Here is a 115,343-nt window from a genome sequence, read left to right as displayed (position 1 = left end):
TCCCGCGGCGCCCTCGCCGAGGAGCGGTGCGGCGCAGACGAGGAGCCGGGCGTCGCTGTCCTGCAGCACGAACTCGATCTCGCGGCGCTTGAGCAGTGCGTGCACGGGGACGACGACGGCGCCGAGCGCGAGCACCGCGTAGTAGACCCGGGCGAAGTCGGCGACGTTCGGCACGAGCATCGCCACGCGGTCACCCTCGCCGACGCCCCGGGCGCGCAGGGCCCCCGCGTACGCCAGGGTCTCCCGCCACAGCTCGGCGTAGGTGGTGCGTTGCTCCCCCACGACCACCGCGACGTCGTCGCGGAACCGTGCGGCCGACTCGGCGAGGATCGCGGCGACCGAGGCGGTGGCCTGGGTGGTCCGGACGCCCTCGGCGGCGTCGGGTGCGGGGTGGCTGCTGGTGCTGGTGCTGGTCATGCCGGCCTTCCGTCTCCCGTGACGAGTTCTCCTCACGGAGCCTACGGCTCGTGCTGGTCGACGGTCCGGAAGGCCACCGGTCGGGCGTGGCCCCGGGGTGCTCGGGCGTACCGGCACCCCCGCGTGAGTGCGGTCTCCGGCTCGTGAGGCTCGCTCACAGCGACCTCGTGTTGCATCGAGGCGTCGTGGCGCGGGTCAGGTGCCGCGGCTCGGGCGGTCGGTCTGTGTTCGGGTCACGGATCGACCGCCACCCTCGCCCGTCACGCCGGACGCGCGCCCGCCCGTCCGTGCGTCCGTGCGTCCGGCACCACGGTCCGGACGGGAGGCGCGTGGCGGGCCCGCACCGCGCCTCCCGTCCGACCTGCGCCCACTCCGGTGACCGCACGGGCTCCCGCAGCGGGGTGTACCCCGACCTGCGAGGGATCGCAGGTACTGTCTGCCGCACAGCGCGAGGAGGTGTGCGATGACCGACGACGGGACGCACGGGGCATCGGGGTACTGGTACCCGGACCGGCAGGGCAGGACCGGCGTGGAGCTGCTCACCATGATGCGGCGGTACCGCGCGGCCGAGGTCGCCATGCGCGAGCGCAAGCGGCGCGCGATGGGGATGAACGCGACGGACATGGAGGCGGTGCGCTTCCTCCTGCGCGCTGGCGAGGAGGGCCGAGCGGTGCGCCCGGGCGACCTGACCGCCCACCTCGGGATCACCTCGGCGTCGACGACCGCGGTCGTGCGGCGGCTCGTGGCCTCCGGGCACGTCGAGCGCCGCGCCGACCCGTCCGACGGCCGCGGCGCCCTGCTCGTCGCGACCGGGCACAGCGACGACGAGGTCCGCACGGAACTGACGGACGTGCACGCCCGGATGATCGCGGCTGCCGACCGGCTCTCGCCGCAGACGATCGCCGAGATGCGGACGTTCTTCACCGAGGTGACGGCCGCGATGGCCGCCGACTCCCCCGCGGACGAGGTCGACGGAGCCGACCGACCCCGACCGCTGTCCGAGATGCGTACGCATCAGGATCAGTAGTTAGACAAACTAGAGAAACCGGAGCAAGCTGGCACCAGGCGCCGCGAGGCGCGATCCACGACACGGGAAGGGCCGGCCATGAGCACCATCGACGCAACACACTCGCAGTTCTCCGAGGTGCGGGAGGCAGCCCGTGGCCGTCTGCTGGCGACGGTCGCCACGAGCCTCGGGATCGTCGCCGTCACGGTCGCGACCGCCGCCGTCACCGTCGTCACGCTGGGGGCGTGAGCGCCGTGTCGAGCCTCCGAGACCTCCGCGAACTCCAGCGCCACCCGCACGAGTGGCACCGCCGCGGTCTGCGGCACCCCGACGAGATCGACGCCCTCGTGCACCACCGCACGCACGGCGACGTCCCGCCGGAACCGACCTACGGCGACTTCTTCCGCGCCGGCTGACGCGGCTCAGCCCTCGCCGGAGCGGCGTCGGTCGTCGGCCCGTCGACCGACCGACCGGAGCTCCGGGAACTGCTCGTCCCGCCACTCCCCCTCGGCGGGCGAACCCGTCCGGGCAGCCGCCTCCTCGCGCTCCCGCAGCTCGACGCGGCGGATCTTGCCGGAGATGGTCTTCGGCAGCGAGCCGAACTCGACCCTCCGGACCCGCGCGTACGCCGGCAGCGCGGTCCGCGCGTGCTCGAGCACCGCGCGTGCCGTGTCGGCCGTGGGCTCCCACCCGGCCGCGAGCGTCACGTAGGCCTTGACGACGTTGAGTCGGGCCTCGTCCGGGGCGGGGACGACCGCGCTCTCCGCCACGGCGGCGTGCTGCAGCAGCGCGCTCTCGACCTCGAACGGCGAGACCTTGTAGTCCGACGACTTGAACACGTCGTCCGTGCGACCGATGAACGTCAGCTGCCCGTCGGCGTCGCGGCTCGCGATGTCGCCGGTGTGGAAGGAACCGTCCCGCATCGCGTCGGCGGTGCGCTCCGGGTCGCCGAGGTACCCCGCCATCAGGTTGGTGGGGCGTTCAGCCAGGTCGAGGCAGACCTCGCCCTCGTCGCCGGGACGTCCGGTGAGCGGGTCGAGCAGCGTGATCGAGACACCGGGCAGCGGTCGGCCCATCGCGCCGGGCGTCACCGGGGCGCCCGGGACGTTGCCGATGATCGCCGTGGTCTCGGTCTGCCCGTAGCCGTCGCGGATCGTCAGACCCCACGCCGCCTGCACCCGGGCGATCACCTCGGGGTTGAGGGGCTCCCCCGCCGACACCACTTCGCGCAGGGCACGCGGCTTCGGCCCGAGGTCGGACTGCAGGAGCATCCGCCAGGCGGTCGGCGGCGCACAGAACGTGTCGACCCCGGCCTGGTCGAGCTGCGCGAGGAGACCCGCCGGGTCGAACCGCGGGGTGTCGTACACGAACACCGTCGCCTCGGCGATCCACGGCGCGAAGAAGCAGCTCCACGCGTGCTTGCCCCAGCCGGGCGAACTGATCGCCAGGTGCACGTCAGCCGGCCGCAACCCCAGCCAGTGCATGGTGCTGAGGTGCCCGACCGGGTACGAGGCCTGGGTGTGCACGACCATCTTCGGCCGCGACGTCGTGCCGGACGTGAAGTACACCAGGCAGGGATCGGTCGTGCGGGTCACCACCACCGGCCGGACCTCGTCGCTCGGGGCCGGCTCGCCGAGGTCGTCCGGGTACGTCGTCCAGCCGTCGGCCGCACCGCCGACGACGATCCGGGAGGGCGCCCCGGTCACGCCGTCGAACTTCGGGGTCTCCCCGTGGTTCGTCACGACGTGCGCGACCCCGCCCCGGTCGATCCGGTCCTGCAGGTCGGCGGTGTCGAGCATCGTCGAGGTCGGCAGGATGACCGCACCGAGCTTCATCACCGCGAGCATCGTCTCCCACAGCTCGAGCTGGTTCCCGAGCATGAGCAGCACGTGATCGCCCTTCCGGACACCGAGCCGGTCGAGACGCACCGCGAGCCGGTCGGAGCGCGCCGCCATCTCGGCGTAGGTCGTCCGGGAGCCGCCGTCCTCGTCGACGATCCAGAGCGCGACCCGGTCGTTCCCGCGGGCGACGACGTCGAACCAGTCCGTCGCCCAGTTGAACGTGTCGCCGAGCCCGGGCCAGCGGAAGGCGCGGCGGGCCGCCTCGGCTCGGTCGACGTCGTCTTCGTCGAGGACGGCGAGCAGTTCGTCGCGGGCGGCTCGGTAGGCCGTGGTCGGGTTCGAGGAGGGCACCGGTCGATCATGCCGCACGACGGCCGCACGTGCAGCGGATCCACCACCCGGAACGCGTACCGTCGGGTCCCGTGGACAGGGTCGGTGTGCTGGACGAGGCGGGTCGCCTGCGGCTGCTCGGCAGCGCGGGCACGGGCGCCTCGTTCGGCGTCGTGCTGGTGGTGCTCGTCGCGTCGTCGTGGGCGACGACCACGACCGCGCTCGTCGTCGGCGTGGGCATCCCCGCCGGTGTCGTCGGCGCCGCGCTCGGCGTCTGGACACAGCTGCGGTCCTGGCGGGCTGCCGGCGGCTACGAACAGGCGGTCGCCGTGCAGCGCTGGGTCGCCGACGAGCACGTCCCCGCCACCGTGCCCCCCGACGAGTGGGTCCCCGCGCTGCAGGCGCAGGCGGACCGCGAGGGCGCCGGTTGGGGCAAGGTCGTGCTGTGCGTCCTCTGGACCGCGATGACCCTGTCGATGGCGGAGCAGCACGGACCGCTCCTGACCGGGCTCCTCGTCGCGCTCTGGGTCGGCATCGGGACCTGGTCGGTCGCGTGGGTGATCCCCCGCGCCCGGGCGGCCCGGGCGCTCATGCACCGGACGGCGGCGTCCGGACAGACCGCGGGCCGCCCGGACCAGCCGTGACTACGCTCGGCTCCATGCAGAGTCGCACCCTCGGCCGTACCGGCCGCTCCGTGTCCGTCGTCGGCCTCGGCACCTGGCAGTTCGGCGGTGACTGGGGTCCCGTCAGCGAGCAGGACGCCGCCGCCGTGATGGACGCCTCGGTCGAGTCCGGCGTCACGCTGTTCGACACCGCCGACGTCTACGGCGACGGTCGCAGCGAGCAGCTCATCGGCGCGTGGCGCCGGTCGAACCCGGACGTCCCGCTCACCGTCACGACGAAGATGGGCCGCCGCGCCGAGCAGGTCCCCGCCAACTACGTCGCAGAGCACTTCCGCGAGTGGGTCGACCGCTCCCGGCGCAACCTGCAGCAGGACACCCTCGACCTGGTGCAGCTGCACTGCCCGCCGACGCCGGTGTTCGAGGACGACGCCGTGTACGACGCCCTCGACGCGCTCGTCGCCGACGGGTCGGTCGCCGCCTACGGCGTCTCCGTCGAGACCGCTGACCAGGCACTCACCGCGATCGCCCGGCCGCACGTCGCGAGCGTGCAGGTCATCCTCAACGCCTTCCGCCTCAAGCCGCTGGACCGCGTGCTGCCGGCCGCACGGGAGGCAGGGGTCGGCATCCTCGCGCGCGTCCCGCTGGCATCGGGGCTGCTGTCCGGCAAGTACACGACGGAGACGACCTTCAGCGAGGGCGACCACCGGAACTACAACCGCCACGGCGAGGCCTTCGACCAGGGCGAGACCTTCAGCGGGGTCGACTTCGAGGACGGCGTGCAGGCGGCACAGGCCTTCGCGTCCTCGCTGCCCGAGGGCGTCTCGGTCCCCCAGGCGGCACTGGCGTGGATCATCACGCAGGACGGCGTGACCGCAGCGATCCCCGGTGCGCGGAACCCGGAGCAGGCGCGCTCGAACGCCGGTGCCGCCGACCTCGCCGACGGCAGCGCACTCGACCTCGGCGGGCTCGACGACACCGTGCACGAGCTCTACGACCGCTGGTTCCGCGCAGCCGTCCACGACAAGTGGTGACGAGCCGCACCCGCGACGGGCGCGCGACGGCCCCCCGCGGGGTCGTCGTGACGCTCGTCGCCGCGGTGGCGGTCGTCCTCCTCGCCCTCTGCACGGCACCGGCGGCGGGGACCACCCGGACCGCGCCCCCGTGGCCGGCGCCGACCGACCTGCAGACCCGGGCCGAGGCGGCCGGGCTCGGCAACGTGTGGGGCGAGCCGTTGGCGGAGCACGTGCACACGCACCTGACGGTCCTCGACGGCGCCACCCCGGTCACGGTACCGGGCGACGTCGGGCACTCGGCACGCGAGCACTTCGCCGCCCAGCTGCACACGCACGACACCTCGGGCATCCTGCACGTCGAGTCGCCGACCCGGCGGAGCTTCACCCTCGGACAGTTCTTCGACGAGTGGGACGTCTCGCTCGGCGCCGGGCACGTCGGCGGCCTCCGCGGCGAGCTCACCGTGTGGGTCGACGGGCACCGGTACCTCGGCAACCCGCGGTCCATCGCGCTGACGGACCGTCGCGAGGTCGTGCTGGCGGTCACGACGATCGGCGAGGTCCCGCACCGCCCGGCGCCGTTCGACTGGCCGCCGCAGTACCGCTGAGCCGTGCCTGCGCCGGCACCTGTCCCGGCTCGACCACCCGGAGTGGTCCGTCCACCAGCTGCGACGCCCCGTACAGTGCGGACATGACCACCATCCGGACCGGCACCGACCTGGCGGCGGTCGACGACGTCGTCGCGGGCATCGCGGCGCACGGCGAACGGTACCTGGCGCGGGTCTTCACCCCTCGGGAGCGTTCCGACACCGGTGACGACCCCGAGCGGCTGGCGGCGCGGTTCGCCGGCAAGGAGGCAGTGATCAAGCTCCTGCGGCCGACGCGGGACGAGGCGGTGCCGCTGACCGACGTCGCGGTGGTCCTCGACGCCTCGGGAGCACCCGTCGTCGAGCTGTCCGGACGCGCCGCGGAACTCGCCGCCGCGGTCGGGTGCGGCCCCGTCGCGGTGTCCCTGTCACACGAACGGGGGCTGGCGCTCGCGACCGCCGTGGCCCTCTCCGAACGCTGACGAGCGCCGGTCGACATCCTTGCGGCGGGCGTGCGGGATCACGCACCCGCACGGCGGTTTTCCGGGCCTGGCCGCTCCTTAGGGTTGCTCCCATGCACCAGGACCCGACCTCCGCATCCCCCCTCGCCCTCGCCGTCCCGACCGCGGAACAGGCCGTCCGACGAGCACTCGCCGACCACGGACGCCTCACCGTCGACGCATCCGACATCGCGTCGATCGCCGACCTCTACGCGCTCGGACTGACCTCGCACGCGACCGTCAACGTGATGCTCGCCGTCGAGAACGAGCTCGACGTGGAGTTCCCCGACGCAGCACTGCACCGCTCGACCTTCGCGACGATCGAGTCGATCACCGCCGCCGCCGAGGCCGCCGCGTGACCGCCCCGGTCCTGACCGGGGACCCGCACGTCGCCGCGGCACCGACCGCGGGCGACGGCACGGCGAGCGCCGACCGCTTCGCCGCACGGGCCGGTCTGGTGGCCGAGGTCGCCGCGCTGCACGCCGACGAGGTCGACCGCGACGCCCGTCCCCCGCGCGAGGCCATCGCCGCGATGAAGGAGCACGGCCTCCTGGCCGCCGCGGTCCCCGTCGCGCTCGGCGGCGAGGGTGCCACGCTCGCCGAGCTCGCCGCGATCGCCACGACGCTCGGCCGGGCCTGCGCCGCGACGGGCATGGTCTTCGCCATGCACCACGGCCAGGCGATGGCCCTCTGGCGGCACGGTGGCGTCGGGCTCGGCGTCACCGCGATGACCGAGGCCGTGCTCCACGGTGCCCTCGTCGCGTCCTCGACGACCGAGCGGGGCATCGGCGGCGACGCCCGCCGGAGCACCTGCGCCATCGAGGTCTCCGCAGCGGGACGGATCCACCTGCGCAAGGACGCGCCCGTGATCTCCTACGCCACCGAGGCCGACGCGGTGTTCGTCACCGCGCGCCGCGACCCGGACGCCGCGCCCTCCGACCAGCGCCTGGTCGTCTGCCTGCCGGACGAGACCACGCTGACGCAGACGTCGACCTGGGACACCATGGGCCTCCGCGGTACCTGCAGCAACGGCTGGGTCCTCGAGGCGGACACCCATGAGGACCGCATCCTGCGCGACGACTACGCCACGATCTCGGCGCAGACCGTCCTGCCGGTCTCGCACGTGCTGTGGGCATCGGTCTGGACCGGCATCGCCGCCGGCGCCGCCGAGCGTGCCCGGCAGGCCGTCCGGAAGCAGGCGCGCGCCGCAGTGGGGACGACCCCGCCCGGCGCCCTCCGCCTGGCCGAGCTGCTGGTCGACCTGCAGTCCCTCGCCGACGCCGTCCGGCACGCCGCCGAGCGCTTCGACGCGGTCACCGACGACCCGACGGTGCTCGGGTCCGCCTCGTACGCCCTCGCCGCCAACGCGCTGAAGGTCAACGCGTCCGAGAAGGTCGTCGACCTCACCACGAAGGCGATGCGCATCGTCGGCATCGCCGGCTTCGCCGCCACCGGGCCGCTGAGCATCGCCCGACACCTCCGGGACGCCCACGGAGCCGCCGTGATGGTGAGCAACGACCGGCTCCTCCACAACGACGCAGCCCTGGCCATCATGAGCGGAGCGATCCTGTGACCACCACCGACACCACCGCGGCGACCGCCCTCGACGCCGCCCGCGCGGAGCTGCGCGGGCGACTGCTCGCCGACGGCGTGCTCATCGACCTCGGCTCCCCCGGGCTCTACGGCCGGACCGGCGTGTTCGAGCGCGTCTCCGCCGCCGTCGACGCCGCAGCCGTCCGCAGCCAGGCCGACCTGCACGCCGACGTCCTGCGCTTCCCGCCGGTCGAGCCCCTCGCCGCGTTCGAGCGCACCGACTACATCGCGTCCTTCCCGGACCTGGCCGCGTCGATCTCCGGCTTCACCGGGGACGACCGCACCCACCGCGCCCTGCTCGCGGCCCGGGAGCGCGGCGAGCGCTGGGAGACGTTCCTCGAGCCCGCCGACCTCATGCTCACCCCGGCGGTCTGCCACCCGGTCTACGGCCTGGTCGGCGACAGCATCCCCGAGGGCGGCCGGACGTTCGACATCGTCGGCGACTCGTTCCGTCGCGAGCCCTCGCTCGACCCGATGCGCCTGCAGGCCTTCCACATGCACGAGTTCGTGCACATCGGCACGCCGGACTCGGCGAAGGAACACCGCGACGGCCGCATCCCCGGCATGCGCGCGCTGCTCGAGTCGTTCGGGATCGCGGTCGACGTGGTCCCGGCGAACGACCCCTTCTTCGGCCGCGTCGGCCAGATGCTCGCCCGCAACCAGGTCGAGCAGTCGCTGAAGTACGAGTTCGTCACGCCCGTGTACGGCCCGGACCACGAACCGACCGCGATCTCCTCGGCGAACCTGCACGAGGACCACTTCGGCACGTCCTTCGGGCTCCGCACCGCCGACGGCGAGGTCGCGCACAGCGCCTGCATCGCGTTCGGACTGGAGCGGATCACGATCGCGCTGTTCGCCGCGCACGGCACCGACCCGGACCGCTGGACGCCGGACGTCCGCGCGGCCCTGGCGCTGTGAGCACGCACCACGGCTGGTCCGGCGCACCGGCGCTGCGCGTCGCGGTCCAGCTCCCCTCCTCGGCCCGTGCCGGCGTCGTGCTCTGCCCGCCGCTCGGTCAGGAGGGCGTGATCGCGTACCGCACGCTCCGCCTGCTGGCCGACCGCCTGGAGGCCCGTGGCCTGGCCTCGGTGCGCTACGACCCGTCGGGACGTGGTGACGCCGGGACCGACGACGCCCCCGACGCGCAGGTCCGGTCGGCGCGGCACGCCGCCACGGTCCTGCGGCGGTCCGGCGTCGACCGGGTCGCGTTCCTCGGGCTCGCCTCGGCGGCGCTCGTCGCCGCCGCCGCGGCGGACGACGCGGACGCGCTCGTCGTCTGGGACGCACCCGCGTCGGGCCGCGCGTGGCTCCGGAAGCAGCGTGCGTTGGCGTCGATCACCATCGGCGGTGACCGGGTGGTCGGCGGTGCCGAGTCCCTGGTGGGCATCGACGTCACCCCGTCCGAGGCCGACGAGCTCGCCGCCCTCGCCCTGCTGCCGCGGACCGCTCCGACGGTCGCGTTCGTCCGCCCGGGCGCGACGCCCCCGCGCCCGTTCGGTCCGGTCGACACGGTCGAGGCACCGGGGACCGCCGAGCTCCTCGACGGCACGAGCATGCACGCCCGCATCCCCGGTGCCACGGTGGACCGCGTGGTCGAGTGGGTCGACGGCTGGGCCCCGGCGGCCGCGGAGCCGACCGTGCCGCCGGCGCTCGCCGAGGTCCTCGACGTGGACGAGCGGGTGTCCGAGCGCATCGTGCGCATCGGCCCCGAGGCGCTCTTCGCCGTCGAGACCGTGTCGGCCGCCCAGGACGAGGACGCCCCCGTCGTCGTCCTGCACAACGGCGCGGCCGAGCACCGGGTGGGCGCCGCGGACTACCAGGTCGGCCTCGCCCGCGCGCTGGCCCGCGACGGCGCTCGTGTCGTGCGGGTCGACCGCCGCGGCACGGGCGAGAGCACCGCCGTGCGCGAGGACGAGCGGTCCTACCTGTTCGCGCAGGAGTGGATCGACGACCAGCGCGCCGTCGTCGCCGCGATGCGCGCGCCGTCGGAGCAGCTCGTCGTCGTCGGCATGTGCGCGGGCGCGTGGCTGGCGGGCCGATCGGCCGAGGAACACCCGCGGCTCGTGGTGGAGATCAGCCCGAACGACTACCGGCGGACCGCCGCCGCACCGGGGAGCTACGCGGACGGCCTGCGGGCGGTCGACTCGCCCTCGCCGCTGCGGCGCCGGGTGCGCGAGCGCTACAACGCCCTGGTGCCGGAACGCGTGCGGGAGTGGATCGCACGACGCGACCGGGCCGGGGGCGTCGTGGGCCACGTCCGACCGCTGGTCGAGCACGGCACGGACGTCGTGGTCGTCGCCGCACCGGACGACGTCGCCCTGTTCGAGCGGCTCGGTGGCCGCCGCGCGGTCCGGCGCTGGGGCGGACGGCTCTCGGTGGTCGAGGTCGCCGACGGCGACCACTCGCTGTTCTCGCCCGTGATGCGCGAGGCCGTCGTCGCCGAGGTCCGCGCCCGGGTGGCGGCGACCTTCCCGAGCCGTTCGGTCCGCGCCCGGTAGGCGCCGCTCAGCAGCGGTCTCCCTCAGGAGGACGGCTTCGCGGCGGACAGGCCCAGCAGCTCGGCGACGGGGCCGGGGTGCTCGACGTGCGCGAAGTGCCCGCAGTCCTCGAGCACCGCGGTGCGGACGTCCGGCAGGAGCCGTCGCAGGTCGTCGAGGTCGGTCACCCGGGCGAAGACGTCGTCGCGTCCGATGACCGCGGTGACCGGGCAGGTGACCGTCCGCCACCGGTCGACGTCGTACCCCGCCGCGGTCCGGGCGGCGGCGGTGAAGCGCCGCGGCCGGAACTCGTGGACGAAGGCGTCCAGGACGCTCGCGTCGAGCCGGCGGACGTGCGAGAACACGGGTGCGGCGAGGAGCGGCAGCAGTCCGGTGCGGGCCGTCACCCGCAGCAGGCCCGCGGCCGCGCCTCCGGTCACGGTCAGCCCGGCGCGCAGCAGCGTGAACGCCGGCAACGTCCGCAGTGCCCGCCACGGGTGCCGTGCGGCCCGCGCGGTCGCCGTGGTGGTGCCGGACACGAGCCCGAGGGAGCGGACGCGCTCCGGAGCGACGACGGCCAGGTGCAGGCCGACGAACGCACCCATCGAGTGCCCGACGACGTCGACCGCGGGCAGGCCGAGCGCGTCGAGCACCCCGACCAGCACGCGTGCGCCGTCATCGACGTCGAACGGCCGGACCGGTGCCGGTGACGATCCCCAGCCGGGGAGGTCGACGAGCACGAGTCCGCGGGCGCCGAGTCCGCCGGCCGCGCGCAGGAGCGGTGTCCACGTGGTCCACGACCCGGCCACGCCGTGCAGCAGCAGGACGGGGTCCGGACCGGGCCGGTGGTGCACGACGACCGGACCGACGGCCGTCGGCACGGTCGTCCTGGTGAGCGACCACCTGTCGGGCCGGTCCGTGACGGGCCAGGGCGCGTACGGGGCGGTGGTGGCCACACGATCGAGGCTGGCGGTGTCGACGACCTGCACGGAGCCTCCCGTCCGGTGGTGCGGACGCGGGCGCGCCCACCCGTCCTTCGGAGCGGAGCGTGCTGCGGAGTGGAGGGCGGCGAGTGCTCCCCGGTCAGCCGACCGGGACGGGAGCGGTGCAGGCGGCGAGGCGGTCGAGGGCAGCGCGGTACTCGGCGACGTCGCGCTGCAGGCCTGGCTCGGTGATGATCGACGCCTTGATGCGGCCCTGCACGTCGATGACGAAGGTCGCGCGCGTGGCAAAGCCCTTCTTGTCGAGGAACACGCCGTACTCCTTCGAGACCGCGCCGTGCGGCCAGAAGTCCGCGAGCAGCTCGAAGTCGTAGCCGTGCGTCTCGGCGAAGGAGCGCAGCGTCGCCTTCGAGTCGACCGAGATGCCGATCAGCTCCACCCGCTGGTCCTGGAACATCGCGATGTTGTCCTGCAACGTGCAGAGCTCGTTCGTGCACCCGGACGAGAACGCGAGCGGGAAGAAGACGAGGGCGACCGGGCGGACGCCCCGGAAGTCGCTGAGGCGGACGTGCTCACCGAACTGGTTCGGGAGTTCGAAGTCCGGCGCGAGGGAGCCGATCTCCAGGGCCATCGGTGCGCTGCTTCTTCCTCGGGCGTGGGGTGTGCCCGTGTCGCTGGTGCACCGCGGGTCGCGCCTGCACGATCGGCAATCGTACGCCGACGCCACCCGAACGCAAGTACCCGTCCACCTGCAGGCCACCATCAGCCGGGCGGTCGGTCGTGGGGCCTAAGGTGGTGTGGGCCCCATCCGGTCGTGACCCGACCACCGGTGGCCCCCATGTCCACCACCACGAGAACGAACGAGGTCAAGGGTGACGGTGAACGACCAGGACCCGCGCAGCACCGCAGGGACCGACCAGGACCCCGAGGAGACCGCAGAGTGGCGTGAGTCGCTCGACGGCCTCGTCGCGACGCACGGCCACCAGCGGGCCCGCGAGATCATGCAGAGCCTGCTGAAGCGCTCGAACGAGCTGCACCTCGGCGTGCCGATGGTCCCGACGACCGACTACGTCAACACGATCGCGCCCGAGGACGAGCCGGAGTTCCCCGGCGACGAGGAACTCGAGCGCCGGTACCGCCGGTGGATCCGGTGGAACGCCGCGATCACCGTGCACCGCGCGCAGCGCCCCGGCATCTCGGTCGGCGGCCACATCTCGACGTACGCGTCGAGCGCCGCGATGTACGAGGTCGGCTACAACCACTTCTTCCGCGCGCAGGACCACCCGTCCGGCGGCGACCAGGTGTTCTTCCAGGGCCACGCCTCCCCCGGCATGTACGCCCGTGCCTACATGGAAGGGCGCCTGACCGAGGACCAGCTCGACGGCTTCCGCCAGGAGAAGTCGCACGCCGGCGGCGGTCTGTCGTCGTACCCGCACCCGCGTCTCATGCCGCACTTCTGGCAGTTCCCGACCGTGTCGATGGGCATCGGCCCGATCAACGCGATCTACCAGGCGCAGCAGGCCAAGTACCTCTCGAACCGTGGGATCAAGGACGCGTCCGACCAGCAGGTCTGGGCGTTCCTCGGCGACGGCGAGATGGACGAGGTCGAGTCGCGCGGGCAGCTGCAGGTCGCGGCGAACGACGGGCTCGACAACCTGAACTTCGTCATCAACTGCAACCTCCAGCGCCTCGACGGACCCGTCCGCGGCAACGGCAAGATCATCCAGGAGCTCGAGGCGTTCTTCCGCGGCGCGGGCTGGAACGTCATCAAGGTCGTCTGGGGCCGCGAGTGGGACGACCTGCTCGCCCGCGACACCGAGGGCGCGCTCCTCAACCTGATGAACGCGACGCCGGACGGCGACTACCAGACGTACAAGGCCGAGAACGGCGCGTACGTCCGCGAGAACTTCTTCGGGCGCGACCCGAAGGCGCTCGAGCTCGTCGAGGGCTACTCGGACGACCAGATCTGGAACCTCAAGCGCGGTGGCCACGACTACCGCAAGGTCTACGCCGCGTTCAAGGCCGCGACCGAGCACAAGGGCCAGCCGACCGTCATCCTGGCGAAGACGGTCAAGGGCTACGGCCTCGGCCCGAGCTTCGAGGGCCGCAACGCGACCCACCAGATGAAGAAGCTCACGCTCGACAACCTCAAGCAGTTCCGCGACGAGATGCGCATCCCGATCTCCGACGCGCAGCTCGACGAGAACCCCTACACGCCGCCGTACTACCACCCGGGCAACGACGACGAGGCGATCCAGTACATGCACGAGCGTCGCCGCGCGCTCGGCGGGTACGTGCCGGAGCGTCGGACCAAGTACACGCAGTTCACGCTGCCGGACGACGCGAAGTACCAGGTCGTCAAGAAGGGCTCCGGCAAGCAGGAGGTCGCCACGACCATGGCGTTCGCCCGCCTGCTCAAGGACCTGCTGCGCTCCCCGGACTTCGGCGACCGCGTGGTCCCGATCATCCCGGACGAGGCCCGCACCTTCGGCATGGACGCGTACTTCCCGACGGCGAAGATCTACAACCCGAACGGCCAGCACTACACGTCGGTCGACCGCGAGCTGCTCCTGGCCTACAAGGAGAGCCCGCAGGGCCAGATCGTCCACGTCGGCATCAACGAGGCGGGCGCCCTGGCGGCGTTCACCGCGATCGGCACCTCGTACTCGACGCAGGGCGAGCCGCTCATCCCGGTCTACGTCTTCTACTCGCAGTTCGGGTTCCAGCGCACCGGTGACGCGATCTGGGCGGCGGGCGACCAGATGGCGCGCGGCTTCATGATCGGCGCCACCGCGGGTCGCACCACGCTGACCGGCGAGGGCCTGCAGCACGCCGACGGCCACTCCCCGCTCCTCGCCGCGACGAACCCGGCGGTCGTGTCCTACGACCCGGCCTACGGCTACGAGATCGGGCACATCGTCAAGTCCGGCCTCGAGCGCATGTACGGCACGAACGAGGACGGCTCGCCGGCGCACGCCGACCCGAACGTCATGTACTACCTGACGGTCTACAACGAGCCGCTCGTGCAGCCGGCCGAGCCCGAGGGCGTCGACGTCGAGGGCATCGTCAAGGGCATGTACCTGCTCAAGCCGAGCGAGCACGACGGCCCCAAGGCCCAGCTGCTCGCATCCGGTGTCGCGGTGCCGTGGATCCTCGAGGCGCAGCAGCTCCTCGCCGAGGACTGGGGCGTGTCCGCCGACGTCTGGAGCGTCACGAGCTGGGGCGAGCTCTACCGCGACGGGCTCGACGCCGAGCAGCAGGCGTTCCTGCACCCGAACGAGCAGCCGCGCACCCCGTTCGTGACCGAGCGCCTGCTCGGCACCGAGGGCCCGGTCGTGGCGGTGAGCGACTTCATGCACGCCGTGCAGGAGCAGATCCGCCCGTTCGTCCCGACGGACTACGCGACGCTCGGCGCCGACGGCTTCGGCTTCTCGGACACCCGTCCGGCGGCACGCCGCTTCTTCCACATCGACGGCCCCTCGGTCGTCGTGCGGACGCTGCAGCAGCTCGCCAAGCAGGGCAAGGTCGACCACGCCCTCGTCCAGCAGGCGATCGACAAGTACCGCCTGCACGACGTGAACGCCGGTACCACCGGCAGCGCCGGCGGAGAGGCCTGATCCGCCGGTGAGCACCCCCCGCACCGACCCTGCCGTGAGCCAGGAGAGGGACCGCGAACGCGCGCTCTCCTGGCTCCGGCAGGTGTCGGGCGAACTCTCGACCGCGACCATCAAGCGGCTCGAGGACACCCTGCCCTGGTACAGCGAGATGCCGCCCGGACGCCGCTCCGCCGTCGGTCTCGTGGCTCAGGCGGGCATCACCTCGTTCATCTCCTGGCTCGAGGGCAGCGCGTCCACCCCGTGGATCGCCGCCGCCGACGTCTTCGGCTCAGCACCGCGCGAGCTCCTGCGCTCGGTGAGCCTGCAGCAGACCCTGCAGCTGATCCGGGTCGTCGTGACCGTCGTCGAGGAGCGCGCGAAGGACGACGAGATGCTGCAGGAGGCGATCCTGAAGTACTCGCGGGACATCGCCTTCGCCGCCGCCGACGTCTACGCCCGCGCAGCCGAGGCCCGCGGGCTGTGGGACGCCCGGCTCGAGGCCCTGGTCGTCGACTCCATCCTGTCGGGTGAGTACGACGACGAGCTGCCCTCACGCATCGCCGCCCTCGGGTGGCACGGCCACGGCGAGGTCGCGGTGCTCGTCGGCAACGCACCGAAGCAGCTCGAGGTCGACCAGATCCGCCGCACCGCCCGCCACATGGACGCCGACGTGCTCATCGGCGTGCAGGGCTCGCGGCTCGTGGTCGTCATCGGACGGGCCACCCCGCGGGACGACGTCCCCGAGGGTGAAGAGCCCGTCTCGTTCACGGCGATCGCGCAGGCCCTCGAACCGTCGTTCGGCGAGGGGCACCTGGTGCTCGGCAACGAGGTCCCCGGCGTGGTCGACGCGTCCACCAGCGCGAAGGGCGCCCTGGCCGGGTTCGCCGTGGCCCGTGCGTGGCGCGGCGCTCCCCGGCCGGCCCTGGCCGACGACCTGCTCCCGGAGCGTGCCCTGGCTGGCGACCCACTCGCCCGGTCGGCGCTCGTGCAGCGGATCTACGTGCCGCTCAAGGACCAGTCGACCGAACTGCTGCAGACCCTGTGGTGCTACCTCGACACCGGGCGCTCGCTCGAGGCGACCGCGCGGGAGCTCTTCGTGCACCCGAACACCGTGCGGTACCGGTTGCGCCGCGTCGCTGACGTGATCGGGTGGGACGCCACGCACGCCCGCGACGCGCTGATCGTGCAGTCGGCGCTCATCCTCGGGGCGATGTCCGAGTCGAACGCCGGTCGTCGGCGCCTGCCGAACCGCCGCTGACCACAGCGCTGCGGTGGGGATCACACAACGTCACCGCCGGATCACTGTCGGATGTCCACACGGGTACGCGGGGGTGCGACGACGAGGATTGACCGGTGATCGTCGTCGTCGCGCCCGGACAGGGCTCCCAGACCCCCGGCTTCCTCGCCCCCTGGCTCGAGGCCTCCGCCGTCCGTGACCGCGTGGGAGCGTGGTCCGAGGCGATCGGCGTCGACCTCGCGCACCACGGCACCGAGTCCGACGCCGACACCATCAAGGACACCGCCCTCGCGCAGCCGCTCATCGTCGCCGCCGGCCTCGTGACCGCCGACGCCCTGCTCGCCGACGGCCGCCGTGCCCTGGTCGGCGGGGTCGCCGGGCACTCCGTCGGCGAGTTCACCGCCGCGGCCGTCGCCGGTGTCCTCGAGCCGACCGACGCCGTCTCCCTCGTCGCCGCACGCGGCCGGGCGATGGCGGACGCCGCCGCGCTCGAGCCGACCTCGATGGCGGCCGTCCTCGGTGGCGACGCCGATGCGGTCGCCGAAGCGCTCACGCAGCACGGTCTCGTGCCCGCGAACCACAACGGCGGCGGGCAGACCGTCGTCGCCGGGCCCGCCGAGGGCATCGCCGCGCTGGCCGCCGACCCGCCCGCGCGGGCCAGGGTGATCCCGCTCGCGGTGGCCGGTGCGTTCCACACCCGCTTCATGGCACCCGCGGTCGAACGCGTCGCCCCCGCCGCCGCCGCGGTCGCCACGCAGGACCCGACCCTGCCGATCTGGACCAACGCCGACGGCTCCCGCGTGGACGACGGGCGCCGCTTCGTCGACCTCATGGTGCAGCAGATCGCGAACCCCGTGCACTGGGACGCCGTGATGGAGTCGTTCACGGCCGCCGGCGTCACCGGTGTCATCGAGCTCGCGCCGGCCGGGGCCCTCGTCGGTCTCGCCAAGCGCGGCATGCGCGGGACGCCCACCGTCGCCATCAAGACCCCCGACGACCTGCCCGCCGCGATCGAGCTCCTGCAGCGCGACAGCGAGACCGCAGGCCAGGAAGCAGACGCAACCGCATGACCGACAGCACCACCCCGTCCACCGCAGCCGACGGGACGGCGGTGCCCAGCGCCTCCCGTCCGGTGCTGCAGCAGCGTCGCGGCCACGAGTTCACCCGCATCCTGGCGTTCGGTGCCGCGCGCGGCGAGAACGTCGTGCCGAACGACGACCTGGTCGGGCCCATCGACTCGTCCGACGAGTGGATCCGCCAGCGCACCGGCATCATCACCCGCAAGCGGGCCGGCGCCGACGTCGAGGCGGTCGACCTCGCCGAGGCCGCGGCGCGCGAGGCCATCCAGAAGGCCGGCATCGAGCCGTCGCAGATCGGCGTCGTCCTCGTCAGCACGGTCACGCACACCGTCGCCACCCCGTCGATGGCGTCCCTGCTCGCCGAGCGCATCGGCGCGACGCCCGCGGCCGCCTACGACGTGAGCGCCGCGTGCGCCGGCTACGCCTACGGCATCGCCCAGGCGGACTCCTTCATCAAGTCCGGCCTCGCCGACCACGTGCTCGTCGTCGGCGCCGAGAAGCTGAGCGACGTCGTCGACCCGACCGACCGGTCGATCTCGTTCCTGCTCGGCGACGGTGCGGGCGCGGCGGTCGTCGGCCCGAGCGACCAGCCGGGCATCGGCCCGTCGATCTGGGGCTCGGACGGCTCGAAGTGGGACGCGATCGGCATGACCGCGACCTACAACGAGTGGGCCGCGGGCGCACCCCGACCGACCATGCGGCAGGCCGGGCAGACGGTCTTCCGCTGGGCGGTCTGGGAGATGGTCAAGGTCGCGCGCCAGGCCATCGAGGCCGCCGGGGTGCGTCCGGAGGACCTCGCGGCCTTCGTGCCGCACCAGGCGAACATCCGGATCATCGACGAGTTCGCCAAGCAGCTCGGTCTGCCCGACACGGTGACGATCGCCCGCGACATCACCACGACCGGCAACACCTCCGCCGCGAGCATCCCGCTCGCCACGCACCGCCTGCTCGAGGAGCACCCGGACCTGTCGGGCGGCCTCGCCCTGCAGATCGGCTTCGGCGCCGGACTCGTGTTCGGCGCGCAGGTCGTCGTCCTCCCCTGAACCCCACACCGGCTCGGCTCCGGGCACCCGTACCACTCGTGCCCTAGGCTGGTCCACGGTCAAACGACACCCCCCTCAAGGAGAACCACCATGGCCCTGTCCCACGAAGAAGTCCTCGCCGGCCTGGCCGAGCTGATCAACGACGAGACCGGCATCGCGACCGACACCGTCGCAGCCGACAAGTCGTTCACCGACGACCTCGACATCGACTCCATCTCGATGATGACCATCGTCGTGAACGCCGAGGAGAAGTTCGACGTGAAGATCCCGGACGAAGAGGTCAAGAACCTCAAGACCGTGGGCGACGCCGTCGACTACATCACCAAGGCCCAGGCCTGACGCGAGCTTCCTGAGCGCCGCGGCCGCGGACACACCGCGGTCCGCGGCGCTCGTCTCGTCCACCAGCGGGAGCGCGCCCACCGGCGCCGACCGAACGGACGGGCGTCCACCGGCGTCCGACCAGTCCACACGAAAGAACACGTCGTTCCATGACCAAGAAGACCGTCGTCGTCACCGGGATCGGTGCGATCACACCCCTCGCCGCGACCGCCCCGGAGACGTGGGAAGCGTTGCTCGCCGGGAAGTCAGGCATCTCCCGCATCGAGGACGAGCGCTACGCCGACCTCGAGATCCCCGTCGAGTTCGCCGGCCAGGCGCGACGCTTCCTCACCGACCAGCTGACGCGTCCCGAGGCGAAGCGCCTCGACCCGTCGTCGCAGCTCTCCCTCGTCGCCGCACGTGAAGCATGGGCGGACGCCGGCATCGACGCCGAGTCCGTCGTGCCCGAGCGGCTCATCGTCGACTGGGCCACCGGCATCGGCGGCGTCAACACCCTGCTCGACGCGTGGGACACCCTGCGCGAGAAGGGCCCCCGTCGCGTCCTGCCGATGACCGTGCCGATGCTCATGGCGAACGGCCCGGCCGCCGCCATCGAGATGGAGTTCGGTGCCCGTGGCGGTGCCCGCACCTACCTCTCCGCCTGCGCCTCGTCCACCGAGTCGCTCGCCGAGGCCTACCGCCACGTGGCGGACGGCGACGCCGACATCGTCATCGCCGGTGGCGCCGAAGCCGCGCTGCACCCGCTGCCGCTGGCTGCGTTCGCGTCCATGCAGGCGCTGTCGCGTCGCAACGACTCCCCCGAGACCGCCTCGCGTCCCTACGACGTCACGCGCGACGGCTTCGTGCTCGGTGACGGCGCCGCGGCGCTCATCCTCGAGTCGAAGGAGCACGCCGAGGCCCGCGGCGCGAAGATCTACGCCGAGGTCGCCGGCTCCGGCATCACGTCGGACGCCTTCCACATCACCGCGCCGGACCCCGAGGGCAGCGCCGCAGCCCGCGCCGTCATCACCGCGCTCGAGCACGCCGGCGCCGCCCGCGAGGACGTCGTCCACGTCAACGCGCACGCCACCTCCACCCCCGTCGGTGACGTCGCCGAGTACCACGCCATGCGCCGCGTCTTCGGCGACCACCTCGACGCGATCGTCGTCTCCGCCACGAAGGCGTCGACCGGGCACCTCCTCGGTGGCGCCGGCGCGATCGAGGCCGTGTTCACCGTGATGGCCCTGCACGAGCGCCTCGCACCGCCGACGATCAACCTGACGCAGCAGGACCCGGAGATCGTGATGGACGTCGCGACCGCCCCGCGCGAACTGCCCGCCGGCGACCTGGTCGCCGTCAGCAACTCGTTCGGCTTCGGCGGGCACAACGCCGTGGTGGCGTTCCGCACCGCCTGATCCGTCCGTCGTCGCCGACCCCGTGTCGGCCTGGAGGCCCGTCCTGCGTCCGCAGGGCGGGCCTCGGTCGTCCCGTGGCCGGCCCGGTGCCCGCCGGGTCCGGCACTGCCCCCCCCCGCGCGTGTCCGCCCAACCGAGGCTCGTCTCCGCGGACACTGTCGCGGTGTACGGACCGCGAACGTGTCCGATCAACCGAGCCTCGGGCGCGTGGAGCGCGCGCGACGCACGGACGCCGCCGGCTCCGGAGGGAGCGGGCGGCGTCCGAGGTGGTGCGGAGGAACGGGAGCGGGGTCACCCGACGCGGTGCAGCCAGACGACGGGGTTGCCCTCGGCTGCGTGGCGGAACGGCTCGAGCTCGTCGTCCCAGGCCTGGCCGAGGGCGAGTCGGAGCTCACGGTGCAGCTCGAGGGCGTTGCTGCCCGCGACCTCCATCGCGTAGCGCACGCGGTCCTCGGGCACGACCATGTTCCCCGACACGTCGGTCTGCGCGAAGAAGACGCCGAGGTCCGGCGTGTGCATCCAGCGACCACCGTCGGAGTCCGCCGTGGGCTCCTCGGTCACCTCGAAGCGAAGGTGCTCCCACCCGCGCAGGGCAGAGGCGATCCCCGCGCCGGTGCCGACCTGCCCCGTCCAGGTGAACTCCGTCCGACGGGCACCGTCGAGCGCGGGCTGGTCGAGCCACGAGAAGTTCACGGCGCGGCTCATCGCGCGACCTGCCGCCCATTCGACGTGCGGGCAGAGCGCGCGTGGTGAGGAGTGCACGTAGAGCACCCCTGTCGTCGTTCCGTTCACGATTCCTCCGCTTCGTCAGGTGCGACTTCCCCATCGACCTGTGCTGCGGAGTCCCGGCGTCGGAACTTCGGTATCTGATTGTGATGTCCTCGCGGACACGCCCATTATGCAGCGTCCGCGCTGGGAACACCACACCCGTGCCGAGCGACCTAGTGCAGGACCGCGCCACGCACGTCGACCGGGTGCCGCTCCCCCGCGGTGATCGCCACGGACAGCCGGTTCTCCTCCGGCGGGACGGGGCACGCGTACTGGTACGAGAACGCGCACGGCGGCAGCACGAGCAGCTCCCAGTCGAGGGTGACCGCCGCGGAGCCGCCCGAGGCGTCGAGGCCGGTCTGTTCGTCCAGGTACAGGAAGCGCCCCATCGAGTACGAGCTGCCGGGGTCGTCCTCGGGCAGGGCACTCGTGGCGTCCTGCACGATGAGCTGCAGTCGCGGTCGGCCGTGGAACGGCGCGGACCGCACCGCGGTCATGCGCACGGCCGCCCCGTCGACGGTGGTCGCGATCGTGCCCGCCACGGGGAGCGGGTCGCCGGCGGCGTCGGTGAGGTGCCCGGGTGCCTCCAGGCCGGACCAGGGTTCGTACCTGCCGACGGTGACCAGACCGCCGGGGCGTGGCGCGAAGCGGTCGATGCGCGCGAACCGTGCGATCGCGTCGGATGCCGGGTCCCAGACGCGGAGGGTGGTGCCGTGCACGGTGCCGGCCAGGCCGTCGCGGAACGCGACCGTGGACGGCACCACCGAGGCGTCGCCGGCGACGAGGACCGTGCCGTCCACCGGGTCACCGTCCACGACGACGCCGTCCGAGCTCGTGGCGGTCACCGTGAGTCCCCCGACCGCGGGTGCCCACTCCCCGGCCACCGGCCACACCGGCTGCGGGCGGTCGACGACCTGCGCGTTCACGAGGGCGAGGGGGCCGCGTGCGCTGCGGGCCCAGGCCTCGCGTCCGGCGACGTGCGCTGCGAGGTCGTCGGTCACGCCTGCTCCTGTCGGGGGTAGATGACCTTCTGGACGATGATGATCACCGAGGCGGCCGCCGGGACGGCGACCAGGGCGCCGAGCACGCCGCCGATCGTGCCGCCGGCGACCGCAGCGATCACCACGAGGGCGCCGGGGACCTGCACCGCCCGCGACATGATGCGCGGGGAGATGATGTACGCCTCGACCTGCATGTAGACCAGGTAGTAGATCGCGGCGGCGAGGGCCGTGGCCGGCGACGCGAACAGGCAGAGCAACGAGATGACGACGGCTGCCGCGAGGGTGCCGACGAGCGGGATGAGCGACCCGAGGAAGGCGAAGGTCGCGAGCAGCACCGGCAGCGGGGCGCCGATGACGAGCAGGAAGACCAGGCTGAGGATGCCGTTGATGAGCGCCTGGCTGATCTGCCCGACGACGTAGCGGCCGACGGCCTGGGTGATCTGCTCACTGACGTCGACGAAGTTCTCGCGGCGCGAGGCCGGGACGAAGCGGTAGGCCATCGACTTCAGGCCCCGCATCGACGCGAGGAAGTAGAGCATCAGGATGATGACGATGACCGCGCCGGTCAGCCCGGACAGGATCCCGTTGCCCACGGCGAGGATGCCGCCGCCGAGGCTCAGCAGGTTGCCCGGGTCCTCGACGAAGGACTGCAGCGACTCGAGCGAGTGGTTGATGTCGAACGACCCGGCGAACTGCCGCGACAGGTCCTGCACCCACTGCTGGTGCGAGATGTCCTGCACGATCTCGGGGAAGTTCTGGATCAGGTTCGTCGCCTGCTGGATCAGGATCGGGACGACGGCGAACACCACCCCGGCGAACGCGGCGAGGATCGCCACGACGACGATCGTGATCGCGGACCAGCGTGGGATGAAGCGTTCGAGGAAGGAGACGAGCGGGTCGATGCCGAGCGCGAGGAAGAGTGCGACGCCGATGTACACCAGGACCGTGCTGAGCTGGTGCACGATCGATCCGGCGAGCAGCGCGATGAGCACGCCGAGGGCACCCATGAACCCGATCCGGAACGCGTTGACGCGCACACCGGTCCCGGACCGGGTCGTCTCGAACGTCACGTTGGGGGTCGGGCTGTGGTCGTCCGGGACGTCGCGTTTCCTGGGCAGGTGCACGGGCGGGCCAGCCTTTCTGGACTGCTCGAACCCGCTGGGTTCGGGGACCGACGGGCGGGCCGGCGGTGTGGACTGCTTGAACCCGCTGGGTTCGGGGACTGTAGGGCGGGCCGGCGGTCTGGACTGCTTGAACCCGCTGGTTTCGTGGACTGTAGGGCGGGCCGGCGGTGTGGACTGCTTGAACCCGCTGGTTTCGGGGACTGTAGGGCGGGCGGGACTTGAACCCGCGATCATTCGGTTATGAGCCGAGTGCCTTGACCAGCTTGGCTACCGCCCCTCGTCGGGGACCCTCAGGCCACCGACTCCCCACGATACAGCGACTCGAAGGTGGCGAGCGTGCGGTTGATGTCGTGCGCCTCGATCATGGCCAGGCTGCGGTCGCGCATCGCCTGGTAGTCCTCGTCCGACGCCGAGAGCACCTGCGTGAGCTTCGCCGCGAGGTCCTGCACGTCGCCGGGCGTGAAGAGGTACCCGTTGCCGTCGATGAGGTGCGGGAGCGCCATCGAGTCCGCCGCGACCACGGGCAGCCCGGACGCCATCGCCTCGAGCGACGAGATGCTCTGCAGCTCCGCGGTCGACGGCATCGCGAACACGGTGCCGTTCGTCAGGGCGTCGCGCTTCGCCTCGTCGGAGACGAAGCCGGCGAACCGCACCCGGCCGTCGAGGCCGAGTTCGTGCACGAGCGCGGTGAGCTTCGGGATCATCTCGCCGCCGCCCACGATGGTCAGGTGCGCGTCGAGACCCGCCGGCAGCAGCGGCAGTGCACGGACGAGGAGGTCGAGGTTCTTCTCCGGCGCGACGCGTCCGACGAAGACGATGTCGTTGTTCGCGGGGCGGCCGGTGCGTGCCACGTACCGGGAGGCGTCGATGCCGCACGAGATCGCGAGGACCTGCTGTCCGGCGATGGCCTCGCGGAGGTAGTCGGCGGCGAGGACCGTCGGGGTCGTGATCGCGTCGGCCAGCCGGTACGTCTTCGCGGCGTCGTTCCACGCGATCTTCAACGCGATCGGCAGGGTGCGCCGTCCGAACGGCACGTACTCGAGCAGGTTCTCGGGCATGAAGTGGTTCGTGCCGATGATCCGGATGCCGCGCTCGTGGGCCTCGTGCACGATGCCCCGGCCGATCACGATGTGCGACTGGATGTGGAGCACGTCGGGCTGCACCGCGTCGAGGATCGGGCCCGTCCACTTCCGGACGCTCCACGGCCACACGAACCGGAGCCAGGCGTGCCACGGCCACTTGTACGACTTCAGCCGGTGCACGGTGAGCGTGACACCGCGGTGCTCCTCGTCGAAGGTGCCGTGGTGGGCGCTCGACGCGGGGGCGACGACGTGGACCTCGTGTCCGCGCTCGGCGAGGCCGACCGCGAGCTGCTCGGCGAACGTGGCGGCGCCGTTGACGTCGGGCGGGAAGGTGTCCGCGGCGATCATCACGCGCAACGGCCGGGACCCGCCCGTCGCACCCGTCGCGTCGGCGGTGGCGGTGCTGGCGTCCTCTGACACGGCTGGCGTCGTCCTCTCGTGGGCGGTTGCTGGTCGGTCCTCGACGGTACCGCACGGTCCCGCGAGGACGCGTCCGCCCCGCGGAGGACCAACGGAGGACCCGTGGAGGACCCGCGGAACACCCGCCGAGGACCCGCGGAGGCCCGGCATCGCGGCCTCCGGACGGCCGACGGCGGGTCAGCTCCTGGTCTGCGGGTGGTGCTTCGCGAGCAGGAAGACCCCCGTGATCGCGATCACCGCCGCCACGAGGAACCCGACGACGGCGATCCACGGCGCCCCCGCAGCCTCACCGAGCACGATGACACCGATGCCGACGGCGACGATCGGGTCGATGACGGTGAGGCCCGCGATCACGAGGTCGGCTGACCCGCTCGAGTACGCGTTCTGCACGAAGTACCCGCCGAGCGCCGCCGCCACGAGCACGCCGACGACGGCGATCGCGGTCAGCCAGTCGAACGTGCCGTGCAGGAGGCGGTTGAGCACGACCTTGGCCAGGGTCGCGACGAAGCCGTAGAGCACACCCGCTCCGACGATGTAGTACATGGCGCTCGCCCGCTTCGCCGCGAAGCGGAACGACAGGAGCACGGCCACCAGCACGACTGCCAGGACCACGAGGATGGTGACGAGCTGCTCGTGGGTGATCGCGCTCTCGCGACCGACCACGGCGGCGATGCCGACGAAGATCCCGACGCCGACGATGCACGTCCACACCGCCCGGCGCGCCTGCTGTCCGAGCGGGACGCCGGTCGACCGTGACGAGAACCACGTCGTGATGACGAGCGCGACCGCACCGAGCGGCTGCACGACGATGAGCGGGGCGTTCGTGATGCTGATGAGCTGGAGCACGACGGCGAGGCCGAGCATGAGCGTGCCGAGCACCCACCAGCCGCTGCCGAGCAGTGCGACCACGTGGCGGACGGACAAGCCCTTCGACTGCCGCCCCAGCCGCGCCTCGACCCGCTGCACCCCGCGGCTCTGGAACTGCGCGCCGAGCGACAGGAAGACGGCGCCGACGAGCGCGACGGGGATCATCAGGGCCTGGAACGGCGTCAGGTTGACCGCGTCCGGGATGGGCAGGTCCGTCGTCACGCGATGAGGCTACCGGTCCCCGCCGGATAACCTGGGTGAATGCCCGTCCTCCCCATCCGCATCACCGGTGAACCCGTCCTCCACGAGCGCGCAGCCGAGGTCACCGCGTTCGACGACGACCTCCGCACGCTGGTGCAGGACATGTACGAGACGATGGACCTGGCGCCTGGTGTCGGCCTCGCCGGTCCGCAGGTCGGCGTCGGCAAGCGGCTGTTCGTCTACTCGTGGACCGACGACGACGACGTCCTGCACCGCGGCGTCGCGGTGAACCCGGTCCTCTGGACGACCCCGCCGGTGCCCGAGTCGGTCGAGGAGCTCGACGAGGACGACGAGTCCGAGGGCTGCCTGTCGATCCCGGGCGAGCGCTTCCCGCTCCGCCGCGCCGAGGGCGTCCTGCTCCGCGCGGTCGACGAGCACGGCGAGCCCTTCGAGGTCGAGGCGTCCGGCTGGCTCGCCCGGATCTTCCAGCACGAGTACGACCACCTGGACGGCTACCTGTACGCGGACCGCCTCGGCCACCCCTACGCCAAGCAGGTCGCCAAGGCGATCCGGAAGAGCAGCTGGGGCGGCCCGGGACAGTCCTGGCTGCCGGGTCGCGACCACCCCGAGGGCTGACCGGCCAGCTCGATCACCGGGTCACGCCGGCCTGAAGGCGCGGCTCGGCTCCGACGGGCCGCCAGCGTGTCGCGCCGACGGGGATCGCCGCGGCGCGGCTCAGCCCCGGTACGTCGCCAACGCGTCGCGCAGGCGGTCGAGGTCCGGGTGTCCCGGGCAGTACGCGACGAGTCCGGCCGCCAGGTCCGCCTGTGCCGCCGTGGTGACCGCCGTGCGCCACGGTGCTGCTCCGCGCTCCGCGCAGGTCGCGGCGAGCTCCTCGAGCGACGCGCGACCGTCGGCCGCCCGGACCGCGGCACGCTGCTGCGCGGACATCTCCGACCCGGTGATGCGCTCGGCACGGCAGTCGACTCGTTGCGCCTCCCACACGGCCGCGTAGGTCGTGTACGTCTCGGCCGTCCCACCGTCAGCACCGCGGCAGACGAACGCGAAGACGATCGGCGCGCTGCCGGATGCCGAGACCTCGGCCTCGGTCGCGGTGTCGAGCGACTCCTCGGGCTCGGACGGCCCCGGCGTGCATGCGCTCAAGCCCAGGGCGCCGAGGACGACGAGCGCCGTGGCGAGGGCTCGTCGCACGGTGATCACCTGTGAACGCTAACAGCTTCCGCCCGCATCGAACCTGCGAAGGCCGGAACCCGAGCCTCGGCACCGCGGACACCTTCGCGGCTCCCGGACCGCGAAGGTGTCCGCGTGGGCGAGACTCGCGGCCGAGTCGGCTCACGTCGCAAGGGCTCGACGCCGCAGGCTCGCCGCAACGCAGAAGGCCCCCACCGCGGACGGTGGGGGCCTTGCTCGCTCCCCGAGTTGGACTCGAACCAACAACCTGCCGGTTAACAGCCGGCTGCTCTGCCAATTGAGCTATCGAGGATCACTGTCCGCTGGCGAATGTCGTGCGAACAACGGGTAACAGCATAGCAGCACCCGGCACCCGCTCCGTGCATCGTCCGCGCATCCCGGGCGTGCCGCGACGGACAGGGCCGCCCATGTGCCGATCAGTACCCGGCAGCAGGGTCCACCACGCCGACGAAGCCCTCGCCCGAACCGGCGAGGAACGCGGCCGTGTTGGCCCGCACCCGCTCGGCGAGCAGCGGCGCCACCATGTCCGGTGTGTCCGCCTGGTGCGGCGTGATGATCGCGCGGGGTTCGCTCCAGAGCGGGTGCCCGTCCGGCAACGGCTCCGGGTCGGTGACGTCGAGACCGGCGGCGGCGATCGTGCCGTCGCGCAACGCCGCGACGAGCGCGTCGGTGTCGACCAGTCCCCCGCGGGCGATGTTGACCAGACGCGCCGAGGGCTTCATGAGCCCGAACTGCCGCTCCCCGAGGAGCTTCGCCGTGCCGGACGTCATCGCAGCGGCGACCACGACGACGTCGGCGTCCGGCAGGACCTCGTCGAGGGCGTCGGTGGTGACGGTGCGGTCGGCACCGGGCACGGGGTCGGACGACCGGCGGACCACGGTCACCGACACCTCGAACGGAGCCAGGAGTCGGATGTACTCGATCGCGATGCCGCCGGCGCCGATCACCACGACGTTCCGCCCGTAGAGCGAGACGCCCTCGGGCTCGGTCGCCCACGAGGTCGCGCGGGCGCGCTGCTGCAGGACCCGCAGCGTGCCGAGGGTCAGGGCGAGCGCGTGCTCGGCCACGGGCTCGGCGTACGCCCCCTTGGCCGAGGTGAAGAGCACGCGGTCGCCGTGCGCCTCGATCAGGTGCGCGAACGCGTCGACACCCGCGAAGGGCAGCTGCACCCAGCCGACCTCGGGTGCCTGCGCCAGCGCGGCCTCGAGCCCGTCGGGGTCGCTGGCGTCGAGCCACACGATGCCGCGGGTGTCGTCGCCGAGCTGCCCCACCGTGCCGCCGGCGTCGCGGACCGCGTCGACGTGCAGGTCGGCCGCCGAGGGCAGGACCGCGACCGGACCGGCCGCGGGCGGGTCGACGGGCAGGGGCGCGCCGGCGTCGGTGACGACGGCGCGGTGCCCACGGGTAGCGGTCGGTCCGGTGCTCATGCGTTCTCCTGTCGCTCAGTGCGCGGCCCGGTGCCCGCGCCGACCGGGCGACGCGGAGCCGAGGACCGACGGGGCGCGGTCGGCGCGGCGGGGCGGCGCTTCACGGGCCGGGCGGCGGTCGCGGCGAGCGTCCGCACGTACGGGTCGAGTGGGTTGTCGAGGACCTCGTCGAAGGTGCCGAGGCCGACCAGGCGGCTCTCGGCCATCACGGCGACGCGGTCCGCGAGCGCACGGGCCTCCCGGAGGTCGCTCGACACCACGACGGCGGAGAACTGGCGCCCCACCTGCAGGTTCGCGAGCGCCTCGAGCACGGACTGCCGCACGAGCACGTCGACGCCGCGCGCCGGTTCGTCGGCCACGAGCAGCTGCGGCTCGAGCACGAGGGCCCGGGCCAGGGCGACGCGCTGCCGCTGTCCGCTCGACAGCTCCCACGTGTTGAGGCGCATCACCCCGAGCGGGAGGTGCACGGCGTCGACCAGCCGGGCGACGATGAGCCCGGCCTCCTTGCGGTCGAAGCGGCGGTCGCGTGCGTAGATCGGCTCGGCGATCGCCTCGCCGACCGTCAGGTCGGGGCTCAACCGGTCGGCGGCGTCCTGGGGCAGGTACCCGATGCGCCCGCTCAGCCGCTGCGCCTTCCGCGACGCGGGACGGAGGCCGCGCACCTTCTGTCCGAGCACCGTGAGCTCACCGCCGGCGATGTGGCGTCGATGCGCACCCTCGCCCTCGCCGGTGGCGCCGAGCTGCCCCGCGATCGCGGCGGCGAAGGTCGACTTGCCGGACCCGGACTCGCCGAGGAGCGCCAGGATCTCGCCCTGTCGGACGGTCAGGCTCACGCCGTCGACCGCTCGGATCGGGGCCGCGCCGCGCACGCCCCGGTACTCGATCGAGACGTCGTCTGCGACGACCGCCGGGCCGTTCACCGCGATCATGGGTCCCCTTCCGCGTCGCCCCCTGGCGACGGTGTCCGACGGACCGGGATCAGCGGGACCGTCCTGCGTGGTGCGGTGGAGGTGACGGCCAGGAGGCGCGACGCGCGTCGACGACGCACGTCGCGCCTCCTGGCCGGTCGCGTCGGGTCAGGACCCGGCGTTCTCCAGTTCCACCAGGGTACGCCGTCGCTCCGCCTGTTCCGCTGGGTCGGGCACCGGCAGCGACGCCAGCAGCCGCTGCGTGTAGGGGTGCTGCGGCGCCCCGAGCACCTCGGCCGTCGTGCCCGTCTCGACCAGGTCACCGCGGTACAGCACGGCGATGCGGTCGGACAGCGCGCCCACGACGGCGAGGTCGTGGCTGATGAACAACGACGCGAAGCCGAGGTCCTGCTGCAGCTCGAGGAACAGCTCGAGCACCCGGGCCTGCACCGACACGTCGAGCGCACTCGTCGGCTCGTCGGCGATGAGCAGCTTCGGCCGCAGCGCGATCGAGCGGGCGAGCGACGCCCGCTGCCGCTGTCCGCCGGAGAGCTCGTGCGGGTAGCGGTCGCCGTAGGACGCCGGCAGCTGCACCATCTCGAGCAGCTCCCCGACGCGCTTCCGGGCGGCACGCGGGTTCGGGACCTCACCGTGCACGACGAGCGGCTCGGCGACGCACTCGGCGATGGTGAGCAACGGGTTGAACGACGTCGCCGGGTCCTGGAAGACGAACCCGATGTCCTTGCGGTGCCGCTTGAAGTCCCGCTCCCGGTAGCCGAGCATCTCGGTGCCGAGGACGTCCAGCGAACCACCCGTGATCCGGGTCAGACCGGCGATCGCGCGGCCGATGGTGGTCTTGCCCGAGCCGGACTCCCCCACCAGACCGAGGACCTCGCCCGGGCGGATGGCCAGGTCGACGCCCTTGACGGCCCGGAACGCCGGGGCGCCGAGGCGTCCCGGGTACTCGATCTCGAGCCCCGTCGCACGGACCAGCGGCTCGACGTCGGTCGCGATCGCGGCACGGCGGGCGGTGCCGGTCGAGGCCTCGAGCCGCGGCACCGCGGCGAGCAGGCGCTTCGTGTAGTCGGCCTGCGGCGCGGCGAACAGCTGCCCGACCGGCGCTTCCTCCACGACCTCGCCCTGGTACATCACGGCGACGCGGTCCGCCAGGTCGGCGACCACCCCCATGTTGTGGGTGATGACGACGATCGCTGCGCCGAACTCGTCGCGACAGCGGCGGAGCAGGTCGAGGATCTCCGCCTGCACCGTCACGTCGAGGGCCGTGGTCGGCTCGTCGGCGATGATGACGCTCGGTTCGAGGGCGAGCGCGGAGGCGATGACCACGCGCTGCTTCTGCCCGCCGGAGAACTGGTGCGGGTAGTGGTCGACACGCGTCTCCGGGTCGGGGATGCCGACGCGACGCAGGTAGTCGATCGCCTTCGCGCGGGCCTCCTTCTTCGAGACGCCGCCGTGCGCCCGGAGGCCCTCGGCGATCTGCCACCCGACCGTGAAGACCGGGTTGAGCGCCGTCGACGGCTCCTGGAACACCATCGCACCGGCGGTGCCGCGGAGCTCGCGGAGCTTCGCCGCGCCGACGCTCACCACGTCGGTGCCGTCGAGGTACACCGCGCCGCCGAGGGTCGCCGTCTCGGGCATGAGCCGCAGCATGCTGCGTGCCGTGACGGACTTGCCGGAGCCGGACTCGCCGACCAGTGCGAGGACCTCGCCGGGGCGGACGTCGAGGCTGACGCCCTTGACCGCGTCGACGGCGCCGCCGTCGGTGGCGAAGGTGACGGTCAGGTCGTCGACGACCGCGACCGCCTCGGTCGTGGTGTCACCGGCCTGGAGGCGCGTGGTCGCGCCCCGCTGGTCGGTCGCGGCGGGCTGGTTGGTCGCGTCGGTCATGCCGCCGCCCCTTCCGTGGTGCTCGCCTGGCGCTTCGTCGACACCAGCTGCTTCAGCCGGCGACGGGCGCGCAGGCGCGGGTCGGAGATGTCGTTCAGGCTCTCGCCGATGAAGGTCACGCCGAGCACGAGCACGACGATCGCGACACCGGGGAAGACTCCCGTCCACCAGACGCCGGACGCGACGTCGGACAGCGCACGGCTGAGGTCGTAGCCCCACTCCGCGCCGCTGGTCGGCCCGATGCCGAAGCCGAGGAACCCGAGGCCCGCGAGGGTCAGGATCGCGTCGGAGGCGTTCAGCGTCAGGATCAGCGGCAGCGACCGCGTCGAGTTGCGGAGCACGTGCCGGGTCATGATCCGCCACGGGTTCGTCCCGATGACCCGGGCCGACTCGACGAACGCCTCGTTCTTCAGGCGCACCGCCTCGGCCCGGACCACGCGGAAGTACTGCGGGACGTAGACGACGGTGATCGAGATCGCCGCCGCGACGATGCCGCCCGTGTAGCTCGAGTTGCCGCCGGAGATGACGATCGACACGACGATGGCGAGCAGCAGCGAGGGGAACGCGTAGATCGCGTCCGCCACGACGACCAGGACCCGGTCGAGCCAGCCGCCGACGTAGCCGGAGACCATGCCGAGGATCACGCCGACGGTGATCGAGACGACGACGGCGACGATGACGACGAGGACCGCCGTGCGCGCGCCGAAGACGACGCGGCTGAACACGTCGAAACCGCCGACCGTGGTGCCCCAGACGTGCTCCGCGCTCGGCGGGGCGGTGCGCGGGAAGCCCTGGCCGTCGGCGCCCTGCAGCTGGCCGAAGCCGTACGGGGCGATGAGCGGTGCGGCGATCGCGACGATCAGGTAGAGGGCGCAGATGACCACGCCGGTGATGAGCATGGCGCGCTGCCAGCCGGTGCTCTTGCGGAGTTGGACCACCACGGGCAGCCGCTTCCAGAGCGGCTCGTGGCGGTCGACGAGCGAGGTGTCGGCCATCGCTAGAACCTCACTCTCGGGTCGATCAGTGCCGCGACGACGTCGACGACGAAGTTCGTCACCGCGACGATGACGGCGAGCATCGCGACGATGCCCTGGACCGCGACGAAGTCGCGGGCCGACAGGTACTGGTTGAGCTGGAACCCGAGCCCACGCCACCCGAAGGTGGTCTCGGTGAGCACCGACCCACCCAGCAGCATGGCGATCTGCAGACCCATCACGGTGATGATCGGGACCAGTGCCGGGCGGAACGCGTGCGTCCGGACGAGACGGGCCTCCCGGACGCCGCGCGAGCGGGCCGCATCGACGTACTCGGACCCGAGCGAGCCGATCATGTTGGCACGCACCAGGCGCAGGAAGATGCCGGCCGTGAGCAGGCCGAGCGTGAGCGCGGGCAGGACGGCGTGCGACAGCACGTCGCCGATCACCTGGGCGTTGCCGGTCCGGAGCGCGTCGATGATGTAGATGCCGGTCGCGCCCGGGATGTTGTCGAGGATGAGCGACACCCGGGTCGACGCGCGGTCGCCGAGCGGCAGCCAGCCGAGCCACACCGAGAACACGAGCTTGAGGAGCAGACCGCCGAAGAACACCGGGGTCGCGTAGGTCAGGATCGCGAGGGCACGGAACAGCACGTCCGGCCACTTGTCGCGGACGTAGGCGGCGAGCATGCCGAGCGGGATGCCGAGGACGAGGGCGACGATGAGCGCGTAGAAGACGAGCTCCGCGGTCGCGCCGCCGTACGTGACGATGACCTCGGTGATCGGGCGGTTGTCGGTCGACGTGGTGCCGAAGTCCCCGCGCACGATGTTGCCGAGGTACTCGAGGTACTGGACGATCACCGGCCGGTCGTAGCCGGCGGCGTGCAGGCGCTCCTGCAGCTGGGTCGGCGTCAGACGCCCGCCGACCGAGGCGGTGATCGGGTTGCCGATGACGCGCATCAGGAAGAAGACGAGCGTCACCAGGATGAACACCGTCGGGAAGATGAGGAGGAAGCGGACCAGGATGTACCGGCCGAGCCCACCGCCCTGCCCGCGGGCACGTCGCTGTGCCTGGGGCTTGGTGGGGTCGGTGGCCAGCTCCGGTGTCGCCTCGGGGGTGCTGAGGGTCACGGGGACGGGTGCCTTTCGGTGCCGTTCGGGACGCGGCCACGGGGGCGTTCCTCGTGGGAACGCCCCCGTGGACCGACGCCGGTGTTACTTGGAGAGGGTGGCGTAGCGGAACTTGTACGAGGAGTCGAGGGTCAGGCCCTTGACGTCCTTGCCGGCGACCGCGACGGACTTGCCCTGCAGGAGCGGCAGCGTCGAGATCTGCGTCGCCTCGCGCTCCTGCGCCTGCTCGATGAGCTGCGCGCGCTTGTCCTTGTCGGACTCCTGCTGCTCCTCGGAGATCAGCTTCTGGATCTCCGGGTCGTCGTAGTGGTTCTGCACGAAGTTGTCCTTCGTGAAGAACGGCGACAGGTAGTTGTCCGCGTCGGAGAAGTCCGGGAACCACCCGAGCTGGTACACGGGGTAGGAGTCCTTCGTGCGCTCCTGTGCGTAGGTCGTGTAGACCGTCGACTGGATCTTCACGGAGAACAGGCCCGAGTTCTCGAGCTGCGTCTTGAGCTCGGCGTACTCGTCGTCCGAGGTCGAGCCGTAGTGGTCCGGCGCGTACTGGATGTCGAGCTGCACCTTGCCGGTGACACCCGCCTTCGAGAGGGTCTCCTTCGCCTTGTCGACGTCGGGGCCGCCCTTGCCGTTGCCGTACAGCTCCTCGAAGGGCTTCGCGGCACCGGTCAGGCCGTCCGGCACCATCGAGTAGACCGGCGAGTACGTGTTGTTGTAGACGTCCTTCGCGATCTTCTCGCGGTCGACGACGTCAGCCACGGCCTGGCGCACGGCGAGGGCCTTCGCCTCGTCCGCGTCGGACTGGCTCGCGCCGAACGGCTGCGTGTTGAAGTTGAAGACGAGGTAGCGGATCTCACCACCGGGGCCGTCGTACACCTTGACCGAGTCGTCCTTGCGCAGGTCGGCGATGTCGGTCGGCGTCAGCGAGCGGTACGCCACGTCGACGTCGCCCTTCTGCACGGCGAGCTTGAGGTCGGTCTCCTTGGTGTAGTAGCTGGCGGTGACCTCCTTGGTCTTCGCCTTGCCGAGGAGCCCGTCGTACTCGGGATTCGCCGAGTACTGGATGGTGTCGTTCTCCTTGTACGAGGTGATCTCGTACTGCCCGGCGAACGCCTTGCCCTTGACGATGTCGGCCGCCGACGTGAGCTTGTCGGCGGAGAAGACCTCTTCGTCGACGATCGGACCGGCGGGGCTCGAGAGCACCTGCGGCCAGGTCTGGTCGGCGTGGTCGAGCGTGAACACCACGGTGGTGGCGTCCGGGGTCTCGATGCTCTTGAGGTTGGCGAGCAGCGACTGCGGGCCGTTCTCGTTGTTGATCTTCAGCTCGCGCTCGAACGAGAACTTCACGTCGCTCGACGTCAGGTCGTGCCCGTTGGCGAACTTCAGCCCGCTCTTGAGCTTGACCGTGTACGTCGTGTCGTTCGTGAACTCGCCGCTCTCGGCGATGTCCGGCTTGACGTCGGGGCTGCCGACCGGGGTGTTCATCAGGAACGGGAACACCTGGTTCTGCACGGCGAAGGAGCCGTTGTCGTAGGAACCGGCCGGGTCGAGGGACGTGATCTTGTCCGTCGTCCCGATGCTCAGGCCGTTCAGTTCGGTGTCGGAGACGCTGCTGCTCGCGCAGCCCGTCAGCACCAGCGCCGTCGCTGCTGCGCCGGCGCCGAGCGCGATGCCGCGCTTGCCCCACTTGGATACGGATGCCATGTCCGCTCTCTCTCTTGGTGATGGTTCGCAAGGGGTCCCGCGGCGGGCGGTGGATCGACTGTGAGGCCCGCCGGGAACGCTCATTGGTACCACCCTGACACGGAACTCCACGATTCGAGGGACATTTGTTTACACCCTTGTAATGCACGAGCCCGCCGCATGGCGCATGATGCGCGCGTCGCTGCGCGGCGTGTCACGCAGGAAAGTTGCGTGGTGCAACGGCGGCGGCGTGGGCCGGGCCTGCGCTGTCGGGCGGCGCGGGCAGGCGGTGAGCGGGCCGGTTCCGTCACGGTCGCCGCGCTCGCCCGACGACGCCGGCCCGCCCGGCGTCGCGCGCGCGGCACGTCCTGCCCGCTCGGCCGCCGTCGGAGGACCGCCTGCGCGCGGCATGTCCTGCCCACTCGGACGCCGCCGCAGGACCGCCTGCGCCGGCGGTGCGGATCAGCCCTGCGCCGGCGGTGCGGGTCAGCCCTGCGCCAGGTGCGCGGGTCAGCCCTGCGCTGCAGCCTCGGCGTCGGCGCGCAGCCGCATCCGCTGCGCGTCCAGGTCGACGAGCTGCCGCTGGATCTCCGCGCGTCGGTCGGCCTGCTCGTACGGATCGGCACGCTGGAGCTGCGCCAGGAGCGCGGCCTTCTGCGCCAGCAGGTCCTTCTCGACCAGCGCCACGACGATGCTCCGCGCGTAGATCGCCAGGTCCTCGTCGGTCCGGGCGGGGATCGGCGCGAGTGCCAGCTCCTGCACGAGGCCACGGAAGGGCGTGGGCACGTCCTGCAACAACCGGTCGAGCCAGTTCGGGGCGCCGATCGCGTCGAGGTTGGCGACGACGGCGTCCCGCACCACCGACAGCATCGGGGCCGAGAAGGTCGCTCCCGCCGCGAGCCCGAGCAGGGGCGCACCGACGTGTGCGGGCTGCTGCACCATCGCCATCACGGCGTCCCGCTCCATGCGGGTGATGGGGTCGTTCGGGAGCAGCCGGAGCCCGGCCACCGGTTCCTCGGGCGGGGTGACCAGTTCGCCACCCGGACCGGCCTGGCCGACGGGCACGGACCCCGACGCCCGGTCCGACTGCGCCGCACCCGACCGCTGGCGCGCCGCGTCGACCGCGCGACGCACCTCGGGGATGTCGATGCCGAGCCACTTGGCGGTCTCCCGCACGTACGCGCTGGCGAGCGTGCGGTCACGGATGCCGGCCACGACGGGAGCGGCGTCGCGCAGGCCGGCCACGCGCCCCTCAGCGGTCTCGATGTCGTGTGCCGCCAGGCGACGCCGGATGATGAACTCGAACATCGGGCGCTTCGTGTCGATCAGTCGCTCGACGGCCGCGTCACCCCGGGCCAGTCGGAGGTCGCAGGGGTCGAGGCCACCGGGCGCGACCGCGACGTAGGTCTGCGACGCGAAGCGGCTCTCCTCGGCGAAGGCACGGGCCGCCGCACGCTGACCAGCCTCGTCCGGGTCGAAGGTGAAGACGATGTCGCCGAGCTGCGAGAGGTGGGCGTTCGCGGAGTCACCGAGCATCGGACGGAGGACCTTGATGTGGTCGACGCCGAACGACGTGCCGCACGTGGCGACGGCCGTCGTGACCCCGGCCAGGTGGCAGGCCATGACGTCCGTGTACCCCTCGACGATGACGACCTGCTTGCCCTTGGCGATGTCCTTCCGCGCGAGGTCGAGCCCGTAGAGCACCTGGCTCTTGTGGTAGATCGGCGTCTCGGGCGTGTTCAGGTACTTCGGACCCTTGTCGTCGTCGAGCAGCCGCCGCGCCCCGAAGCCGATGGTGGCCCCGGTCACGTCGCGGATCGGCCACACGAGCCGCCCGCGGAACCGGTCGTACGGCGAGCGGTCGCCCTGCCCGGCCAGTCCGGCCGCCAGGATCTCGTCCATCGAGAACCCGCGCCCGCGCAGGTGCTCGCGCGTCGCGTCGTAGGACTGCGGCGCGAAGCCCACGCCGAAGTGCTGCGCGGCGGCGGGGTCGAATCCGCGCTCCCCGAGGAAGCGTCGCGCCGGCTCGGCACCCGCCGTGGTGAGCTGCGACTGGTAGAACTCGAGCGCTGCCTCGTTCGCGGCGATGAGCCGTGCGCGCTGGTTGTAGTCGGTGCGAGGTCCGTCGCCCTCTTCGTAGTGCAGCGTGAAGCCGATCTTCGCGGCCATGCGCTCGACGGCTTCCTGGAACGTCGTGTGGTCCATCTTGATGATGAACTCGAAGACGTCACCGTCCTCACCGCAACCGAAGCAGTGGTACCGCCCGACCTGCGGCCGGACGTGGAAGGACGGGGAGCGCTCGTCGTGGAACGGGCACAGGCCCTTCAACGAGCCGACGCCCGCCGACTTCAGCGTGACGTGGTCGCCGACGACGTCGGCGATGTTGACACGCGAGCGGACCTCGTCGATGTCGTTCCGCGCGATCCTGCCAGCCACCCCTCGATCCTAGTTCGTGCCGGTGACGCCGGACGACGGTCCGTGTCCGCCCGTGGAGAGCACGACGGCCAGGAGGCGCGGTGCGGGACCGGCGCACCGGCACCCGTCCCAGCAGCACCCGTCTCGGGCGGACGCGCCCGACGACTCAGACCGGGATGTGCGTCGCCTCGCGGTCCCCCACCACGAGCCGCTTGTGCCACGCCAACGCCCCCTGGTCGGTCAGGCTCGCGACCTGGTCGACCACCGCCCGCAGGCGCCCGGTGTCATCGGCCGCTGCACGCCAGTCCGCGGCGAAGCCCGGCTCGAGGTCCGCGCTCCCCGTCGCCGCCAGCGCATCGAGGAGCTCCGTGAGCACCCGACGCTGGTCCTCGTACACGGGTTGCCGGTCGCCGTGCGTCATCACGAAGGCCGCGACGATGCCCTTGAGCACCGCGATCTCGCCGATGATCTCCGGCGGCGTGACGACCGACGCCGCGAACCGCACGAGCGAACCGGACGCGTAGGACTCCCGCGTCGCTGCCGTCGCCGTCCGCGCGAAGCGGCCGATGAGCTGCGACGTCAGGTTCTTCAGCCGTGCCATGTCCCGTCGCGACCCGTCGTACGACGTCATCCACAGCGGCAGCGAGCGGAGCCGGTCGAACGCCTCGAGCAGCTCGTCGCGGCTGAGGTCCGACCCCACCCACGCGTGCATCGCGGTGACGATGTCGTTCTCGCCGACCCGGTCGCCGAGCGCGGCGACGTCGATGAAGCCGGCGACGACCGCGTCCTCGAAGTCGTGCACCGAGTAGGCGATGTCGTCGGACAGGTCCATCACCTGCGCCTCGATGCAGCGCTGTCGACGCGGAGCGCCCTTGCGGAGCCACGCGAACGCGTCGTGGTCGTCGTCGTAGAACCCGAACTTGGTGCGCCCCGATGATGCCTCGGCCACGCCCTGAGCAGCGGGCCACGGGTACTTGCAGCTCGCGTCGAGCGAGGCCCGGGTCAGGTTGAGGCCGTACGGGCGGTCGTCGTCGGGTCCGTCACCGTAGACCTTCGGCTCGAGCCGGGTGAGCAGGCGCAGTGTCTGCGCGTTCCCCTCGAACCCGCCGATGTCGGCCGCCCAGGCGTTCACGGCCGTCTCCCCGTTGTGTCCGAAGGGCGGGTGGCCGATGTCGTGCGCCAGGCACGCGGTGTCGACGACGTCAGGGTCCAGCCCGAGCGAGTCCGCGAGCTCGCGACCGACCTGCGCGACCTCGAGCGAGTGCGTCAGCCGGTTGCGAGCGAAGTCGAGTCCGGTCGTCGGGCTCAGGACCTGTGTCTTCGCAGCGAGGCGTCGGAGCGCGCTCGAGTGCAGGAGTCGTGCGCGGTCACGGGCGAAGTCGGAGCGGCGGTTGCCGTGGGTCTCGGGCAGCCAGCGCTCGGCGTCGGCGGGCCCGTACGAGGCGGTGGCGCTCATCCGCCGCTGTGGTGCAGCTCGGCGGCGGCGAGCACCTTGCGGAACTCGGCGTCGACGTCGCGCGACTCGAGCCAGCGGTCCGGCAGCGCCGTGCGCTTCGGGTGCCCGGCACGGCCACGCGGTCCCTCGACGTCGGCACCCGGGTAGGGAGCGGACCAGTCGAGCTGCCCGAGCAGGTCGTCGATCTCCTGCAGGCTGGACGCCATCGACAGTGCCGAGCGGACGTCACCGCCGATCGGGTAGCCCTTGAAGTACCAGGAGACGTGCTTCCGGGCGTCACGGCAGCCGTGGTCCTCGGACCCGAAGAACTCGACGAGCAGCTCGGTGTGCCGACGGAACGCGGTCGCGACGTCTCCGAGCGACGGCATCGCGCGGACGTCCTCGCCGCGGAACGCCGCCGCGAGGTCGCCGAACAGCCACGGCCGCCCGAGGCACCCGCGTCCGACGACCACGCCGTCGCACCCGGTCTCGTCGACCATGCGCAGGGCGTCAGCGGCGGACCAGATGTCGCCGTTGCCGAGCACGGGGATGTCCGTGATCGCTTCCTTCAGGGTCGCGATCGCCGACCAGTCGGCGTGGCCCGAGTAGTGCTCGTTCGCGGTGCGGGCGTGCAGCGAGATCGCGGCGACACCGGCGTCCCGCGCGATGCGCGCTGCGTCGAGGTAGGTCAGGTGGTCGGCGTCGATGCCCTTCCGCATCTTCACCGTGACCGGGACGTCACCGGCGGCCTTGACCGTCTTCTCGACGAGGTCCTTGAAGAGGTCGGTCTTCCACGGCAGGGCCGCTCCCCCGCCCTTCCGCGTGACCTTGGGCACCGGGCACCCGAAGTTCAGGTCGATGTGGTCGGCACGGTCCTCGGCCACCAGGATCGTCGCGGCCTCGGCCACGGTGTTCGGTTCGACGCCGTACAGCTGGATCGAGCGCGGGGTCTCGGACTCGTGGTGCTGGATGAGCTGCATCGACACCGGCGTGCGTTCGACCAGCGCCCGCGAGGTGATCATCTCGCACACGTAGAGTCCGGCGCCGTACTCACGGCAGAGCCGCCGGTAGGCCATGTTCGTGATGCCCGCCATCGGCGCGAGCACGACCGGCGCCTCGACCTCGATGGGGCCGATGCGCAGGGGCTTCGGGGCTGTCTGGGTGATCGTCATACCGGTTCCATCCTCCCACGTCGACGCGCGACGGTAGCGTTCTCCACATGACCGACACCGCGATCGCCCGCTTCGATGCCGACGCCGAGGCCCGCGGCCTCGAGGTCGAGGTCGTCGAGCGCCCGGCTGCCGACTCCCTCGAGGGCGCAGCCGCCCTGCTCGGCATCGAGCCCGGCGACATCGTCAAGACCCTCGTGGTCAAGCGACACGACGGCGGCTTCCTGCTCGCCCTCGTGCCCGGCGGCCGGAGCATCGCGTGGAAGAAGCTCCGCACCGTGGTGGGGGTCAACAAGCTCTCGATGCCCGACGCCGCGACCGCGCTCGAGGCGTCCGGCTACGAGCGCGGCACGATCACCCCGATCGGCGCGACCGGCGACCTGCCGGTGTACGCCGACGAGCGTGTGCTCGGTCGGCGCATCGCCCTCGGCGCCGGACGCCACGGCGCGAGCGCCTTCGTCGACGGCGACGCGCTGGTCGCCGCCTACGGCGCGACCGTCGCCGACATCACCGACGAGGAACCCGCGCGCTGACCGACGGTTCAGTCGGGGACCTCGCTCCAGTCCCCCTCGGCGCCCGGCACGAAGCAGCTGTCACCTTCGCAGACCGGCGCACCGCCGGACGTGACCAGCGTCAGCAGGGCGGGGCGCGCCTCTCCCCGCGGGCTCGGCCGTTCCGCCGCTGGCGCGTCGGCCCGGAACCGGCCGCGGGCCCCCAGACCGTCGCCCTGGAGGCGCGCCTCGGCCGAGCGGATCGGGCGGACGTCCGTCACCGGGTCACCGCCGCATCCGCGGCCGCGTCGTCAGCGGCGCGCTGCTGCTGCTCGGCGAGCTCTTCGGGCGTGGTGTCCCGCAGCGCGACCACCTGACGGAGGACCTGCTCGAACGCGGCCGGGTCCTGCGCTCCGGAGACGCCGTACTTGCCGTCGATGACGAAGAACGGGACGCCGTTGATGCCGTAGGCCTGCGCCTGCTGCTGATCCTGCCGCACGGCGTCGAGCTGCGTGTCGTCGCGCAGGGTCGCGAGGACCTCGTCACGGTCCAACCCGATCGAGGCGCCGAGGTCGGCGAGGGACTCGTCCTGCCCGACGTGCTCGCCGCGCTCGAAGTACGCGGCGAAGAGACGCTCGACCATCTCGAGCTGCTTGCCGTGCTGCTTGGCGAGGTGGATGACCTGGTGCGCCTTGACCGTGTTGGTGTGGCGCAGGGCGTCGTAGTCGTAGTGCAGCCCGACGGTCTCGGCGATACCGGCGACCTGGTCGATCATCTGCTGCGCCTGCGCGACCGGGAGCCCCTTGTGCTGCGAGAGGAACTCGGCCTCGGAGCCCTCGAAGTCGACGGGCGTGTCCGGGCTGAGCTCGAAGGAGTGGTACTCGACCTCGACCGCTCGGGCGTCGGGTGACGCCGAGAAACCGGCCACGCCGGCCTCGAACTTCCGCTTGCCGATGTAGCACCAGGGGCATGCGATGTCCGACCAGACATCGACCTTCACAGTGTCGTTCACCCTGACGACAACGCGGCCCACCGCTCCCCATTCCCATCCTGCCGGTGGGCAGCGCCCTGACGGAACCACGAAGCGGACACAGCACCGCGTGATCGCGTGGTGCTCTGTCCGCTTCGTGGTTCGGTAGCGCGACCCGCCGGGCGTTACGCGCCGAGGAGGCGCTGCGCGAGGTAGCCCTGCAGCTGGTCGAGCGAGACGCGCTCCTGCGACATGGTGTCGCGTTCACGCACCGTGACCGCCTTGTCCTCGAGGGTGTCGAAGTCGACCGTGATGCAGAACGGCGTGCCGATCTCGTCGTGACGGCGGTACCGACGGCCGATGGCTCCGGCGTCGTCGAAGTCGACGTTCCAGTACTTCCGCAGGTCGTCGGCGAGGCCGCGGGCGACCGGGGAGAGCTGCTCGTTGCGCGACAGCGGGAGCACCGCGGCCTTGACGGGTGCCAGGCGCGGGTCGAGACGCAGGACCGTGCGCTTGTCGACGCCGCCCTTCGCGTTCGGGGCCTCGTCCTCGTGGTACGCGTCGAGCAGGAACGCCATGAGCGCACGCGTCAGACCGAACGACGGCTCGATCACGTACGGCACGTACTTCTCGTTCGCGGCCTGGTCGAAGAAGCGGAGGTCCTTGCCCGACGACTCGATGTGGTTGTTCAGGTCGAAGTCGGTGCGGTTCGCGACGCCCATGAGCTCGCCCCACTCGGAGCCGGCGAAGCCGAAGCGGTACTCGATGTCGGCCGTGGCGTCCGAGTAGTGCGCGCGCTCTCCGTCCGGGACGTCGAAGCGACGCAGGTTCTCCGGGTCGATGCCGAGGTCGGTGAAGAACGCGACCGCATCGGCGATCCACTGCTCGTAGTGCGTGTCGACGTCTGCCGGCGGCACGAAGTACTCGATCTCCATCTGCTCGAACTCGCGCGTGCGGAAGATGAAGTTGCCGGGCGTGATCTCGTTGCGGAACGCCTTGCCGACCTGGCCGATGCCGAACGGGGGCTTCATGCGGCTCGTCGTCACGACCTGCGCGAAGTCGACGAAGATGCCCTGCGCGGTCTCCGGGCGGAGGAAGTTCAGACCCTCCTCCGACTCGACCGGACCGAGGTAGGTCTTGAGCATGCCGGAGAACTCGCGGGGCTCCGTCCACTCACCGCGGGTACCGCAGTTCGGGCAGGCGATCTCGGCCATGCCCCCCTCGGGCTTCCGGCCCTTCTTCGCCTCGAAGGCCTCTTCCAGGTGGTCGGCCCGGAAGCGGTGGTGGCAGTGCAGGCACTCGACGAGGGGGTCGGTGAAGGTCGCGACGTGACCCGAGGCCTCCCACACCTTGCGGGGCAGGATGACGGCCGAGTCGAGGCCGACCATGTCGCCGCGACCGCGGACGAACCGCTGCCACCACTGGCGCTTGATGTTCTCCTTCAGCTCGACACCGAGGGGGCCGTAGTCCCAGGCGGAACGGGATCCGCCGTAGATCTCCCCCGACTGGAAGACGAAGCCGCGGCCCTTGGCCAGGGCGATGACGCTGTCGAGACGGGAGGACGGTGCCAAGAGGGACTCCTGTGGTCGCCGGACTGGGTGCCCGGTGCGGGAACGGTACCGGGCAAGCGTAGCGGCCTCACGGCGGTCGCCGGTCGGGAGGCGCGGCGCCTGTGGACACATGCCTCACCCCACAGGTCTGAAGCCGTCCACCGCCCGCAGCACGTCCGCGACGCGCGTGACGTCGTCCTCGTCGTTCCACAGGTGGAAGGCGAGCCGCAGGCGGCCGGCCCGCCCGCTCGCGGTCACGCCCGCGGCACCGAGCGCGGCGAGCGCGGCACCGTCCGGGTCCGGGAACGTCGTGATCGCCTGCCCGCTGCGGGCCGTGCCGAGCGCGTCGGCGAGCTGGTCCGTGAGACGGGTGGCGTGCCTCCAGGCCGATGCCGCGTCCACCGAGGCGAGGTGCCGCAGGGCGGCGACCGCCCCGGGCCAGGCCGGCCAGGCCGGCGAGACGTCGAAGCGGCGGGCGTCCGACGCGAGCCGCATCTCGGGGCCGTAGCACGAGGACCAGACGTCCTCGCCCGCGTACCACCCGGCCTGCACCGGGCGCAGCTCGGCGAGCGCGCGGTCCGAGAACGTCGCGAAGGCGACCCCGCGCGGGGCGCAGAGCCACTTGTACGCGTGCGTGACCGTGACGTCGAACGGAGCGGCGTCCACCGGGAGCACGCCCGCGGCCTGGGTGAGGTCGCAGAGCGTCAGCGCACCCACCGAGCGCGCCGCGGCGAGCACCGGCACCGGGTCGGTCACCACCCCGGTCGCCGACTGCACCGCCGACCACGCGACGAGCGCCGTGCCGGCCCGGACCGACTCGGCGAGGCGGTCGAGCGGGACGTGCCGCACCCTGACGCCGCGGTGCGCCTGCGCGAGGAAGGGGAAGACCACCGAGCTGAAGTCACCGTCGGGGACGACGACCTCCGCGCCGTCGGGCAGGGAGGCGGCGACGACGGCCACCATCGCCGAGGTCTGCGAACCCGTCGCGACGCGGTCGGGTCCGACCCCGACGATGCCGGCGAAGGACCGCCGACCCTGTTCGACGAGCGCCCCGTAGTCCACCGGCGAGGTCGCGGCGTGCGACCAGGCATCGAGGTCGGCACGCTGCGCCGCGAGCGTGCCGTGCGTGGGGAGCCCGGCGGTGCACGCGGCGAGGTAGCCCGAGCCGTCGACGAAGGAGTCCATGCGACCAGGGTCGACCACCATGCTCCATCACGCCAGGGCAGGATTCTTCGGGGCCCCATAACATCGTGTTGTGGAGACGATCGAACCGCAGCTGCTCCGGGTCCTGCTCGCCGTACGCGATGCGGGGTCGATCAGTCGAGCGGCGACGGCGCTCGGACTCAGCCAGCCCGCGGTCAGCCAGCTGCTCGCACGGGCCGAGCAACGACTCGGGCACGACCTCGTCCGTCGCGGCGGGCGGGGTGCGACGCTCACCGAGTCCGGGCGGGTGCTCGCCGAGCACGCGCTGCACGTCGAGGCCGCCCTCGCCGCAGCTCGCGAGGACCTCGAGGCGGTCGGTGGGCTCGCCCGCGGTCGGGTGCGCTTCGCGGGGTTCCCGAGTGCGTCGTCGACGCTCGTCCCGCCCGTCCTCGCCACGATGGCGGCGAGCAGTCCCGGCGTCCTGACCTCGTACGTCGAGGCGGAGCCGCCCGAGGCGATCGGCCTCGTGCGCCGCGGCGAGGTCGACGTCGCGCTGACGTTCTCGCACGCGCTGCAGGACGACCTCGCGAGCGATCCCACACTCACCACGCGCGCGCTCGGGCGCGACCCGCTCGCGCTCGTCACCACCGCCGCTGCCGGGCTGCCCGAGGGCCGGGATGCCGACCTCGCGGCGTTCCGCGACGCCCGGTGGATCGGCGGGTGCCCGCGCTGCCGGGGACACCTGCTCGCATCCTGCGCCGCATCCGGGTTCACACCGGAGATCGTGCTCGAGACCGACAACGCGGCGGCGGTCGTCGGGCTCGTCGCGGCCGGCCTCGGGGTCGCGTTGCTGCCCCGGCTCGCGCTCTCGACCACCGTGGTGCCGCCGGGGGTCGCGGTCACGCCGGCCGACGACGCGCTCGCCCGCCGGGTCGAGGTCGTGGTCGCCCGGGGTGCGGACCGCGTCCCGAGCGTGCGGGCCGCACTCGACGCGGTGCGCGGGGTGGCACCGCTGCTCGCCTGAGGCCCGGTGCGGCGCGTCCGCGCGGACGCGAGACTCGGCGTTGCGGACGGTTCGTCGCACGAGACGTGCGGACGCGTCCGTCCGGCCGAGTACCGATGCAGGCCCCCGGCCTGCCACGCGTCGGACGGGAGGCCCGGCGCGGCGCCGCCACGCGCCTCCCGTCAGGCGGTCGGTGCGTCCACCGCGCCGCCGTAGCGCCGGTCGCGGCGCGCGTACTCCTCGATCGCTCCCCACAGGTCGGTGCGCCGGAAGTCCGGCCAGAGCCGGTCGAGGAACACCATCTCGGCGTACGCGGACTGCCAGAGCATGAAGTTCGACGTGCGCTGCTCGCCCGAGCTCCGGAGGAACAGGTCGACGTCCGGCAGCTCCGGCACGTACAGGCGCTTCGCCAGGGCCTTCTCGGTCACCTGGCTCGGCTTCATCCGCCCGGCTGCGACGTCCTCGGCCATCCCCCGGACGGCGTCGACGATCTCGTTCCGACCGCCGTAGTTCACGCACATCGTCAGCGTGCAGACGTCGTTGTCGGCGGTCATCCGTTCCGCCGTCTGCAGCTCGTCGATCACGCTCCGCCAGAGCCGCGGCCGTCGCCCGGCCCACCGCACCCGCACGCCCCACGCGTGCAGCTGGTCGCGGCGGCGGTGGATGACCTCGCGGTTGAAGCCCATCAGGAAGCGGACCTCCTCCGGGGACCGCTTCCAGTTCTCTGTCGAGAACGCGTACGCCGACACGTGCTTGACACCGATCTGGATCGCGCCGGCCACCACGTCGAGGAGCGACGCCTCGCCCGCCTTGTGGCCCTCGACCCGGGTGAGACCGCGCTGGTTCGCCCACCGGCCGTTGCCGTCCATGACGATCGCGACGTGCTCGGGCACGAACTGCGCGGGGATCGCCGGCGGCTGCTCCCCCGTCCAGTCGACGGGCTTCATCGCCTCGGACTCGGCGGACCGGCGTGGGCTCATGCAGGGGTTCCTTCGTGGTCGGACGGGACGGGCACCGCGGGCGCCGGGGTCGCCGCCACCGCGGCAGGGACCCCGCCGGGCGTGGGTGCGACCGGCACGGGGTGCTCGCTGCGGTCGACGTGCGGCAGCGACCGGAGTGATCGTTCCAGGTGCCACTGGGCGTAGGCCGCCACCACGCCGGAGGCCCGCGAGCGCGTCCGCTCGTCCGAGCCGTCGACGGTCGACCAGTCCCCCGCCAGGAGCGCGCCGAGCAACCCGAGCGTGTCCGGGTCGAGCCGCGGTGTCCCCGGCGGCGCGGCCCGGTCGGCCACCACCCCGCCGAGCTGCACGACGAACGCGCTGTGCGGCCCCGGCTCACCGGTCACCGCGCAGGCGCCGAACGAGGGCGCCCAGCCCGCGATGCTCATCGCGCGGAGCAGGTACGAGTCGAGGGTCGCGCTCACCACGTGCTCGCGGCGCGACAGCGAGCGGAGCGCCCCGACGAGCAGCAGGTACTGCTGGAGCCCGGCGTCGGCCTCGCTCAGCCGGTCGGCGGTCTCGACCATCGCACTCGCAGCCGTGTACGCACCGTAGTCCGCGACGATCTGCGCGCCGTACGACCCGAGGCTCTCGGCCTGGGTCACGATGTCGAGCGACCGGCCCTCGTAGAACTGGGCGTCGACGACCATGAACGGCTCGAGACGTGACCCGAACTTCGAGGCCGTCCGCCGCACGCCCTTGGCGACCGCGCGGATCTTGCCGTGCTGGCGGGAGAGCATCGTGACGATGCGGTCGGCCTCACCGAGCTTGTGGGTGCGCAGCACGACGCACTCGTCCCGGTACAGCGGCATGGCTCCAGTATCCCCCGCCCCGCCGACAGCGGCCGCCCGGCGCAGCGGGGCGGGCGCGCCGGAGCCGGTGGCCCGGGCCGGGCCGGGCCGGGCCCGGGCCGGGGCCGGGTCCGGGCGGCGGCAGGGCCGGGGCGGTGGCCGGGGCGGTGGCCGAACGGGCAGGACACGCCGTCGGTGCCCCGCCCGGCGGGCGGAACCGGTCGGCATCAGGCGTCGAGCGTGACAGGAGAGGCCCGTTCACCGACGACGGCGAGCAGACGCCGGGCCTGACCAGACGGGGGCGCGGCCCGGGACGGGAGGCGCGGTGCGGGTCGGCCCCGCACCGGGCCTCCCGTCCCGTGGTGGCGTCCTAGGCCGTGACCAGCTCCGGCGCACCCGACGCGGCACCGGCGCGCACCGCGCGGTTCACCGCCGACACGATCGCCTTGAGCGACGCCGTGGCGATGTCGGCGTCGATGCCGACGCCCCACAGGCGCGTGCCGTCGACGTCGAGCTCGACGTACGCGGCTGCCTTGGCGTCGCCGGAGGCGCTCATCGTGTGCTCGGAGTAGTCGTACAGCGTGACGGCGACGCCCTGGTCGCGCATGACGGTGAGGAAGGCGTCGACCGGGCCGGTGCCGACCGCATCCGCCGTGACCGAGCCCTCGTCGACGCGCATCGCGACGCTGAGCTTCGTGGTGCCGTCGAAGTCGCTCGACGTGGCCGTCTTCGTGATCTCGTACCGGCCCCACTTGTCCTCGTCGGACGATGCCGGCAGGTACTCGTCACGGAACAGGTCCCAGATGCGCTCCGACGAGAACTCGCCGCCCTCGGTGTCGGTCCGCTGCTGGACCACGCCCGAGAACTCGATCTGCAGCTTGCGCGGCAGGTCGATCGCGTGGTCGGTCTTGAGCAGGTACGCGACGCCGCCCTTGCCCGACTGGGAGTTCACACGGATGACCGCCTCGTACGAGCGGCCGATGTCCTTCGGGTCGACGGGCAGGTACGGCACCGCCCACGCGATCTCGTCGACCGACTTCCCGGCAGCGGAGGCCTTCGCCTTCATCGCCTCGAAGCCCTTGTTGATGGCGTCCTGGTGGGAACCGCTGAACGCGGTGTAGACCAGGTCGCCCGCCCAGGGCTGGCGCTCGGGGACCGGCAGCTGGTTGCAGTACTCGACCGTGCGCTTGACCTGGTCGATGTCCGAGAAGTCGACCTCGGGGTCGATGCCCTGTGTGAACAGGTTCATCCCGAGGGCGACGAGATCGACGTTGCCGGTGCGCTCCCCGTTGCCGAACAGGCACCCCTCGATGCGGTCCGCCCCGGCCATGTACCCGAGCTCGGCGGCCGCGACGGCGGTCCCGCGGTCGTTGTGCGGGTGCAGGGAGAGGATGACGTCCTCGCGGTGGTCGAGGTTGCGCGACATCCACTCGATCGAGTCCGCGTAGACGTTCGGTGTCGCCATCTCGACGGTGGCGGGCAGGTTGATGATGACCTGGCGCTCGGGGGTCGGTTGGAAGACCTCGAGCACGGCGTTGCAGATGCGGGCGGCGACCTCGAGCTCGGTGCCCGTGTAGGACTCGGGCGAGTACTCGTAGTAGACGGTCGTACCGTGCTGGAGCCGCGCCTCGGCCGCCTTGCACATGTGTGCGCCGGCCACCGCGATGTCGACGACGCCCTGCACGTCGGTGCGGAAGACGACCTCGCGCTGCACGATCGACGTGGAGTTGTAGAGGTGCACGATGGCCTGCTTCGCACCGTCGATCGCCTCGTACGTCCGGTCGATCAGGTGCTCTCGTGCCTGGGTCAGGACCTGGATCGTGACGTCGTCCGGGATCGCGTCGTCCTCGATCAGCGACCGGACGAAGTCGAAGTCGGTCTGCGAGGCGCTCGGGAACCCGACCTCGATCTCCTTGTAGCCCATCCGCACGAGCAGGTCGAACATGGCGCGCTTGCGCTCGGCGTCCATCGGGTCGATGAGTGCCTGGTTGCCGTCGCGCAGGTCGACGGCACACCAGCGGGGCGCGCGGTCGATCCGCTTCGTCGGCCAGGTGCGGTCGGGCAGGTCGACGCGGATCTGCTCGTGGAAGGGGACGTACTTGTGGATCGGCATCCCGGAGGGGCGCTGCGTGTTCTGCATGGTCGTCGCTTTCGTCGTCTCGCCGGCATCGGCGCTGGTGGGGGCCACGACGGACTCCGCGACGAGGTGGGCCGTTGTGTCAGGCCTCGTCGCGGCAGCGAAGGAGGAGGAGCGCCGAGTACATCGCTGCCACCGTAGCACTGGTACACCAGCGAGGTGCAAGCAGATGACGTCGGCCCTCCCCCGGCACCCTCGACCGACTCAGTCGACCGCGAGCGCCTCGGTCGGCGGCACGCGCATCGCGCGTCGCACCGGGGCCACCGTCGCGACCACCGCGAGCACGAGCGCGCCGACCACCACGACGGCGACCGTCGGCAGGGGCAGCACCGGCGTCACGACGCTGCCGAGCGAGCCGAGGATCGTCTGCCCGCCGACCCAGCCGTAGAGCGTCCCGAGTGCCAGGCCGGTGACGACCGCCGCGACGACCATCTGCACCGCCTCGGTCACGATCATCCGGCGGACCTGCGCGCCCGTGAGGCCGAGGACCCGCAGGAGTCCGAGCTCGCGTCGACGCTGCAGCACGCTGAGCGCCAGCGCGTTCACCACCCCGACCGCGGCGATCACCGCGGAGAAGCCGACGATGACGCTCACGACCGCGTTCACCTGCGCGAAGAAGTCCCGCTGCTCCTGCAGCATCGCCGGGGTCACCGACCCGTCGTCCATCGCCGCCGTCTGGGCCTCGAGCACGTGCTGCATGATGCCGAACGCGACCGCGAAGGTCACGAGCAGCGTCACACCGATCACGAGCCCGATCGTCGCACGGGACGTCCGCCCGGGTGCCCGCATCGCGTTGCGCCCGGCGAGCAGGACGACCGGGTCGCGCGAACCGATGCGTCCGATGAGCTGCAGGACGGGCGGCATCACGATGGTCGCGCCGACGGCGACGCCGGTGAAGGAGACGAAGCCGCCGAGCATCGCGGGCAGCACCGCCAGCACCGACACCGGACTGATGACCAGTCCGAGCAGCATCAGCACGGCTCCGCCCGCGATGAGCAGGATCGCCCAGACACGACGCGCGGCCCCGGAACGGAGGTCGTCGTGACTCGGTTCGACCGTCGACGACAAGGCCTGGAGCGGGGTCACCGTCAGCACCCGCCGCGAGCCGGAGGCGAAGGCGCCCCAGGTCGCGAGCACCACGGCGACGAGCGGCAGCGCGAGCTCCCACGGCACGAGCGTGTAGCGGGTGTCGGGGAGGAACCCGGACCCACGGAGCACGGTGACGAACACCGCCGAGAGCCCGGTGCCGACGAGCGTGCCGAGGGCGCCGCCGACGAGCCCGACCAGCAGACCGGTCCGGGTGATCCGCCGACGGAGCGCCGCGCCCGTGGCGCCGACGAGCCGTTGCAGTGCGATCACGCGCGTCTGTCCGGCGATGAGCGTCGCGCAGGTGTTGGCCGTGACGATCGCCCCGACGTACAGCGCGATGCCGAGGAAGAGCCAGCCGATCACCGACAGGATCGCCTGCACCGGAGCGAGGTCGTCGAGGCCCGCGGCCCCGAGTGCCTCGGTCACGATCCCCGGCGCGATGACGAGCGCCGAGCCGAAGGTCGTGCCGAGGGCCGCGACGAGCACGGTGGGCGCGAAGGCGCGCAGGCCGGTCACGCGGCGGCCTCCATGCCGAGCATGGTCGCGGAGATCTCGGCGGCGCTCATCGCGGGCCGGTCGTCGACGATCCGACCGTCGGCGAGGAACAGGATCCGGTCCGCGTTCGCCGCGGCCGTCGGGTCGTGCGTGACCATGACGACGCTCTGCCCCCACTCCTGCACCGCCCCGCGCAGGATCGCCAGGACGTCGCGTCCCGTGCGGGAGTCGAGCGCACCGGTCGGCTCGTCGGCCACGACGACCGCGGGGCGGGACGCGAGCGCGCGGGCGATGGCGACACGCTGCTGCTGACCACCGGAGAGCTGGTGGGGGCGGTGCGTCAGCCGGTCGCCGAGCCCGAGCTGGTCGACGAGCCGGTCGATCCACGCGGACTCGTCACGCGTCGGCCGCTGGCCGCCGAGCAGGAACGGCAGCCGGATGTTCTCGCGCACGTCGAGCGTCGGCACCAGGTTGAACGACTGGAAGACGAAGCCGAGGCGACGACGGCGCAGCTCGGTGAGCTCGCGGTCCCCGAGTCCGGTGAGCTCCACCCCGTCGATGCTGATCCGTCCGGCGCTCACCGCGTCGAGCCCGGCGGCGACGTGCATGAGCGTCGACTTGCCCGACCCTGACGGTCCCATCACGGCGGTGAACTCGCCGGCCCCGATGTCGACGCTGACGTCGTCGAGCGCCGTCACGCGACGCGCTGCGTCGCCGTAGTGCTTGGACACGTGGTCGAGCCGGATGATCGGCGTCTGGTTCGTGGTCATGCACCCACGATGACGGCCGGGAGGCACGGCTCGCGTCGGTCGCGCGGCTCCTGTGGATGGTCCGCTCGGCTCGGTCTCCTGTGGACGGGTCATCCTGTCGGATGACCTCGCGTCCGCCCCGCGTCGCCCTCGTCGCCCACGTCGCCCACGTCGCCGACCGGCGTCCCGGGCGCACGGCGACCGCGTCAGTCGCCCTTCGTCACCAGGCCGTGCTCGTGGGCGAACACGACGAGCCGCACGCGGTCGCGCAGGTCGAGCTTCGTGAGCACCCGCGAGATGTGCGTCTTCACGGTCGCCTCGCTGACGTACTCGTGCTGCGCGATCTCGCTGTTGCTGTACCCGCGGGCCGCCAGGTCGAAGATCTCCCGCTCACGAGGGGTCAGCTCGGCGAACGCGGCCGGGACCGCAGCGGCCTGCGCCGCACCGTCGTGGTACCGGCGCAGGAGCTCGCGCGTGGCCGATGCGGCGAACACGGCGGTGCCTGCGTGCACGGTGCGGACCGCGGCGAGCAGGAACTCGGGGTCGGCGTCCTTGAGGACGAAGCCGCTCGCCCCGGCACGGATCGCCTTCGCGGCGGCCTCGTCGAAGTCGAACGTGGTGAGCACGAGCACCTTCGCCGCGTCCGCCCCGCCCTGCTCGACGATGCGCGCCGTCGCCGTGATGCCGTCCATGACCGGCATCCGGACGTCCATGAGCACGACGTCGGCACCGGTCCGGCGCACGAGCTCGGCTCCCTCCGCGCCGTCCCCGGCCTCGCCCACGAACTGCAGGTCGGGTTGCGAGTCGATGAGCATCCGGATGCCGGTGCGGAACAGCGCCTGGTCGTCGACGAGCGCGACCCGGATCGGGGCACCGGTCTGCTGGGTCGTGGTCATCTGGTGCGCTCCTGCTCCTGGGTGATGCGGCCACGGGGGAACTGGCCGCTGGCGGGGACCGTCGGCATCCGGACGGCCACCGTGAAGTCGTCACCGCGCGGACCCGCGGTCATCGTGCCGCCGGTCATCGTCGCACGCTCGCGCATGCCGACGAGGCCGTGTCCCGTACCGGGCCCGCGGGTGCCGTCGTCGGCGCGGCGGTTCACCACGGTGATCTCGACGGTGTCCGGCCGGTAGACCAACGAAGCGTGCACCGGCGAGCCCGGCTCCCCGTGCTTCCACGCGTTCGTCAGGCTCTCCTGGACGATCCGGTACACGGCGAGCTGGGTCGTGGTCGGCAACCGCCCGGGGTCCCCTTCGCGGTCGACGCGCACGTCGAGTCCCACGTCGCGCATCTCGCCGACGAGCTTCTCGATGTCGTCGACCTCCGGCGTGGGGGCGGTCCCCTGCTCGTGACGGAGTGCGCCGAGGAGTTCCCGGACGTCGCCGAGGGCGCTGCGCGCCGTGGACGAGATCGTGCCGAGGGCCTCGTCGGCGATGGCGGGGTCGGCCTTCAGCGCGTACCGGGCCCCGTCGGCCTGCGCGATCACGACCGCGAGGGAGTGCGCCACGATGTCGTGCATGTCGCGGGCGATCCGGACGCGCTCCTGCTCGACGGCCACAGCACGGTCCGCGCGGGCCGCATCGCGCTCCGCGACGAGCTGGGCCTCGCGGCTCAGGCTCGCGGAGCGTCGTGTGCGGACGACCAGACCCGCGAGCCACGGCAGCAGGAGCAGCAGGAGCACGACCGCGAAGAACGACGCCGTCACCTGGGCGGACTCCTGCAGCGGGGTCGTGGCCGTCACCATGCCGCGGCGGTCCTGGTAGTCCCGCACCCCCATGTAGAGCGCGGCGGTGACCGACCCACCGACCGCGGAGACCAATCCCCAGGCACGGACGCGGTTGCTGCCGTACGCGCTGGTCGTGAACATGACCGGCGCGATGAACGCGTCGGCGACACTCGGTTCCTGGCCGGTCACCATCTGGAACAGCGCGGCGATCCACGCGATGCCGAGCGCGAGTCCGGGCGCGAGCCGTCGGAACGCCAGTGCCGTCGTCAGGACGAGCGCGGCGACCCACCCGAGGCTGTCCCCGGAGCCCGGCGCCGTGACGACGACCACGAGCAGGCCGAGCACCGCCGCGGCGACCACGTCGACGACGATCTGCGAGCGCAGCAGGGGACGGAACACCACCCCACGGTACGACCCGGGCGGCCGGTCCGCGTCCGCCCGGGGGATGACCCGGCTCAGAAGCCGAGCCGCCCGAGCTGCTTCGGGTCGCGCTGCCACTCCTTGGCGACCTTCACGCGGATGTTCAGGTACACGTGTCGGCCGCCGAGCAGCGACTCGATCTCCGCGCGGGCACGGGACCCGACGTCCTTGAGTCGCTCACCGCCGCGACCGATGACGATCGCCTTCTGGCTGTCCCGCTCGACGAACAGGTTCGCGAAGATCCGCAGCGGGCCGTCGGGGTCGTCCTCGTCGTCGGGCTCGACGACGTCCTCGATGACGACCGCGAGGGAGTGCGGGAGCTCGTCGCGCACACCCTCGAGCGCTGCCTCACGGATGAGCTCCGCGATGCGGTCCTCGTCGGTCTCCTCGGTCACGGTGCCGGCGTCGTAGAGCTGCGGCGACTCCGGCAGCAGCTTCGTGATCTCGCCGAGCAGGGCCTCGAGCTGCAGGCCCTTCGTCCCCGAGGTCGGCACGATGGCGTCCCAGTCGCGCAACTGCGACACGGCGAGGAGCTGCTCGCCGACGCGGTCCTTCGGGGTGCGGTCGATCTTCGTGACGATCGCGACCTTCTTCGCGCGCGGGTACTGGTCGAGCGTGTCGTTGATGAACCGGTCGCCGGGTCCGATCGGCTCGTTCGCCGGCACGCAGAACCCGATGACGTCGACGTCGCCCAGCGTGGACTGCACGAGGTCGTTGAGCCGCTCGCCGAGCAGGGTGCGCGGACGGTGGACCCCCGGTGTGTCGACGATGATGACCTGCCCGTCGGGGCGGTGCACGACGCCGCGGATCGCGCGACGCGTGGTCTGCGGCTTCGACGACGTGATCGCGACCTTCTCGCCCACCAGTGCGTTCGTCAGGGTCGACTTGCCCACGTTCGGACGCCCCACGAAGGAGACGAAGCCGGCGCGGTACGGGTGCTCGGGCGAGGGCTGCTCGGTGTCGTGCTCGGTCATGCGGTGGTGGTTCCCGTCGTGCTCGGTGTCGTGTCGCCGAGGGCGTCCTCGGCGTCCTGCAGGACGGCGGTCCGCTCTGCGAGGACGGTGATCAGGTGGCGGCGCTTGCCCTCGACGCGGTCCGCCGTCAGCGAGACGCCCGAGACGGTGACCTGCTCGCCGCGCACCGGGAGGCGCCCGAGCTCCTTCGTCAGCAGGCCGCCGACGGTGTCGACGTCGTCGTCCTCGAGCTCGATGCCGAACAGGTCACCCAGCTCGTCGATCGGCAGCCGGGCCGAGGTGCGCCAGACCCCCGGCGAGACCTCGGTCCGGTCGACGACCGTGCGGTCGTACTCGTCGGAGATGTCACCGACGAGCTCCTCGATCAGGTCCTCCATGGTCACGAGCCCGGCGACCCCGCCGTACTCGTCGACGACGAGCACCAGGTGGTTCTTGGCGACCTGCATGTGCCGCAGGGTGTCGTCCGCCGGCTTGGACTCGGGGACGAACTCCGCCGGGCGCAGGAGGCCGGTGACCGGCTGCTGCTCGCTGCCCGGCTGCTCGTAGAGGGCACGCGAGACGTCACGCAGGTACAGCACGCCGAGCACGTCGTCGCTGTCCTTCCCGGTGACGGGCATGCGGGAGACCCCGGCGACCAGGAACCGCTCCATGCCGGCCGCGAGCGTCGCCTCGCCGTCGACGGTGAGCATGTCGGTGCGGGGAACCATGACCTCGCGCACCAGGGTGTCGCTGAACTCGAACACCGAGTGGATGAGTTCGCGGTCGTCCTGCTCGAGCACGTTGCTCTCGGCGGCCTCGTCGACGAGCGACAGGAGCTGCTCCTCGCTCGAGACGGTGGACGCGCTCCGGCCACGACCCGGGGTCACCCGGTCGCCGATGGCCACGAGGAGACCGGCGAGCGGACCGAGGACGATGCGCACGCCGCGGACGAGTCCGCCCGTCACACCGATCAGTCGCTCCGCGTGGGCCCGGCCCACACTGCGCGGGCTGGACCCGACCAGGACGAAGGACACCACCGTCATCACGGCGGCGGACACGACCAGGGCCACCCACCAGGTGTCGAACACCGTCACGAGGGCGATCGTGACGAGGACCGCGGCGGCGGTCTCGGCGAGCACCCGCACGAAGTTCAGCGCGTTGACGTGCGCGCCGACGTCGTCGGCGACCGCCTCGATCGCCCGCCGACGACTGCTCCCCCGTGCGATCTCCTCGATGTCGGCCCGCGAGAGCACCGTCAGGGCTGCGTCCGACGCGGCGAGCAGGCCGCCGACGACGACGAGCACGAGCGCCACCGCGAGCAGGACGGCGACGAGCACCATCAGCTCACCGCCCGCGACGCTGGGCGGCGAACGCAGAGAGGATCTCGCCCTGCAGGCCGAACATCTCGGCCTTCTCCTCCGGCTCGGCGTGGTCGAACCCGAGCAGGTGCAGGATGCCGTGGCAGGTGAGCAGGAGCATCTCGTCGGTGCTGGTGTGTCCGGCCGTCTTCGCCTGCTCGGCGGCGACCTGCGGGCACACCACGATGTCGCCGAGCAGTCCGGCCGGGGTCGGCTCGTCCTCGGTGCCGGGGCGCAGCTCGTCCATCGGGAAGCTCAGCACGTCGGTCGGGCCGGGCTCGTCCATCCACCGCACGTGCAGCTGTTCCATCGCGCCCTCGTCCACCAGGACGATCGCGAGCTCCGCGTCCGCGTGGACGTGCAGCGCGTCGAGTGCGAAGGCGGCGAGGCGCTGGATGGCCTGCTCGTCGACCTCGACACCGGACTCGTTGTTGAGCTCGATGCTCACCGGTTGCCTCCTCGGGCGTCGTCCTGGGGGTACGGGGACTGCTGACGGTCCTGCGGCGCGTGCCCGCGGCGCTCCGCCCGGTTCGCCCCGGACGGGTCGCCGACGGGCGCGGTGCCACGGCCACCGGGCCGGTGTCCGGCCTGCTCCGCCAGGCGCTCCTCGTCGTAGACGGTGTACGCGTCGACGATCCGGCCGACGAGCGTGTGGCGGACGACGTCCTCGCTGCCCAGTCGGGCGAAGTGGATGTCCTCGACGTCACCGAGGATCCGCGTCACCAGTCGCAGCCCGGACAGGTTGCCGGGCAGGTCCACCTGCGTGATGTCGCCCGTGACGACCATCTTCGAGCCGAAGCCCAATCGCGTCAGGAACATCTTCATCTGCTCGGGCGTGGTGTTCTGGGCCTCGTCGAGGATGACGAACGAGTCGTTGAGCGTGCGTCCGCGCATGTACGCGAGCGGAGCGACCTCGACCGTGCCGGCCGCGAGCAGCTTCGGCACGAGCTCCGGGTCCATCATCTCGTTGAGCGCGTCGTACAGCGGGCGCAGGTACGGGTCGATCTTGTCGGTGAGCGTGCCGGGCAGGAAGCCCAGCCGCTCGCCCGCCTCGACCGCGGGGCGCGTGAGGATGATCCGGGTGACCTCGCGCCGCTGCAGCGCCTGCACGGCCTTCGCCATCGCCAGGTACGTCTTGCCGGTACCGGCGGGACCGATGCCGAACGTGATGGTGTGCTGGTCGATCGCGTCGACGTAGGCCCGCTGGCCGTCGGTCTTCGGACGCACGGACTTGCCACGGCTCGACACGATCGGGGTGCCGAAGGTGTCGGACGGCTTGCGGTCCTCGTCGAGGATGCGGGCCGAGGTCGGGATGTCCGCCGGGCCGATGTCCTGGCCGCGCCTGACCATGCCGACGAGCTCGTCGACGAGGGCGTGCGCCCGGGCGACGTCACGTTCCGGACCGGTGAGCGACACCTCGTTGCCCCGGACGAGCACGCGGACGCCCGGGTACTGGCGTTCGACCGTCTTCAGCAGGCGGTCCTGCGGGCCCAGCAGCTGGACCATCGCGATGCCGTCGACCTGGATGTCGACGGTGACGTCCGACGGGTCGGACACGGGCCGTGCCGAGGGTCGGTCGGACTCGGGGTGGACGGGTTCGTCAACCGGCAATGAGATTCCCTTCGTGCAGATCACCTGCGAGGACGTGCGCGTGCACGTGGAACACGGTCTGGCCGGCGGCTTCGCCGGTGTTGAAGACGAGTCGGAACTGGCCGCCGGCGCGCTCGTCGGCGATGCGACGTGCGGTGGCGACCACGTGTGCGAGCAGCTCCGGGTCCCCCGCTGCGAGTTCGGTGACGTCCCGGTACTGCTCGGTCTTGGGGATCACGAGCACGTGCACCGGCGCCTTGGGTTCGATGTCCTCGATCGCGATCACCCGGTCGTCCTCGGCGACGACGGTCGCGGGGATCTCGCGGGCGATGATCTTCGAGAAGACGCTCGGCTCGGTGCTGCTCATGGTGTCCATCGTAGGACCCGCCCCCGACGGTGCTACCAGCGCCCGAGCCGGGTCTGCAGCACGGCCAGCGCGGCCGGCCCGGCGGTCGACGTCCTGAGCACGGTGTCGCCCAGGCGTGCCCGCACGGCGCCCGCTGCCTCGAGCCGGGCGAACTCGCTGCCGTCGATGCCGCCCTCCGGACCGACCACCAGGACGATCTCGTCGACGTCCGCCGGAGGGTCCCAGCCGGAGAGCCGCACCGCGCCCACCGGGTCCAGCACGACCAGCGCACGCCGTGCCTCCCGGCCGCCGTCCGACGACGGGCCGGAACCCGACGGTGCACCGGTACCGGCGGCGAGCTGCGCCGTCGTCACCGGCGCGTCCACCGACGGCACCCGCGAGCGCACCGCCTGCTTGGCGGCCTCGTGCGCGATCGCCGCCCACCGGGCGCGACCCTTCTCGACCTTGGCACCGTCCCAACGGGACACGCTCCGGGCAGCGGACCACGGGACGATCCGGTCGACGCCGATCTCGGTCGCCGCCTGCACCGCCATCTCGTCACGCCCGCCCTTGGCCAGCGCCTGGACGAGGACGAGCGCCGGACGCGGCTCCGCCTCGACCGCGACGGCGTCCACCGTGAGCGTCAGTGCGTCGCGACCGGTCGACGCCACGACCCCGGTGACGACCGCCCCACGCCCGTCCGCGATCCGGAGCACCTCGCCGACCCGGACGCGCGCGACCGAGACGGCGTGCCGGCCCTCCGCGCCGTCGAGCGACACGACGTCGCCGACCCCGACGCCGTCGAGGGCGCCGGGACCGACCGTGTACAGCGAGGCCATCAGAAGTTGAAGAAGCGGTCGCGGAGCTTGCCGAACATGCCCTGCTGGAAGCGCGCCAGCTGCGGGCCGGGGCCCTTGTGCGCCTTCGCCAGCTGCTCGACGAGCTGCCGCTCCTTGTGCGAGAGCTTGGTCGGGGTGACGACCTGGACGCCGACGCGGAGGTCGCCGCGGCCGTTCCCGCGGAGCTTCGTCACGCCACGGTCCTTGATGACGAGGACGTCGGCGCTCTGCACTCCCGGACGGACCTCGAGCTCGACCGGCCCGTCGAGCCCGTCGATGGTCGTGTGCGTGCCGAGGATCGCGTCGGTCATTTGGACCTCGAGCGTGGCCAGCAGGTCGTCGCCGTCGCGGCTGTAGACGTCGTGGTGGCGCACCTTGACCTCGAGGTACAGGTCGCCGGAGGGACCACCCGCGGGGCCGACCTCGCCCTGTCCGGGCATCTGCAGGCGCAGCCCCGTCTCGACGCCGGCGGGGACGTCGACCGGGATCGTGCGGCGGGCGCGGACGCGACCCTGGCCCTGGCAGGTCGGGCACGGGTTCGGGATGACGGTGCCGTAGCCGCGGCAGGTGCCGCACGGGGCGCTCGTCACGACGTTGCCGAGCAGCGACCGCACCTGGCGCTGGATGTGCCCGGAGCCGCCGCAGATGTCGCACGTGCGCGGGCTCGTGCCCGGGGCGCAGCACGAGCCGTTGCAGGTCTCGCACACGACGGCGGTGTCGACCTCGACGTCCTTGTGGGTGCCGAAGACGACCTCGTCCAGGTCGACCTCGATGCGGAGCAGGGCGTCCTGCCCGCGCTCGGCACGACTGCGGGGACCGTTGCCGCGCCCACCGCCGCCACCGCCGCCGAAGAAGGCGTCGAAGATGTCGCTGAAGCCGCCGGCGGCACCGCCGCCGAAGGGGCTCTCCTGCGGGCCCGCGTCGTAGCGGCGACGCTGCTCCGGGTCGCTCAGCACGTCGTACGCGTGCGTCACGTCCTTGAAGCGCTCGGCGGCGTCCGGGCTCGGGTTGACGTCCGGGTGGAGCTCGCGCGCCAGCCGTCGGTAGGCCTTCTTGATGTCGGCATCGGAGGCGTCCGGCTGGACGCCGAGGACGTCGTAGTGGTCTGCCACGGTTCCCTCAGTCGGTTTCGGTTCGGTCGGTGGATCGCGGCGGACGCCGCGGGTCGGTCTGGAGGCGCGGAGCGGGTCCGCGGGGCTCCGCACGTCGTGCGCGCGGACCGGTCAATGTTCGCCCAGCAGCTTGGACAGGTACCGGGCGACCGCGCGGACGGCCGCCATGTTCGTGCCGTAGTCCATGCGGGTGGGGCCGAGGACGCCCAGTCGGGCGACGGCTCCCCCGCCGGCGAGGTACCCGCCGGCGACGATGCTCGTCGCGTCGAGCCCGTACTCGGCGTTCTCGACGCCGATCCGCGCGGCGACGGCGACGTCGTCGACCTGCATCTCACCGAACAACCGGAGCAGGGTCACCTGTTCCTCGATCGCCTCGAGCACCGGGAACAGGCCGCCGGAGAAGTCGCGCTCGCTCTTGGCGAGGTTGGCCGCGCCCGCCATCACCAGTCGGTCCTGCCGGTTCGCGGCGACCTGCTCGATGAGCGTCGCGACGACGACGCCGCCCAGCGTCTGCGCGTCCGGGCGGAGTTGCTGCGGGACCTCGCGCAGTGCCCGCGGGACGTCCTGCAGCAGCAGACCGACCGAGGCGCCGTTCACGACCGTGCGCAGCTCGGCCAGTGACGTCTCGTCGAGCCGGACGTCGGTCTCCACGACGCGCTGCTCGACCCGGGCGGTGTCCGTGATGAGCACCACCATGAGCCGGGTGTCACCGAGACGCACGAGCTCGACGTGCTGCACGCGTGCCCGCACCATCGAGGGGTACTGCACGAGGGCGACCTGGTTGGTGAGCTGGCTCAGCAGGCGCACCGTGCGGCCGAGGACCTCGTCGAGGTCGTTCGGGGTGCCGAGGAAGGTCTCGATCGCGTGGCGCTGGGCACTCGACAACGGTCGAGCGGCGGCCAGGTGGTCGACGAAGACGCGGTACCCCTTGTCGGTCGGCACCCGACCCGACGACGTGTGCGGCGCTGCGATGAGCTGTTCGTCCTCGAGCTGCGCCATGTCGTTCCGGATCGTGGCGGCGCTGACGCCGAAGGCGTGCCGCTCGACGATCGTCTTCGAGCCGACGGGCTCGCGCGAGGCGACGTAGTCCCGCACGATCGCCTTGAGGACCTCGAGTGAGCGTTCGCTGACCATCCGGACCCCTTCCGTTCGATGCTGGCACTCGGACGTGTCGACTGCTGATCCTACGCCCGACCACCGACCCCACGGGACCGCGGCGGCTCCGGTCGGTACGCTCTCGGCATGAGCTACGGACAGCAGCCCGGCGGCCCCTACGGACAGCAGCCGGGCGGACCCCAGAACCCCCAGGGACCGCAGTACCCGGCCGGGTACACGCCGCCCCAGCCGATGTCGCCGGAGGACCAGCGCCTCTGGGCGACCCTCACGCACGTCGGCGGCATCTTCTTCAGCCTCGTGGTGCCGATCATCGCCTACCTGGTGCTGCGCGACCGCGGGCAGTTCATCAAGGAGCACACCCGCCAGGCACTGAACTTCCACATCACGGCGGCCATCGCCTACGTCGTGGCGTGGCTGCTCTGCCTGGTCGTGATCGGCTTCGTCCTGCTCCCGGTCATCGGTGTGCTCGTGATCGTGTTCGCGATCCTGGCGGCCGTCGCTGCGAACCGCGGCGACTTCTACCGGTACCCGCTCACGATCGAGTTCATCAAGCAGTAGGCGCAGGTCAGTCGAGCAGCTCGCGGACCACCGCGTCCGCGAGCAGCCGACCCTGCAGGGTGAGCTCGATGCGTCCCCGCACCGCGGCCGAGCCGTCCACGAGACCACGTGCGATGAGGCCGGCGACGCGGCCACGGGCCTCCTGGCCGAGCTCGGCGGTGGCGAGCTCACCCCGGACCCGCGCCGCCAGGAGCACGCGCTCGACGTACCGGGTCTCGTCGTCGAGGGTCTCGCGACCCGCGGCCGGCGACGCGCCGGCCAGCACCCGGTTCGCGTACGCGGCCGGGTGCTTCACGTTCCACCAGCGGGTGCCGGCGACCGCGGAGTGCGCGCCCGGGCCGACACCCCACCAGTCGTGCCCCTTCCAGTAGGACAGGTTGTGGCGGCTCGCGTGCTCCGCCGTCCCGCCCTGCGCTTCGAGCCGGGCCCAGTTCGAGACCTCGTACCAGCCGTAGCCGGCGTCGGACAGCGTCCGGTCGGCGAGCTCGTACATGTCGGCCGCCAGGTCGTCGTCGGGAGCCGGCAGCTCGCCGCGGGCGACCATGCGGCCCATCGCGGTGCCCTCCTCGACGATCAGCGAGTAGGCCGAGACGTGGTCGGGTGCGCTGGCGAGTGCCGCATCGAGCGAGCGGCGCCAGTCGTCGAGGGACTCCCCCGGCGTCGAGTAGATGAGGTCGAGGCTGACGTCGAGGCCGTGCTCCTTCGCCAGGTCGACCACGAGCGGCACACGCTCCGGGTCGTGCGTGCGGTCGAGGGTCGCGAGGACGTGCGGCACCGCCGACTGCATGCCGTAGCTGATGCGCGTGAACCCGCCGCGCTGCAGGGTCGCCACGGACTCGGCGTCGACGGAGTCCGGGTTCGCCTCGGTCGTGACCTCGGCCCCCGGCTGGATCCCCCACGTGTCGTCGATCGCGCGGAGGATCATCACGAGGTCGTCCGCCGGCAGCATCGTCGGGGTGCCGCCGCCGAAGAACACCGTGGACACCGGACGCCGCGGGACACCGGACCGGTCGAGCACCTCGGCCGCCCAGCGGATCTCCTGCACGGCGTGCCCGGCGTAGTCGTCGCGCCGGACACCGCGGAGCTCGGACGCCGTGTACGTGTTGAAGTCGCAGTAGCCGCACCGCACCCGGCAGAACGGGACGTGCACGTAGACGCCGAACGGCACCTCGCCGGCACCCGGGCCGGGGGTGACCAGGCCGTCCGCGGGCGCGGGATCGGCGATGGGGAGAGCACTCGGCATGGACTCCATTCTCGGCCATGATGGAGCCATGGAGCACCACACCGTCCCCACCACGGTGCTGTGGGACATCGACGGCACCCTCGTGCAGAACGCCGCCTCGCCGGGCAACCTGTACCACCTCGCGCTCGAACGCGCCGTCGGCCGGGACCTCGCGCTGATGGTCGGGCACCAGCACGGCCGGACCGACGCCGGGCTCATCGCGGAACACGTGCGTGCGCACCACTTCGACGACGACCTCATCCCCACCGTGAGCCGACACCTGCGGGACCTGACCGACGAGCGGTACCACCGCGGCGACCGCCGCTCGCCGGCGCCGGGGGCGATCGCGCTCGTGCACCGGTTCGCTTCGCTCGGATGGCGGAACGGGCTGCTCACGGGCAACTCGGAACACCGGGCCCGGGTCAAGCTCGCCGGGGCGGGGTTCGACGTCGACGCGTTCGACTGGGAACACTCGTACTTCGGTGACGAGGAGGTCGAACGCACCGGGGTCACCGCGCGCGCGGCCGCCGCGCTGTCCGGCACGCGGGCGGTCATCGTCGGGGACACCCCGCGGGACGGAGAGGCGGCCGACGCGGTGGGCATCCCCTTCGTGGCCGTGGCGACCGGGGTCTACGACGTGGAAGCACTGCGCAGGACCGGGGCGGTGGCCATCGCACGTGACTGCGTGCAGGACGCGCAGCTGCTCGAGGACGCGATCGCGGCGGTGCCACCGCTCCCGTGACCCCGGCGCTGCCGGCCGCGGCGCCGCAGGCAGCGACGCGCGGCTGCGGCCGTCCGGGTCGGACTAGTCGCCGCGCAGGGCTGCGAGGTACTTGGCCGCCATCGTGCGCTGCTGCCGACGCAACAGCGGTGCCACCATCGCCCACTTGCGGCTCGACGGCTGCGAGAACTGCCGCACCTGCAACCAGACCGACCCGTCACTCGTGCGCTCGACCACGAACGACTCCTCGCCCGAGAGCGGGTGCCCCTCGAGGGTGCCGTAGGCGAAGCCCTTGCGGTCGGTCTCGTCGATGATCGAGACGACGCGGACCGGCGCGTGCACCGTCTGCCCGAACGCGTGCATCTCGAGCGTCGCCGTGGTGCCGGCGGTCAGGAGGGGCGTGCCGTCGGCCGCGAACTTCTCGACGCGGGGCGTGCCGATCGACGCCGGCGCGATCGGCACCCCGTGCTCGTCGAAGGTCACGGGGTTGTAGCGGACCTCGTCGTCGTCGGGCTGGTCCTCCACCCGCACGCGGATGCCGCTGCGCTCCTGGATCTGCCACGTCAGCGCCTGCGTGACCGCGGTCTCGAAGCGCTGGTCACCGTGCCCGATGCGCGCACGTGACTCCGCCGGGGAGAAGCCCTCGGGCGGGTAGGTCATGAGGTCCGCCGCCTGGGTGGCACCGACGGCGCCGTAGGTCAGGGCGGTCCGGTACGTGCCGCGGGAGCTCATGGACCCATCGTACCGGCGCTGCCGGGGACACCGCCGCGGTGCCGGACGCGCACGACCTCAGCGCGGGGTCACGGCGATGTTCCGCCACTGCGCCTCGAGCCCCTGCTCGCGGATGCCGACCGCTCCGCTGGTCAGCGAACAGTTCCCGAAGTCGACCTTCCCCTGCACGGGCGTCCCACCGGCCGACGGTGAGGCGGTCGCCGTGATGGTGCACCCGACCGCCTCGACGGTGAGGTGCCACCACTCCTCGGCCTGCACGGTGCGTCCGAACGGCACGAACGTCCCGGTGAACCCCGGGTTCGTGTGCTGACCGATCACCATCCCGGTCGCACTGACACCGACGTAGAAGGCGCGGAGGGAGTCCGGACCGGTGGACGGATCGACCACCCGGACGTTGAACCCCGCGTCGGTCCCGCCGGTCGGCTTCCGCATGAGTCGGACGTCCCCGGTCAGGGTCATGTCGCCCCAGACCCGGTTGAGCACCTGCTTGTCGCCGTCCTGGCCCGAGTACGCGACGCTGCGGATCCGCTCCTCCGGTTGGTCGACCGCCCACGTGCCGCCGTAGACCCGTGCGGGCGCGCCGTCCTCGAACCGACCGGTCGTGAGGGTCGAGTTGTACGGGTCCGACGCCTGCGAGGCCGACAGTGCCCCGGCGGACACCGTGACGTACCGGAAGCCGGCTGCGCTCCCGTTGCCGCGCAGGCCGACCGCGCCCTTCGACCGGCAGTCGGCCGACGACTCCGAGGCGCTCACCTTCGTCCAGTCGTTCGCGCCGACGGTCGACGACCACGCGGTGATCCCGCACCCGGCTGCCTGGACGACGACGTGGTAGAACTGCCCGGCGCGGAGGGTGCCCGCGATGGTCGACCGCGCGAGCTGGGTGGTCGTGCCGTCGTTCATCCGGCTGACGGACAGCGTGTTGTCCGACAGCCCGAGGCTGACGGAGTACCCGGTGAACCCGTTCACGCCGGACGCCGGGCGCGTGACGCGGACCAGGAGCCCGGCGTCCGTACCGGAGTTCACCTGGACGTCGGCCTGCATCGTGTAGTCCGTCCAGGCGGGGTCGCCGGTCACGGCCTTCGGTCCGTCGGACGAGCCGGACGTCTCGGTGAAGGTGCCGTAGCCGCTGACGGTCTGCGTCGTCCACCGGCCGCCGTAGGTCTTCCAGGCACCCTGGCCGCCGGCGAAGGAGTCGCGGAAGGGCAGGTTCGACCGCGAGTAGTCCGACACCGTGCTCGCGGTGCTCCGGTTCGACAGCGCCGCCGTGTACGCCGCCTGGGTCGAGGCCGTCGTCGTGCCGACCCCGGTCACGAGGGCCAGCACGGCAGCGGCGAACGCACCGAGCACGACCACGGGCCGGGCGGTCACGAGAACGCCACCGGCGCCGCGACCTCGTCCTCGTCCTGGCGGGCCGGTCGCCCCCCGCCGCGCCGAGATCGGGCGAGGAACACGCCGACGACGAGCGGCACGGCGCAGAGCACCGCGAGGACCGCCCATCCGGCCGGGGTCAGGTCGAGCCGGGCCGCGATCGCGACCGCCCCGTCGGACCCCGGGGGCAGGGGGACCTGGCCGGCCGCCCCGCTGACCAGGCGGTCGGACGCGCCGGCCGCTCCCACCGCCCGGACGGGCAGCAGGCCGGTGGACACCACGGTCGCGACCGGTCGGGCACCCGCGTCGACCCCGGTCACCACGAGTGCGACGAACGGTCGGAACACCGCGGCCACGACGGCGAGGACGGCGCTCACACCGACGAGCCGCGCGGCGGTCCGGAGGGCACGGTCGGTGAGGAACCCGGCGAGGAGCCAGACGACGCCGACCCCACCCACGCCCCACGGCAGCATCCGGAGCACCCACCCCGCGCCGGGCAGCACCGCGACGACCCGGCCGACGACGTCACCGCGGGTGATGGTCCAGGCGTCCGCGGCACCGTTCGCATCGCCCTTCGTCGTGATCGCGCCGTCCGCGATCGCGGCGACCCGGTGCGTGTAGGGCAGGCGAGCCGTCGTCGCGCCGCGCGCCGCAGCCGGAGGGACGAAGGTGACGACGTCACCGACGACCAGGCGGTGCTGCCCGAGCGGTACGGTCACCACGAGCGACCCGACCGGTGCCGTGCGGCCCATGGAGGGCGTCCGGACGTCGAAGGTCCGCAAGCCTGCGGCCATCGCGGCGCCGACGGCGAGGAGCACGAGCAGGACGGCCGCGACGGTCACGAGGACCCGCCCCGACACCGCGCGACCCGGGGCGCGTCGGCGGCGGGACACCGCCGTGGCGCCGACGCGGGATGCCGTCCCGATCGTCATGCGGTGAAGGTCCACACGAGCGACTGGTTCATCGTCTGCGCCTGCGAGTCGTTCGGTGCCGCGGGGTCGAGGGAGACCGTGACGGTCGCCGTCCCGCCCTGACCGGCCGCCGGAGCGGGGCTGATCGCGAAGGTCTTCCCGCCGATCGCCCCGGCGCTCTGCTTCGCGATCACGGTCGTCGTCTCCGACGGCGTCGTCCACGTCACGGTGACGAGCAGCCAGTAGCAGATGCTGTTCGGGGTCGAGACGGTGCCGTTGCAGACCCCGGGGGCGAGCGAGAACGCGGACGCCGCGACCCCGCCGGTGTTCCTGATCACCGTCGAGGTGCCGCGCGTCGTGTCTCCCGGTCGGAGGTTGCTGCCGGCGTACAGGTCGGTCGAGCACGTCGTGGTTCCCGTGACGGTGCTCCTGCACGCCACGGTCGATGCGTCCGGACCCTGCGTCATCTCGATCGAGACCGTGTTCGCGGTGTTCGTGGTGTTGGAGATCGAGGCGGTGTACGCCGACACGGTCCCGGTGGTGGTCAGTGCGAGCACCACCGAGGCGGCGAGCCCGGCGGCGACGAGGAGCCAGCCGCCGCGCAGGCCTGTCGGGCGGGCGGACGTCGAGTGCTTCGGCACGGCGTGCTCGTCACGCCGTGAAGGTGAAGGTGATCGGCTGCGACAGCGTGACGCCCGACGTCGATGCCGTCGCGTCCGCGGGCAGCGACACCTGCACCGTGAACGGGACGCGCTCCCCCGCAGCGGGCGGGTCCGGCAGCGACGTCCGGTGCGTTGCGAGCCAGGTGGGCGTCCGACCGCTGTCCCACAGCGTCCGGCCACGCCAGGTCATCGTGACGAGGAGCTGGTCGCAGAGGTCCGCACCCGTGGAGGGCGTCGTCGAGCAGCTGCCCGCACTGACCTGGAACGCGGTCGGCGTCGAGTCCCCGGTGTTGGCGAAGGTGACCGTCTGCGGGTTCGACGACTGCCCCGGCCGGAGCACCTGGCCGCCGTACAGGTCCGGGTCGGTGCACGTGGCGGTCCCGGCCGCGTCCGTCGAGCACGTCTCCGTGCTGCCGTCGGCGTCGGTCTCGGCGATCCGGATGCTCGGCGTCGACACGGTGTTGGTGCCGTGCAGGAAGGCCTGCGTGAACACGGACAGCGTGCCGCTGAAGGTGAGTGCGAGGACGATCGCGGCGATCAGGCCGGCGGCGACGACGACGAGGTCCAGTCGCTGCCTTCTTGCGCTGGTGGTGGGCGTTGCATGACGTGACATCGGTGTTCGCACCTCCGTGTGCGCCCGGAGTCAGCGATGTCCGTGGGCAGGGTCGCTCAGGGACGGGCGGCCGGGTCCACCCGAACTGAGCGGTCTTCAATCTCGCTCGGTTCAGATGCGACTGAATAGACCCACACGCCGCGCCGGTCCCCCAATGTGTGGGCAGACAGAACGGTCCGCCGACTGCATGCCCCGCGCAGCGCGGAAGGCCCTCCTGCTGACCCGTGCTCGGACCGTCCGGATCACGCACCACGGCTCGCGGCGGGAGAGGCGGGAGACGTGCTTGCGACGGGCGGCCGCGGCACCGCGGCACGCGGCACGCGGCAGCTGCGGCTGCGGCTGCGGCTGCGGCTGCGGCTGCGGCTGCGGCTGCGAGAGGCGGCCGCGACTGCGCTTGCGCCCGAGCCCGCGCCCGCGCCTGCGACTACCAAGTGCCGACTGCCGACCGCCGACTTCCGACTGCTGACCGCTGACCGCTGACTGCTGACTGCTGACTGCTGACTGGTGACTGCTGACTGCCGACTGCCGACTGCGCTTGCGCCACCCGGCTGCGACGCGCGATCAAGGGGCGGTCGGTCCAGACCGGACGACGAAGGCCCCGCACGTGGCGGGGCCCTCGGACTACTTCTTCTTCTCCTCGACGTCTCCCGAGAGCGCCGCGATGAAGGCTTCCTGCGGGACCTCGACGCGACCCACCATCTTCATGCGCTTCTTGCCCTCCTTCTGCTTCTCGAGGAGCTTGCGCTTGCGGGTGATGTCACCGCCGTAGCACTTCGCCAGGACGTCCTTGCGCATCGCTCGGATGCTCTCGCGGGCGATGATGCGCGCACCGATGGCCGCCTGGATCGGGACCTCGAACTGTTGCCGCGGGATGAGCTTGCGGAGGCGCTCGGTCATGAGCGTGCCGTACGCGTAGGCCTTGTCGCGGTGCACGATCGCGCTGAAGGCGTCGACCTGCTCACCCTGCAGCAGGATGTCGACCTTGACGAGGTCGGCCGCCTGGTCGCCCGTCGGCTCGTAGTCGAGCGACGCATAGCCCTGCGTCTTGCTCTTGAGCTGGTCGAAGAAGTCGAAGACGATCTCCCCGAGGGGCATCTCGTAGCGGATCTCGACGCGGTCCTCGCCGAGGTACTCCATCCCGAGCAGGGATCCCCGACGCGACTGGCAGAGCTCCATGATGGCGCCGACGTAGTCCTTCGGCGCGAGGATCGCAGCACGGACCATCGGCTCGCGGACCTCGACGATGCGGCCGCCGGGGAACTCGGACGGGTTGGTGACCTCGGTGACCGAGTTGTCCTCGTTCGTGACCTCGTAGACCACGCTCGGCGCGGTGGTGATGAGGTCGAGCCCGAACTCGCGCGAGAGCCGCTCGGTGATGATCTCGAGGTGCAGCAGGCCGAGGAAGCCACAGCGGAACCCGAAGCCGAGCGCCACCGAGGTCTCCGGCTCGTACACGAGCGCCGCGTCCGACAGCTTGAGCTTGTCGAGGGCCTCACGCAGGTCCGGGTAGTCCGAGCCGTCGATCGGGTACAGCCCGGAGAAGACCATCGGCTTCGGGTCGGTGTAGCCGGGCAGCGCCTCGGTCGCCGGTCGCTGCGCGCTGGTCACGGTGTCGCCGACCTTCGACTGCCGCACGTCCTTCACACCGGTGATGAGGTACCCGACCTCACCCACCGACAACCCCTTCGTCGGCTTCGGCTCCGGGCTCGAGACGCCGATCTCGAGGATCTCGTGCGTGGTCCGCGTCGACATCATCTGGATCTTCTCGCGCGGCTTGATGGTGCCGTCGATCATCCGGACGTAGGTGACGACGCCGCGGTAGCTGTCGTACACCGAGTCGAAGATCATCGCTCGCGGTTCGGCGTCGACCGTGCCGACCGGAGCGGGCACGGAGCCGACGACGCGGTCGAGCAGCTCGGGCACGCCGGCGCCGGTCTTGCCGGACACCCGCAGGACGTCCTCCGGCTTGCCACCGATGAGCTGCGCGAGCTCGGCCGCGTACTTGTCCGGGTCGGCCGCGGGCAGGTCGATCTTGTTGAGCACCGGGATGATCTCGAGGTCGTTCTCGAGCGCCAGGTACAGGTTCGCGAGCGTCTGCGCCTCGATGCCCTGCGCGGCGTCGACGAGCAGGATCGCCCCCTCGCACGCAGCGAGCGACCGGGAGACCTCGTACGAGAAGTCGACGTGCCCCGGGGTGTCGATCATGTTCAGCGCGAACGTCTGCCCGTCGAGCTCCCACGGCATGCGCACGGCCTGCGACTTGATCGTGATGCCGCGCTCGCGCTCGATGTCCATGCGGTCGAGGTACTGCGCGCGCATCGCCCGCTCCTCGACGATGCCGGTGATCTGCAGCATGCGGTCGGCCAGCGTGGACTTGCCGTGGTCGATGTGCGCGATGATGCAGAAGTTGCGGATCGCCTCGGCCGGGGTCGCGGCGGGCTCGAGCGGCGCGGATGCTTGTGGGCTCACGGTTCCTCAGGGGTCGGTGCGGTCGAACGATTGTCCCACGCCCGCGCGCGGACAGCGCGCACCGGCGGGCGACCTGTGGAGATCGGGCGCGGCACCGGACGCTGTGCAGGACGCAACGGGAGGCGCGTGACGGGCCCGGACCGCGCCTCCCGTCCGTCAGACGGTCACCGAGGCGGGCGCGGGCAGCGCGCCCAGGCCGCGGCGCAGGTCCGCAGCCGTGGCCGCGAGGCACACGCGCACCCACCCCTCGCCGGAGCGACCGAAGGCGCTGCCGGGGGCCACCGCGACGTGCTCACGCTGCAGGAACGCGAGCGCCCACGCGGCGACGTCGCCCTGCGTGGCATGCGACACGTCCACCCACAGGTAGAAGGCGCCCCGCGGGTCGAGGTACCCGATGCCGGCGGCGTCGAGGACCTCCTTGGCCACCGCGAGGTTCGCGCGGTAGTGCTCGCGGGCGTCCTGCACGGCCTGGTGGTCGCCGACGATCGCCGCGAGGGCCGCCCACTGGTCGGGTTCGGCGACGCAGCTGATCATCGCCTCCTGGGTGGTGCGCATGGTCGGCCCGAGGCCCTTCGGGGTGACGAGGTAGCCGACGCGCACGCCCGTCATGGCGTAGGTCTTGCTCAGCGAGAAGGCGGTGAAGACGCGGTCGTCCTCGTCGAGCGCGGCGATGCTGACGTGCCGGGTCCCGTGGGTGAAGTACTCGTAGACCTCGTCGCTGATCACCCAGAGGTCGTGCCGCTTCGCGAGTGCCAGGAGCGCACGGAGGGTCTCCTCGCCGAAGACCGAGCCGAGCGGGTTCGACGGCGAGTTCACCACGATCGCGCGGGTGTGCTCGGTCACGCTCGCCTCGAGCGCCTCGAGGTCGGGCTCGAAGTCGTGCTGCGGCTCGAGCCGGTACGGCACCGGGGTCGCGCCGATGATGTGCGCGTTCATCGTGAACGTCGTGTACCCGGGATCCGGCACCAGGACCTCGTCGCCCGGGCCCAGCACGAGGGTCATCGCCTGGAACAGCGCCTGCGTGGCGCCGATCGTGACCCAGACCTGTTCGAGGTCCGCGTCGATGCGGTTCTCGCGGAGCAGCTTGTCCCGGATCGCGGCGCGGAGCGGGGCGATGCCGCCGTTCGGCGTGTAGTCGGTGCGGTCCTCGCTCCACGCGCGGCGCGCGGCCTCGCCGATGTGCGGTGCGACGGGGACGTCCGGCTCGCCGATCACGAGCATCGCGACGTCGGTGCCCTCGGCCTGCAGCAGTGCGGCCTGCTCGTACACGCGGCGGATGCCGGAGGCGGGGACGGTGTCGATCCGTGGCGCGAGGGAGGGCATGGCGTCACGGTAGCCGTTCCGTGTTGCAGCACGGTTTCCGGCACCCCGACGACGGACACGGCCCGGCGCGTTGGTGCTTTGGTGGTCGCGGGTCCTGCTGGTATCGTTGGTGGCTGGCTTCCGCGTTCCCCGCCCACGGGTGGAACGCGATGCGACCGAGGGCCCCTCTACCCAGACGTCGCGACCACCCGTAGAGACGATCAAGGAGCAACACGCATGGCGAACATCAAGTCGCAGATGAAGCGCATCAAGACCAACCTCAAGGCCCAGGAGCGCAACAAGGCCTACCGCTCGGAGCTCAAGACGGTCATCCGTCGCACGAACGAGGCCGTCGCCTCCGGCGACAAGGACAAGGCCACCACGGCACTCGCCCTCGCGTCGAAGAAGCTCGACAAGGCCGTGAGCAAGGGTGTCATCCACAAGAACCAGGCGGCGAACCGCAAGTCGGCTATCGCCAAGAAGGTCTCCGCGCTCTGAGCCGCTGACCGCCGCACGAGAGCCCCGCACCGTTGGTGCGGGGCTCTCGTCGTTGCGGGGCTCTCGTCGTTGCGGGGCTCTCGTCGTTGCGGAGAGCGGCCGGCGTGGGCGCGGGGGGCGGCGGTCGTGGTCGGTCCGGGATCGAACCGAGGATCCGACACCGAACCAGGGCCGCCTGCTGGTTCGACGTCGGATCCGTGGTCCGACGTGGCGGTCGGCGCGACGGCGCGGCCCTGAGGCGCTGGTCGGGTGCGCCGTCGTGGTCGCGTCGGCGACGGCACGGCCGGGAGGCGCGGGTCGCGTTCGCAGCCGCCGTCGCGTCGGCGACGGCGCGGCCGGGAGGCGCGGGTCGCGTTCGCGGCCGCCGTCGCGTCGGCGACGGCGCGGCCGTGCGGCGTACGCCGCCGCAGCGGCCGTGCGGCGCGACCCCCTCAGCGGTCCTCGCCGCGTCGGGCGATGGTCCGCACCATCACCTCGAGCGCGTAGTGCGCGTCGCGCGATCCGCCCTTCACCGCGGTGTCCGCCGCGGCGATGCTCGTGATCGCGTTCGCCAACCCGGCCTCGCTCCAGCCAGCGACGTCGCGCTGGGCCCGCTGCACCTGCCACGGCGCCATGCCGAGCGCCGACGCCGCCTGCCCGCTCGGGCCGCGGAAGGCACTCACCTTCGCCATCGTGCGGATCTTGCTCGCGAACGCCGCGACGATCGGCACCGGGGCCTCCCCCGTGGCCAGGGCGTGGCGCAGCTCGACGATCGCCGGCGCCGACCGGCCCGCGAGCGCGATGTCGGCCACCTTGAACGCGTTCGTCTCGACGCGACCGCCGTAGTACTTGTCGACGACGCGGTCGGTGATCTCCTCGGCCTCGTCCGCCAGGAGCTGCCGGCACGCGGCGGCGAGCTCGGCCAGGTCGTCGGAGAACGCGGTGACGAGCGTCCGGACGGCCGAGGGCGCGATCCTCCGCCGGGCCGCGCGGAACTCGGCGTTCACGAAGTCCGCCTTGTCGGTGTCGCGCTTCAGCTCGTCGCACTGCACCTCGACGCCGCCGCCGACCCCGCTGCGGATCGTGTCGAGGAGCTTCTTGCCACGCATCCCCCCGCCGTGTCGCAGCACGAGCGTGACGTCGTCCGCCGGAGCCTGCAGGTACGCGATCGTCTCGGTGATGAACGCGTCCGTGCACTTCTCGACGTTGGTGACCCGCACCAGTCGCGGTTCCCCGAAGAGCGACGGGCTCGCGAGCGTCGCCAGGAGACCGGGGGCGTACTGGTCCGCCTCGAGGTCGTGCACCTCGAGCGCGGGGTCCTCGCCGACGAGCAGGTCACGGAGGACGCTGCTCGCGCGTTCGGCCAGGAACTGCTCGGGACCGGTGACGAGCACGACGGGCGCAGGACGGACGCCGGACCACGGAACCTGCTCGATCTTCGCGGCGGCGCGCGTGGGCTTCTTGGCGGGCATGCGTTCCTTCCGTCGGCGCCGGGTCGTGCGGGTACGGGTCGTGCGGGTCCGGACCTGCGACGATCCTACGGGCCGCCCCCGACCACGCTGACGCGCGCCCGGCCGACGAGCGCGCTGCCGCCGGTCGCGCCGCCGAACACGCTGCCGTCGGCGCCGGCGCCGGCGCCGGCGCCGGCGCTCCCGCACCCGCTGCCGCCGGTCGCGCCGCCGAACACGCTGCCGCCGGCGCCGGCGCTGCCGCACCCGCTGCTGCCGGCTCGTCCGTCGGCAGCTCGTCGCTCGGCGGGACGGCCCGGTCCGTCCGCTCGGTCCAGACGCGCAGCGCTCCCCCGTCCGCCCGCGAGACGGCGATCGTGCCCTGCCGGTCCGTCCGGAACGCGGCGGTCCCCGCCGCCCGCAGCATCTCGAGTGCAGAGCGTGTGGGGTGCCCGTACGTGTTGTCGGCACCGACGCCGATCAGCCCGATCGGTGCCGCGAGCTGGCGGTAGAGCTCCGGGTCCTGGTCCGCAGAACCGTGGTGCGCGACCTTCACCACGTCCGGGTGTCCCACGAGGCGCGGGCGGAGCCGACGCTGCGCTCCTTCCCCGAGGTCACCGAGGAAGACCCCGGACACGCAGGTCGTGCACGACGGTCCGGGGACGGTCTCCAGCACGACGCTCGCATCGTTCCCCGACCCCGTCGCACCGGCGATCGGCCACGCGACCCGCCACCGCATCGCTCCGAGCGTGCCGGCGGTGCCGTCGTCCGCGGTGCGCACCGTGACGCCGGCCCGGTCGAGGCTCTGGACCACCCGTTCGTCCTTGGGTCTGCCGACGGGGCCGACGAGCGCCTGCGCCGTGCGGTCGACGATCGACGCGACCGCCCCGACGTGGTCGCGGTCGAAGTGGGTGAGCACGAGCAGGTCGATGTGCTCCACCCCGAGCAGCTCGAGGCAGCGCGCGAGTAGTTCCTCGTCGTCCCCGGTGTCGACGAGGGCGACCGGACCGGAGCCGTCCCGCACCAGGACCGCGTCTCCCTGACCGACGTCGCACGCCGCCACCGACCAGTCCGCGGGCACGCTGCTCCGCACGACCAGCCGCGGGACGGCGACCGTGCCGAGCCCGAGGACGAGCACGGCACCGGACACCACGAGGAGCCGGGCGCGAGCGGGTCCGGGAGCCAGGACCGCCGTCGCCACCGCCGCGCTGACGACCGCCGCCGCCGTCGCGCCCGAGCCGCCGGCCGGCCAGTCGAGCGTCGCGGCCGGCAGCGCGGCTGCGCCGTGGGCGACTGCGCCGATCACGGCGGCCGGTGCCCACGCCACGTGCGCGACCAGCGCCGCACCCCAGGGCCAGACCGGAGCGAGGACACACGCGGCGAGCCCGACGACGGTCACGGCGGGTGCGAGCGGTTCGGCGAGCAGGTTCGCGGGTACCGCGTAGGTCGGCAGGGTCGGGGCCAGGAGCACCGTCACCGGCCAGCACGCGAGCTGCGCGGCGACGGGGACGGCCACCGCCACGGCGACCGGCCGCCAGAGCCGTCGGCCGAGGACCTCGGTGAGCCGCGGCGCGAGCACGAGGATGCCCGAGGTGGCGAGGACCGAGAGCGCGAACGCGGGAGCCCGGGCGTACCAGGGGTCGACGACGAGCATCCCGAGCACGGTGAGCGCGAGGAGGGGCACGCCCCGCAACGGTCGCCCGGACGACCGCACCACGAGGACCACGACCGCCATCACCGCCGCGCGCACGATCGACGGGTCGGGGCGCACCAGGACGACGAACGCGACGACGAGGCCGACCGCGGCGACCGCGCGCGGCAGCCGTGGCAGACCGATGCCCCTGCCGACGGCGACGACCAGCGCGACGACGATCGCACAGTTCGAGCCGGACACCGCCGTCAGGTGCGTCAGCGCAGTGGTCTCCATCGCGGTCTCGGTCGCCGGGTCGAGTCCGCTGCGGTCGCCGATCGCCAGTCCGCGCAGCAGCGCACCGCCCGGCTCGGGCAGGTCGGCCGTGACGGCGACGAACGCCCGGCGGACGCCGTCCGTCGCAGCGAGCGGACCCCTCGGCGGCGCGGTCGTGGGAGTCCCGCGGAGGAACACCACCGCGGCCGTGGGCGAGCCGTCCGCGTCCGGTTCGACGGTCGCCCGACCGGTGAGGACCGAGCCGGCTGCCGCACGCAGCCCGGCGGCGGGCACCACGCGCACCGGTACCCGGAGCCGGTCGTGCCCGTCGACCCGCCGCAGGGTGCCCGTGGTCGAGCGGTCCCCGTCGCCGAGGTCCCGGGACAGCGACACCACCACCGTCACCGTCCTGCCGGACCGCTCCAGGAGCACGGACGGCGCACGGACCGGCGCTCCGACGCCGACGGCGACGCCGACGAGGGCGCAGCACGCCGCCGCGACGGCGAGGAACCCCAGCCCGGTCGACACCCCTGGCGCCGGCCGGACACCGACCACGAGCAGGAGGACCACGACGGCTCCCACGACGGCCGCGGCACCGACGCACCACCACGCAGCCCGGGGCGCCCCGACGAGCACGGCGGCCACGACCCACCCGACGGCGACCGGGACGGCGAGGCGCAGGTCGTCGGCACCCGGGTCCCGGTCCAGGACGCCCCTCACACCCGCACCCGGTCACGGAGCTCGGCCATCCGTGCCTCCCCGATGCCGCTGACCTCGAGCAGGTCGTCCACCGACGTGAACCCGCCGTGCTCCTCGCGCCACGACAGGATCCGACCCGCGAGCGCCGGCCCGATGCCGGGCAGGGTCTCGAGCGTCGTCTGGTCCGCGGTGTTGAGGTCCACCACGGCGTCGACCCCTGCGGGGCCGGACGTCCCACCCGGCGCCGCACCGCCGGCACCGCCGCTGCCCCCCACCGCGACGTCCGGGCCCAGCACCTCGGGCACCTCCGTCTCACCGACCCGGGGCACGTACAGCCGTTCTCCGTCGACCACGGGCCGGGCGAGGTTGAGCCGGGCGAGGTCCGCGTCGGCCGCTGCTCCCCCGACGCGCTCCAGGACGACCTCGACCCGCGTGCCCGCCGGCACGTCGACGACACCGGCGTGCGCCACGGCCCCGAGCACGTACACCGCGACCGCACCGTCCGACGAGGCGGCGGACGCCGACGCGCCGGGTGACGCGGACGCGGGCGCGCCGCGGTCCACCGCACCGGTGCCCGCCGTCCCGGCCGAGGGCCGCGACGACGCCACACTGGTCGACGGCCCGCTCGTCACCGTCACCTCGCCCGACGACCGCGCCCCGAGCGTGCTCACCCCGACGACCACGAGCGCCACCGCGACGACCGCCGCCGCGAGCACGACCGCGGCCCGCGGCGTCAGCGACCACCGCACCCATCGGGAACCGCCCCCGACCGAGGATGCTGGACCCGAGGTCGAGGTCGAGGTCGAGGTCGAGGTCGAGGTCGAGGAAGCATGAGCCGCGAACGGTGGACCGGACGGATCGACGGAGGACATGTCCGGCACGCTAGGAGGGGTCCGCACACCAGGACGGCCCGGCGTCCCCTCCTGTGGAGGAGCCCGCCGGGCCGGTCAGCTGGGGAGGACTGTGATCAGCCCTTGATCGCGATGTTCACGAGCTTCGGGGCACGGACGATCACCTTCACGATCTCGCGGTCCCCGATGTACCGCTGCACGTTCGCCGACGAGCGCGCGAGCTGCTCGAGCTCGTCCGCCTCGATCGATTTCGACACCTCGAACGAGTCGCGGACCTTGCCGTTGACCTGCACGACCGCGGTCAGCGTGTCCTGCACGAGGAGCGTCGGGTCGGCCTTCCGCCAGCCGTACGTGGCGACGGTGGCCTCGTAGCCCAGCTTCTCCCACATCTCCTCGCCCGTGTACGGCGCGAAGACGCTCAACCCGAGCGCGACGGTCTCGACGGCCTCGCGCACGGCAGGGTCGCCGGCACCGGGCCCGTTGTCGATCGCCTTGCGGGTCACGTTCACCAGGTCCATGAGGCGCGCGATCACGACGTTGAACTTGAACGCCTCCATCAGGCCCGGGGCGTCGGCGAGGAACCGGTGCGTGACCTGACGGAGCGCCCGGTCACCGTCGGCCCAGACGGCGTCCTTCGCGCTGGTCACGTCGAGCGCCAGACGGTAGGCCCGTGCGAGGAAGCGCGCGGACGCCGAGGGCGACACGTCCTCCCAGTTGATGTCGTCCTCCGGCGGACCGGCGAAGCCCATCACCAGGCGGATGGCGTCGACACCGTTCGCGTCGAGCTCGTCGCCGAGCGACACGCCACCCTTCGACTTCGACATCTTCGACCCGCCGGAGAGCACCATGCCCTGGTTGAGCAGCGCCGAGAACGGCTCCGTGAAGTCGAGGTAGCCGAGGTCGAACAGGACCTTCGTGACGAAGCGGGCGTAGAGCAGGTGCAGGATCGCGTGCTCGATGCCGCCGATGTACTGGTCGACGGGCGCCCACTTGCGCGCGATCGCCGGGTCGAACGCCTGCGTGTCGTCCTGGGCGGACAGGAAGCGGAGGAAGTACCACGACGAGTCGACGAAGGTGTCCATCGTGTCGGTGTCGCGCGTCGCCGGGGTGCCGTCGACGGGGTTCGGCACGTTCACCCAGTCGGTCGCACCGCCGAGGGGCGAGGTGCCCTTCGGCTTGAGGTCGAGCCCCTCGGTCGACGGCAGCGTGATCGGGAGCTGGTCCTCCGGCACCGGGTGCTCGGTGCCGTCGGCGCCGTGGATGATCGGGATCGGCGTGCCCCAGAAGCGCTGGCGCGAGATGAGCCAGTCGCGCAGACGGTAGGTCTTCGCAGCGCGACCGGTGCCGCGCTCCTCGAGCAGGGAGATCGCCGCGGTGATGGCGTGCTGCTTCGACATCCCGTCGAGCGGGCCGGAGTTGATCATCCGCCCCTGCCCGGTCAGCGCTTCGCCCGTCGAGACCGGGTCGAGGGCGGGGAGGTCCTCGAGCGTCGCACCCTCGGGGATGACCGGGATGGCCCCGGTCACGGGCTGGTTCGTGTCGACGACGACCTTCACCGGCAGGTCGAACGCCCGGGCGAAGTCGAGGTCGCGCTGGTCGTGCGCGGGCACGGCCATCACGGCGCCGTGGCCGTAGTCGGCGAGCACGTAGTCGGCGGCCCAGATCGGCAGGCGCTCCCCCGTCAGCGGGTGGATCGCGGAACGACCGAGTGGCACACCGGTCTTCGGACGGTCGGCGTTCTGCCGGTCGATCTCGGAGGTCTTCTGGGTCGCCGTCAGGTACTCGTCGAACGCGCGACGCACCGCGTCGTCAGCAGAGGAGACCAGCGACGCGGCCAGGTCCGAGTCCGGCGCCACCACGAGGAACGTCACCCCGTGGATCGTGTCCGGCCGGGTCGTGAACACCGTGACGGGCTCGTCGCGGCCCTCGATGACGAAGTCGACGTCGGCACCGACCGAGCGGCCGATCCAGTTCCGCTGCTGCGCGATGACCTTCGCTGGCCACCGTCCCTCGAGCTGGTTGAGGTCGTCGAGCAGCCGGTCGGCGTACTTCGTGATCGCGAAGTACCACTGGGTCAGCTTCTTCTTGACGACGACGGCGCCGGAACGGTCGGAGGTGCCGTCGGGCAGCACCTGCTCGTTGGCCAGCACGGTCTGGTCCACCGGGTCCCAGTTGACCCAGCTGTCCTTGCGGTACGCCAGGCCCTTCTCGTACATCTTGAGGAACAGCCACTGGTTCCACTTGTAGTACTCGGGGTCGGAGGTGTGGATCTCGGTCGTCCAGTCGAAGGACGGCGCGTACCGCTTGAACGACGCCTTCTGCTGCTCGATGTTCGCGTAGGTCCACTCGCGCGGGTCGACCCCGCGCTTGATCGCCGCGTTCTCGGCCGGCAGACCGAAGGAGTCCCATCCGATCGGGTGCAGGACGTTGAAGCCCTGCTGCCGCCAGTAGCGCGCCACGAAGTCGCCGAGCGCCCAGTTCTCGGCGTGCCCCATGTGCAGGTCGCCGGACGGGTACGGGAACATCTCGAGGATGTACTTGCGCGGCCGGCTGTCGTCGAGGTCGGTCGTGAAGAGCCCGAGCTCCTCCCAGCGGGGCTGCCACTTCTCCTGGAGGCGGCGGAAGTCGTACGCGTCCGGGTCGACGGCTGCGGTCTCGTCGGAGTGCTCGGTGGAGTGCTCGGTGGTCACGATCACCAAGGGTACAAGGCCTGGAGGCCCGGCCCGGCCCCGTCGGGGCACCGCCCGTCCCGCAGGTGGTCACGCCGCGACGAGCCGCCCGTCACGCATGCGCAGGGTGCGGTCGACCAGGTCCGCCGGAACCGGGACGTGCGACACGACCAGGACCGTGCGTCCGGCCTGCCGCGCCGTTCCGACGAGGTCGCGGAGCACGGCGTCGCCGAGGTCTGGGTCCACGTCCGCGGTGGGCTCGTCGAGCACGAGCACCGGGAACGCGTGCAGCAGGGCCCTGGCGAGGGCGAGTCGGTGCGCCTGTCCGCCGGAGACGAGCCCGCCGCGCTCCCCGACCGGGGCGTCGAGCCCGCCACGGCGGCGCAGCCACCCGCCGAGGCCGACCCGCTCGAGCACCTCGGTCAGGTCGTCGTCGGTGGCGTCGTCACGCGCGAAGAGCAGGTTCTGCCGGACGGTCTGGTCGAAGACGAACGGGTCCTGCTCGATCAGCCCGACCCTGGCGCGGACGGCGTCCGGGTGCATCGACCGCGCCTCGACCCCGTCGAGCGTGTAGGAGCCCTCGTGGTCGACGAAGCGCACCAGGGCGTCGACGAGCGTCGACTTGCCGGCACCGCTCGGACCCTCGAGCACGACGACCTCGCCGGGGAACAGGTCGAGGGACACCCGGTCGACGGCAGGCGCCGCCGCTCCGGGCCACCGCACCGTCAGGTCGCGGAGCGACAGGGCGACGGGGCCCTCGACCACCAGGTCGTGCGGGTCGGCGGGTCCGTCGGGCTCGGGCACGATGCCGGCCGGTACGACCGCCGGCACGACCTGCTCGACACGGTCCGCGGCGGCACGGACGCGGCGCAGCGTGAGGACGGCGAGCGGGACGGCGCCGACCACCTCGAACAGCGCGAGCGGCACGAAGACGGCGAGCGCCCAGAGCGGGCCGTCGAGCGCACCGGACACCACCGCGGGTGCCCCGACCGCGAGGGTGCCGACGACCGCGCCCCCACCGACCAGGCCGACGAGCGCGCCCACGAGCGACTCGACGGCGGCCCGACGACGGACGGCCCGCGTCACGCGGGCGTCGAGCGTTGCGATCGTGGCGAGCCGGTCCGGCAGCGTGCCGTAGGCGGTGAAGACGTCGAGCGTGCGCACGGTGTCGAGCACGAGGTCGGCGACGCGGCCCCGCTCCGCGGCGGTCTCGCGGTCGGAACGTCGTGCGACGGCCGACGTGGCGACGGTGCCGACCAGGGCGGCGACGGCGAGCGCGACGACCAGCACGACCGCCGCGGGCCACCACACCAGGGCGACGGCGACGACGGAGAGCACGGCGACGACCCCGGCGGACACCAGCGGACCGACCACACGGATCGGCAGGTCCTGCAGCCGGTCCGTGTCGGTCACGAGCCGGGTGAGCAGGTCCCCGCGTCCGGTCGCGCCCAGGCCGACCGGAGCCACGGACGCGAGCCGTCGGTACATCTCGGTCCGCACCACGGCGAGTTGCCGGAAGGACGCGTCGTGCCCGGCGAGCCGGTCGACGTACCGCAGCGCCGCCCGGCCGAGGGCGAACGCGCGCACCCCGACCATCACGAGGGTCAGGTAGAGGATCGGCGGCTGCTCGGCCGCGCGGGTGATCAGGTAGCCGCTCGCGGCGAGGAGCGCCACGGCGCAGACCGCGCTCAGCGTGCCGGCGGCGACCGCCTTCGCCCAGCCTGCGCCGTGCGGCAGGGCGAGCCGGAGGACGGAGGTGGGACGGGCCTCCCGGCTCATGTCCGCACCCCCTGCCGGTCGGTCACCGTCACCGCGCCGGTCGGCAGCACGTCGACCCGCAGGTCGGCGGCGGCGAGCACCGCGGGTCGGTGGCTCGCGACGAGGACGACGGCACCGTCGTCGGCGAGCGCGCGCACGGCGCGCACGACCGTCTGCTCCGCCTCGGCGTCGAGCGCCGACGTCGGCTCGTCGAGCAGCACGAGCGGGGTCCGAGCGCGTCGTGCGCGGTACAGGGCGCGGGCGACCGCGACGCGCTGCGCCTGCCCGCCGGACAGGCCGGACCCGCCCGACCCGACCGGGAGGCCCGGATCCACTCCCAGCCCCGCCTCGCCCAGGGCGCGGCGCACGTCCCGCTCGTCGGGTCGCGCGTGCAGGGCCACGTTCTCCGCGACCGTGCCGCGCACCAGCCGCGGCCGCTGGTCGGACCACGTGGTGCGCTCGGCGCGGCTCGCGCCGGCCGGGCCGGGCACCGTGACGGCGCCCTCGTGCGGCAGCACCCCGCGGATCGCGGCGACGAGGCTCGACTTGCCGGAACCGCTGGGACCGGCGAGCGCGACCACCGTGCCCGGTGTCGCGCGGAGGTCGACCGGGCCGATGACGACGTCGGGGCGTCGCACGGTCAGCCCGGCGAGCACGAGCTCCGTCGCCGCCGGTCCCCCGTGGTCGTCGACGGCAGCGTCGGCCGTCGGAGCGGGAGCGCGGTCGTCGAGCACGTCGAGCACCGCGCCGGAGGCCTCGACGCCGTCCTGGGCTGCGTGGAAGTCGGCGCCGACCTGGCGGATCGGCGCGAAGGCCTCCGGGGCGAGGACGAGCACGAACATCGCCGCGCCGAGTCCGAGCGAGCCGTCGACGAGCCGGACACCGATGGACACGGCGACCAGGGCGACGGACAGGCTCGCTGCGAGCTCGAGGGCGAAGCCGCTCACGAACGACAGGCGGAGGACGCCGATCGTGCCGCGGCGGTACTCGTCGGTGATCGTCCCGATCCGTCCGACCTGGCGGCGGGCGCGGCCGAAGACCTTGAGGGTCGCGAGGCCCTCGACCGCCTCGGTGAACGCGGTGCCGAGGCGTGCGAGCGCGTCCGACTGCCGCCGCTGCAGGGCCTGCGTCGCGAGGCCGATGAGCACCATGAACACCGGGATGACCGGCATCGCGACCACGATGACCACCGCGCTCGTGAGGTCGCCGAGTCCGATGGCGACGAGGAGCACCGGCGTGGCGACGGCCGTGAGCGCGAGCTGCGGCACGTACCGGCCGAAGTAGGCGTCGAGCGCGTCGAGACCGGGGCCGAGCGTCGTGGCGAAGCCCGAGGTGGACCGCTCGGCGAGCCAGGACGGACCCCGCTCGGCTGCCCGGGCGAGGACCGTCGCCCGGAGCTCGCTCTTCACCGTCGCCCCCGCCCGCGCGGCGAGGTCGTCCGTGGCCCAGGCGGCGACCGCACGGACCACGAACGCCCCCGCCAGGAGCGTGAGCGTCGGCGTGAGGGCCGACGGCACGCGCCCCTCGCGCGCCGCGTCCACCCCGAGGGTGACCGCGGTGGCGATGCCCCAGGCGATGCCGATCGTCGCGAGCGTGCGGACCAGGCCCGTCGCCGCGGACGCCAGGACGGATCCCCTGGCGGTGCGGGACAGCCGGAGCAGGCGCGGATCGAGTGGCTTCACCGTCGGCCGCCTAGTGCGCGGCCTGCGTGATGTGCGCCCGCGAGACGCGTTTGCGGAAGACCCAGTACGTCCAGGCCTGGTAGGCCAGCACGAGCGGCACGAAGATCAGCGCCACCCAGCTCATCACGGTCAGGGTGTACGCCCCGCTCGAGGCGTTGTACACGTTCAGACTGTTCGCCGGGTCGTTCGACGCGGGCATGACGTCGGGGAAGATCGCCGTGAACATCGCCAGCACGACGGCCGCGATGGTCACGGCCATGAGCGTGAAGGCCCGGCCCTCCTTGCCCCAGGCGTTGCAGAGCACCGCGAGGACCAGCGCGAGCGCGGCGACCACCGACAGCACCAGGCTCGCCGGCGTCGCCCGGACGAACGCCATCGCCACCAGGAACGCGGCACCGACGACGATCGTCAGCACGCCGGCCCGGGTCGCCAGGCGCTTGGCCCGCTGGCGGATCTCGCCCTCGGTCTTCAGCGCGACGAACACGACGCCGTGCGTGAAGAAGACGAGGAGCGTCGCCAGCCCGGTCAGCAGCGCGAACGGGTTGAGCAGGTCGAACAGGGTGCCCGTGAAGTTGTGCCCGGCGTCCATCGGGATGCCCCGGACGACGTTGCCGAACACGACGCCCCACAGGAACGACGGCACGGCGCTGCCGACGATGATCATCAGGTCGAACCGACGCTTCCACTCCAGGTGCTTCTCCTGGTGCCGGTACTCGAACGACACCCCGCGGGCGATGAGCGCCGCCAGGATGAGCAGCAGCGCCAGGTAGAAGCCGGAGAACATCGTGGCGTACCACTCGGGGAACGCGGCGAAGAGGCAGGCGCCGGCGACGATGACCCAGGTCTCGTTGAGGTCCCAGACCGGGCCGATCGTGTTGATGAGGACACGGCGGTCGGTGTCGTCCTTGCCGAGGAACGGCAGGGACATGCCGACGCCGAAGTCGAACCCGTCGAGCACGAAGTACCCGACGAAGAACAGTCCGACGATCGCGAACCAGAGAACGGGCAGGTCCATCTCAGTACACCGTCACTTCGTGCTTGACCTCGCCGGACGCCTCGTCGACCTCCGCCGGAGCGGCGGGGCCCTCCTGGGCGACCTTCTTGATGAGCTTGAACTCGACGACCGCGAGCGCGCCGTAGATGAGCGTGAACACGACCAGGGAGATGAGGACCTCGAGCCCCGTGACGTTCGGCGAGACGCCGTCCGCCGTCCGGAGCAGGCCGAAGACCAGCCACGGCTGGCGGCCCATCTCGGTGAAGACCCAGCCCATGATCATCGCGGCCATCGGCAGCGGGACCGACCAGGTGGCGACGCGCCAGACCCAGCGCTGCGTCGGGAACCGACCCCCGCGCGTCAGCCAGAGGCCGACGAGCGAGACGAGCACCGCGCCGACGCCCAGGGCGATCATCCAGCGGAACGACCAGTAGGTGACCCAGATGATCGGCTTGTAGTCGCCCGGTCCGTACACCTGCGCGTACTGCGCCTGCAGGTCGTTGATGCCCTCGACCGTCCCGGTGAACGTGTGCGTCGACAGGAACGACAGCAGGTACGGGATGCGGATCGAGAACAGCTCGTGCACGCCGTCCGGGGTCCCCAGCGTGAAGATCGAGAACGACGCGTCCTTGCCCGTCGAGGTGTTGTAGAGCGCCTCGGCCGCGGCCATCTTCATCGGCTGCGTGTCGACCATGGTCAGGCCGAGCTGGTCGCCGGACAGCACCGTGAGCGCACCCGACGCGAGCATCGTCCACATGCCGAACTTGAGCGCCGGCATCATCGTCTCGAGGTTCTGGTTCCGTGCCAGGTGGTACGCGGCGACCGCGACGATCACCGAAGCGGCGACCATGAACGCGCCGAACAGCGTGTGCGGGAAGGCGGCCAGGGCGACCTTGTTCGTCAGGACGGCCCAGATGTCCGTGAGCTCCGCGCGACCCTTGGTCTCGTTGATCGCGAAGCCGACCGGGTGCTGCATGAAGGCGTTCGCCGCCAGGATGAAGTACGCCGACAGCATCGTGCCGACGCTCACGCACCAGATGCTCGCCAGGTGCACGGCCTTCGGCAGACGGTCCCACCCGAAGATCCAGATCCCGATGAAGGCTGCCTCGAAGAAGAAGGCGAGGATGCCCTCGAGCGCGAGCGGCGCACCGAAGACGTCACCGACGAACCGCGAGTAGTCCGACCAGTTCATGCCGAACTGGAACTCCTGCACGATGCCGGTCACGACGCCCATCGCGAAGTTGATCAGGAAGATCCGGCCGAAGAACCGGGTGAGCTGCAGGTAGTGCGCCCGACCGGTCCGCACCCACGCCGTCTGGAACACGGCGACGACGACGGCCATGCCGATCGTCAGCGGGACGAAGAGGAAGTGGTAGATGGTCGTGAGACCGAACTGCCACCGCGACAGGATGAGCGGATCGAGGATGTCGTTCATGCGGCGTGTCCGAGCCGGGTCGCCGCGCGCTGTTCGAGCACGTCAGTTGCTTCCTACGGGAGGTGGGACTGGTTCTGTGTCACCCCATCGGGACACCTCCACGCTACCGGCCGGACACCTGCTTCGACAAGTTGTAGAGCCCCGGTGTGCACGAACGTGCACGGCCAGTGAACGGCACAACCGTGCGGAACAGCGGTGCTCCGGGCCGACCCGGACGAACGACGACAGGTGCCGGGCAGAAGCCCGACACCTGTCGTTCAGTACGCCTGTGCGCTGCTGCGCTGGAGGCCTACAGCAGGCCCTCGTCCTGCAGGAACTGCTTCGCGATCTCCGACGCCTTCTCCTTGTCGGTGACGCTCTTCGTGTTGAGCTCGATGAGCTTCTCGGTGGTGAGCTTCTCGTTCACCTCGTCGATGGCGTCCGCGGCCTTCTCGTCCACCTTGTCCGACACCACCGGGATGACGTTCTGCGGGAGGATGAGGTTCTCCGGGTCCTCCAGCGAGACGAAGTCGTTCGCCTTGATGCTCGGGTCCGCGGTGTAGATGTCGGCGAGCTGGACGGTGCCGTCCTTCAGCGCCTTGACCGTGAGCGCTCCGCCGGAGTCCTCGACGGCCTTGAAGTCGACGTCGACGCCGTAGACCGACTTCAGCCCGTCCGGTCCGTAGGGACGCGTCTGGAACTCGGAGTTCGCGCCGACGGTCAGCTTCTCCTTCACGTTCTTCAGGTCCGCCAGGCTGGTGACGTCGTTCTCCTCGGAGAACTCCTTCGTCACGGTGTAGCTGTCCTGGTCGGTGGCGTCGGCCTCGTCGAGCACGCGGAGGCCCTTCGGGAGCGCCTTCTCGAGGGCGTCGTCGATCTCGTCCGCCGTCTTCGCCTTCGACGACTTGTCGAAGTACTGGAGCAGGTTGCCGCTGTACTCGGGCAGGACGTCGATCGCGCCCTTCTCGAGCTGCGGGATGTAGACCTCGCGCTGGCCGATGTTGAAGTTGCGCTCGACCGTGAAGCCGTCCTTCTCGAGCACCTGGGCGTACAGCTCGGCGATGATCTCGTTCGAGTAGTACTGCTGCGAGCCGATGACGATGGTCCTCGAGTCGGACGAGGCGCTCGAGCCGCTGCTGAGCGGGTCGCCCGACGAGCAGCCGGTCAGGGCTGCTGCGACGCCGAGTGCCGTTGCGGCGGCGAGGGCGACGCGGATCCGTGCTGTGGTCACGATGGGTTTCCTTCCGGGATGGGATTGCGGGCTCGCTCGCGCGATCCCTGGCGCTGCCGCGCGGACGGGTCGGCGGTGCCCTTCGGCACCGCGGCCCGCTGCAGCGCGGCGAACACGATCTCGAACGCGATCGCGAGGGCGATCACGAGGACGGACGCGCCGAGCATCTCGGCGTAGTCCTGGGTCTTGAGGCCGAGGAAGAAGTAGCCGCCCAGCCCACCGGCGCCGACGTAGGCGGCCAGGGTGGCGGTCGCGACGACCTGGAGCACGGCCGAACGGACGCCACCGATCAGGAGCGGCAGCCCGAGCGGGATCTCGACCTTCCACAGGACCTGCCAGCCGGTCATGCCCTGCGCCTTCGCGGCGTCGATCGTCACCGGGTCGACGGACTCGATGCCCGCGTACGCACCGGCGAGCACCGAGGGGACGGCCAGGACCACGAGCGCCAGCAGCGGCGCCTCGAGTCCGATGCCGAGCAGCAGACCGAAGAGCGACAGCACACCGAGCGTCGGCAGGGCGCGGATGCCGCCGGACAGGGCGATCGACAGACCCCGTGCCCGGCCGGTGTGTCCGATCGCGTACCCGATGGGGACCGCGATCACCGACGCGATCGCCACGGCGAGCACGGTGATCCAGACGTGCTCCCACAGCCGTCCGGGGATCGCGTTCACGCCGGTGTAGTTGGCCGGGTCGAACACCCAGCCGAACGCCTGACCGATGATCACGAGGCGACCTCCGCTCGCTGCAGGACCCGGCGCGCGGCGCGGCGGCTCCGGGGTGCCCGACGGGTCCACGGCATGACCAGCCGTCCGAGCAGCACGAGCAGGCCGTCGAGCACGAAGGCGAGCACGAGCACCATGACGATGCCGGAGAGGATCTCCTCGTAGATGCCGCGCGCGAGTCCGTCGGTGAACAACGAGCCGAGGCTCTGGATGCCGAGCACGGCCCCGACGGTCGTGAGCGAGATCGTCGAGACCGCGACGACCCGCAGGCCGGCGAGCAGCACGGGGCCGGCGAGCGGGAGCTCGACGCGGAAGAAGCGCTGCACGCCCGAGTAGCCCATCGCGGTGGACGCTGCCTTCGTGCCGGCGTCGACCGAGGACAGGCCGTCCACCGTCGAACGGACCATGAGCGCCAGGCCGTAGACCGTCAGGCTGATGATCACGTTGACCGGGCTCTGCAGGCTCGTGCCGATGATGCTCGGCAGGGCGACGAACAGCGCCAGCGACGGGATCGCGTAGAGCAGGCCCGCGAAGGTCACGATGCCGCTGCCGAGACCGGCGGCGAACCGCGACCCACCCGGTCGCTGCAGGCGGACCACCACCCACCCGATCGGGATGGAGAGCAGGAAGCTGATGATGATCGGTGGGATCGCGATCGCGAGGTGCGCGATCGTGGCGTCACTGATCGTGTCGAGGTTCGACAGGATCCAGTTCACCGCGGTCCCCCACCCTGCGCCGGAGCACCCGGGGCGGTGTCACGCGCCCCGGCCTCGGTCACCTGCGGCACCGCGGCTGCGGCGTCCACCACCTGCACGGGGCCGGTGAGCACACCGGCCGCCCGACCGTCCCCGTCGACGACGATCGGCCCGGTCGGGGTCTGCTCGACCCGCAGGGCACGACGTCCGCGCCCGGCACCGATGAAGTTCGCGACGAAGTCGTCGGCCGGCTCCGCCAGGATCTCGGCGGGCGTGCCGAGTTGGGCGATCTCGCCGCCCTTCTTGAGGATGACGACCTGGTCGCCGAGCTTGAAGGCCTCGTCGATGTCGTGCGTGACGAAGACGACGGTCTTGCCGAGCTCGCGCTGCAGGCGGATGAGCTCGTCCTGCAGGTCGTTGCGCACGAGGGGGTCGACCGCCCCGAAGGGCTCGTCCATGAGGAGCACGTTGGGGTCCACCGCGAGACCGCGGGCAACGCCGACGCGCTGCTGCTGGCCGCCGGAGAGCTGCGAGGGGTACCGGTCCGCGAACGCCCGGTCGAGCCCGACCGTGTCCATGAGCTCGAGTGCCCGCGCGCGGGCCTCGCCCTTCGACACCCCGGTCAGGAGCGGCACCGTCGCGATGTTGTCGGCGACCTTGCGGTGCGGCAGGAGCCCCGCGTTCTGCATCACGTACCCGATGCGTCGACGCAGCTGCACGGGGTCGACGCCGGCGACGTCCTCGCCGTCGATCTCCACGGCGCCCGACGAGGGGTCGACCATCCGGTTGATCATGCGGAGCAGGGTCGTCTTGCCGCAGCCACTGGAACCGACGAAGACCGTGGTGGTCCGCGACGGGATGACGAGGCTGAAGTCGTCGACCGCGTTGGTGCCGTCCGGGTACGTCTTGCGCACCGAGCGGAACTCGATCATGTGGGTGCCCTTCTGTCCGGAGGTAGCCCGACTCCGAGTGAGCGTACCCGCGCCTTCGGGACATCGTCCGGCTGTGACCGCTCGTGACGGATCGCGGACAACCGCGCGTGACGTCGACCACGAGCGCGACGCCCGTGCTCCGTCGTTCAGAGTACGGGCGTCGTGCGGTTCGTCCCGGGCGCGTCCCGGGTGCGTCCCGGCGACGGCAGTCGTGTCGGCCGACCGCGGATCCAGCGGGCAGCGGAGCCGGCAGGCCCCGCGTCAGGAGGCAGCGACGACCGCTTCGAGGTGGGCGCGGCTCATCGCGCGGTACTCCTCGATCAGTGCGGTCTCGGGCGCCGATCGGTCACGCAGGGCACGGGCGATCACCGCGTGGGCGGACTCGGCGAGCACGACCCACGCACGCTCGGCACGCTCCCCCAGCGGGAAGTCGAAGCGGTCGTGCAGCACCTGTGCGACGGCCGCTCCCAGTGCGGCCATGCGGTCCTCGGCGTCCCCGGTCCCGGTGTCGGCCGGGTCGCCGAACCGGATCGCGCGGAAGCCCGGCTCGGTCCGGTACATCTCGACGGTCGCGTCGATCAGCGCGTCGTGGGCGTCCTGCCAGGTCGCTGCGTCGCTCTCGTCGAGTGCGGTCAGGAAGCGTTCGGCCAGTCGCTGCGTGCTCCGGATCGCCAGGGCCTCGACCACGGCGATGCGGTCCGGGAAGTACCGGTACACCGTGCCGATGGACGCGCCGGCGCGCTCGGCCACCATGGCGGTGGTCAGGCGCTCGAAGCCGATCTCGTCGATGACCGCGGCCGCGGCGTCGAGGAGTCCCGCGAGGCGCGCCGAACTGCGGGCTTGGACCGGCTCGTTCCTGAGCAGTGATGATCCCCCCGGCAGTGCGTTCGAAACCTCGGTGACGAGCACGTGTTCTCCTCTTGCGCTCCTGGTGGAGCGCGGTCATGTGGAATGTGACGGGAGCAACTCTCGCAGAGACCGGCTGGAACGTCCCTGCGACTCACCTGATCCGCGGGCAACGCTGACCGTCTTCCGGAGCCGTCGCGTGGAAGGATGGGCCCATGCCCGACCCGACTCCCCACGAGCTGTCGCTGGCCGAGCCGATCCTCCACCGTGCCGCCCGCATCGAGGACGCCGTGCAGGAGTTCCGGGAGCACCGGGCCCGGCGCCGCGGGCTCGTCCCGACCGTGATCCCCTACACGGGCTACGGCGCACCGGGCTGGATCCGCGTGCTGTGCCGCGTCCTGCTCACCCGACGCGGCCTGGCGTCCGACGCCTCGTACTACGGCGTGCGCGGCTGGCGGAGCTTCACGAGCGTCGCGGTCGACGACGCCGAGGTCACCGTGACCGCGGGCGGGACCACGCACGTGGTGCAGTCCGACCGCGGTGGCGTGGTCGACGCGAAGGTCCCGATCGACCTCGAACCGGGGTGGCAGACCGTGCGCCTTTCGGCCGGTGGGATGCGCGACGTCGAGGCCGACGTCTTCATCGTCGATCCGTCGACACGCTTCGGTCTGCTCTCCGACATCGACGACACGGTGATGGTGACCTCGCTCCCCCGCCCGATGCTCGCAGCGTGGAACTCGTTCGTCCTGACCGAGCACGCCCGGCGTCCGGTCCCCGGGATGTCCGTGCTCTACGAACGCATCCTGGCCCAGCACCCGGGTGCACCGACGGTCTACCTGTCGACCGGCGCGTGGAACGTCGCGCCGACCCTGCAGCGCTTCCTGACGCGCAACATGTACCCGTCCGGCACGCTGCTGCTCACGGACTGGGGCCCCACCCACGACCGGTTCTTCCGGAGCGGACAGCTGCACAAGCAGCAGAACCTGCGTCGGCTCGCGAGCGACTTCCCGGACGTGCAGTGGCTCCTGGTCGGCGACGACGGGCAGCACGACGAGACCCTCTACGGCGAGTTCGCCCGCGAGCACCCGGAGAACGTCGCCGGTGTCGCGATCCGTCAGCTGTCCACGAGCGAGGCGGTCCTCGCCGGCGGCCGCTCGCGAGCCCAGGAGCGCACGCGCGCCGGTTCCGCCCCGTGGGTGTACGCCCCCGACGGTGCCGGCATGTGGTCGGAGCTCTCGCGCGTCGGTCTCGTCGACGCGGACCCGTCCGCGCCGCTCTGACGAGGACGGTCGGGGCGAGCGGCTGAGGGGACCCTCAGCGCTGCCGACCCCTGCCCGCCGCCGCGGTGCCAGGATCGAGCCATGAGCACCGCGACCCCGCCGAACCGCATCGAGGACCACGCCCTCATCGGCGACACCTGCACGGCCGCCCTCGTCGGACGCGACGGCACGATCGACTGGGCGTGCCTGCCCCGCTTCGACAGCCCGTCGACCTTCGCGTCGCTGCTCGGTACCGAGGAGCAGGGCCACTGGTCACTGCGCCCGACCGACCCCGCCGCGACGAGCACCCGGCGCCACCTCCGCGACACGCTGGTCCTGTCGACCGTGTGGACGACGAGCACCGGGGTCGTCGAGGTCACCGACCTCATGCCCGTCGGATCGCACCGCGCCGCGATCATCCGCCGGGTCCGTGGCCTGCAGGGCTCCGTGGAGGTCGAGCAGACGCTGCGGATCCGCTTCGACTACGCCCGGGCGCTCCCGTGGGTCCGCCAGATCGGCGGTGACGACGACCCCGCCCTGCTGGCGACCGCCGGCCCGGGCTCCGTGGTCGTCCGGGGCGTCCGGTTCCGCGCCGACGACCACCGGCACACCGCGACCGTCACGGTGCACGACGGCGACGTCGTCGACACGGTGCTCACCTGGTACCCGTCGCACCGGGAGCCGCCGGAGCCGCTCGACGCCGACGCGGCGCTGCACCGCACGGAGCGCTGGTGGCGCGACTGGATGGCGACGGCGCACACCGAGGGTCCGTACGCCGAGGCGAGTCGACGCTCCCTGCTGCTCCTCCGCGCGATGACCCACGGCGACACCGGCGGCGTCGTGGCGGCCGCGACCACGAGCCTCCCGGAGGACCCCGGCGGGGAACGCAACTGGGACTACCGCTACGTCTGGTTGCGCGATGCGTCCCTGGCGCTCGCGTCGCTCATCGCGCACGGCTACCGCGACGAGGCGACGCACTGGCGCGGGTGGCTGCTCCGCGCGATCGCCGGCGACCCCGCGGACGTGCAGATCATGTACGGCATCGCCGGTGAACGGGAACTGCCCGAGCGGTCGATCGACGAGCTGCCCGGGTACCTCGACTCGGTCCCGGTCCGCGTCGGCAACGGCGCCTCGACGCAGTACCAGGGCGACGTCTTCGGCGAGGTCCTCGCCGCCCTGCACGACGCCCGGGAGCTCGGCGTCGAGGAGAACGCCGACTCGTGGGCGTTGCAGCGCGCCCTGCTCGGGTACGTCGAGGAGCACTGGCGGCAGCCGGACAACGGCATCTGGGAGATGCGCGGCCCACGCCGCCACTTCACGCACTCGCGGGCGATGACCTGGGCGGCGTTCGACCGCGGGGTCGCCGCCGTCGAGGAGTTCGGGCTCGAGGGCCCGGTCGACCGTTGGCGGGCACTCCGCGACGAGGTCCGCGCGGAGATCGAGGAGCACGGCTGGAACGCCGAGCGCGGGAGCTACCGGCAGCACTACGACACCGACGAGGTCGATGCCAGCCTGCTCGTGCTGCCGCAGATCGGGTACCTGCCGGCCGACGACCCGCGGATGACGGGAACGGTCGCTGCGATCGAGCAGGACCTGCGCGTCGGCGACCACGGCCTGGTCCTGCGGTACCGGACGACCGCGGGGTTCGACGGACTCTCCGGCAGCGAGCACCCCTTCCTGGCGTGCTCGTTCTGGCTCGTCGAGCAGTACGCCGCATCGGGCCGTGTCGACGACGCCGAGCGTCTGATGGACGTGCTCGTCGGCTACGCGAACGACGTCGGGATGCTCTCCGAGGAGATCGACGTCGCGACCGGCCACCACATCGGGAACACGCCGCAGGTGCTGTCGCACCTGACGCTCGTGTCGGCCGCCGACGCGATCGCGCGTGCGCGGGGCGAAGCGTCCGGGCACCGCACCCGGCTCGCCGTCCACGACGGGGGCACCCGGTCGTCGACCGGCGCAGGCAGGCGGGCCGGTTCCGCCTCCTGACGTCACGGCCCGGTGTCCGTCCCGGGCGTACCCGGCCGTCCCGGCCTGGTCCGGCGTACCTGGTCGTCCCGCGCACACCGGGCTGTTCCGGGCGTACCTGGTCGTCCGGAACCATCAGGTACGCCCGTTCCCGCTTCGTACGTCACCTGTTCTGGGAAGGAACGTGCGGACGTGCGGACAGACGGACGGGAGGCACGGTGCCAGCTGGCACCGTGCCTCCCGTCCGTCAGGTGGTCCTGTCAGGTGACGGCGTCCGTCAGGACGACGACTCCCAGTCCGCCGGGCCGCGCGAACCGGCGCGGTACTCCTCGAGCGGGACCTCGCCCGACTTCCAGGCGTTCACGACCGGCTCGACGATCTCCCAGCAGCGCTCCGCGACGTCGCCACGGATCGAGAGCAGCGGGTCGTCGTGGAAGATGCCGTTGAGGACCTCGCCGTAGGGGGTGAGCTCGCCGTCGTCGAAGGTCGACGACAGGGTGACCTGCCCCATCTCGAACGGGTTGCCGCCGCCGTTCGCCGAGACGCTCAGCTCGATCTCGTCCGGGTTGAGGACGATGCGGAGCGTGTCCGCCTTCGGGCGACCGGAGAGACCGGAGGGCAGGCGCGTCACGGGCTTGAACGTGATGAGGACCTCCTTGCGGCTCGCGCCGAGCGCCTTGCCGGAACGGAGGGTGAAGGGCACGCCCTTCCAGCGGGCGGTGTCGACCTCGACCTCGATCTCGGCGAGCGTCTCGGTGCCGCGGGTCTTGTCGACGCCGTCCTCGTCCTGGTACGAGGGCAGCTCCTTGCCGTCGATCGTGCCGGCCGTGTAGACCGCGCGGCGCGAGGCGACCTTCGGGTCGTCGCCCTTGAGGCGGGTGGAGCGGAGCGCGCGGGCCAGGGACGAGCGGAACTCGACGGCGTCGATCGCCGCCGGGGCGTCCATCGTCACGAGGCCGAGGATCTGCAGCAGGTGCGACTGGATCATGTCGACCAGGGCGCCGGCCTCGTCGTAGTACTGCGCGCGGTTCTCGAGGCCGAGGGTCTCGTCGTAGAAGACGTCGACCTTCTCGATGTTGTCCGCGTTCCAGATCGGCTCGAACAGCCGGTTGGCGAAGCGCAGACCGATGATGTTGAGCACCGTCGTGCGACCGAGGAAGTGGTCCGTGCGGTGCACACGCTCCTCGGGGACGAGCTCGAGGACGGTCTTGTTGAGGGCCTCGGCGCTGGCGACGTCGGTACCGAAGGGCTTCTCGAACGCCAGGGTCGTGCCCTCGGGGAGTTCGACGCCCTGCAGCGCCTCGCAGATGTCGGAGGCGATCTGCGGCGGCAGGGCGAAGTACAGGATCGGCTCGGCCTCGGCCGCGTCGAGGAGCGCCTTGAGGTGCGCGGGGTCGGTCGGGTCGCCCTGGATGAACGTCGTCGACTCGAGGGTCGCGTCGACCTCCGGGCCCTTCACGTCCTGCGACGCGAAGGACTTGGTCACGACGTCCTTCCACTGCTCGGCGCTGCGGGCGCTGCGTCCCGTACCGATCAGCTGGACGGGGACCGCTCGACCGCTCTGCAGGAACGTTCCGAGCCCCGGGAGCAGCAGGCGGGAGGCGAGGTCGCCCGTCGCGCCGAAGATGATGAGGGTGCGCTTGTCGGTCACCGGAGGTGAGTCCTTTCGCTGTGGTTGCGTGGTCCGCACGGGTCAAGCCGCGCACGGGCCGGTTGATTCCCTGTGTGTCCGGGATACCCGCTCCAGGCCGAGAGTCGGCCCGGTCGGGGTACGGGCCCCGGACACACGTCGGGCGGCACCGGATGTGGTGCCGCCCGAGGTGTCAGGTGGGTCGCGACGAACGGGTCAGTGCCCGAAGTTGCCGCGGTAGTACTCGTAGACCCAGCCCACGAGGGTGACCGTCACGAGCGCGAGCCCGATCGGGACGATCCAGAGGCCGGCCGCGAGACCGAGGAAGCAGATGCCCGTGCTGGCCGCGAGCAGGATGGGCCACCACGACCACGGGCTGAAGTGCCCGAGCTCGGCGTCGCCGTCCTCGATGTTGGCGTCCGGACGGTCCTCGGGCAGCACGCCGCCCTGCGAGGACATGACCTTGCCGAGGTAGAACGCGATGAACGCGGACATGATCCCGGTGAGGCCGATCGCCACGGTGCCGACCCACTCGGGCCGTCCGTAGTAGATGAGGGCCCAGATCGTGTAGGCCGCATCCGCCAGGATGAAGAAGACGAAGAGGATCCAGAACAGGTTGGTGTTGGCGCGCATGGCGTTACTTCACCTCGCCCTTCGCGGCGTCGTAGGTCGGAGCGTCCGGAGCGTCCTTCGCCGGACCCACACCGATCGGCACACCGGCCTCCGGGTGGTTCAGGTCGAATGCCGGGGACTCGGAACGGATCCGCGGGATCGACGTGAAGTTGTGGCGGGGCGGCGGGCAGCTGGTGGCCCACTCGAGCGAGCGGCCGTAGCCCCACGGGTCGTTCACGGCGACCTTCGGCGCGTTCCGCGCGGTCACGTAGACGTTGAAGATGAACGGCAGGAACGAGATCGCGAGGATCATCGAGCCGATCGTCGACAGCTGGTTCATCCAGGTGAACCCGTCGTTCGGCAGGTAGGTCGCGTAGCGACGCGGCATGCCGATGACGCCCAGCCAGTGCTGGATGAGGAACGTCGTGTGGAAGCCGATGAACAGGAGCCAGAAGTGGATCTTGCCGAGGCGCTCGTTGAGCATGCGCCCGGTCCACTTCGGCCACCAGAAGTAGAAGCCGGAGAACATCGCGAACACGACGGTGCCGAAGACCACGTAGTGGAAGTGCGCGACGACGAAGTAGGAGTCGGACACGTGGAAGTCGAGCGGCGGCGACGCCAGGATCACGCCGGTGAGTCCACCGAAGGTGAACGTGATCAGGAAGCCGACGGCCCAGAGCAGCGGGGTCTCGAACGTGACCGAACCGCGCCACATGGTGCCGACCCAGTTGAAGATCTTCACGCCGGTCGGGACCGCGATGAGCATCGTCATGAGCGAGAACCACGGGAGCAGGACACCACCGGTGACGTACATGTGGTGCGCCCACACCGTGACCGAGAGGGCCGCGATCGAGATGGTCGCGTAGACGAGGGTCTTGTACCCGAAGATCGGCTTGCGGCTGAAGACCGGGAAGACCTCGGAGACGATGCCGAAGAACGGCAGCGCGATGATGTACACCTCGGGGTGGCCGAAGAACCAGAACAGGTGCTGCCAGAGCAGGGCACCGCCGTTGGCCGGGTTGTAGATCTGGGCGTCGAACACGCGGTCGAGGCCGAGGCCGAAGAGCGCGGCAGCCAGGACCGGGAACGCCATGAGCACGAGGAGCGAGGTCACGAGGGTGTTCCACGTGAAGATCGACATGCGGAACATGGTCATGCCCGGGGCGCGCATCGTGATGATCGTCGTGATGAAGTTCACCGCGCCGAGGATCGTCGAGAAGCCGGTCATGCCGAGGCCGAACACCCAGAGCGTCCCACCGAGACCCGGTGTGAACGTCGTGTCGCTCAGTGGTGCGTAGGCGAACCAACCGAACGAGGCAGCACCCTGCGGGGTGAGGAAGCCACCGACGGCGATGAGCGAGCCGAACAGGTAGAGCCAGAAGGCGAAGCCGTTCAGACGCGGGAACGCGACGTCCGGCGCACCGATCTGCAGCGGCATGATCGCGTTCGCGAAGCCCGAGAAGAGCGGCGTCGCGAACATCAGCAGCATGATCGTTCCGTGCATCGTGAAGAGCTGGTTGTACTGCTCCTTCGTCGCGACCACGTGCAGGCCGGGTTCGAAGAGCTGGGCACGGATCACGAGCGCCATCACACCTGCGAGCAGGAAGAAGATGAACGAGGCGATCAGGTACATGAACCCGATGGTCTTGTGGTCGGTGGAGGTGATCCACCGGACGATGATGTTGCCCTTCCGACCGACCTTCGACGCCTGGAAGTCCGGCGTCGTCGGCGCTGTCGGCTGGCCGACGAGTGACGTTGTCATCTGACGAGCCCCTACTTGTTCTCGCTCGACGCCTCGACCGGCGCCTGGTTGTTCGGTTCGTTCGTGTTGGTGTCGTACTCGTTGCCGAGCAGACCGACCTTGCCCTGCTCGCGCAGGGTGTCGAGGTACTGCTGGTACTCGGAGTCCGACACGACCTTGACCTGGAAGAGCATCAGGGAGTGGTACTCACCGCAGAGCTCGGCACACTTGCCCTGGTAGGTGCCCTCCTTCTGCGGGATGAAGTACTCGTAGTTGGTCTTGCCCGGGAGCATGTCCTTCTTGTAGAGGAAGTCGATGACCCAGAAGGAGTGGTCGACGTCGCGCGAGGAGAGCTCGATCTCGACCTTCTTGCCGACCGGCAGGTAGAGCGTCGGGAGCTGCGACTCGTCGATCGCGCCGTCGCCGTTCTCCTCTTCCTGGGCCTGGATGCCCTGGTAGTAGACGCTGTCCTGCGGGTTGTCCTTGTCGATGTAGTTGAAGTCCCAGGCCCAGCGCTTGCCGTACACGTGGATCGTGGCGTCGGGGTCGTCGAAGGGCTTCTCGATCGCCGACTGGTCCTTCGCGGTGAAGGCGAAGAAGCCGAGCACCAGGATGAGCGGGACGATCGTGTAGAAGATCTCGAGCGGCATGTTGTACCGCATCTGCACCGGCAGGCCGGTCTGGCCCTTGCGGCGGCGGTACACGATGGCGGCCCAGATGACGAGGCCCCAGACGATCAGACCGACGGCGAGGAGCACGATCCAGCTGGTGGTCCACAGGCCGACGATGCGGCTGGTGTGGTTCGTGACGTCCTTGGTCTCCTCCGTGCCGGGGAGCCATCCGTTCATCTGCTGCTGCGTGCAGCCAGCCAGTGCGATGACCAGACCGACGGCCACCGGGACGGCCGCCCAACGTATACGGCGATTCGAACGCACTGTTACCTCTCGGAGTACATGGCACGGGAGTCGGCGGCGGACCCGCCACGGGCACGGATGCCTCGGGCGCGCCACCATCGGCACGGAGGCCGCGCATTGCTGGCTCCCAGCTTGGTTGGAACACTCCTAGCTTACTCGCAGCCGACGACAGCTCGCGCACACCCGACACGCTCCGGGACCGGATCCGCGGGTGCGGGACGCCCCTTTCCCCCGGTCCGAGCGGGCGTGGACGCCGCCACGGACGACGAGCGGGGAGCGACCAGATCGGTCACTCCCCGCTCGCGTGTCGGTTCGGTGTGCGGACAGCCGCCCGCCGAGCGTCAGTGGAAGCTGTCGCCGCACGCGCAGCTGCCCTGCGCGTTGGGGTTGTCGATGGTGAAGCCCTGCTTCTGGATCGTGTCCTCGAAGTCGATCGTCGCGCCGTCGAGGTACGGGACGCTCATCTTGTCGACGACGACCTCGACACCGCTGCCGAACTCGGCCGTGGCGTCGCCGTCGAGCAGGCGCTCGTCGAAGTACAGCTGGTAGATCAGGCCCGAGCAGCCGCCCGGCTGCACCGCGAGGCGCAGGCGGAGGTCGTCGCGGCCCTCCTGCTCGAGGAGGCTCGCCACCTTCGCCGCGGCCGCGTCGCTGAGCGCGACGCCGTGCGTGCGTGCGTCCGTCGCCGGTGCGTTGTCGATGATGGTGTCGCTCATCCGCGCGTCTCCCTCCGGGCGGTGTCGGTCACCGCGCCTGGTCCGATTCTAAGCACGCCCGCCGACAGGACGGGCCGGCCGTCCACAGGGGCGCGTGCGCCGACGGGCGGGAGGCCCGTGGCGGCGTCGCCACGGGCCTCCCGTCCGGTGGTCCGCCGGTCGCGGCAACTGCAGCGACCGGACGGGACCGCGGGTCGTCAGGCGCGCGTGGCCAGGCGGGCCAGCAGGATCGTCTCGGAGGCGATCGCCCGGTGCAGCACGCCGAGGTGCTGCGACTCGTTCGGGCTGTGCGCGCGGGTGTCGGGGTCCTCGACGCCGGTCACCAGGATCTGCGCCTCGGGGAACTCGGCCGCGAGGTCCGACACGAACGGGATCGATCCGCCGATGCCCTGCTCGACGGCCGGGTTGCCCCAGCCCTCGTGCATGGCGGTGCGGGCCTCCTGGACGGCCCAGCCGGCGGTGTCGACGAGGAAGCCGTCACCGGTGTCGACCTCGGTGATCTCGAGCTTCGCGCCGAACGGCACGTGGGCGCGGAGGTGACGCTCGACGGCGGCGTACGCGTCGGTCGCGGACTGTCCGGGGGCGACGCGCACCGAGACACGCGCGGCCACGGTCGGCAGCAGCGTGTTCGATGCGTTCGCGACGCTCGGGACGTCGAGCCCGGTGACGGTGATCGACGGCTGGAACCACATGCGCGACAGCACGGGGCCGGTGCCGACGGGCTGCACGCCCTCGAGCAGCGCTGCGTCCGACGCGAGCTCGGCGTCGGAGCGCTCGGGCACGTCGGCGTCGTACGCGGTGAGCCCCTCGACGGCGACCGAGCCGGCGTCGTCGTGCAGCGAGGCGAGCAGGCGCACCATCGGGATCACGGCGTCGGGCGCCGCTCCCCCGAACATGCCGCTGTGGCTCGCGTGCTCGAGCGTCGTCACGGCGAGCTTGAACGTGACGTTGCCGCGGAGGGAGACCGTGATCGACGGGACCTCGGTCGACCAGTTGTCGCTGTCCGCCACCACGATGACGTCGGCGGCCAGGTGCTCCCGCTGCTCGCGGAGGAACGTGCGGAACGACCGGGAGCCGAACTCCTCCTCGCCCTCGACGAACAGGACCACGCCCAGCTCGAGGTCGTCGCCGAACTGCGCGTGCAGCGCACGGAGGGAGGCGACGTGGGTCATCACGCCGGCCTTGTCGTCGGAGGCGCCCCGGCCGTACAGGCGGTCGCCGCGCAGGGTGGGCTCGAACGGCGGGGTGTCCCAGAGGGCGTCGTCGCCCTGGGGCTGCACGTCGTGGTGCGCGTAGAGCACGACGGTGGGCCTGCCGTTCCGCGCCGGACGGACCGCGAGGACGGCGGGCTGCCCGAGCTCGCGCCCGTCCGCGTCGGCGGTGGCGGTGTCCCCGTCGACGGCGGAGCGGACGATGCGGACCGCGTCCTCGGCGAAGACCCCGGTCGAGCGGGCCAGGTCCGCGACGGCCTCCGCGCTCGCCTGCACGTGCGCCGGGTCGAAGGCCGACCACGACACCGACGGCAGCCGGACCAGCGCGGAGAGGTCGGCGATCGTGGTCGGGAGCCCGCCCTGCACGTGTTCGCGGAGGGCGTCGAGGAGCGCGGGGTCGGTCGCGGAGCTGTGCTGGTCGGTGTCGGTCATGTCCCGTAATCTAGAGGAGATCCAGCACGCAACCGCAGTCAGGAACGCACCGTGGCGAAGGCAGCCCCCAAGACCAACACGACCGTCAACCCGTCGGAGGAGGAACTCCTCGAGTCGGGGAAGGGCCGTCCGACGCCGTCGCGTCGTGAGCGCGAGGCCGCCAACCGTCGCCCCCTCGTCGGCAACAGCCCGCAGGACAAGAAGGCAGCGCGTGCGCGGCTGAACTCCGAGCGCGAGAAGGCCCGGGTGGGCATGGCCAACGGCGAGGAGCGCTACCTCCCCGCGAAGGACAAGGGCGAGCAGCGGAAGTTCGTGCGCGACTGGATCGACGCACGGTGGAACGTGGGCGAGGTCATGATGCCCGTGCTCGTGCTCTTCCTCATCGTCGGTTTCGCGGCCGCGCAGACGGTGCTCGCGTCGTACTCGCTGCTGCTCGTGTGGGCGTTCGTGGCGCTGTTCGTGCTCGACTGCGTCGTGCTCTGGCTGTCGCTGCGCAAGAAGCTCACGGCGAAGTTCGGCGAGATGCAGCGTGGGACGTTCCTCTACATCCTGACCCGCGCGTGGCAGCTGCGCTTCCTGCGCCTGCCGAAGCCGCAGGTCCGTCGGGGTGAGTACCCGACCCTCTGACACGCGCGGGTCTCCCGCGTCGAGCGCCGTCCGGCCGAGCCGGGCGGCGCTCCGTCGTTCCCGATGGGGCGCGCGAGCGGGCCCCGCTACCGTCACGCTCGACGCCCGTCGCGACGGGAATCGCCCGACCGACGAACGTGAGCGGCACGTCGTGCACGCTCGACAGCGGTCGCCCCGGCGCTCTCCGGCGTCGGACGCTCGGCCGGGCCCGACGCTCGGCCGAGCGACGGCGGTCGAGTCGAACCACGATCCCGACGTCGAACCAGCCGCGGCACCTGGTTCGATGTCGCGTCCGTGGTTCGTCACGGCGGCGAAGCGCCCCGCTCGGCGGGGCCGACGACCGACGGGAGGCGCGGTGCCAGCTGGCACCGCGCCTCCCGTCGGGTGGGTCTCGGTCGACCGAGCCGTCAGCGCGCTGCGCGCCGCAGCCGGCGCCGGCGCAGGCGGTTGATCCGGGTCGCCCAGGTCGGCCCCTCGTAGAGGAACGCCGTGTAGCCCTGCACGAGCGTCGCCCCCGCGTCGATGCGGTCCTGCACGTCCTGCTCGCTCGTGACGCCCCCGACCGCGATGACGCAGAAGTCCGCCGGTACCGCCGCACGCACGCGCCGCAAGACCTCGAGCGAGCGCTCGGCGACCGGTGCACCGGAGAGCCCGCCGGCGCCCATGGCCTCGACCTCGGCGGCCGGGGTCACGAGCCCCGTGCGGGCGATCGTCGTGTTGTTCGCGATGACCCCGTCGAGCCCGAGGTCGACGGCGAGTCCGGCGATGGCGTCGATCTGCTCGTCGGTCAGGTCCGGCGCGATCTTCACGAGCACGGGCGTGCGCCCCGCGGCGTCGCGCACGGCGGAGAGCAGCGGGCGCAGCTGGTCGAGCTCCTGCAGGCCGCGCAGGCCCGGGGTGTTCGGCGAGCTGACGTTGACCGCCAGGTAGTCGGCGAACGGGGCGAGCAGCCGGGTCGACTCGAGGTAGTCGTCGACGGCGTCCTCGACCGCGACGACCCGGCTCTTGCCGATGTTCACGCCGATGACCGGTCGGCCCGGGTTCCGGCGCGCGCGCTCGAGTCGACGCGCGGCCCGAGCGGCACCGTGGTTGTTGAAGCCCATGCGGTTGACGAGCGCCCGGTCGGCGATGAGCCGGAACAGCCGGGGCTTCTCGTTGCCGGGCTGCGGCTTCGCGGTGATCGTGCCGACCTCGACGTGCCCGAACCCGAGCAGTCCGAGTCCGGCGATCCCCCTGGCGTCCTTGTCGAACCCGGCGGCGAGGCCGAACCGCGACGGGAAGTGGATCCCCATCGTGGTGACCCCGTCGGCGGCGGACGGGCGCGAGTACCGCTCCACCACACCGTTCAGGAACGGCACCTTCGGCAGCGCCCGGATCACGGCGAACGCGATGTGGTGCGCCCGCTCCGGGTCCATGTTCGCGAAGACCGTCCGGAAGACGACCGCGTAGCCCCGCCGGACGACCCGCTCGGCGATGCCGCTCATGCGCCGCTGCCCGACGTGCCCGATCCGGCCGACTCCGCCGCGTGGTGGTCGAGGCGCAGCTGGGCGATGGCGTCCTCGAAGTCCTCGAGCGTGTCGAACGCCTGGTAGACGCTCGCGAACCGGAGGAACGCGACCTCGTCGAGCTCGCGCAGCGGCGGCAGGATCGCGAGGCCGATGTCGTTCGCATCGATCTGGCTCGAGCCAGACGCACGCACGGTCTCCTCGACCCGCTGCGCCAGCACGGCCAGGTCACCGTCGGTGACCGGGCGCCCCTGGCAGGCCTTGCGCACGCCGGAGACGATCTTGTCGCGGCTGAACGGCTCGGTGACGCCGTTGCGCTTCACGACGTTGAGCGAGGCCGTCTCGGTCGTCGAGAACCGGCGCCCGCAGTTCGGGCACTGACGGCGGCGACGGATGGAGGTGCCGTCGTCGCTCGTGCGGGAGTCGACGACGCGGGAGTCCGGGTGGCGGCAGAAGGGGCAGAACATGTCGGTCCCAAGGCTATCGGCTCGCCGCCCCCGCCAGGGGCCGGACGACAGACCTGTGGACGATCACGCCCTGTGGACGATCAGACCCTGTGGACGATCAGGCCCGGCCGGTCCGCTCCGTCACGGCAGCGCCGTGGCCGGGCAGCTGCTCCTCGGTCGCGAGCGCCACGATGTGCGGTGCGACCTCGGCGAGCGCCGCCGGCGTGTACCGGATGACCTGCTGCGGCCGCAGGAACGTGGACGCCGACAGCCCCGACCCGAACCGCGCCTGGCCGCCGGTCGGCAGCACGTGGTTGGACCCGGCCAGGTAGTCCCCCAGGCTCACCGGCGTGCTCGGCCCGACGAAGACGGCTCCGGCCGCGTCGATGTCGGCGAGCACGGCGTCGTCGTCAGCCGTCTGGATCTCGAGGTGCTCCGGCCCGTAGGCGTTGCTCACGGTCGCGGCGTCGGCGAGCGAGTCGACCAGCACGACGGCCGACTGCGGTCCGTCGAGTGCGGTCTGGAGGCGCGCAGCCGTCCCGAGCGCCGACACCCGTTCCGGGATCGCCGCCTCGACCGCGTCGGCGAACGCCGCCGAGGTGGTCACCAGCACGCTGCCCGCCTGCTCGTCGTGCTCCGCCTGGCTCACCAGGTCCGCCGCGACGAAGCCCGGGTCGGCGGTGTCGTCGGCGATCACGAGGATCTCGGTCGCCCCGGCCTCGGAGTCGATGCCGACCACGCCGCGCACCAGGCGCTTGGCAGCAGCGACGTAGTTGTTGCCCGGTCCGGTGACCAGGTCGACGGGTTCGAGGCCGATCTCGGCGACGCCGTACGCCAGGGCGCCGACCGCGCCGGCCCCGCCCATCGCGTAGACCTCGTCGATGCCGAGCAGTCCCGCGGCGGCGAGGATCGTCGGGTGCACGCGGCCACCGTGGTCACGCTGCGGCGGGGACACGAGGGCGATGGACCCGACGCCGGCGACCTGCGCCGGGACGACGTTCATCACGACGCTCGAGGGGTAGACGGCCTTGCCGCCGGGCACGTAGAGACCGACGCGGCGCATCGGCTGCCAGCGCTGGTGCACCTCGGCGCCGTCCGCCAGCGTCGTGACCGAGCCGGCGGGCACCTGCGCGGCGCTCGCGGCACGGACGCGGCGGATGGCCTCGTCGAGGGCCGTCCGCAGCTCGGGTGCGAGTCCGGCCACGGCGGCGGCGATCTCGGCCGCCGGCACGCGGACGTGCTCGGGCGCTCCCCCGTCGAACCGCTCGGCCTGGTCGCGCAGTGCCGGAGCCCCGTGGTGCCGCACGGCGTCCACGAGCTCGCGCGCGGCGTCGACGGCGTGGGAGACGTCACCGACGGCGCGGGGCATGAGGCGGAGGAGGTCGGCACGGGCGGGCAGGCCGCCACGGAGGTCGATTCGCTGCATCATCAGGGCACTCAGCCTACCGAGCACGGCTGACGGCCCCGGTAACGTGAGCGCCGATGAACTTCGAGAAGGCACGGCGCCTCGTCGCGGACCTGGTCCGCGTGAACGAGCGGTACGCCCGCGACGGCCACTACCGCAACGACGTCCGCGAACGACTCGGCCGGACGGTGTCCCGGGTCGACGTCGGGGTCGCCCGACGGGAGCGGGAGCGGGCCCCGCGGAGCGCCCGTCCCTACGAGGGGCTGGTGGAGACGAGCCTGGCCCTCGCCGGCATCCGCACCGAGGACCGCGCGCCCGAGGTCGTCCTGGTGGTCGACGAGCTGCGCGAGGGGGCCGCCTTCGCCGGGGTGCAGACCGCCCTGGCCGTCGCGTTGGCCCTCGGCGAGCGCCTCGGTCGCCGGGTGCGGGTCGTGATGGTGCGGTGGACGACGCCGGGCAACAGCGCCGCCGCCGCCGAGGCCCTGGTCGCGGACCGCTTCCCCGACTCGAGGGTGGACGGGCGTCCCGGCGTCCGGGTCGTCCGACGAGAGGACGTCCTCGACACGACGTTCGGCCGCGACGACGTCTGGGTGGCCACGCACTGGAAGACCGCGCACCCGCTCGACGTGGCGGTCACGGCCGGGGTGGTCCCCCGTGAGCGCGTCGTCTACCTCGTGCAGGACTACGAACCCGGCTTCAGCCCCTGGTCCACCGAGTACGCCGTCGCCGCGTCGACCTACCGCGCGGGCTTCCGTATGCTCGTGAACTCCGAGCCGCTGCGCCGCTACCTGGGCGAGGTCGAGGAGCTGGACGTGCCGGCGGAACGCTCGTTCGCTCCGCACCTCGACCTGGAGCTGCTCGAACGGGTGGCGGGGGCCCGGCAGCACGAGGGCGTCGTCCGGGTCCTCTTCTACGGCCGGCCGAGCAAGCACCGCAACCTGTTCCGGGTCGGGGTCGCGGCGCTCCGGGTCGCCGTGCAGGAGCTCGAGCAGGACGGCCTCCGCGTCGAGTTCCACTCCGCCGGAGAGCAGCACGGCGACGTCGAGCTCGACGGCGGGCGCGGTGACGTGAAGCTCGTGTCGCACGGGACGATGCCGTGGGACGACTACTTCCGGTTCATCGCGTCGACGAACGTGGTCCTGTCGCTGCAGCACAGTCCGCACCCGAGCCACCCGCCGTTCGACGGCGCGATCTCGGGTGCCCGCGTGGTCACGAACGAGTTCCGCGACACCCGTGCGCACCTGCACCCGAACCTGACGGCCGTCCCCGCCGATCCCCGGTCGCTGGGCCTCGCGGTCGCCGACGCCGTCCGCCGTGCCGCCGCCGACGGCCCGACCGCGTTCACGCCGCTCACCGCCGGCGCGTTGGGCGGTCCGCTCGACGCCGCCGTCGACGCCCTGGCCACCGAACTCGAGGAGCCGACCCGATGACCGACACCACCCCGACCGACCCCACGGCCGGCACCACCGCGTCCGGGTCCGGGTCCGGGGCCAGCGCCGCCACGCGCCGGACCACCCTCGTCGTCGTCCCCGTGTACGGTGACCTCGACTCGCTGCTCCGCTGCGTGGACGGCCTGGTCGAGCACCTCGACACCGACCGCCACCGCGTGCTGCTCCTCAACGACTGCGGGCCCGACGCCGACACGATCGAACGCGCGCTGCTCGAGCGGATCGGTGACCACCCGGGCTTCCGGTACGAGCGGAACGACCACAACCTCGGTTTCGTCGGCACCTGCAACCGCGCCGTCACCGAGCTGGACACCGGCGCCGTCGGCGAGGCGGTGCTGCTCCTCAACAGCGACGCCGTCCCCACCGCCGGCTTCCTCGACGCCATGCTCGCCGTGCTCGACGAGGACCGGACCGGCGTCGTCACGGCCCGCAGCGACAACGCCACGATCGCGAGCATCCCCTACCGCCTGACGAACCGCGGGGCCGCGCGGACCGAGGAGCGCACCCGCGCGGTGCACGCCGCGGTCGCGCCGCTGTTGCCCGTCTCGCAGGTGCTCCCCGTCGCGATGGGCTTCTGCTTCCTCACCCGGCGCGAGCTGGTCACCGAGCACGGCCTGTTCGACGAGGCCTTCGCCCCCGGCTACGGCGAGGAGAACGACTACTGCCTCCGCATCGCCCGGCACGGGTGGCTCGCCAAGATCGCGAACCGCGCACTCGTCCTGCACGCGGGCGGCAAGAGCTTCTCGGGCAACCGGAACGCGCTGCGCGCCGCCCACCAGCGGGAGCTGGAACGCCGGTACCCGTTCCTGCCGGACGCGGTCGCCGCCTACCAGCGGCACGGCACCACCGCCACGGAGCGCTTCGCCGACGTCCTGGTGCCCGCCGGGCCGGCGCCGCGACTCGCGGTGGACCTGCGCCACGTCGACGACGCGGCCGGCCTGGTCCGCGCGCTCGACGCCGCGTTCGGGGACGGCTTCGCCCTGGAGGCACGGCTCCCCGCCGGCACGTCGGCCCCCGCCGGGTGGACGGTCACCGCTGACGAGCCCTCCCCCGACGACCTCGTCACCGTCCAGGTGCTCGTCGACCCGACGCCGGCCGAGCTGGTGCTCGCGAACCGGCGGGCCGCCCACTGGGTGGTCGTACGGACGGGGTCGACGACGGTCCCGTGGTCGTCGTCCCGGGTCCGTGCCGGGTCCGACCGCGTCGCCGAGCTGGTCCGTCCGTTCGCGGACGAAGTCACGCCCGACGAGCTCGAGACCGCGCGCGAGGGCATCGAGAACAGCATGCTCGCGCCGCTCGAGGGCACCTCGGCGTTCCTCGAGCGCCGGTGGGCGGCGTTCCTGCCGCTCGACCTCGCCGCGGCCGAGGCCGGTGCGTCCGCGTCCGCCGACGAGGTGACGCGCCTGCGCCGTGAGCTCGACGACCTGCGGGCGAGCCGGTCGTTCCGCACCGGCCAGGCCATCGCCAAGGTGGCCTCGCGACTGCCGGGCCGGCGCTGATGGCCGAGCGCAGCGGCATCGGTCGCGTCGCCCGACGGCTCGCCCGGGGCCTGCGGGGCCCCGAGAAGCCGCTCACCGTCACCGACCGGCTCGACCGGTGGGCACGGCGCATCGCCGAGTTCGGGGTCCTCGACCGCGAGTACCTCGAGGCCCAGACCGGTCGGACGTTCGCCACCGACGACGAGGCGATCGCGTTCTACGTGCACAACGACGGGCAGCGCGGCCTGTCGCTCAGCCCGTTGATCGAGCACGAGTGGATGCGCGAGCACCAGCCCGTGGCGACGATGTCCTGGTACGACGCCCTGCACCAGGAGGGCCCCGAGCTGTTCCAGACCGGGCCGCTCTTCGACGCCGGTGTGCACGCGACCACGCTGCCCGCCGGACGGCGCCCCGCGTCGACCCTCGACGCCCTCCGCGACTTCCTGCGGGACGCGACGGACGCGACGGCGCTCCCCGTGCCTCCCGGCCGACGCGGCCCCGCACCGACCTGGGGTGCCGCACGCGACGCGGCCCTGTCGCGGGCCCGCGCGTTCGCCGCGGCGCAGCACCGCACCCGCAAGCGGTACCGGTCCGCCTGGGACGGCCCGGCGCCCGCCGAGGCGCTCGCGCGGTACGCACGCGGCGCGAAGCGACGCGACGTCGAGCAGCCGCTGGTGTCGGTCGTGCTGCCGGTGTACCGACGGGCCGACGTCGTGGGTGCGGCGATCGCCTCGGTGCAGGCCCAGCAGTACCCGGCGTGGGAGCTCATCGTCGTCGACGACGGCTCGGGTGACGACTTGGCGGACGCGGTCCGTCGCGCCGCGGGGGACGACGAGCGCATCCGGCTGGTCGAGCGGCCGAACGGTGGCGCCGGCGCGGCCAGGAACACCGGACTCGCCGCGGTCAGGGGTGACTACGTGGCGTTCCTCGACGCGGACAACACGTGGCGCCCTGAGCACCTCGCCGCGGCCCTCGCCGCCCTGCTGCAGGACGACGGCGCCGGTGTGCACACCGCACTGCGCATGGTCGGCGCGAACAACGCCGACGACGCGACCGCTCCGGTCGAGACGTACCGGGGCGAGGACGGCACGCTCGAGGACCTGCTCGCGGGCAACTTCATCGACCTCAACGCGCTCGTCGTCCGACGCGACGTCGCCGCGGCGGTCGGGCCCTTCGACGAGACGCTCCGGCGCTGGATCGACTGGGAGTGGCTGCTCCGCATCGGCGAGCGGTTCGGGGTCCCCCGGTACGTGCCGGTGATCGGCGTCGACTACGACAACGTTCGGGACGCCCGTCGCGTGTCGTCCGGGCAGCCGGCGTCGTGGCAGGAGGTCGCCCTCGCCGCGCACCGGATCGACTGGGACGCCCTCGCTGCCGCGGCGCCCACGCGCGACGCCGCGCTGACGTCGATCGTGGTGCCCGTGTACCGGGACTGGACCATGACCCGGCGCGCCGTCGACACCGTCCTCGGCGCCGCGGACCACGACGGCGACCGCGTCGAGGTCGTGCTCGTCGACAACGGATCCCCGCGGTCCGTGTCGGCGATCCTCGACACGTGGTTCGGTGACGAGCCGCGCGTCGTGCTGCAGCGCGAGGACCGGAACCGGAACTTCGCGCTCGGCAGCGACCTCGGACTCGCCCGGTCCTCCGGCGGCACCGTCGTCATGCTCAACAACGACACCGAGGTGACCGCGGGCTGGCTCGCACCGCTGCGCGCAGCGCTGGAGGACCCGGCCGTCCTCGGTGCCCAGCCCCTGCTGCTCTACCCGGACGGGGTCGTCCAGGCCGCCGGCACCGTGTTCGGGGGCGACAAGACGCTGCCCTGGCACTTCCTCGGCGACCACCCGCGGCACGACGCTGTGCGTGCCCTCGCAGCACCCTGGGCCCGACGGTTCTCCGCGATCACCGCCGCTGCGGCCGCCTTCCGGGCCGCCGACCTGATCCGGTGGCACGGGTTCGACCCGGTGTACGCGAACGGGCTCGAGGACGTCGACCTGTGCCTCCGGGCACTCGCGTCGTCACCGTCCGGCTCGACGTTCGTCGTCGTGCCGTCCTCCGTGGTCGTGCACCACGAGAGCCGGTCTCCCGGACGCGACGACGCCCGGATCGACAACCGTCGGGTGTTCGACGAGCGGTGGCGCGGGGCCTACCCGGCCGCCGACGCCGTCGACCGGTACGACGCCGCCGGCTTGCGGTACGCCGGGGTCGAGCCGGGCATGCCGAAGGGGCACGCGGTGGCGGTCCGGTCGTCGCGGCCGGTCGTCGTCCGGGGCGAGGGTGCGACGGCGTTCCGGGTGGCGGTCAAGCACGACGGGTCGCGTCCTTCGGACGTGGCGGCACTGGTGGCTGCGCTCGAGCGTGCCGGGCACCTGGTGCAGGTCGACCAGCCGTCGTCCTGGTACCGGGGGTCGAGCGGGCTCGACGACGTGACGGTGTTCGTCGGTGGTGGTGCTGGTGGTGGTGCTGGTGCTGGTGCTGGTGCTGGTGCTGGTACCGGTGGTGCCGTGACCTCGGACCCCGGTGCCACCGGGCCCTGGGTGCCGCAGCCCGGTGCGCGCAACGTGGTGTGGGCGGCGTCGGGGCAGGACGTCTTCGACGGGGACTTCGCGGTCGTCGTGACGGCTCCGGACGGCGTTGACGGGGTACTGCGGGCGCTCTGACGCGAGGGTCCGTCGTCTCTGGAGGTGATGCTTCGGGGACGTTCACCAGACACCGAGGCTGGCGAGGCCTGCTGTTCACCCGGCGGGGGCACGATGTGGTCATGTCGCTCCTCTCCGATGCCATGCGGTCGACCTTCACGACCAAGTGCGTGGTGTGCGGTGCAGTCATCCGCAAGCGCGATGCGCTCGACCACGAGGGGCTGGCGTTCTGCTCGGTCCTGCACGAGGCCGAGTACATCGTCGCCACGCTCGACTGACGCCGCACCGTAGGATCGGGCAGTGCCCGATCGCTCCCTCGTGGTGTTCCCGGCCTACCGGGACAACCCCTTCCTGAACCTCATGCTCCTCGCCCCTCGGGCCGCGCGGTGGCACGTGGTCGAGGTGCTCCGGCTCGAACAGCTCGAACAGCACCTCGGGCACCTCGGCGCCGGGGACGTGTTCCACGTGCACTGGACCGCTCCGATCGTGCAGCGGGCGGACGACGACCTCGACGCAGCCCGGGCCCGTCTCGACCGGTTCCGCGGCGCGGTCGACGCAGCTCGTTCCCGCGGCGCCCGGCTCGTCTGGACGATCCACAACGTGCTCCCCCACGACGCCCGGCACCTGGACCTCGAGCTCGAACTGAACCGGTACCTGGCGGACGTCGCGGACGCCGTGCACGTGATGAACCGGGACACCGCTGCTGCCGTCGCCCCGTACTACGAGCTGGATCCGGCCCGGGTCGTGCACATCCCGCACCCGAGCTACCAGGGCGTGTACCCGGCGTCGGTCACGCGTGCGGAGGCCCGCGCCGCGCTCGGCCTCGACGCGTCGGACACTGCCGTGCTCGCCTTCGGGCAGGTGCGACCCTACAAGGGGCTCGACGTGCTCGTGGAGGCGGTCCGGCGTCTCCCGGCCGACGTGCGCCCCGTCCTGTTGCTCGCGGGTCGCACGGCCCCCGAGGACCGTGACGCGGTGGACCGGGTGCTCGGCGACGACGTCCGGGTCGTCCGGTCGACGGACCACGTCGAGGACGTCGACGTGCAGCGGTGGTTCCGGGCGGCCGACGTCGCGGTCTTCCCCTACCGGCGCGTGCTCAACTCCGGCAGCCTGCACCTCGCCGCGTCCTTCCGGGTGCCGGCCGTGCTGGCGGACGAGCCGCACCTGCGCGCGGAGTTCGGGGACGAGGGGTGGGTGCGGTGGTACGACACGGCGGACCCCGCGGGCTCAGTCGCCGGCGTACTGGCCGAGGTGCCGGGCGAGGGCGCTGCCGATGCCGCCGAGGCGTTCAGCCGGCGCTTGGCACCGTTCGCCCTGTCGAGGCGGTACGCGGGGCTCCTGAGCGAGGTCGTCGCGGAGGTCTGATCACGAGAGCGGAGCACGTCCGATCGGAGCGTTCGCGACGATCAGCTCACGGAAGGCCCGACCGAGCACCGCGTACTGTTCGGGACCGGCTTGGTGGATCCCGTCCGCGCTGGCCCCCCCCTCGGCCCACACGCTCCCGTCCAGGAGGTCCGTCCAGGGGTCGGCCCAGGTCCGACCCCGTTGCTCCGACAGTGCGCGGAGGTCCTGGTTGTAGACCGTGCAGCATCCGCGTGTTGCGGGTACGGCGGGATCGCCGACACCAGGACTCGGCTGGCGCCGATCGTGGCGACGACCTGCTCGTGGGAAGCGGACACGTCAGCGACGGTCTCCTCGTGCAGGACCGCGTTCGTCCCAGCGAGGACGACGAGGACGTCCGTCGAGCCCACGGGACGGACTGCAGCTGCCATCCGCTCGGGGCGAGCTCCAGCGCGTGCCCGACCACCGGCGAACTCGATCCCGTCGCCGTCTGCGTACGTCATCCAGGTCTCGTCGTCGAGCCCGTTGCCGAGGGAGCGAGAGCGGCCGGCGCTGAGCGAGTCTCCGACGACGGCGACGCGGACGGCGCGCCCCGAACGAGTCGCCGTGGTGGACTCCGACGCGAGTGTGGTGGCCTGCCGTCGCCCACCGATGCCACCGGAGTCCGACCAGGACCACGAGTCCCCCCAGGACGATCGAGAGCACGCGGCGCACACGGCCGTCCTGCGGGGTCGTCACTGACCGCACGCTGAACCGCTCGGTCTCAGCGGACCCGTCCCAGCCGCGCACGAAGGCGCGCTGCCAGTCCCGTCACGCTCCGCTTCGGCAACCGTCGGTCGATCAGGAACCGCCAACCGTTCCTGCGGTCGGCGAGTGGTTGCAGCGGGAAGCGGTCCTCGAGCGGCGGGAGCGGCATCCGGGCGGTCACGACCGGGAAGGACCCCTCGACTCCCTGGAAGGTCACCGTCGTTCCGTGCCGTCCTCGCTCTGGCAAGATCGATGCGGAGATCTCGGCCGACCAGCCGTCGGAGGTCGACACGGTTCGCACGGGAGTCTCAGCGTGCGTCGGCCCGTCGAGCACGAGTGTGGGGTGGAGTCCGACGACGCCGAGGGACGCCTTCCCGGACACCGCGAGCCCGCTCTCCGTGGCGGAGACCTCGGACACCACGAGCGGAACGACGTGACGGAGAGCCGACACCCTCCGCACCAGAGCCCCATCCGCCGTCGTGATGGCGCTCGCCATCGCGTGCTCCAACTCGGAGGCGTCTGTTCGCGGATCCACCCGTCCCAGCCCGTGGACGGCGCTCTGGACCGCTGCGGTGTCGAGGCCGTCCGCTCCGTTGACGAAGGTCGGCACCAGCCCTTCGGACGCGAGCGCCCGAGCCGCAGCGGGGTCGACTGCAGCGAGGTCGACGACGGCCCGGACCCACGCGCCGATGCGGGTCTCGGCTCCTGCCTCGAAGGTCGTCCTGGCGAAGTGCACCGCGGCGTCGAACAGGCCGTGCAGGACCAGGAGCCAGAGGACGCGGCGCTGCGCGGGCACGTCGTCGACCCGAGCGGCCGCCGAGCCTTCGAGGAGCGATCTCGCGGCGGCCGCAACCTCGGCGACGGCAGCGCTCGACGGCTCGGTGCGCAAGAAGCGGTCGAGGTGCGCCCATCCGTCGGCATCCAGGATGATCTCGGCGTGTTGATGCCGGAGGACGTCCGAACCCGCCGTCACCTCGGCGCACCGCTGCTCCTGCTCGAAGTAACGCAGCGTCGACTCGAGGTCCGCCCGACGTGACAACGACGCATCACCACTTCGATCGCGGTACAGGTAGACGCACTCCGGCACGACGTCGATCGTTCGAGCCCGGACGAAGGCCTGGGTCATGGGAAGCACGTCCTCGAGACTCGGCACCTCAGGGAAGCTGAGGCCGGAGTCGTCCCAGAAGGACCGCCGGAACATGCGGTTCCAGCAGGCACGCCCGGAGAGGAGCTGCGGCACGTCGACGGGACGAGCCGCCGTGATGTGACGGTCGAACGGCCACCACCGCTCGGTGGGACTCCACGTGCGGGCCGGAGCGAACTTCAGGTGATCGCCGATCACCATGTCCGACCCGCTCGCCTCGAGAGAGGACAGCATGCTGCGGTACGCTCCGTCCGGTACGAGGTCGTCGGCATCGGCGAAGGCGAGGTACTCGCCCCTCGCCACCGCGACGCCCTCGTTCCGCGCTGCGGCCGCGCTGAGCGCCGCCGACCGGACCACCCGGACCGAGGCACCGGCACCGGCCGCTCCCGTCGCGATCGCGGCCGTCCCGTCGACGGACCCGTTGTCCACCAGGACGATCTCGAGCCCGGAGACGCCCTGCACCGCGATGCTCTCGATCAGTTCGCCGATCCACAGCGCGCTGTTCCGCGCCGGGACGACCACCGAGAGCATCGGGACGGTGCCCTCCGGGGCAGCCGTCACAGCTGCTGGTCGAGGGGCACCGCGGGGTCCAGCTCCGCGGTACCGTCCCCGGTCTCGGCGACTGCTTCGGACAGCGCCGCTGTGCCGCTGCCCTCGATCACATCGAGGGTCCGCATCGCCTCGAAGACCCGCTCGCACGACCGGCCGTCGCGCGTGTGGAACGTCGCGGCGGTCCGTGCCCGGTACTCAGGCGGAGAAACCCATCCGTCGGCTGCGATCGACTCGATGGACCGCACGACTCCGGCTACGTCCGCTGTGACCGGGCCGAACCCGTCGCGCTCGTAGTCGAAGTAGCCGCGTCGGCCGACGTGGGTGCCGTCGAAGAACCGGTCGCTGTCGAACTGGAAGTAGGTCAGGGGGGCGTCGACGAACGCCGCTTCGAAGCCGAGTGACGAGTAGTCGGTCACGAACGCCGCGGCGCGCGCCACGACGTCCTGGACGTTCTCGTCCGCGTAGCTGAACAGCCGGACGTGCGCCGGGACCCGGAACTCGCCGAGGTACTGCTTGATGTTGGGGTGCGGCATGAACGCGATCTGCTTGCCGTGCTCACGAGCGAGGCGTTCCAACTCGGGCGATGCGAGGAGCGCTGCGTACTGCTGCGCGTACTCCGTCGCTCCGAAGTCCGCGATCTTCTGGCGATCGTTGGACGTCCCGACCCGATCGCCGAGCAGCCACTGCCGCCAGGTCGGCATGATCACGATCAGGTCTTGCTCGGCGGCAGTCTCACGCTTCCGTTGCAACGCATCGTGACGCGGGAGCCCGGTGAGGACCACCTCGTGCGAGGAGAACGAGTACGGACCGTGCCCGGCGATCGCCTCGTACTCCGGCCTCGTGGTGGTCACGAACCGGTCGAACGCCTTCCAGCTCAGCCAGCGCGACATGTCGTAGTTGATGACGCCGTGCTGCAGGAAGGTGAACTTGAAGTGGTGACGACCGTACCGCCGCCGGTCGAGCGGGTCGGTCACGTAGTGGTCCGCGTGCGACGAGGCGAAGTGGTCGGCGTGCAGGAGCAGCATCTTCCACTGCATCGTCCCGGGCTCCACGAGCCGGAAGCCCTCGCGCTCGAGCCGCTCGTGGTCCGGGGAGTCCTTGCGGAGCACGAACCACGCGTTGACCTCCGGACGGTTCTTCCGGACCCATCGGTACAGGTGCTCCGCGTTGTCGTTCGCATCGGTGTCACGGTCCATGAAGACCCAAGCGTGCTCGTACAGGCGTCGAGTCTTCGGAGCGCGCACCATCCACTCGAGCGTCTCGTCCTCGATGTTCCGCTTGGTGAGCTTCGCGCGCAGGTTCCGGTAGGCCTTGCCTGCACGCGCACGGGCGTGCTGCTTGAGGTCGTCGACCGGGGTGAACCGGCTGTTCACCCGTCGGCGGAGTGCCACGATGGCCGGGTTGAGCATCGCCGGTGTCAGGGTGTCCGGGTTCCCGTTCTGGTTCCACCGGGTGAAGACCTTCCGGTCGCCGTCGAGCCAAGCAGCGACGCGACGCCCCCGAGGCAGCCAGACATGGCGTTCCCGCACGAGCACGCGGTCGAAGAACGAGTAGTCACGCACCGTCTCGTGCAGCGGCAGCACGTCCGTGCCGTCGACGGAGAACCGTTCGACCGGCAGCTCGCCCGTGAACCAGTAGGACAGTTTCACCTGCTGACGAGACTCGTCCACATCGCTGAGTCGGACCCACTCGTGCCGCAGGGCCTCCGGGTCGTACCCGTACATCAGGGCATGCCGGACCGCGTACTCCATGCCGGTCAGGTCGAAGCTCCGGACCGCGTCACGGCTGATGAGCCCGAGGATCTCCTCCATCAACTCGTGGAAGCGCCCGAGAACGTGCTTCGGAGCGCCGGCCGTCGTCGAGTGCACCGACTGCTCACCCTTGAAGTACCAGTGCAGGTCGTACAGCACCAGGTTCTCGAGCCAGCGCGGCATGCCCTCCGGCTGCGCCGCGCCGCGTCGCAGCAGGTCGAGGTAGCCGAACTCCACCTGGTTCGTGTACTTCTCCGGCTTCGTGAAACCGCCTTCGACCAAGGAACT

At 72.0% G+C, this 115,343-nt stretch carries 101 protein-coding genes and 2 tRNA genes (2 of these 103 cut by a window edge); 32 read left to right on the top strand and 71 right to left on the bottom strand.

What is annotated here, in order from left to right; genetic code table 11:
- Positions 1–417, bottom strand: partial view of a long-chain-fatty-acid--CoA ligase gene (locus QUG93_RS08010; RefSeq protein WP_289473395.1) — the 5' portion only. It extends 1,182 nt beyond the left edge of the window; the window shows 417 of its 1,599 coding nt (coding positions 1–417); the start codon lies at positions 415–417; the stop codon falls past the left edge of the window.
- A gap of 463 nt (positions 418–880) precedes the next feature.
- Here QUG93_RS08010 and QUG93_RS08005 point away from each other — a divergent pair, with 463 nt between their 5' ends.
- The 3 genes from QUG93_RS08005 to QUG93_RS07995 all read left to right on the top strand — a co-directional run bounded on the left by QUG93_RS08005 (position 881) and on the right by QUG93_RS07995 (position 1,839).
- Positions 881–1,444, top strand: coding sequence for a MarR family winged helix-turn-helix transcriptional regulator (locus QUG93_RS08005; RefSeq protein ID WP_289473394.1), 564 nt, complete (start codon positions 881–883; stop codon positions 1,442–1,444).
- A 78-nt stretch (positions 1,445–1,522) separates the two neighbouring features.
- Positions 1,523–1,672, top strand: coding sequence for a hypothetical protein (locus QUG93_RS08000; RefSeq protein ID WP_153257441.1), 150 nt, complete (start codon positions 1,523–1,525; stop codon positions 1,670–1,672).
- On the top strand, positions 1,669–1,839 hold the full coding sequence (locus QUG93_RS07995) for a hypothetical protein (RefSeq protein ID WP_289473393.1): 171 nt from the start codon (positions 1,669–1,671) through the stop codon (positions 1,837–1,839). Before QUG93_RS08000 ends, QUG93_RS07995 begins: the two co-directional genes overlap by 4 nt.
- Before the next feature lie 6 nt (positions 1,840–1,845).
- On the opposite strand, the gene QUG93_RS07990 is transcribed toward QUG93_RS07995, so the two are convergent.
- Complete coding sequence (locus tag QUG93_RS07990; RefSeq protein WP_289473392.1) at positions 1,846–3,615, bottom strand: AMP-binding protein; 1,770 nt, start codon at positions 3,613–3,615, stop codon at positions 1,846–1,848.
- A 71-nt stretch (positions 3,616–3,686) separates the two neighbouring features.
- Here QUG93_RS07990 and QUG93_RS07985 point away from each other — a divergent pair, with 71 nt between their 5' ends.
- The 8 genes from QUG93_RS07985 to QUG93_RS07950 all read left to right on the top strand — a co-directional run bounded on the left by QUG93_RS07985 (position 3,687) and on the right by QUG93_RS07950 (position 10,405).
- Entirely contained in the window at positions 3,687–4,238 is a 552-nt protein-coding gene (locus tag QUG93_RS07985) for a hypothetical protein (RefSeq protein WP_289473391.1), read from the top strand.
- A 14-nt stretch (positions 4,239–4,252) separates the two neighbouring features.
- Positions 4,253–5,248, top strand: a complete 996-nt coding sequence (locus QUG93_RS07980; RefSeq protein WP_289473390.1) for an aldo/keto reductase — start codon at positions 4,253–4,255, stop codon at positions 5,246–5,248.
- Positions 5,245–5,835 carry a hypothetical protein gene (locus QUG93_RS07975; RefSeq protein ID WP_289473389.1) on the top strand — a complete coding sequence of 197 codons (591 nt, stop codon included), beginning with the start codon at positions 5,245–5,247 and terminating at the stop codon, positions 5,833–5,835. Before QUG93_RS07980 ends, QUG93_RS07975 begins: the two co-directional genes overlap by 4 nt.
- 83 nt (positions 5,836–5,918) lie before the next feature.
- Complete coding sequence (locus QUG93_RS07970; RefSeq protein WP_289473388.1) at positions 5,919–6,296, top strand: holo-ACP synthase; 378 nt, start codon at positions 5,919–5,921, stop codon at positions 6,294–6,296.
- Positions 6,297–6,388: 92 nt separating this feature from the next.
- Positions 6,389–6,673, top strand: a complete 285-nt coding sequence (locus QUG93_RS07965; RefSeq protein ID WP_289473387.1) for an acyl carrier protein — start codon at positions 6,389–6,391, stop codon at positions 6,671–6,673.
- Positions 6,670–7,887 (top strand): acyl-CoA dehydrogenase family protein, encoded by a 1,218-nt coding sequence (locus QUG93_RS07960; protein WP_289473386.1) that lies wholly within the window; start codon positions 6,670–6,672, stop codon positions 7,885–7,887. The genes QUG93_RS07965 and QUG93_RS07960 overlap by 4 nt, the downstream gene beginning before the upstream one ends.
- Positions 7,884–8,825 (top strand): amino acid--[acyl-carrier-protein] ligase, encoded by a 942-nt coding sequence (locus QUG93_RS07955; RefSeq protein WP_289473385.1) that lies wholly within the window; start codon positions 7,884–7,886, stop codon positions 8,823–8,825. The genes QUG93_RS07960 and QUG93_RS07955 overlap by 4 nt, the downstream gene beginning before the upstream one ends.
- Complete coding sequence (locus tag QUG93_RS07950; RefSeq protein ID WP_289473384.1) at positions 8,822–10,405, top strand: alpha/beta hydrolase; 1,584 nt, start codon at positions 8,822–8,824, stop codon at positions 10,403–10,405. Before QUG93_RS07955 ends, QUG93_RS07950 begins: the two co-directional genes overlap by 4 nt.
- Before the next feature lie 23 nt (positions 10,406–10,428).
- On the opposite strand, the gene QUG93_RS07945 is transcribed toward QUG93_RS07950, so the two are convergent.
- Together QUG93_RS07945 and QUG93_RS07940 are read right to left on the bottom strand one after the other, a co-directional pair.
- Positions 10,429–11,340, bottom strand: a complete 912-nt coding sequence (locus tag QUG93_RS07945; RefSeq protein WP_289473383.1) for an alpha/beta fold hydrolase — start codon at positions 11,338–11,340, stop codon at positions 10,429–10,431.
- Between the two features lie 127 nt (positions 11,341–11,467).
- Positions 11,468–11,956, bottom strand: a complete 489-nt coding sequence (locus QUG93_RS07940) for a peroxiredoxin (protein WP_289473382.1) — start codon at positions 11,954–11,956, stop codon at positions 11,468–11,470.
- A 241-nt stretch (positions 11,957–12,197) separates the two neighbouring features.
- On the opposite strand from QUG93_RS07940, the gene aceE reads away from it, so the two are divergent.
- From aceE to QUG93_RS07910, 6 genes are all read left to right on the top strand, one after another.
- A complete protein-coding gene (aceE, locus tag QUG93_RS07935) occupies positions 12,198–14,942 on the top strand; it encodes a pyruvate dehydrogenase (acetyl-transferring), homodimeric type (protein WP_289473381.1) in 2,745 nt (914 codons plus the stop codon).
- Between the two features lie 34 nt (positions 14,943–14,976).
- Positions 14,977–16,179: a PucR family transcriptional regulator gene (locus tag QUG93_RS07930; RefSeq protein ID WP_289473380.1), complete on the top strand. Its 1,203-nt coding sequence runs from the start codon at positions 14,977–14,979 to the stop codon at positions 16,177–16,179.
- Between the two features lie 95 nt (positions 16,180–16,274).
- Positions 16,275–17,228, top strand: coding sequence for an ACP S-malonyltransferase (locus QUG93_RS07925; RefSeq protein WP_289473379.1), 954 nt, complete (start codon positions 16,275–16,277; stop codon positions 17,226–17,228).
- A complete protein-coding gene (locus tag QUG93_RS07920) occupies positions 17,225–18,280 on the top strand; it encodes a beta-ketoacyl-ACP synthase III (RefSeq protein WP_289473378.1) in 1,056 nt (351 codons plus the stop codon). Before QUG93_RS07925 ends, QUG93_RS07920 begins: the two co-directional genes overlap by 4 nt.
- Before the next feature lie 90 nt (positions 18,281–18,370).
- Positions 18,371–18,619 (top strand): acyl carrier protein, encoded by a 249-nt coding sequence (locus QUG93_RS07915; RefSeq protein WP_289473377.1) that lies wholly within the window; start codon positions 18,371–18,373, stop codon positions 18,617–18,619.
- A 149-nt stretch (positions 18,620–18,768) separates the two neighbouring features.
- On the top strand, positions 18,769–20,013 hold the full coding sequence (locus QUG93_RS07910; protein ID WP_289473376.1) for a beta-ketoacyl-[acyl-carrier-protein] synthase family protein: 1,245 nt from the start codon (positions 18,769–18,771) through the stop codon (positions 20,011–20,013).
- 291 nt (positions 20,014–20,304) lie between these two features.
- Here QUG93_RS07910 and QUG93_RS07905 read toward each other — a convergent pair whose 3' ends face one another.
- The 6 genes from QUG93_RS07905 to QUG93_RS07880 all read right to left on the bottom strand — a co-directional run bounded on the left by QUG93_RS07905 (position 20,305) and on the right by QUG93_RS07880 (position 25,497).
- Positions 20,305–20,784 carry a DUF3145 domain-containing protein gene (locus tag QUG93_RS07905; protein WP_289473463.1) on the bottom strand — a complete coding sequence of 160 codons (480 nt, stop codon included), beginning with the start codon at positions 20,782–20,784 and terminating at the stop codon, positions 20,305–20,307.
- Positions 20,785–20,954: 170 nt separating this feature from the next.
- Positions 20,955–21,782 (bottom strand): DUF1684 domain-containing protein, encoded by an 828-nt coding sequence (locus tag QUG93_RS07900; protein ID WP_289473375.1) that lies wholly within the window; start codon positions 21,780–21,782, stop codon positions 20,955–20,957.
- Positions 21,779–22,906, bottom strand: a complete 1,128-nt coding sequence (locus tag QUG93_RS07895; protein ID WP_353067762.1) for an AI-2E family transporter — start codon at positions 22,904–22,906, stop codon at positions 21,779–21,781. The genes QUG93_RS07900 and QUG93_RS07895 overlap by 4 nt, the downstream gene beginning before the upstream one ends.
- A 203-nt stretch (positions 22,907–23,109) precedes the next feature.
- Positions 23,110–23,183 (bottom strand) — tRNA-Ile (locus QUG93_RS07890).
- A 13-nt stretch (positions 23,184–23,196) separates the two neighbouring features.
- Positions 23,197–24,408 carry a glycosyltransferase gene (locus QUG93_RS07885; protein WP_289473374.1) on the bottom strand — a complete coding sequence of 404 codons (1,212 nt, stop codon included), beginning with the start codon at positions 24,406–24,408 and terminating at the stop codon, positions 23,197–23,199.
- 177 nt (positions 24,409–24,585) lie between these two features.
- Positions 24,586–25,497 carry a DMT family transporter gene (locus QUG93_RS07880; protein WP_289473373.1) on the bottom strand — a complete coding sequence of 304 codons (912 nt, stop codon included), beginning with the start codon at positions 25,495–25,497 and terminating at the stop codon, positions 24,586–24,588.
- A gap of 39 nt (positions 25,498–25,536) precedes the next feature.
- On the opposite strand from QUG93_RS07880, the gene def reads away from it, so the two are divergent.
- The gene (gene def, locus QUG93_RS07875; RefSeq protein ID WP_289473372.1) at positions 25,537–26,112 is read left to right on the top strand and encodes a peptide deformylase; all 576 of its coding nucleotides are present in this window, start codon (positions 25,537–25,539) and stop codon (positions 26,110–26,112) included.
- Positions 26,113–26,211: 99 nt separating this feature from the next.
- On the opposite strand, the gene QUG93_RS07870 is transcribed toward def, so the two are convergent.
- The 11 genes from QUG93_RS07870 to dusB form a co-directional block, all read right to left on the bottom strand.
- Positions 26,212–26,697 (bottom strand): hypothetical protein, encoded by a 486-nt coding sequence (locus tag QUG93_RS07870; RefSeq protein WP_289473371.1) that lies wholly within the window; start codon positions 26,695–26,697, stop codon positions 26,212–26,214.
- Between the two features lie 210 nt (positions 26,698–26,907).
- Positions 26,908–26,980, bottom strand: a tRNA-Asn gene (locus tag QUG93_RS07865).
- A 124-nt stretch (positions 26,981–27,104) separates the two neighbouring features.
- The gene (locus tag QUG93_RS07860; RefSeq protein WP_289473370.1) at positions 27,105–28,115 is read right to left on the bottom strand and encodes a D-isomer specific 2-hydroxyacid dehydrogenase family protein; all 1,011 of its coding nucleotides are present in this window, start codon (positions 28,113–28,115) and stop codon (positions 27,105–27,107) included.
- On the bottom strand, positions 28,112–29,044 hold the full coding sequence (locus QUG93_RS07855; protein ID WP_289473369.1) for an ATP-binding cassette domain-containing protein: 933 nt from the start codon (positions 29,042–29,044) through the stop codon (positions 28,112–28,114). The genes QUG93_RS07860 and QUG93_RS07855 overlap by 4 nt, the downstream gene beginning before the upstream one ends.
- Positions 29,045–29,191: 147 nt before the next feature.
- On the bottom strand, positions 29,192–30,928 hold the full coding sequence (locus QUG93_RS07850) for an ABC transporter ATP-binding protein (RefSeq protein WP_289473368.1): 1,737 nt from the start codon (positions 30,926–30,928) through the stop codon (positions 29,192–29,194).
- Entirely contained in the window at positions 30,925–31,923 is a 999-nt protein-coding gene (locus QUG93_RS07845; RefSeq protein WP_289473367.1) for an ABC transporter permease, read from the bottom strand. The genes QUG93_RS07850 and QUG93_RS07845 overlap by 4 nt, the downstream gene beginning before the upstream one ends.
- A gap of 2 nt (positions 31,924–31,925) precedes the next feature.
- Positions 31,926–33,032 carry an ABC transporter permease gene (locus QUG93_RS07840; RefSeq protein WP_434533091.1) on the bottom strand — a complete coding sequence of 369 codons (1,107 nt, stop codon included), beginning with the start codon at positions 33,030–33,032 and terminating at the stop codon, positions 31,926–31,928.
- 84 nt (positions 33,033–33,116) lie between these two features.
- Positions 33,117–34,733 carry an ABC transporter substrate-binding protein gene (locus QUG93_RS07835; RefSeq protein ID WP_289473366.1) on the bottom strand — a complete coding sequence of 539 codons (1,617 nt, stop codon included), beginning with the start codon at positions 34,731–34,733 and terminating at the stop codon, positions 33,117–33,119.
- Between the two features lie 489 nt (positions 34,734–35,222).
- Positions 35,223–37,148 (bottom strand): DNA primase, encoded by a 1,926-nt coding sequence (dnaG, locus tag QUG93_RS07830; RefSeq protein ID WP_289473365.1) that lies wholly within the window; start codon positions 37,146–37,148, stop codon positions 35,223–35,225.
- 145 nt (positions 37,149–37,293) lie between these two features.
- Positions 37,294–38,583 (bottom strand): deoxyguanosinetriphosphate triphosphohydrolase, encoded by a 1,290-nt coding sequence (locus QUG93_RS07825; RefSeq protein ID WP_289473364.1) that lies wholly within the window; start codon positions 38,581–38,583, stop codon positions 37,294–37,296.
- The gene (dusB, locus tag QUG93_RS07820; RefSeq protein ID WP_289473363.1) at positions 38,580–39,734 is read right to left on the bottom strand and encodes a tRNA dihydrouridine synthase DusB; all 1,155 of its coding nucleotides are present in this window, start codon (positions 39,732–39,734) and stop codon (positions 38,580–38,582) included. Before dusB ends, QUG93_RS07825 begins: the two co-directional genes overlap by 4 nt.
- Positions 39,735–39,781: 47 nt before the next feature.
- On the opposite strand from dusB, the gene QUG93_RS07815 reads away from it, so the two are divergent.
- Positions 39,782–40,264, top strand: a complete 483-nt coding sequence (locus tag QUG93_RS07815; protein WP_289473362.1) for an aminoacyl-tRNA deacylase — start codon at positions 39,782–39,784, stop codon at positions 40,262–40,264.
- A 235-nt stretch (positions 40,265–40,499) separates the two neighbouring features.
- On the opposite strand, the gene QUG93_RS07810 is transcribed toward QUG93_RS07815, so the two are convergent.
- From QUG93_RS07810 to QUG93_RS07800, 3 genes are all read right to left on the bottom strand, one after another.
- Positions 40,500–41,234, bottom strand: a complete 735-nt coding sequence (locus QUG93_RS07810; RefSeq protein ID WP_289473361.1) for a DsbA family oxidoreductase — start codon at positions 41,232–41,234, stop codon at positions 40,500–40,502.
- 143 nt (positions 41,235–41,377) lie between these two features.
- Positions 41,378–42,763, bottom strand: a complete 1,386-nt coding sequence (locus tag QUG93_RS07805; RefSeq protein ID WP_289473360.1) for a glycine--tRNA ligase — start codon at positions 42,761–42,763, stop codon at positions 41,378–41,380.
- Positions 42,764–42,877: 114 nt separating this feature from the next.
- On the bottom strand, positions 42,878–43,927 hold the full coding sequence (locus tag QUG93_RS07800) for an aminotransferase class V-fold PLP-dependent enzyme (protein WP_289473359.1): 1,050 nt from the start codon (positions 43,925–43,927) through the stop codon (positions 42,878–42,880).
- Between the two features lie 70 nt (positions 43,928–43,997).
- Here QUG93_RS07800 and QUG93_RS07795 point away from each other — a divergent pair, with 70 nt between their 5' ends.
- A complete protein-coding gene (locus tag QUG93_RS07795; protein WP_289473358.1) occupies positions 43,998–44,909 on the top strand; it encodes a LysR family transcriptional regulator in 912 nt (303 codons plus the stop codon).
- Between the two features lie 161 nt (positions 44,910–45,070).
- Here the strand turns inward: QUG93_RS07795 and QUG93_RS07790 are convergent, their stop codons facing one another.
- The 15 genes from QUG93_RS07790 to hrcA form a co-directional block, all read right to left on the bottom strand.
- Complete coding sequence (locus QUG93_RS07790) at positions 45,071–45,868, bottom strand: isoprenyl transferase (protein ID WP_289473357.1); 798 nt, start codon at positions 45,866–45,868, stop codon at positions 45,071–45,073.
- A complete protein-coding gene (gene recO, locus QUG93_RS07785) occupies positions 45,865–46,698 on the bottom strand; it encodes a DNA repair protein RecO (RefSeq protein WP_289473356.1) in 834 nt (277 codons plus the stop codon). Before recO ends, QUG93_RS07790 begins: the two co-directional genes overlap by 4 nt.
- 349 nt (positions 46,699–47,047) lie before the next feature.
- Positions 47,048–48,817 (bottom strand): 2-isopropylmalate synthase, encoded by a 1,770-nt coding sequence (gene leuA, locus QUG93_RS07780; RefSeq protein WP_289473460.1) that lies wholly within the window; start codon positions 48,815–48,817, stop codon positions 47,048–47,050.
- 201 nt (positions 48,818–49,018) lie between these two features.
- Positions 49,019–50,419, bottom strand: coding sequence for an ABC transporter permease (locus QUG93_RS07775; protein ID WP_289473355.1), 1,401 nt, complete (start codon positions 50,417–50,419; stop codon positions 49,019–49,021).
- Positions 50,416–51,168, bottom strand: coding sequence for an ABC transporter ATP-binding protein (locus tag QUG93_RS07770; RefSeq protein WP_289473354.1), 753 nt, complete (start codon positions 51,166–51,168; stop codon positions 50,416–50,418). The genes QUG93_RS07775 and QUG93_RS07770 overlap by 4 nt, the downstream gene beginning before the upstream one ends.
- A 185-nt stretch (positions 51,169–51,353) precedes the next feature.
- The gene (locus QUG93_RS07765; RefSeq protein WP_289473353.1) at positions 51,354–52,043 is read right to left on the bottom strand and encodes a response regulator; all 690 of its coding nucleotides are present in this window, start codon (positions 52,041–52,043) and stop codon (positions 51,354–51,356) included.
- Positions 52,040–53,272 carry a sensor histidine kinase gene (locus QUG93_RS07760; RefSeq protein WP_289473352.1) on the bottom strand — a complete coding sequence of 411 codons (1,233 nt, stop codon included), beginning with the start codon at positions 53,270–53,272 and terminating at the stop codon, positions 52,040–52,042. The genes QUG93_RS07765 and QUG93_RS07760 overlap by 4 nt, the downstream gene beginning before the upstream one ends.
- Before the next feature lie 56 nt (positions 53,273–53,328).
- On the bottom strand, positions 53,329–54,267 hold the full coding sequence (gene era, locus QUG93_RS07755) for a GTPase Era (RefSeq protein WP_289473351.1): 939 nt from the start codon (positions 54,265–54,267) through the stop codon (positions 53,329–53,331).
- A complete protein-coding gene (locus QUG93_RS07750) occupies positions 54,264–55,586 on the bottom strand; it encodes a hemolysin family protein (protein WP_289473350.1) in 1,323 nt (440 codons plus the stop codon). The genes era and QUG93_RS07750 overlap by 4 nt, the downstream gene beginning before the upstream one ends.
- Before the next feature lie 4 nt (positions 55,587–55,590).
- Complete coding sequence (gene ybeY, locus QUG93_RS07745; protein WP_289473349.1) at positions 55,591–56,052, bottom strand: rRNA maturation RNase YbeY; 462 nt, start codon at positions 56,050–56,052, stop codon at positions 55,591–55,593.
- On the bottom strand, positions 56,049–57,110 hold the full coding sequence (locus tag QUG93_RS07740; RefSeq protein ID WP_289473459.1) for a PhoH family protein: 1,062 nt from the start codon (positions 57,108–57,110) through the stop codon (positions 56,049–56,051). Before QUG93_RS07740 ends, ybeY begins: the two co-directional genes overlap by 4 nt.
- Positions 57,111–57,204: 94 nt before the next feature.
- Positions 57,205–57,561: a histidine triad nucleotide-binding protein gene (locus QUG93_RS07735; RefSeq protein ID WP_289473348.1), complete on the bottom strand. Its 357-nt coding sequence runs from the start codon at positions 57,559–57,561 to the stop codon at positions 57,205–57,207.
- Between the two features lie 32 nt (positions 57,562–57,593).
- The gene (locus tag QUG93_RS07730; RefSeq protein ID WP_289473347.1) at positions 57,594–58,379 is read right to left on the bottom strand and encodes a 16S rRNA (uracil(1498)-N(3))-methyltransferase; all 786 of its coding nucleotides are present in this window, start codon (positions 58,377–58,379) and stop codon (positions 57,594–57,596) included.
- Entirely contained in the window at positions 58,379–59,491 is a 1,113-nt protein-coding gene (gene dnaJ, locus QUG93_RS07725; RefSeq protein ID WP_289473346.1) for a molecular chaperone DnaJ, read from the bottom strand. Before dnaJ ends, QUG93_RS07730 begins: the two co-directional genes overlap by 1 nt.
- A 111-nt stretch (positions 59,492–59,602) precedes the next feature.
- Positions 59,603–60,625, bottom strand: a complete 1,023-nt coding sequence (gene hrcA / locus QUG93_RS07720; RefSeq protein ID WP_289473345.1) for a heat-inducible transcriptional repressor HrcA — start codon at positions 60,623–60,625, stop codon at positions 59,603–59,605.
- 108 nt (positions 60,626–60,733) lie between these two features.
- Between hrcA and QUG93_RS07715 the strand changes: the two genes are divergently transcribed.
- Positions 60,734–61,165, top strand: a complete 432-nt coding sequence (locus QUG93_RS07715) for a DUF4870 domain-containing protein (RefSeq protein WP_289473344.1) — start codon at positions 60,734–60,736, stop codon at positions 61,163–61,165.
- A 7-nt stretch (positions 61,166–61,172) separates the two neighbouring features.
- Here QUG93_RS07715 and hemW read toward each other — a convergent pair whose 3' ends face one another.
- Positions 61,173–62,408 (bottom strand): radical SAM family heme chaperone HemW, encoded by a 1,236-nt coding sequence (gene hemW / locus QUG93_RS07710; protein WP_289473343.1) that lies wholly within the window; start codon positions 62,406–62,408, stop codon positions 61,173–61,175.
- Between the two features lie 28 nt (positions 62,409–62,436).
- On the opposite strand from hemW, the gene QUG93_RS07705 reads away from it, so the two are divergent.
- The gene (locus tag QUG93_RS07705; RefSeq protein WP_289473342.1) at positions 62,437–63,129 is read left to right on the top strand and encodes an HAD family hydrolase; all 693 of its coding nucleotides are present in this window, start codon (positions 62,437–62,439) and stop codon (positions 63,127–63,129) included.
- A gap of 63 nt (positions 63,130–63,192) precedes the next feature.
- On the opposite strand, the gene QUG93_RS07700 is transcribed toward QUG93_RS07705, so the two are convergent.
- From QUG93_RS07700 to QUG93_RS07670, 7 genes are all read right to left on the bottom strand, one after another.
- Positions 63,193–63,840, bottom strand: a complete 648-nt coding sequence (locus tag QUG93_RS07700) for a DUF1990 domain-containing protein (RefSeq protein WP_289473341.1) — start codon at positions 63,838–63,840, stop codon at positions 63,193–63,195.
- 57 nt (positions 63,841–63,897) lie between these two features.
- Positions 63,898–65,208 (bottom strand): 3-keto-alpha-glucoside-1,2-lyase-like domain-containing protein, encoded by a 1,311-nt coding sequence (locus tag QUG93_RS07695; protein ID WP_289473340.1) that lies wholly within the window; start codon positions 65,206–65,208, stop codon positions 63,898–63,900.
- Positions 65,205–66,140: a S26 family signal peptidase gene (locus QUG93_RS07690; RefSeq protein WP_289473339.1), complete on the bottom strand. Its 936-nt coding sequence runs from the start codon at positions 66,138–66,140 to the stop codon at positions 65,205–65,207. The genes QUG93_RS07695 and QUG93_RS07690 overlap by 4 nt, the downstream gene beginning before the upstream one ends.
- Positions 66,137–66,760 carry a hypothetical protein gene (locus QUG93_RS07685; RefSeq protein ID WP_289473338.1) on the bottom strand — a complete coding sequence of 208 codons (624 nt, stop codon included), beginning with the start codon at positions 66,758–66,760 and terminating at the stop codon, positions 66,137–66,139. Before QUG93_RS07685 ends, QUG93_RS07690 begins: the two co-directional genes overlap by 4 nt.
- A 10-nt stretch (positions 66,761–66,770) precedes the next feature.
- Complete coding sequence (locus tag QUG93_RS07680; RefSeq protein WP_289473337.1) at positions 66,771–67,394, bottom strand: hypothetical protein; 624 nt, start codon at positions 67,392–67,394, stop codon at positions 66,771–66,773.
- 621 nt (positions 67,395–68,015) lie between these two features.
- Entirely contained in the window at positions 68,016–69,863 is a 1,848-nt protein-coding gene (lepA, locus tag QUG93_RS07675; protein ID WP_058748986.1) for a translation elongation factor 4, read from the bottom strand.
- 156 nt (positions 69,864–70,019) lie between these two features.
- Positions 70,020–71,186: a pyridoxal phosphate-dependent aminotransferase gene (locus QUG93_RS07670; RefSeq protein WP_289473336.1), complete on the bottom strand. Its 1,167-nt coding sequence runs from the start codon at positions 71,184–71,186 to the stop codon at positions 70,020–70,022.
- A 216-nt stretch (positions 71,187–71,402) separates the two neighbouring features.
- Between QUG93_RS07670 and rpsT the strand changes: the two genes are divergently transcribed.
- Positions 71,403–71,663 (top strand): 30S ribosomal protein S20, encoded by a 261-nt coding sequence (rpsT, locus tag QUG93_RS07665; protein WP_289473335.1) that lies wholly within the window; start codon positions 71,403–71,405, stop codon positions 71,661–71,663.
- Between the two features lie 431 nt (positions 71,664–72,094).
- Here the strand turns inward: rpsT and holA are convergent, their stop codons facing one another.
- Genes holA through QUG93_RS07650 form a run of 3 tightly spaced genes read right to left on the bottom strand, consistent with a single transcriptional unit; the run spans position 72,095 to position 76,183 of the window.
- Positions 72,095–73,078, bottom strand: a complete 984-nt coding sequence (holA, locus tag QUG93_RS07660; protein ID WP_289473458.1) for a DNA polymerase III subunit delta — start codon at positions 73,076–73,078, stop codon at positions 72,095–72,097.
- Positions 72,978–75,716, bottom strand: coding sequence for a ComEC/Rec2 family competence protein (locus tag QUG93_RS07655; RefSeq protein ID WP_289473334.1), 2,739 nt, complete (start codon positions 75,714–75,716; stop codon positions 72,978–72,980). Before QUG93_RS07655 ends, holA begins: the two co-directional genes overlap by 101 nt.
- On the bottom strand, positions 75,713–76,183 hold the full coding sequence (locus tag QUG93_RS07650) for a ComEA family DNA-binding protein (RefSeq protein WP_289473333.1): 471 nt from the start codon (positions 76,181–76,183) through the stop codon (positions 75,713–75,715). The genes QUG93_RS07655 and QUG93_RS07650 overlap by 4 nt, the downstream gene beginning before the upstream one ends.
- 82 nt (positions 76,184–76,265) lie before the next feature.
- On the opposite strand from QUG93_RS07650, the gene QUG93_RS07645 reads away from it, so the two are divergent.
- Positions 76,266–76,529, top strand: coding sequence for a hypothetical protein (locus QUG93_RS07645; RefSeq protein ID WP_289473332.1), 264 nt, complete (start codon positions 76,266–76,268; stop codon positions 76,527–76,529).
- Between the two features lie 133 nt (positions 76,530–76,662).
- Here QUG93_RS07645 and leuS read toward each other — a convergent pair whose 3' ends face one another.
- From leuS to QUG93_RS07595, 10 genes are all read right to left on the bottom strand, one after another.
- Positions 76,663–79,236 carry a leucine--tRNA ligase gene (gene leuS, locus QUG93_RS07640; protein ID WP_289473331.1) on the bottom strand — a complete coding sequence of 858 codons (2,574 nt, stop codon included), beginning with the start codon at positions 79,234–79,236 and terminating at the stop codon, positions 76,663–76,665.
- 69 nt (positions 79,237–79,305) lie between these two features.
- Entirely contained in the window at positions 79,306–80,994 is a 1,689-nt protein-coding gene (gene cydC, locus QUG93_RS07635; protein WP_289473330.1) for a thiol reductant ABC exporter subunit CydC, read from the bottom strand.
- Positions 80,991–82,655 carry a thiol reductant ABC exporter subunit CydD gene (gene cydD, locus QUG93_RS07630; protein ID WP_289473329.1) on the bottom strand — a complete coding sequence of 555 codons (1,665 nt, stop codon included), beginning with the start codon at positions 82,653–82,655 and terminating at the stop codon, positions 80,991–80,993. Before cydD ends, cydC begins: the two co-directional genes overlap by 4 nt.
- Positions 82,656–82,665: 10 nt before the next feature.
- Entirely contained in the window at positions 82,666–83,670 is a 1,005-nt protein-coding gene (gene cydB / locus QUG93_RS07625; RefSeq protein WP_289473328.1) for a cytochrome d ubiquinol oxidase subunit II, read from the bottom strand.
- 1 nt (position 83,671) lies between these two features.
- Complete coding sequence (locus tag QUG93_RS07620; protein ID WP_289473327.1) at positions 83,672–85,084, bottom strand: cytochrome ubiquinol oxidase subunit I; 1,413 nt, start codon at positions 85,082–85,084, stop codon at positions 83,672–83,674.
- Between the two features lie 289 nt (positions 85,085–85,373).
- Positions 85,374–86,294: an ABC transporter substrate-binding protein gene (locus tag QUG93_RS07615; RefSeq protein WP_353067761.1), complete on the bottom strand. Its 921-nt coding sequence runs from the start codon at positions 86,292–86,294 to the stop codon at positions 85,374–85,376.
- Positions 86,291–87,019 (bottom strand): ABC transporter permease, encoded by a 729-nt coding sequence (locus tag QUG93_RS07610; RefSeq protein ID WP_289473326.1) that lies wholly within the window; start codon positions 87,017–87,019, stop codon positions 86,291–86,293. The genes QUG93_RS07615 and QUG93_RS07610 overlap by 4 nt, the downstream gene beginning before the upstream one ends.
- Positions 87,016–87,732, bottom strand: a complete 717-nt coding sequence (locus tag QUG93_RS07605; RefSeq protein WP_289473325.1) for an ABC transporter permease — start codon at positions 87,730–87,732, stop codon at positions 87,016–87,018. The genes QUG93_RS07610 and QUG93_RS07605 overlap by 4 nt, the downstream gene beginning before the upstream one ends.
- On the bottom strand, positions 87,729–88,643 hold the full coding sequence (locus tag QUG93_RS07600) for an ABC transporter ATP-binding protein (RefSeq protein ID WP_289473324.1): 915 nt from the start codon (positions 88,641–88,643) through the stop codon (positions 87,729–87,731). The genes QUG93_RS07605 and QUG93_RS07600 overlap by 4 nt, the downstream gene beginning before the upstream one ends.
- Before the next feature lie 261 nt (positions 88,644–88,904).
- Complete coding sequence (locus QUG93_RS07595) at positions 88,905–89,552, bottom strand: TetR/AcrR family transcriptional regulator (RefSeq protein ID WP_289473323.1); 648 nt, start codon at positions 89,550–89,552, stop codon at positions 88,905–88,907.
- A gap of 152 nt (positions 89,553–89,704) precedes the next feature.
- Between QUG93_RS07595 and QUG93_RS07590 the strand changes: the two genes are divergently transcribed.
- Both QUG93_RS07590 and QUG93_RS07585 read left to right on the top strand, forming a co-directional pair.
- Positions 89,705–90,769 carry an App1 family protein phosphatidate phosphatase gene (locus QUG93_RS07590; RefSeq protein WP_289473322.1) on the top strand — a complete coding sequence of 355 codons (1,065 nt, stop codon included), beginning with the start codon at positions 89,705–89,707 and terminating at the stop codon, positions 90,767–90,769.
- 81 nt (positions 90,770–90,850) lie between these two features.
- Positions 90,851–92,737: a glycoside hydrolase family 15 protein gene (locus QUG93_RS07585; protein WP_289473321.1), complete on the top strand. Its 1,887-nt coding sequence runs from the start codon at positions 90,851–90,853 to the stop codon at positions 92,735–92,737.
- Positions 92,738–92,993: 256 nt separating this feature from the next.
- Here the strand turns inward: QUG93_RS07585 and QUG93_RS07580 are convergent, their stop codons facing one another.
- The 6 genes from QUG93_RS07580 to QUG93_RS07555 form a co-directional block, all read right to left on the bottom strand.
- Entirely contained in the window at positions 92,994–94,367 is a 1,374-nt protein-coding gene (locus QUG93_RS07580) for a glucose-6-phosphate dehydrogenase (RefSeq protein ID WP_289473320.1), read from the bottom strand.
- Between the two features lie 195 nt (positions 94,368–94,562).
- Positions 94,563–94,979, bottom strand: a complete 417-nt coding sequence (locus QUG93_RS07575) for a cytochrome c oxidase subunit 4 (RefSeq protein ID WP_289473319.1) — start codon at positions 94,977–94,979, stop codon at positions 94,563–94,565.
- Positions 94,980–94,983: 4 nt separating this feature from the next.
- Positions 94,984–96,720, bottom strand: a complete 1,737-nt coding sequence (gene ctaD, locus QUG93_RS07570) for an aa3-type cytochrome oxidase subunit I (RefSeq protein WP_289473318.1) — start codon at positions 96,718–96,720, stop codon at positions 94,984–94,986.
- An 11-nt stretch (positions 96,721–96,731) separates the two neighbouring features.
- Positions 96,732–97,634 carry an aa3-type cytochrome oxidase subunit II gene (ctaC, locus tag QUG93_RS07565; RefSeq protein ID WP_289473317.1) on the bottom strand — a complete coding sequence of 301 codons (903 nt, stop codon included), beginning with the start codon at positions 97,632–97,634 and terminating at the stop codon, positions 96,732–96,734.
- A gap of 320 nt (positions 97,635–97,954) precedes the next feature.
- Positions 97,955–98,329 (bottom strand): HesB/IscA family protein, encoded by a 375-nt coding sequence (locus QUG93_RS07560; RefSeq protein WP_289473316.1) that lies wholly within the window; start codon positions 98,327–98,329, stop codon positions 97,955–97,957.
- A 197-nt stretch (positions 98,330–98,526) separates the two neighbouring features.
- The gene (locus tag QUG93_RS07555; protein ID WP_289473315.1) at positions 98,527–99,972 is read right to left on the bottom strand and encodes a dipeptidase; all 1,446 of its coding nucleotides are present in this window, start codon (positions 99,970–99,972) and stop codon (positions 98,527–98,529) included.
- 51 nt (positions 99,973–100,023) lie between these two features.
- On the opposite strand from QUG93_RS07555, the gene QUG93_RS07550 reads away from it, so the two are divergent.
- Positions 100,024–100,599: a DUF3043 domain-containing protein gene (locus QUG93_RS07550; RefSeq protein ID WP_289473314.1), complete on the top strand. Its 576-nt coding sequence runs from the start codon at positions 100,024–100,026 to the stop codon at positions 100,597–100,599.
- 407 nt (positions 100,600–101,006) lie between these two features.
- Here the strand turns inward: QUG93_RS07550 and QUG93_RS07545 are convergent, their stop codons facing one another.
- The 3 genes from QUG93_RS07545 to hisD all read right to left on the bottom strand — a co-directional run bounded on the left by QUG93_RS07545 (position 101,007) and on the right by hisD (position 103,979).
- Positions 101,007–102,083 (bottom strand): quinone-dependent dihydroorotate dehydrogenase, encoded by a 1,077-nt coding sequence (locus QUG93_RS07545; RefSeq protein ID WP_289473313.1) that lies wholly within the window; start codon positions 102,081–102,083, stop codon positions 101,007–101,009.
- Entirely contained in the window at positions 102,080–102,571 is a 492-nt protein-coding gene (nrdR, locus tag QUG93_RS07540) for a transcriptional regulator NrdR (protein ID WP_289473312.1), read from the bottom strand. The genes QUG93_RS07545 and nrdR overlap by 4 nt, the downstream gene beginning before the upstream one ends.
- A gap of 97 nt (positions 102,572–102,668) precedes the next feature.
- Positions 102,669–103,979 carry a histidinol dehydrogenase gene (hisD, locus tag QUG93_RS07535; protein ID WP_289473311.1) on the bottom strand — a complete coding sequence of 437 codons (1,311 nt, stop codon included), beginning with the start codon at positions 103,977–103,979 and terminating at the stop codon, positions 102,669–102,671.
- 53 nt (positions 103,980–104,032) lie between these two features.
- Between hisD and QUG93_RS07530 the strand changes: the two genes are divergently transcribed.
- The 5 genes from QUG93_RS07530 (at position 104,033) to QUG93_RS07510 (ending at position 110,885) form a co-directional block, all read left to right on the top strand.
- Complete coding sequence (locus QUG93_RS07530) at positions 104,033–105,385, top strand: rhamnosyltransferase WsaF family glycosyltransferase (RefSeq protein WP_289473310.1); 1,353 nt, start codon at positions 104,033–104,035, stop codon at positions 105,383–105,385.
- Positions 105,382–106,902, top strand: coding sequence for a glycosyltransferase family 2 protein (locus tag QUG93_RS07525; RefSeq protein ID WP_289473309.1), 1,521 nt, complete (start codon positions 105,382–105,384; stop codon positions 106,900–106,902). Before QUG93_RS07530 ends, QUG93_RS07525 begins: the two co-directional genes overlap by 4 nt.
- Positions 106,902–109,541 (top strand): glycosyltransferase family 2 protein, encoded by a 2,640-nt coding sequence (locus tag QUG93_RS07520; RefSeq protein ID WP_289473308.1) that lies wholly within the window; start codon positions 106,902–106,904, stop codon positions 109,539–109,541. The genes QUG93_RS07525 and QUG93_RS07520 overlap by 1 nt, the downstream gene beginning before the upstream one ends.
- Positions 109,542–109,642: 101 nt before the next feature.
- Positions 109,643–109,798 (top strand): hypothetical protein, encoded by a 156-nt coding sequence (locus tag QUG93_RS07515; protein WP_289473307.1) that lies wholly within the window; start codon positions 109,643–109,645, stop codon positions 109,796–109,798.
- Between the two features lie 22 nt (positions 109,799–109,820).
- Positions 109,821–110,885: a glycosyltransferase gene (locus QUG93_RS07510; RefSeq protein ID WP_289473306.1), complete on the top strand. Its 1,065-nt coding sequence runs from the start codon at positions 109,821–109,823 to the stop codon at positions 110,883–110,885.
- Between the two features lie 739 nt (positions 110,886–111,624).
- On the opposite strand, the gene QUG93_RS07505 is transcribed toward QUG93_RS07510, so the two are convergent.
- Together QUG93_RS07505 and QUG93_RS07500 are read right to left on the bottom strand one after the other, a co-directional pair.
- On the bottom strand, positions 111,625–113,313 hold the full coding sequence (locus QUG93_RS07505) for a glycosyltransferase family 2 protein (RefSeq protein WP_289473305.1): 1,689 nt from the start codon (positions 113,311–113,313) through the stop codon (positions 111,625–111,627).
- Positions 113,310–115,343, bottom strand: the 3' portion of a protein-coding gene (locus QUG93_RS07500) for a bifunctional glycosyltransferase/CDP-glycerol:glycerophosphate glycerophosphotransferase (RefSeq protein ID WP_289473304.1). It continues 690 nt past the right edge of the window; 2,034 of the gene's 2,724 nt are visible here — the last part of the coding sequence; its start codon lies beyond the right edge, outside the window — the gene reads right to left on this strand; the stop codon is at positions 113,310–113,312. The genes QUG93_RS07505 and QUG93_RS07500 overlap by 4 nt, the downstream gene beginning before the upstream one ends.

Origin of the sequence: Curtobacterium caseinilyticum, assembly GCF_030363035.1 — a bacterium.
In the GTDB taxonomy this organism is placed as follows: domain Bacteria; phylum Actinomycetota; class Actinomycetes; order Actinomycetales; family Microbacteriaceae; genus Curtobacterium; species Curtobacterium caseinilyticum.
This window is presented reverse-complemented; position numbering and strand designations above follow the sequence as displayed.

Coding starts and splice junctions, on each gene's coding strand:
- QUG93_RS08005 (WP_289473394.1), top strand. CDS start 881: ATGACCGACGACGGGACGCACGGGGCATCGGGGTACTGGTACCCGGAC.
- QUG93_RS08000 (WP_153257441.1), top strand. CDS start 1,523: ATGAGCACCATCGACGCAACACACTCGCAGTTCTCCGAGGTGCGGGAG.
- QUG93_RS07980 (WP_289473390.1), top strand. CDS start 4,253: ATGCAGAGTCGCACCCTCGGCCGTACCGGCCGCTCCGTGTCCGTCGTC.
- QUG93_RS07970 (WP_289473388.1), top strand. CDS start 5,919: ATGACCACCATCCGGACCGGCACCGACCTGGCGGCGGTCGACGACGTC.
- QUG93_RS07965 (WP_289473387.1), top strand. CDS start 6,389: ATGCACCAGGACCCGACCTCCGCATCCCCCCTCGCCCTCGCCGTCCCG.
- QUG93_RS07940 (WP_289473382.1), bottom strand. CDS start 11,956: ATGGCCCTGGAGATCGGCTCCCTCGCGCCGGACTTCGAACTCCCGAAC.
- QUG93_RS07920 (WP_289473378.1), top strand. CDS start 17,225: ATGACCGACAGCACCACCCCGTCCACCGCAGCCGACGGGACGGCGGTG.
- QUG93_RS07915 (WP_289473377.1), top strand. CDS start 18,371: ATGGCCCTGTCCCACGAAGAAGTCCTCGCCGGCCTGGCCGAGCTGATC.
- QUG93_RS07910 (WP_289473376.1), top strand. CDS start 18,769: ATGACCAAGAAGACCGTCGTCGTCACCGGGATCGGTGCGATCACACCC.
- def (WP_289473372.1), top strand. CDS start 25,537: ATGCCCGTCCTCCCCATCCGCATCACCGGTGAACCCGTCCTCCACGAG.
- QUG93_RS07860 (WP_289473370.1), bottom strand. CDS start 28,115: ATGAGCACCGGACCGACCGCTACCCGTGGGCACCGCGCCGTCGTCACC.
- QUG93_RS07855 (WP_289473369.1), bottom strand. CDS start 29,044: ATGATCGCGGTGAACGGCCCGGCGGTCGTCGCAGACGACGTCTCGATC.
- QUG93_RS07850 (WP_289473368.1), bottom strand. CDS start 30,928: ATGACCGACGCGACCAACCAGCCCGCCGCGACCGACCAGCGGGGCGCG.
- QUG93_RS07845 (WP_289473367.1), bottom strand. CDS start 31,923: ATGGCCGACACCTCGCTCGTCGACCGCCACGAGCCGCTCTGGAAGCGG.
- QUG93_RS07835 (WP_289473366.1), bottom strand. CDS start 34,733: ATGGCATCCGTATCCAAGTGGGGCAAGCGCGGCATCGCGCTCGGCGCC.
- QUG93_RS07825 (WP_289473364.1), bottom strand. CDS start 38,583: ATGAGCGCCACCGCCTCGTACGGGCCCGCCGACGCCGAGCGCTGGCTG.
- dusB (WP_289473363.1), bottom strand. CDS start 39,734: ATGACGATCACCCAGACAGCCCCGAAGCCCCTGCGCATCGGCCCCATC.
- QUG93_RS07815 (WP_289473362.1), top strand. CDS start 39,782: ATGACCGACACCGCGATCGCCCGCTTCGATGCCGACGCCGAGGCCCGC.
- QUG93_RS07800 (WP_289473359.1), bottom strand. CDS start 43,927: ATGGACTCCTTCGTCGACGGCTCGGGCTACCTCGCCGCGTGCACCGCC.
- QUG93_RS07790 (WP_289473357.1), bottom strand. CDS start 45,868: ATGAGCCCACGCCGGTCCGCCGAGTCCGAGGCGATGAAGCCCGTCGAC.
- recO (WP_289473356.1), bottom strand. CDS start 46,698: ATGCCGCTGTACCGGGACGAGTGCGTCGTGCTGCGCACCCACAAGCTC.
- leuA (WP_289473460.1), bottom strand. CDS start 48,817: ATGCAGAACACGCAGCGCCCCTCCGGGATGCCGATCCACAAGTACGTC.
- QUG93_RS07770 (WP_289473354.1), bottom strand. CDS start 51,168: ATGACCACGAACCAGACGCCGATCATCCGGCTCGACCACGTGTCCAAG.
- QUG93_RS07765 (WP_289473353.1), bottom strand. CDS start 52,043: ATGACCACGACCCAGCAGACCGGTGCCCCGATCCGGGTCGCGCTCGTC.
- era (WP_289473351.1), bottom strand. CDS start 54,267: ATGACCGAGCACGACACCGAGCAGCCCTCGCCCGAGCACCCGTACCGC.
- QUG93_RS07750 (WP_289473350.1), bottom strand. CDS start 55,586: ATGGTGCTCGTCGCCGTCCTGCTCGCGGTGGCGCTCGTGCTCGTCGTC.
- QUG93_RS07740 (WP_289473459.1), bottom strand. CDS start 57,110: ATGGTCCAGCTGCTGGGCCCGCAGGACCGCCTGCTGAAGACGGTCGAA.
- QUG93_RS07735 (WP_289473348.1), bottom strand. CDS start 57,561: ATGAGCAGCACCGAGCCGAGCGTCTTCTCGAAGATCATCGCCCGCGAG.
- QUG93_RS07730 (WP_289473347.1), bottom strand. CDS start 58,379: ATGGCCTCGCTGTACACGGTCGGTCCCGGCGCCCTCGACGGCGTCGGG.
- hrcA (WP_289473345.1), bottom strand. CDS start 60,625: ATGGTCAGCGAACGCTCACTCGAGGTCCTCAAGGCGATCGTGCGGGAC.
- QUG93_RS07715 (WP_289473344.1), top strand. CDS start 60,734: ATGAGCTACGGACAGCAGCCCGGCGGCCCCTACGGACAGCAGCCGGGC.
- hemW (WP_289473343.1), bottom strand. CDS start 62,408: ATGCCGAGTGCTCTCCCCATCGCCGATCCCGCGCCCGCGGACGGCCTG.
- QUG93_RS07705 (WP_289473342.1), top strand. CDS start 62,437: ATGGAGCACCACACCGTCCCCACCACGGTGCTGTGGGACATCGACGGC.
- QUG93_RS07700 (WP_289473341.1), bottom strand. CDS start 63,840: ATGAGCTCCCGCGGCACGTACCGGACCGCCCTGACCTACGGCGCCGTC.
- QUG93_RS07690 (WP_289473339.1), bottom strand. CDS start 66,140: ATGACGATCGGGACGGCATCCCGCGTCGGCGCCACGGCGGTGTCCCGC.
- QUG93_RS07680 (WP_289473337.1), bottom strand. CDS start 67,394: ATGTCACGTCATGCAACGCCCACCACCAGCGCAAGAAGGCAGCGACTG.
- QUG93_RS07670 (WP_289473336.1), bottom strand. CDS start 71,186: ATGCCCTCCCTCGCGCCACGGATCGACACCGTCCCCGCCTCCGGCATC.
- rpsT (WP_289473335.1), top strand. CDS start 71,403: ATGGCGAACATCAAGTCGCAGATGAAGCGCATCAAGACCAACCTCAAG.
- cydC (WP_289473330.1), bottom strand. CDS start 80,994: ATGAGCCGGGAGGCCCGTCCCACCTCCGTCCTCCGGCTCGCCCTGCCG.
- cydB (WP_289473328.1), bottom strand. CDS start 83,670: ATGGACCTGCCCGTTCTCTGGTTCGCGATCGTCGGACTGTTCTTCGTC.
- QUG93_RS07620 (WP_289473327.1), bottom strand. CDS start 85,084: ATGAACGACATCCTCGATCCGCTCATCCTGTCGCGGTGGCAGTTCGGT.
- QUG93_RS07600 (WP_289473324.1), bottom strand. CDS start 88,643: ATGATCGAGTTCCGCTCGGTGCGCAAGACGTACCCGGACGGCACCAAC.
- QUG93_RS07590 (WP_289473322.1), top strand. CDS start 89,705: ATGCCCGACCCGACTCCCCACGAGCTGTCGCTGGCCGAGCCGATCCTC.
- QUG93_RS07585 (WP_289473321.1), top strand. CDS start 90,851: ATGAGCACCGCGACCCCGCCGAACCGCATCGAGGACCACGCCCTCATC.
- QUG93_RS07575 (WP_289473319.1), bottom strand. CDS start 94,979: ATGCGCGCCAACACCAACCTGTTCTGGATCCTCTTCGTCTTCTTCATC.
- ctaD (WP_289473318.1), bottom strand. CDS start 96,720: ATGACAACGTCACTCGTCGGCCAGCCGACAGCGCCGACGACGCCGGAC.
- QUG93_RS07560 (WP_289473316.1), bottom strand. CDS start 98,329: ATGAGCGACACCATCATCGACAACGCACCGGCGACGGACGCACGCACG.
- QUG93_RS07555 (WP_289473315.1), bottom strand. CDS start 99,972: ATGACCGACACCGACCAGCACAGCTCCGCGACCGACCCCGCGCTCCTC.
- QUG93_RS07545 (WP_289473313.1), bottom strand. CDS start 102,083: ATGAGCGGCATCGCCGAGCGGGTCGTCCGGCGGGGCTACGCGGTCGTC.
- nrdR (WP_289473312.1), bottom strand. CDS start 102,571: ATGTTCTGCCCCTTCTGCCGCCACCCGGACTCCCGCGTCGTCGACTCC.
- hisD (WP_289473311.1), bottom strand. CDS start 103,979: ATGATGCAGCGAATCGACCTCCGTGGCGGCCTGCCCGCCCGTGCCGAC.
- QUG93_RS07530 (WP_289473310.1), top strand. CDS start 104,033: ATGAACTTCGAGAAGGCACGGCGCCTCGTCGCGGACCTGGTCCGCGTG.
- QUG93_RS07525 (WP_289473309.1), top strand. CDS start 105,382: ATGACCGACACCACCCCGACCGACCCCACGGCCGGCACCACCGCGTCC.
- QUG93_RS07520 (WP_289473308.1), top strand. CDS start 106,902: ATGGCCGAGCGCAGCGGCATCGGTCGCGTCGCCCGACGGCTCGCCCGG.
- QUG93_RS07515 (WP_289473307.1), top strand. CDS start 109,643: ATGTCGCTCCTCTCCGATGCCATGCGGTCGACCTTCACGACCAAGTGC.